Origin of the sequence: Mycobacterium sp. DL (genome assembly GCF_039729195.1) — a bacterium.
GTDB classification, from domain to species: Bacteria; Actinomycetota; Actinomycetes; order Mycobacteriales; family Mycobacteriaceae; genus Mycobacterium; species Mycobacterium hippocampi_A.
This window is the reverse complement of record NZ_CP155796.1, coordinates 2,565,984-2,681,326: the sequence shown is the minus strand read 5'-3', so window position 1 is coordinate 2,681,326 and position 115,343 is coordinate 2,565,984. Positions and strand designations below refer to the sequence as shown.

Genomic DNA, 115,343 nt, shown 5'->3' with positions numbered 1-115,343 from the left:
GCCAGTGCGCTGGAACGTGATACCCGCGGGTTCATCTCGATGACGATCAGTCGCCCGTCGGCCGGGTTGACCGCGAACTGGATGTTGCAGCCGCCGGTGTCGACCCCGACCTCTCGCAGAATGTCGATGCCCAGCGTGCGCATGGTCTGGTACTCGCGATCGGTCAGCGTCATCGCCGGCGCCACCGTCACCGAGTCGCCCGTGTGCACGCCCATCGGGTCGAAGTTCTCGATCGAACACACCACCACGACGTTGTCGCGGCCGTCGCGCATCAACTCGAGTTCGAATTCCTTCCACCCGAAGATGGACTCCTCGATGAGGATGTTCGCAGACGGCGAGGCGGTCAGCCCGTCGCCGGCCATCCGCTCGACGTCCTCGGCAGAGTAGGCCATCCCCGACCCGAGGCCGCCCATCGTGAAGCTCGGCCGCACCACCACCGGCAAGCCGAGGTCGGCCACCGTCTCACGCACCTCGTCCATCGTGAAACAGACTCGGCTACGGGCTGATTCGCCGCCTACCTTGCTGACGATGTCCTTGAACTTCTGTCGGTCCTCGCCCCGCTGGATGGCCTCGAAGTCGGCACCGATCAGCTCGACGTCGTATCTGTCGAGGGCGCCGTTCTCGTAGAGCTGGACCGCGGTGTTGAGTGCGGTCTGCCCGCCGAGGGTGGCCAGCAGCGCGTCGATCTTGTTGCCGCGTTCGGCCTGTTGGGCGATGACCCGCTCGACGAACTCCGCGGTGATGGGCTCCACATAGGTGTGATCGGCGAACTCGGGGTCGGTCATGATCGTCGCCGGATTGGAGTTGACGAGGCTGACCTGCAGGCCCTCGGCGCGCAGCACCCGGCAGGCCTGCGTGCCGGAATAGTCGAACTCGCAGGCCTGACCGATGATGATCGGGCCGGAGCCGATCACCAGCACGTGGTTGATGTCTGTGCGACGCGGCATCTACTTCTCCCCTGCCATCAGATCCACGAATTGATCGAACAGGTACTCGGCGTCGCGTGGACCCGCGGCCGCCTCAGGGTGGTACTGCACGGAGAACGCCCGCCCGCTGACCAGTTTGATTCCCTCCACCACACCGTCGTTGGCGCAGGTGTGGCTGACCACGGCCCGCCCGAAAGGCGTGTCGAACTCCTCGCCGGCCTCGCCCTCGAGCGCAAAACCGTGGTTCTGCGCGGTGATCGCCACGCGGTTGGTGGTGTGGTCCATCACCGGGATGTTGATGCCACGGTGTCCGAACGTCATCTTGTAGGTCGAACGGCCCAATGCCCGGCCCAGGATCTGGTTGCCGAAACAGATGCCGAACAACGGGATTCCGGCGTCGAGCACCGCCTGGGTCACGGCGACCACATGATCGGCCGTTGCCGGATCACCCGGCCCGTTGGACAGGAACACGCCGTCCGGACGCAGGTCGGCGATCTCGCTGAACCCGACTGAGGACGGAAGCACGTGAGTGCGGATCCCGCGCCGGGTGAAGTTGCGTGGTGTGTTCGTCTTGATGCCCAGGTCGAGTGCCGCGACGGTGAACCGTTGCGGCCCCTCGGGTTCGACGACGTAACTACCGTCGGTGCTGACCTCGCCCGCCAGGTCCGCGCCGAGCATCGCGGCCTGACCGCGCACCCGGGACAGCATCTCGTCGGCGTCGGCGAGCGCGGTGCCGCTGAACACCCCGGCCTTCATCGAGCCGCGACTGCGCAGGTGGCGCACCACCGCGCGGGTGTCGATACCGGCGATGCCGACGACGCCCTGACGCACCAGTTCATCTTCGAGAGTCCCGGTGGCGCGCCAGTTCGAGGCCCGTGGCGACGGATCGCGTACCGCGTAACCGGCCACCCAGATCCTGTCGGCACGGCTCTCGCTGTCCTCGAGGTTCCAGCCGGTGTTGCCGATCTGCGGCGCGGTGGCCACCACGATCTGGCGGTGGTAGCTGGGATCGGTGAGGGTCTCCTGGTAGCCCGACATGCCGGTGGAGAACACGGCCTCACCGAGCGTCTGACCGACCGCACCGAACTGAGTGCCGGTGAAGATCCGACCGTCCTCGAGCACGAGGAACGCTGTGCGTGCGGTCATGCAACCTCCTCCGGCAGCCATTTCGAATAGTCGCGTCGGTCGTCGGCGCGGAAACCGGTGTCGATCTCCGCGCCGGACTGCAGCCGCCAGCGGATCGCCAGAATGCCCTCATGCGTCAGAGCCTTGCCGGCGAGGTTCTTCTCGGCGCGGATGTCGACGATCGCCTCCTCGGGTATCCAGATCGGCCCGGCACCCTTGCGCTGCAACATGATTCCCTCCGGATAGCGACTGAGGACAGCCTTGGCGCGGAAGCCGAGGTCGCCGGCGGCGACGCGGTCGTTCCAGTGCGGCACCAGCGTGCTGCCGACATAGAGACCTTTGGTGGCCGAGACGGTCACCTGACCGACGGTGTCGGGCAGCGACGGGAGCGTACCCACGATGAGCGCCTGCCGTTCCACGCGGCGGCGCCACCCGCGGATCATCGCCTGGATCAGCACCGCGATCAGCAGGACCAGCACCCCGGCCATCACCAGAGAGGCGACCAGTGTCGGAGTGTTCACCCGCGCACCTGGCCGTCACGGGCGGTGACCCTGCCGCGCAGCATCGTCGCCGTCACCACCGCGGGCAACACCATCTCCTCATAGGGCGTGTTGTCCGACCTGCTGGCAAGCGCGGGACCGGTGACCGTCCACGAGGAGTCGGGGTCGATGACCGTCAGGTTGGCCGGCTCACCGACCTCCAACGGCCGCCCCTGATCAGGCAATCCGACGATACGCGCCGGGCTCTCGCTCATCACCCGGGCGACATCGCGCCACGTCAGCAGGCCGGGGCCGACCATCGTCTCGACCACCACCGACAGCGCCGTCTGCAACCCCAGCATGCCCGGCCGGGCGTTGGCGAACTCACACATCTTCTCGTGCTCGGCGTGCGGAGCGTGATCGGTTGCCACACAGTCGATCACACCGTCCGCGAGGGCCTGACGCAGGGCCACCGCATCGCTGGCCTCGCGCAACGGCGGATTCACCCGGTTGCGCCCGTCATAGCTGTAGAGACGGGTGTCGTCGAGCAGCAGGTGATGCGGCGTCACCTCCGCGGTGATCGAGATCCCCTGCTCTTTGGCCCATCTCACGAGTTCGACCGTTCCCGCGGTGGAGGCGTGACAGATGTGCACCCGGGCGCCGGCGTCGCGGGCCAGCAGTGCGTCGCGGACGACGATCGATTCCTCGGCGGCACGCGGCCAACCGGCCAGGCCGAGCTTGGCCGCGTTCGGACCCTCGTGCGCGATGGCGCCCACGGTCAGTCGTGGTTCCTCGGCATGCTGGGCGATCAGCACGCCCAGGCCGGTCGCGTACTCCAGGGCGCGGCGCATCACCAGTGGGTCGTCGACACACACACCGTCGTCGGAGAACATCCTGACCTGCCCGACACCGGCGGCCATCAGGCCCATCTCGGTCAGTTGTCTGCCGTTGAGGCCGACGGTCACCGCTCCGACCGGGTGCACGTCCACCAGGCCGACCTGCTGCCCGCGGTGCCACACGTGGTCGGTGACCACTGCGCTGTCGGCGACCGGGTCGGTGTTGGCCATCGCGAAGACCGCGGTGTATCCGCCGAGGGCGGCTGCAGCCGAACCGGTTTCGATGTCCTCCGCGTACTCGCGGCCGGGTTCACGAAGATGAGTGTGCAGGTCGACGAAGCCCGGCAGCAGGATCTGGCCGTCGGCGTCGACGACCTCCGCGCCGTCGGGTGTGTCCAGGTTCGTGCCGATGGCTTCGATGCGGCCGTTGTCGACCAACACGTCGACGCCGTCACCTTCGCCGTAGGGGCGGACGCCCCGTATCAGTACCGGCGGGCAGGAGCGCAGCGACCGGGGATTGGTTTCCGTCATGCGCTGATCGCTTCCGCCTCGGACCCGACGAGCAGGTGGAACAGCACCGCCATTCGGACGTGCACGCCATTGGAAACCTGTTGCAGTACTGCAGATTGTGGGGAATCAGCCACCGAATGCGCGATCTCCATACCCCGCAGCATCGGCCCCGGGTGCAACACCACAGCGTGCTCTGCCAGCTGCGCCTGGCGCTTCTCGGACAGGCCGTAGCGCACCGAGTACTCGCGAGAGGACGGGAAGAACCCGCCGTTCATCCGTTCGGCCTGCACGCGCAGCATCAGCACGGCATCGGCCAGCGGCAGTTCGGCGTCGATGTCGTTGGACACGGTCACCGGCCAGGAGTCCACGCCGACGGGGAGCAGGGTGGGCGGGGCGACCAGCACCACCTCCGCGCCGAGGGTGTGCAGCAGCGCCACGTTGGAGCGGGCCACCCGGCTGTGCAGCACGTCCCCGACGATCACCACCCGCTTGCCCTCGACGGCGCCCAGACGCTGCCTGATCGTCAACGCGTCGAGCAGAGCCTGGGTGGGGTGTTCGTGGGTGCCGTCGCCGGCGTTGATGACCGACGGCCCGCCATCCTCGTCCAGCGTCCACGCGGCGAGCTGCTGCGCGGCACCCGATGCCGGGTGGCGGATGATCAGCGCGTCGGCACCTGCGGCCCGCAGGGTCAGCGCGGTGTCCCGCAGCGATTCCCCCTTGGCCACAGAGGATCCCGAGGCACTGACATTGATCACGTCAGCACTCATCCACTTGCCGGCCACTTCGAACGACACCCGGGTGCGGGTGGAGTTCTCGTAGAACATCGTGATGATCGTGCGGCCCCGCAGGGTGGGAAGCTTCTTGACCTCCCGGCCCAACAGGGCTTGGCGGAACCTGTCGGCGTTGTCGAGGATCGCCGTGGCGTCATCGCGACCCAGGTCGGCCGCGGCAAGTAGGTGCTTCACCTGGGAGGCCCTCCGTAGGGTGCGATCCGGACGCCGTCGTGGCCGTCGTTCTCGGCGAGGCGGACCTTGACGTTCTCGGCCCGCGAGGTCGGCACGTTCTTGCCCACGTAGTCGGCGCGGATCGGTAGCTCCCGGTGCCCGCGGTCCACGAGCACCGCCAACTGCACGGCTCGCGGGCGGCCGACGTCGCGCAGCGCGTCGAGGGCCGATCGGACCGAGCGCCCGGAGTACAGCACGTCGTCGACGAGCACCACCAGCGCTCCGTCGATCCCGCCGTCGGGTATCGAGGTGGCCTCGAGCGCGCGCGGCGGCTTGCTCATCAGATCGTCACGGTAGAGCGTGATGTCCAGGGCTCCGTGGCCGACGTCGACACCGCTGAACTCGGCGATGTGGCTGGCCAGGCGGGAGGCCAGGGTGACGCCGCGGGTCGGAATGCCCAGCAGTACGACGCGGGGGGCGTCAGCGCCGTCCAACGCGGTCTTCTCGATGATCTGGTGCGCGATGCGAGCGATGGTGCGGCCGACGTCCGCAGCGGACATCAACTCACGATCTGCGGCTTCGGCTTCAGAGCCGGCATGGTCGGGCGAGCCCACGAGTGAGCTGGACCTCCTTCTCCGCCTCACTGGACGGATCGTTAAAGGATGTCAAAAACTTCGGGCAGCCTAGCACCCGGACGGCAGGTGGGCGACGAGGCCGCGGGCGGCTGACCTAATCTGGCGCAATGAACCTCGACCGCAACAAGGCCTCGATAGTGGAAGCCATCGACGCGGGCCTGCTGGCGGGAGCGGTCACGCTGGTCTGGCATGCCGGTGAGGTGGTCCAGGTCAACGAGCTCGGTCAACGCGATGTCGACGCGCAGCTACCGATGCAGCGCGACACCATCTTCCGGATCGCCTCGATGACCAAACCCGTCACGGTGGCGGCCGCGATGTCGCTGATCGAGGAGGGGAAGCTCACACTGAGCGACCGGGTGGCCACGTGGCTGCCCGAGCTCGCGGACATGCGGGTGCTGATCGATCCCCGGGGTCCGCTCGATCGCACGGTGCCCGCGCAGCGGTACATCACCGTCGAAGATCTGATGACGCACCGCAGTGGTCTGGCGTACATGTTCTCGGTGGTCGGGCCGCTGTCGGACGCCTACCGGAAGCTGCCCACACGGCAGGACCAGGATCGGTGGCTCGCCGAGCTCTCGGCGCTGCCCCTGGTTCATCAACCAGGTGAGCGCCTGACCTACAGCCACGCCACCGACGTCCTGGGCATCGTGTTGTCGCGTATCGAAGGCAAACCGCTGAGCGAGGTGCTCGGCGATCGGGTCCTGCGCCCGCTGGGCATGTCGGACACCGGTTTCAGCGTCGGCCCGTCGGGCCGCCGTCGGGCGGCCACGATGTATCAGCTCGACGGCGACAACACGCTGCGCCACGACGTGATGGGACCCGCACCCATCGCCGATCCCCCGTTCTGCACCGGCGGTGCCGGACTCTGGTCGACGGCCGACGACTACCTGCGTTTCGCCCGGATGCTGCTCGGCGGCGGCACCCTCGACGGCGCCCGCGTGCTGTCCGAAAAATCTGTGGAGCTGATGCGCACCGACCGGCTGACCGACGAGCAGAAGCGCCAGGATTTCCTCGGCGCACCGTTCTGGATCGGTCGCGGCTTCGGACTGAACCTGTCCGTGGTGACCGACCCGACGAAGTCCCGCCAGCTCTTCGGCCCGGGCGGCCCGGGAACCTTCTCGTGGCCAGGCGCCTACGGCACGTGGTGGCAAGCCGACCCATCGGCCGACGTCATCCTGGTGTATCTCATCCAGAACCTCCCCAACCTGACCGTCGACGCCGCGGCTGCCGTCGCCGGCAACACCTCGCTGGCGAAACTGCAAAGCGCGCAACCGAAATTCGTCCGGCGCACCTATGAGGGCCTCGATCTGTAGTCCGGCAGACCGTGACTGCTAGATGACGTCGAGTTTGGCTGCCAGATCCAGCACAGCTTCTGCGCGGGCGCGAGTCGGCCCGGCGCTGCCGTCATAGTGCGCCGACGGTGCGTCGAGACGCGCCAGCGTGCGCCGCGCCTCGTCGATCTCCAGGGGCGACGGGCTCAGCAGATCGTTGATGGTCTGCGCGTGCGAGTCGTCCAGGCACAGCCGTCCGGTCATTCCTGCGGACTTCGCGACCACGGTATCGCCGGGCAACTCAGCGTTCCGATTGCGCAGCGTCGGCCCGTCGATGGGTGCGGGCAGTCCGGCGGCTCGGCTGGCGATCACCAACCGGGCACGCGGATACGCAAGCATCGCCGGCTCGCCGGACATCCCGGTATCGCGGCGAAAGTCCCCGATCCCGAAAGCAATTCGCGCACATGCGGGGGCACGGGCGATGTCGAGAGCCGACTCGATGCCGAGTGCGGATTCGATCAGCGCCACCACAGGGGTGCCGTCAGGCAGGCGAGCGGCGGTCGCGGCGACCTGGTCGGCCGATTCAGCCTTGGCGAGCATCACGCCCGCGAGTCCGGGTGCTCCGGCGAGCACGTCGAGGTCGTCACGCCACGCGGCGGTGGTCACGCTGCTGATCCGGACCCACGCCCGGCCTCCGGTGTACAGCCACTCGGCCACCGCTTGTCTGCCCGCGGGCTTCTGGACGTCCGGCAGTCCGTCCTCGACGTCGAGCACCACCACATCGGCATTGCCGGCGACGGCGGCATCGAAGGCATCTGCGCCAGCCGGGAGCCCCGGCTGCAACAGCCAGGTGCGGGCCAACGACCAGTGCGGCCTGCGGATGCGCTCCACTGCCGGGGAAACCGTCACGCGCCACCTCTCGCTCGAGCCTGAATTCCCCTCCATCGTCGGGACGGGTGTCCCGACGCGCAAGGTTGTGCACATATTGTTCAGCAGCTGTTGATCAGTGCCGCCGACGGCGCCGAGGGGTGCTCGCGCTACATCGAACGCGACAGCACCCTGCCGAATTGCAGCAGTCGCTGCATCTGTGCCAGGCCACCGTTGTCCACCGACTTCACGAAACGGAAGGACTCGCAATAGAGATCGGTGTCCGTCGCCGATCGCTGGCGCGCCCGGGTGACCAGTTGGGTGTAAATCCGCAACTTCACCTCTGAGAGGCGACGGGTGCCGTCGCTGAGCACCTCGTACTCGTTGGACAGGACCTGATCGGTGATGGTGGACAACAGGATCGACCGAACCGAGGCAAGAAGGATGCGGTGCGGCTCGCCCGGTTCGGCCGCACTGGACATGTCGTCGTCGGCGCGCCACATGATCAATCGGTGGCCGTCGGTGACGAGCACCTCCTGCCACAGAGCCTCACCCCAGGATCGTTCGGTGAACCCGCGCGACATCACAAACGACTTGACCAACGCCGGTTCGACGACTGAGCGCAACTGATCGAGCGCCAGGTCGGGGTCCCGCAGGTACACCCTCGCAGCCTCGTTGACGCTGGAGTACGGAGCCCAGTCCTGCGGCGCACCCATCTACGTGCCGTCACTGCCCTCGCGGGCACCCTGCACCGCGTCGGCCGCGGCTCTGATCTGCGGCGTCACCAGCATGATCTGGCCGAGCACGCCGTTAACGAAGCCAGGCGAGTCGTCTGTCGACAGTTGCTTGGCCAGTTCGACGGCCTCGTCGACGGCAACCGGTTCGGGGACGTCCTCGGCATGCAGCAGTTCCCACACGGCGACACGAAGGATGGCCCGGTCGACCGCGGGCAACCGGTCCAGTGTCCAACCCTGCAGGTGCGCCGAGATCAGATCGTCGACGTGCGCCGAGTGCTCGGTGACCCCGCTGGCCACCGTCACCGTGTAGGGATTGAGTTGAGCCATCTCGGATTCGTGATGCGCCAACGCATTTCGCGATGTAGCCACCTCGGCTGGGGTCATCCCGCGCGCTTCGGCCTCGAACAGCAGGTCGACGGCGCGCTTGCGGGCCTGGTGACGTCCCCGGTCGCCCTTACGGTCAGGCATTGACCCTTCCCAGGTAATTGCCGTCACGGGTATCCACTTTGAGCTTGTCGCCGGTGTTGACGAACAACGGGACCTGGATCTCGGCGCCGGTCTCCAGAGTTGCGGGCTTGGTGCCCGCGCTGGACCGGTCACCCTGCAGGCCCGGCTCCGTGGACGCGACCAGGACCTCGACCGTCACCGGCAACTCGAGGTACAGCGCCGCCCCGTCGTGGAACGCGATCTGCACCGGCATGCTCTCCAGCAGGAACCCCGCGGCCCGGCCGACCAACGACTCGGCCAACGAATGCTGCTCGAAGTCCTCGCTGTCCATGAACACGAAGTCCGAGCCGTCGCGGTACAGGTACGTGGCGTCCCGGCGGTCCACCGTCGCGGTCTCCACCTTCACCCCGGCGTTGTAGGTCTTGTCGACGACCTTCCCGGACAGCACGTTCTTCAGCTTCGTCCGCACGAAGGCCGGACCCTTACCAGGCTTGACGTGCTGGAACTCGACGATCTGCCAGAGCTGGCCGTCGATCTGCAGGACGAGCCCGTTCTTGAAGTCTGCGGTCGATGCCACGGTGGGTTGTTCTCCTAGCCTCTAGAGGATCGCCAGTTCCTTGGGGAACCGGGTCAGCAAGTCGGGGGTGTCATCCGCATCACTGCCGACGACCAACGTGTCCTCGATTCGGACGCCGCCACGGTCGGGCAGATAAACACCTGGCTCCACGGTCACCGCGGAGCCAGCAAGCAGTGTACCGGCGGCCGTGGCGTTGATTCCCGGCGCTTCGTGGATCTGCAGACCCACGCCGTGCCCGAGGCCGTGGCCGAAGTTGTCGGCAAAGCCCGCGTCGCCGATCACCGCGCGGGACGCCGCGTCGACGTCGCTCAGCAGGACGCCGGGCGCGAGCGCCTCCCGGCCGGCCCGCTGCGCGGCGGCGACCAGGTCGTAGACGTCCTGTTGCCACTGCGCGATCGGCGAGAGCACAAAGGTCCGTGTCATGTCGGAGTGATAACCGCACACCAGGGCACCGAAGTCGATCTTGACGAAGTCGCCTGCGGCCAGCACCGCGTCCGTGGGCCGGTGATGCGGGATCGCCGAGTTGGCACCGGTCGCGACGATGGTCTCGAACGACGGCCCGTCGGCGCCGTGGTCGAGCATCAACGCCTCCAGCTCACGCCTGACGTCCTTCTCGGTGCGACCCGGCCGCAACCCGCCGCGATCCACCAGGTCTTTCAGCGCGGCGTCGGCCGCCTCGCAGGCCAACCGCAACAGCGCGACCTCCCCGGCGTCTTTGACCTCGCGAAGACCCTCCACCGTGCCGCCGGCACGCACCAGCTCACAGCGCTCACCCGCCGCGCGTGTCAACGCGGCGAACGCGTCGACGGTCACCACATGGCTCTCGAAACCCACCCTGCGGATGCCGGCGTCAGCGGCCCGGCTCACCAGATGCGGCCCGCAGGCCCGTTCGATGACGATCTCGGCGCCGGTCGCTTGCACTGCAGCCTGGGTGCGGTAGCGCCCATCGGTGGCGAGCACCGGCGTTTCGTCATCGGCGAGAATCAGAAGTGCCGCATTCGAGCCGGTGAATCCGGACAGATAACGGACGTTGACCAGGTCCGATACCAGCAGAGCGTCGATTTCGGCCGTCGCCAGGCGTTGGCGCAATCTGTCGCGGCGCTGGGAAATAGTCACAGTCGGTGACGCTACTCGCTAAGGTGTGGCCTCATGAGTAAGTGGTTGCTGCGCGGACTGGTGTTCGCCGCCCTGATGGTGATCGTCCGATTGCTGCAGGGAGCGATGATCAACGCGTGGGAAACCAAGGCGGGAATGATCAGCGCGGTCCTGGTCATCGCCTACGGCGTGGTGGCCTTCCTGTGGGGTTTCGCCGACGGGCGCTCCGATGCGCGGTCCAACCCCGATCCGGACCGTCGCGGCGACCTGGCGATGACGTGGCTGCTGGCCGGTCTTTTCGCCGGTGTGGTCAGCGGTGCCGTGGCATGGTTCATCGGCGTGTTCTACGACAACCTGTACGTCGAGGGACTGATCAACGAGCTGACGACATTCGCGGCGTTCACCGCGCTGCTGGTGTTCCTCTGCGCCATCGTCGGCGTCGCGCTCGGCCGCTGGCTGGTCGACCGCAAGACTCCTCAGCAGGGACGGCGCCGCGAGGGCGACGACGACCGCGCCGACACCGACGTCTTCGCCGCGGTGCGCGACGACCGTGGCTACGACTACAGCCAGCAGGACGTGGGCACCGAGCCCGAACAGCAGACCTCAACGGTCGCGGTCGCCGACGACGAGACCAGGCCCGTCGAGAAGCGCGACTAGTCTCGCGCGACCTCGGCGTAGGCGGCGGCGAGCAGCGACGGGTCGGGGCCCTCCAGCCGGCCCGGCTTGGCCAGGCCGTCGAGCACCACGAACCGCAGGATGCCGGCCCGGGTCTTCTTGTCGCCGATCATCGATTCGAGTAACTGCGGGAGCGCGTCGGCGTCGTAGGTGACCGGCAGCCCCAGTGAGCTCAGAATCGTCCGGTGCCGTTGTGCGGTGTCGTCGTCGAGGCGTCCGGCCAGTCGCCCCAACTCGGCGGCGAACACCAGTCCGACCGACACCGCGGCTCCGTGCCGCCACTGGTAGCGCTCCCGACGTTCGATGGCGTGGGCCAGGGTGTGTCCGTAGTTGAGGATCTCGCGCAGCTGCGACTCTTTCTCGTCCGCGGCGACGACCTCCGCCTTGACGGCGACCGCACGTCGGATCAGCTCGGGCAGCACCGTCCCGGCCGGATCGAGCGCGAGTTCCGGATCGGCCTCGATCAAGTCGAGGATCACCGGATCGGCGATGAATCCGGCCTTCACGATCTCCGCCATTCCCGCCACGATCTCGTTACGGGGCAACGTTTGCAGCGTGGCCAGGTCGATCAGTACCGCTGCCGGCTGATGGAACGCGCCGACGAGGTTCTTCCCCGCATCGGTGTTGATCCCGGTCTTGCCGCCGACCGCCGCGTCGACCATGCCGAGCAGGGTCGTCGGCACGTGCACGATGTCGATCCCGCGCAGCCATGTCGCCGCGGCGAAGCCCGAGACGTCGGTGGCGGCGCCGCCCCCCAAGCTGACGACCGCATCTCTGCGGCCGACGCCGATACGGCCGAGCACCTCCCAGATGAACCCGACAACGGGCAGTTCCTTGCCGGCCTCAGCGTCGGGAATCTCGATCCGGTGTGCATCGATTCCCTTGTCCGACAAATGATCCCGAATAACCTCGGCCGTCTGCACCAGCACTGGCTGGTGCAGGATCGCGACCTTGTGCCGACCCTCCAGGGTGCGGGCCAGATCACCGAGCAGGCCGGTGCCGATGATCACCGGGTACGGCGGATCGGTGAGCACGTTGACTGTGACGGGATCCGTCACCGATTCGGTCACGGCACATCCTTTCGTGCACAAGCGGATCCACCGGTTTTCCTGGCCGCCACCGTGGCAGGGCTGGGCGCAGCCTCGGTGGATGGCGGGGTGGTCAACGACAGTGGGGCGCGGCGCCAGGATCCCCGCCGGCGTCGACGCTCCGGTTTGGGGCCGTCGGGGTTCTCCAGACGGGCAACGATGTAGCGCACCACCGCTCCCGGGTTGCGGTGGTTGGTGTTCACCCGCATGGTGGCGACTTGGCGGTAGAGCGGAATCCGTTCCGACATCAGCTCTTTGAAGCGTTCTCCGCGGTCTTTGCCGGCCAGCAACGGCCGCACCGTCGCTCCCCCGGTACGACGAACCCCTTCGGCGGCACTGATCTCCAGGTAGATGACGGTGCGCCCGGCCAGTGCATCGCGCACCTCCGCGGTGGTCACCGCGCCACCTCCGAGCGACAGCACGCCGTCGTGGGTGGCCAGGGCATCACACACCACGTCGGCCTCGATACGCCGGAACGCGGCCTCACCGTCGTTGGAGAAGATGTCGGGAATCGTGCGTCCGGTCGTCTCCTCGATCGCCGCGTCGGTGTCCAGCAGCGGCAGGTCCAGCGTCTTGGCGAGCCGCCGACCGATGGTGGACTTGCCCGACCCGGGCAGCCCGATGAGGACGACTTTGGGACTCATCAGCCCGACGCCCGGGCGGCACCGGTGGGCTCGCGGGCGGCCACCGCTCGCAGGTAGGTGTCGGCGTTGGCGCGTGTCTCACCCAGCGAGTCACCGCCGAACTTCTCCAGCGCGGCGCGCGCCAGCACCAGCGCCACCATCGTTTCGACCACGACGCCGGCGGCCGGAACGGCACACACGTCCGAACGCTGATGGATGGCCACCGCTTCCTCCCCGGTGGACATGTCCACGGTGGCCAACGCCCGGGGCACCGTCGAGATCGGCTTCATCGCCGCGCGTACCCGGACGGGTAGCCCGTTGGTCATTCCGCCCTCGAGTCCGCCGGCACGGTTGGTCGACCGCATGACACCGTCGGGACCGGGATAGATCTCGTCGTGCGCGACGCTGCCGCGCCTGCGCGCGGTCTCGAAGCCGTCGCCGATCTCCACACCCTTGATGGCCTGAATGCCCATCACCGCGGCGGCCAACTGACTGTCGAGCCGGCTGTCACCACTGGTGAACGACCCCAGCCCCACGGGCAGGCCGTGAGCCACCACCTCGACCACCCCACCGAGGGTGTCGCCATCGCGCTTGGCGGCCTCGATCTCGGCGATCATCAGCTGTTCACTCGCCTCGGCGAAGGCACGCACCGGGCTGGCATCGATCGCGGCCAGGTCCGTGGCCAGCGGCGGCGGCCCGTCATACGGTTCGGAGGCTCCGATGGAGATCACATGGGAGACGATCTCGACGCCGAACGCCTGCTTGAGGAACGCGCGAGCGACGGAGCCTGCGGCCACCCGGGCCGCCGTCTCCCGGGCACTGGCACGTTCCAGCACCGGACGAGCGTCGTCGAAGCCGTATTTGAGCATGCCCGCGTAGTCGGCGTGCCCGGGCCGCGGCCTGGTCAGCGGGGCGTTGCGGGCGGCGCTGTCGGCCAGCACGGCCGGATCGACGGGATCGGCGGCCATCACCGTTTCCCATTTCGGCCATTCGGTGTTGCCGATCTCGATGGCGATGGGACCGCCAAGAGTCAGGCCGTGACGCAGGCCTGCCAGCACGGTGATCTGGTCCTGCTCGAACTTCATTCGCGCGCCCCGGCCGTAGCCGAGTCGCCTGCGCGCCAACTCCCCCGCTATGTCCTGTGAGGTCACCTGGACACCGGCGACCATGCCTTCGACCATGGCCACCAACGCGCGGCCGTGGGATTCGCCTGCAGTCGTCCATCGCAACACGGGTCCCATTTTCGCACGGCGCGGGTATCCACCCGAAACTGCGCAAGGCCTAGATGACCACCGTCGCCACCGAAGCCGCCGCGGCCAGGCACATCGACGGGCCGTGCGGCAGCGGCGATCGGTCACCGCGGAGCAGCTGAATCAGTCCCAGCAGGCCCGTCAGCGCCGACGCTCCCATCGCGGCCGACAGCCACACCTCGGGTCCGAACGCACCGGTGAGTGCACCCAGGCCGATCGCGAGTTTGACGTCGCCGGCACCCATCGCCTGCGGCGCGACGACGTGCACCAACGCGTACGCCGCGAACATCGCCGCCGCACCCACCGCGGCGGTCCCCCCATGGCCGGTCAGCGCCGCGCCGCCGAGAACCACTCCCGCTCCGGGCAAGGTGAGCACATTCGGCAGTCGCCGCTGCCGAATGTCGAAGACGCTCAACACAATCAGCCAACAGGCCGCGCTGATGACCGCAACTGCCTGCCAGACCGGCCCCACCTGCTCAGGCTAAGGCCGCGGCAGGACCCTCCACGGCGCCAATTGCGCCGAGTCAGTGCTCGACGCCGAGGGCGGCCGTCATCACTTCCTTCGGCGCCGGCAGGCCGGTGAACTGCTCGACCTGCGTGAACGCCTGGTTGAGCAGCATCTGCAACCCGCTGATCACCCGGCCTCCGGCGGCCAGCACTGCCGCGGCGAGCGGGGTGGGCCACGGGTCGTAGATCGCATCGAGCAGAACCGGTGTCGCCGCCAGGACAGGCGCGTAGGGCGCGACAGCGTCGGCGGGCACGGTGTTCACCACGACGTCCACGCCGGCCACCGCATCCGCCAGCCCCGCGCCGCCGACGTCAGACCATTGCGCCCGGACGCCACAGCGGATCGCCAGGTCGACCAGCGGCGCCGCCTTGTCGGCGTTGCGGGCTGCCACCGAGATGTGTTGCGCACCAAGCCCGACCAGTCCCACGACCACCGAGGGCGCGGTACCGCCCGAACCGACCACCATCGCGCGGTCCGACACCGCCACCCCGGCCAGCGCACCCACCACACCGTCGATGTCGGTGTTGTCGGCATGCCAGCCTGCCGGCGAACGCACCAGGGTGTTGGCCGACCCGACCGACTTCGCGCGGTCGGTGGCGTCGTCGGCGAAGCGCAGCGCAGCGAACTTACCCGGCATCGTCACAGATACCCCCACCCATTCCGGGCCGAATCCACCGACCACACCGGGCAGTTGCTCGCCGGTGCATTCAATCCGGTCGTAGGTCCAGCCGTCGAGTCCGAGCGCACGATAGGCCGCCAGGTGCAGCTGTGGAGATCGCGAGTGCGCGATCGGGGAGCCGAGCACGGCCGCGCGGCGGCGACCGGTGCTCACCGCCGCCGTCTGCTCTTCGCGCAAGCGCTCATCGCCGCCGTCTGCTCTTCGCGCAAGCGCTCATCGCGCGGAGTCGAGCACGCCGTTGCGGATCGCCACCTCGATGTTCGCGAGATGCTGTTCGTACTCCCGGGTGAACAAGGTCGTGCCCTGCAGATCCACGGTCACGAAGTACAGCCAGTCCCCCGGTTCCGGTTGCTCGGCCGCGGCGAGAGCAGGTTGCCCCGGTGAGCAGATCGGCGTGGCGGGAAGCCCGGGCCGCACATAGGTGTTCCACGGCGTGGCCTGCCCCCGGTCGCCGTCGGTGGTCGCCACCTCGACGAGATCCAGCGGATAGTTCACCGTCGAGTCGAACTCCAGCGTGCGTTGCTCAGCCAACCGGTTGTAGATCACCCGGGCGACTTTCGAGAAATCCTGGGGCAGTGCTTCCCGCTGCACCAGCGACGCCACCGTCAGCACCTCGTAGGGCGATATGTTCAGCGCCGTCGCCGTTTCCAGCAGGCCGCTCTCTTCGTACTGCGCGGTGCTGGCCGAGATCAGCGTGGCCAGGATCTCCTGCGGCTCCGCCGACGGGTCGATGTTCCAGGTGCCGGGCGCGATCAGACCCTCCAACCGGCGATGGTCGGCACCGAGCGCGACGACGGCGTCTGTCGCCCAGGCGGGGACCGACAGCGTGGCCGGGTCGGCCGCCGCGGCGATGTCGCTGAGGCCTTGCGCCGCCACACACGTACGGTCACCGTCGAGGTCCACACACGAAGCGTCGGAGATCAGGGTGAAGATGCCGTCGGTGACCGCGTCGGTGGCGACATCGCGGGTGTCATCGAGCTGCCGACCTTCGGGAATGACCAGCCGACCCACCCGGTTGGCCGGATCGGCCAGACGGTTGACGGCATTGGCCGCGGGGATCTCCGTGCGGACCTTGTAGAAGCCGGGCTGAATGGCCGAGATCGCCGCATTGCCCGAAGCCGCGTCGACAAAAGCCTGGGATGTCGCCACGACGTTCTGATCCTGGAGGGTGTTGCCGATCGCGGTGGTGGAGTCCCCGGGGTGCACCTGGATCACCACATCGTTGATGCCGTCACCGGCGTAGTCGCCACCGCCGGAGTCACCGAACAGCGAGTTCCACATCGTGGAGCCGAGCAGGACCGCACCGACCACAACGACCACCAGGACGACCAGTGCCGTCACCGCGGCGACACGACGCCTGCGTTGGACCCGCGCTTCCTTGATCCGGTCCCGGCGGGTCAGCCGGCGCCGCGGAGGGCCCACCGCCAGCGGTTCGGCTCGTTCGCTACGCCAATCGTCAGCCATCCCCGACCTCTCCGTGTGCGGTCAGCGCCGCCCGCCGCTGGTCCAGCCAGTTCTGCAGAATCCCCACCGCCGCAACCTGATCGATCATCGTGCGTTGACCTTTGGCGCGGACCCCGGCCTCGCGCAGCGATCGCTGTGCCGTCACGGTGGTGAACCGTTCATCGGCCAGCCGCACAGGTTTCGGCGATATCCGCGCTGCAAGTAGGTCGGCGAGCTCGACGGCATCCCGGGCCGACGTTCCGGCACGATCGGCCAGCGTGCGGGGCAGCCCCACCACCACCTCGACCGCCTCGTGTTCGTCGATCAACCGCACGAGCCGTCGTAGGTGCCTGTCCGAACGACGATCCCGCGCGACCGTCTCCACCGGGGTGGCGAGGATTCCGTCGGGATCGCTGACGGCGACCCCGATGCGGACGCTACCGACGTCGATGCCGATCCGGCGACCGCGCCCCGGGTCCGCGGACGAGTTCGGGTCCCCGGGCTTGTCGGGCAGACGGTCCTCGCGTGCGGGGTCGTCGGTATGGGCCACCGGGTTATCTCCGGCCGATCTCTGCGCGTATCGCCGCCAGTGCCGCGTCGATACCCGCAGCGCCCTTACCTGAACCCTGCGCCAGGTCCGCCTTGCCCCCACCGCGGCCGTTGACCGCAGTAGCCATGAGCTTGACGAGATCGTCGGCCCGCAGCCCGAGATCCTGTGCGGCCTGGTTCACCGCAACCACATACGGAACGGAATCGTTGTCGCCCTCCGCAGTCAGTGCCACCACGGCCGGGTCGCTTCCGAGCTTGCCGCGGATGTCGCCGACGAGCGACCGCAGATCGCCCGCCGACATCCCGCCGGCCATCCGCTGCGCCACGACCCGGACCTTACCGATCTCCTCGGCCCCGGCGGCGGCGTTCGCTGCTGCGGCGCGTGCACCGGCCATCCGCAGACGGTCGAGTTCCTTCTCGGCTGCGCGCAGTCGTTCCACGAGATTGGCGACGCGCCCCGGCACTTCGTCCGAGGGCACCTTCAGCGTCGACGCGAGCCCGGCCATCAGCGCACGCTCCTTGGCCAGGTGCCGGAACGAATCCAGCCCGACGTAGGCCTCCACGCGCCGAATGCCCGACCCGACCGACGACTCCCCGAGGATCGTGACGGGACCGATCTGCGCCGAATTGCGAACGTGGGTACCGCCACACAACTCCAGCGAGAACGGCCCGCCGATCTCGACCACCCTGACCTCGTCGGGATAGGCCTCGCCGAAGAGCGCCATCGCACCCATGGACTTCGCCTTCTCCAGATCGGTGGTGAAGCTGTGCACCTCGAAGTCGGCCTCGACCGCTTCGTTGGTGACCTCTTCTATCTGGGTGCGTTGGTCTTCGCTGAGCGCGCCCTGCCAATTGAAGTCGAATCGCAGGTAACCGGGGCGGTTCAGGGAGCCGGCCTGAACGGCGTTGGGGCCCAGCACCTGCCGCAGGGCCGCGTGCACCATGTGCGTGCCCGAATGACCCTGGGTGGCCCCGTGGCGCCAGCGCGGATCGACGGCGGCGACGATCGTGTCACCCTCGACGAACTCGCCCGACTCGACGTTGACGCGGTGCGCCCACAGTGTCTTGGCGATCTTCTGGACGTCGGTCACCGCGGCTTTCGACGTCTCCGATGCACCGGTGCCGGTGACGGTGCCCTCGTCGGCGATCTGGCCACCCGACTCGGCGTAGAACGGGCTGCGATCCAGGATCAACTCGACGCGGGACCCCGCACCGTCGGAACCGTGCGCCACCACCGGAACCCGTTTACCGTCCACAAAGATTCCGAGAATTCTTGCCTCGGTGGTCAATTCGTCGAACCCGGTGAACTGCGTCGGTCCGGCGTCGACGAGATCACGATATGCCGACAGGTCTGCGTGGGCCTGCTTACGTGCGGCGGCATCGGCTTTGGCGCGTTGCCGCTGCTCGGCCATCAGGCCGCGGAAGCCTTCCTCGTCCACACTGAGATCGGCCTCGGCGGCCATCTCGAGGGTCAGTTCGATGGGAAACCCGTACGTGTCGTGCAGCGTGAACGCATCGGTTCCCGACAGCACCGCAGCGCCGGCGGCCTTGGTGGCCCGGGCCGCGTCGTCGAACAACCGCGACCCCGAAGCCAGTGTGCGGTTGAACGCGGTCTCTTCGGCCACCGCAATACGCTGGATTCGATCGAAGTCGGTGACCAGGACCGGATACGACGGCCCCATGGCGTCGCGCACGCAGGTCATCAGGTCGGCCATGACGGGCTGTTCGACCCCGAGCAGTTTCGCGGCGCGGATGATCCGGCGGAGCAATCGGCGCAGCACGTACCCGCGGCCCTCGTTGCCGGGGCTGATTCCGTCGGCGATGATGATCGCCGCGGTTCGACTGTGGTCGGCGATGATCCGGTAGCGAACGTCGTCATCGTGAACGCCCTGCCCGTAACCCCGAGGTGCCTGAGCGGCCACCAGGTCGATCGCGGGGCGCAGCAGGTCGGTCTCGTAGACGTTGTCCACGCCCTGGAGAAGGCAGGCCACCCTCTCGACGCCCATGCCGGTGTCGATGTTCTTGCGCGGCAGCGGGCCAAGAATCTCGAAGTCGTCCTTCGACGTGCCTTCGCCGCGTTCGTTCTGCATGAACACGAGATTCCAGATCTCGATGTAGCGGTCCTCGTTCGCCTCGGGCCCGCCCTCCACGCCGTAGTCGGGTCCACGGTCGTAGTAGATCTCCGAGGACGGACCGCACGGCCCGGGGATTCCCATGGACCAGTAGTTGTCGGCCATGCCGCGACGCTGAATGCGCTCAGGCGGCATCCCGGCGATGTCCTGCCACAGTTGGGCGGCCTCGTCGTCGTCCAGATAAACGGTGGCCCAGAGCTTTTCGGGATCAAACCCGTAGCCACCCTGCTCGACGGGTCCGGTCAGCAGCGTCCACGCCAACTCGATGGCCCCGGCTTTGAAGTAGTCACCGAAGGAGAAGTTGCCTGCCATCTGGAAGAACGTGTTGTGGCGGGTGGTGATCCCGACTTCGTCGATGTCAGGTGTACGGATGCATTTCTGGACGCTGGTTGCCCGATCCCACGGCGGGGTGCGCTGGCCGAGGAAGAACGGGACGAACTGGACCATGCCGGCATTGACGAACAGCAGGTTGGGGTCGTCGAGGATCACCGAAGCGCTGGGCACCTCGGTGTGGCCCGCGTTCACGAAATGATCAAGGAAGCGCTTCCTGATCTCGTGTGTCTGCACGTCTTGCTGTCCTCAGTTCTGGGTCATGGAGCCGATTCGTCGATCGGCCGTCACCTGCGAATACTCGACGCCCCACAGTACCGGTCCCCTCGGCTAGCCCTTCAAGAAGCTCAACCGGACCGAGCGTCGGGGGTTGTCGCTGTTCAGATCCACCAGCACGATGCTCTGCCAGGTGCCCAGCAACGGCCCACCGTCGCCCACCGGCACCGTGACCGACGGGGACACCAGCCCTGGGAGTACGTGGTCTGCTCCATGCCCGGGAGCCCCGTGGGCGTGGCGATAGCGGTCGTCGCGGGGCAGCAGGCGCTGCAGAGCTTCGATGAAGTCGTCATCGGAGCCGGCGCCGGTTTCGATGATCGCCACACCGGCCGTCGCATGCGGGACGAACACGTTGCACAGACCCTCGCCCTGCGAGGCGCAGAACGTCCGGACAGCATCGGTGAGATCGACGATCCGGCGCCGGGAGGTGTCCACATCGAGCACTTCGGAGTTCATGAGCTCCAGCGTACGAGCGGACCTGCAGATTGACGCGCGCGTTTATTGCGTCGGCAGCGAGGGTATTTATGCCGCAACCGCAGCCACGCAGGAGGACAACATGACCATCACCGGCATCATCACCGCCATCCTCATCGGCACCGTCGTCGGCATTCTCGGGCGCCTCGTTCTCCCCGGCAAGCAGCCCATCGGCATGCTGCTGACCATCGGCGTGGGGATCGTGTCGGCCTTCATCGGCACCGCCCTGGCCCGCGCGATGGGCGTCCCCACCGCAACCAGCGGCGTCGACTGGCTCGAACTGCTCGTCCAGGTTGTCGTCGCCGCCGTCGGTGTGGCCCTCGTCGCCGCGCTCATGGGTCGTCGCCGGAGCGGACTCATGGGCCGTCGGCGGTCCGGAATCATGCGCTAGCCCGCAGAGCGCACGTCGTGTGATCCCGGCTGGAGCCCCGACCAGCCGGGATCACTCCGTTCTGAGCACCTGGGGGTTGGCCAGCAGCGCGTCCAGCTTGTCGTAGCCCTCGGTCATGCCGCCCTCCATCCCGGACGACAGCAGTGCGTCGCGGGCCTCGGTGTTGGGACAGATCGATCGGCCGCGGAGCCGGGAACGCCCCCCGCCGAGGTCCTCGAACCACAGGTACTCGATGTTCACCATGTCGGGCGCGCCGTCGAACTCGAAGGTCTGCAGGATGAATTCGTTCTGCCGCACGGTGTGGAACGTGCCGTTGAACCCGAATGTGCCGTGTTCGTCGGTGTGGGAGTAGCGGTAGCCGCCATGGCTCTTGAAGTCCCACTCGCTGATGTCCATCTCGAGACCGTGCGGGCCCAGCCACTGCTTGACCAGGTCCGGTTCGGCGTGGGCGCGAAACACAGCGTCGGCGGGCGCATCGAACTCGCGGGTGAATTCCATGGCGAGGGTGTCGACGGGTGCTACCAGGTCGAGTGCGTTTGTCATCGGGGTTTCTCCTTCTCTTCGGTGAGCGCCGCCAGCAGGCCGTCCAGCCGGCGGTAGTTGCGTTCGGTGTCCAAGCGGTAGCGATCGATCCACGACGTCAGGTGCTCGAGCGCGGCCGCATCGAGATGCACGGGCCGACGCTGGGCGTCACGGCTCCGCGTGACCAGACCAGCGTGTTCGAGGACCTGAATGTGCTTGGACACCGCCTGTTTGGTGATGGCGAACGGAGCAGCCAGCTCGTTCACGGTTGCCGGTCCCCGCGACAGGCGCGCGATCAGCGCACGACGAACGGGATCCGCGAGCGCCATGAAGGCGCGATCCAATCCGGCCTCTCGTCCACCATCGTCAACCAATTAATCAACCTTTCTATTGATCAATCATTTGGTTGATTAAGACAGTAGGGCGCCTATCGGTTCTGTGTCAAGGGTCGGTCCGGCGAGGTCAGCGCAGGCGGCGAATGATCGCGCGCAGCTTGTCCACCCGGGTGGAGATCTCGCGCTCCGCACCTCGGGCGGTGGGCCGGTAGTAATCGACGCCCACCAACTCATCAGGTGGATACTGTTGGGCCACAACACCATCGGGGTCGTCATGCGAATACCGGTAGCCGATCGCGTTGCCCAGTTTCGAGGCCCCCGAATAGTGTCCGTCGCGCAGGTGTGCGGGCACCAACCCCGCCTTACCGGCCTTGATGTCGGCCATCGCGGCACCCAACGCGGTGGTGACCGCATTGGACTTCGGCGCTGTCGCCAGGTGCACCGTGGCGTGCGCCAACGTCAGTTGCGCCTCCGGCATTCCGATCAACTGCACCGTCTGCGCCGCCGCGACCGCGATCTGAAGCGCCGACGGATCCGCCATCCCGATGTCCTCGCTGGCGAGGATCATCAGTCGGCGGGCAAGGAACCGCGGGTCCTCCCCCGCCACCAGCATGCGCGCCAGGTAGTGCAGCGCCGCGTCGACATCGGACCCGCGGATGGACTTGATGAACGCACTGACGACGTCGTAGTGCTGGTCGCCGTCGCGGTCATAACGCACCGCCGCCCTGTCGAGTGACTGCTCGATGACTCCGACGGTCACCTCATCGCCTGTCTCCGCTGCCACCTCGAGCGCGGTCAGCGCCCGACGCGCGTCGCCGGCGGACAACTGCACCAGCAGGTCGATGGCCTCATCGCTGACCCGCACCCGGCCACCCAACCCACGGTCGTCGTCGATCGCGCGGCGGATCACCGCCGCGATGTCGGGGCCGGCCAGCGGCTGCAGTTGCAGGATCAGCGAGCGACTCAGCAGCGGAGCCACCACCGAGAACGACGGGTTCTCGGTCGTCGCAGCCACCAGCAGCACCACCCGGTTCTCCACCGCAGCCAGCAGAGCGTCCTGCTGAGTCTTGGAGAATCTGTGCACCTCGTCGATGAACAGCACCGTCTGCCCACCGCGCATCGAGGCCTGCCGCGCCGTGTCGATCACAGCGCGCACCTCCTTGACCCCGGCCGAGAGGGCCGACAACGCCTCGAATCGGCGCCCTGTGGCCTGCGAGATCAGTGAGGCGAGCGTCGTCTTCCCGGTTCCCGGGGGGCCGTAGAGGATGACCGACGCGGCGCCGGACCCTTCGATCATCCGGCGCAACGGCGAGTTCGGCTTGAGTAGATGCTGCTGACCGACGACCTCGTCGAGGGTGGCCGGACGCATCCGCACCGCAAGCGGTGACGACGACCCGCCGCCGAGACCGTCACCGGTGCCGCGGTCGGGTTCCGAGCCGGGCACGTCGAACAGGCTGTCGGACACGCTCCCTGCTTACCACTGCCCCACGACGCGACGGACGCGCCGTCAGGAATCGCTCGGCTGCGTGACGAAGTCGATCAACTCCTCGACCCGGCCGATGAGCGCCGGCTCGAGGTCGTTCCAGTCGCGGACGCGGCCGCGGATCTGCCGCCACGCGGCGGCGATATCGGCCTGGTCGCGATGCTTCCAACCCAGACGCGCGCACACCCCGTGCTTCCAGTCCTCGCCCTTGGGCACCCTCGGCCATGCTGCAACCCCGATCCGGGCGGGCTTCACCGCTTCCCAGATGTCGATGAACGGATGCCCGACGACGAGTGTGTGGTCGCCGCCCGGCCCGCGGCGTACGGCATCGGCGATCCGGGCCTCCTTGGAACCGGTCACCAGGTGGTCGACGAGCACTCCCAGTCGGCGCCCGGGGCCGGGCCGGAAATCCGAGACGATGGCGCCCAGATCGTCGACCCCGCCGAGGTATTCGACGACCACACCCTCGATCCGCAGATCCTCACCCCACACCTGCTCGACCAGTTCGGCGTCGTGGCGACCCTCGACGTAGATCCGGCTGGCCAGCGCGACCTTCGCGCGGGCACCGGCCACGGCGACCGAACCGGACGCGGTCTTGGCCGGGGCCGCTGCCGCCTTCTTCGGCGCCGTGAGGATGACGGGTTTGCCGTCGATCAGGTATCCCGGCCCGACCGGGAACGGTTTGGTACGGCCGTTCCGGTCCTCGAGTTCCATCCGGCCGTACTCGACACGCACCACCGCACCGACGAAGCCGGTCTGCACGTCCTCGACGACCAGGCCGATCTCCACCGGTCGTTCGGTGGAACGCGGTCGCCGGGCACGGTGCGGGTTGTCGGCAAGTATGTCGGTGCCGTATCGATCAGCCACCCGATGATCGTAGGGAGAAACCCGGCCGCCACCACCTACCCTCGCCGTGTGTTGCTCAATCGGAACACCGCACAGGGATTCGGCGGCGGCAGCATCACCCTGGTGCTGCGCCGTTGAGATGTGCCGCTCACAGGTCGCTTTATCGACGTGCCCTACCGGGCTCCCGACGAGCGTCCGGGCCTGGCGGCCGAGAGAGCGCGTCGCCGACCAACGCAGGCGGACTTCCCGCGCGCACCGAGCGCACGGTTTGTGACGACTTCGGGCACTTCTGCATCAGAATGCGTACGTTCGTCGACCGGACTCAACTTGCCGTGAGCACCGGGCATCGACGCTTGAACTAAGAGACCTGCGTTTGCTGCTGGCCACCCGAGGCCACCGCGAGTTTGGTGGGATCGGAGGTCACTTCGTCGATGACGGTGTGGATGAACCGCATCTTGTCCAGAACCGCGGGCGGCAGGACGAACGGATAGAGGTCGCCTCTGCCCATCGACCGATTCACCATGTTCAACGCCCATGCCAGGGGCAGCCACATTTCGATGATCATGTCGAATCCACTGGGACCCAGCACTCTACGGTCGAAGGTCGCCCCGGCCGGGGCCATCCCGAAGGCCGCGGCGGTGTCGAGAGTGTCGCGGATGTGCAGGTAGTGGGCGAACGTCTCGGCCCAATCCTCGGCGGGGTGCATCGTCGCGTAGGACGAGACGTAGTTGTTGACCCAGCCAACCGGCGCGCCCTCGCTGTAGTGCCGGTCGAGCGCTGCCTGGTAGTCGGCCTCGGGGTCGCCGAACAACTCGTGGTAGCGCCGCAGGTAGTCGTCGGAGGTGCCGATCAACCGGTACTGGTAGTAATGCCCGATCTCGTGCCGGAAGTGGCCCAGCAGCGTTCGGTACGGCTCGTCCATGGAGATGCGCAACTGCTCGCGGTGCACGTCGTCACCCTCGGCGAGGTCCAGTGTGATCAAACCGTCTTCGTGGCCGGTGAACACCTTCTCGAACTGGCTGGACAACAGGTCGAACGCCAGTCCGTACTGCGGGTCCTCGTCACGCCCGACGATCGGCAGCTTCAACTCCTGGAGCTCGGCAATCAGCCTGCGCTTGGCCTTCTCCGCGGCGGCGAACGATGCCAGCGCAACGGTGTCCCCGTCGTTGGGCCGGGTGCGGGTGAGCGCGCACGAGACACAGAGCTGGGCGACCGGGCTGCGCTCCACGATCCAATTGCATTTGGCAAGGTGAAGATTCGCGCACAGCCGATACTGGCTTGCGTCGACGGCCCCCGCGTGTTCACTCTCGGCGGGGGGCGCGATCACCAGGAGCGCCATGTCGTCGAGCGAAAAACCAAGTGAGCTACCGCAGTTGAGACAGACCGAATTCTCGAACGACAACCGCTGTCCGCAGTTCGGACAATTGAAGTCACGCATTGAGCACTCCCCCTTCATAGGGCGCGACGTCGACGGCGACGTTGATGACGCTGCTCTCCGAGTCGGTGTAGATGATGCCACGAAGCGGTGGGACGTCCGCGTAGTCTCGGCCGAAACCCACCGTCACGTAGCGCTCGTCGACCATCTGGTCATTGGTCGGATCCAGCCCCAGCCACAGATTCTGCGGCGTCCACACCGCTGCCCAGGCGTGCGTCGCGTCGATGCCGACCATACGTTCCTTCCCCGGTGGGGGATCGGTCGCCAGGTACCCGGAGACATAGCTGGCGGCCAGACCATTTGCGCGCAGACAGGCGATCGCCAGCCGCGCGAAGTCCTGACATACCCCTTCGCGCGCCGCCAAAACCTCGCTCACCTGAGTGGACACCGTCGTCGAACCCGACCGGTAGGTGAAGTCGGTGTAGATCCGCGACGTCAGATCGCGCAGCACCTCGATCAGCGCCCGGCCGGGGGTGAAGCTCGGGGCGGCGTACGCGCGCAGTTCGTCGGTGATCTCCGGCTGCCGCAGATCGAGGGTGAGTTCGGTGGCCAGGGCGCCGTCGGTGCCCACCGGTCGCGCGATCTCCCACGGCGCCCGCGCCGAAGAACCCTGGTAGAGGTCCGGCGGGGGTGAATCCACCTCGACCACCGACCTGCTGGTGATGCTGAGCTTGCGGTGTCGCTCGGTGACGTGGAAGTACGAGCTGAGGTTGCCGTAGGCGTCGCGACTGGTGGAACTGTCGGCGGCCTCCGGCTCGATCACCAACTCGTGGAACAGGCACCGCTGGCGTGCCGAGTCCCGCGGGGTCAGGAAGCCACGGCCGTACGAGCTGGTGACCACATCGGAGTAGCGGTAGACGGTTCGATGGGTGACCTCGTAGCACCGGCTCGTGCCGGAGGCGGTGGGTCCATCCGGAAACGCCGTCACGGAACCAGACGGCGTTCGTCGGGTCCCCAGAGCGGCTGCATGCCGCCCGGAAGCGACAGATGGGTCGCGGTGATGACACCGGACAGTTCGCGCAGATCCCGGTGGATGCCGGCGAGGAGGCCGTCCAGTTCGTCGCGCCCGCCCTCGGCGGTGACCTCTTCGAGCTCCGCCGGTTCGATGCGACGCAGCCTCATGGCGATCTCGTCGACCATGCGCTCGGTGGGCGACGAACCCGTCGCCCCGGGCAGCGACTTGAGGTTCGTCCGTAGTCGATCCAGCTGGTAGACCAATGACCGCGGGTTCTCCGCGTCGAACAACACCAGCTCCGCCACGCCCGCAACACTAACCATGCCCGGATTGCGCCTGCGGTAGATGACCAACGATTCGCACGCCACCAGAGTGGACTCGGTGATGGTCTGCTCGGCGTCGGGCAGCCGCGCCTTCGTCAGGGTGGCCCGCAGCAGCGCCGTCACCGCCTGGCCGCGCTCGATCCGCTTGCCGATGTCCATCATCGTCCAGCCCACGTCATGGACCATCGATTCGGCGACCACCCCGGAGAGCGCGAGCATCCCGGCGAGGGTGAGGGTGTTCGTCGACGACAGGAACGCGTCGCCCTCGGCCTGTGAATCCGGCGGTGTGTCGGGCCCGTGCAGCAGAGCGCGCTCCAAGGCGGACAACACCATCCAGGTGTCGTTGGACATCTGGTCACGGACCGATCGTGCGGCCAGGCTGAGGCGTTCCACGGACTGCGCCAACGAGCCGGAACGGTTGCGGTCGGCCGTCAGCGACCACAGCGTGGTCGGGGCGGTCGCCACCATCTCGACGTAGTCACTGCCCGCGCCGGTGTCGGTTCCGGTGATCCTGCCCAGGGCGGTCAGCAGCACCGGCACACATTCGCTGCCGGCCATCGCACGTCGGTAGCGATACTCGTGATAACGCTCGCGGGTGACCGTCAGGAGCCGCGCCATGTTCTCGGCACGCTCGGCGTACCGACCGATCCAGAACAGATCGGACAGCACGCGAGGTGAACTGATCTCGTGGGTGGGGCTCGAGGTGACCAACGGGGGCAGCTCAGCGCTGACGTCGACCTCGGACGGCCCCACCGACGTCGCGGTCAGAATCTTCTCCGCCGTCACACGAGTGGGCGTACGCACCCAGATATCCTTGGCAGCAAGGGTATTGAGCCGATAAGCCGCGGTCCCCGGGGCCAGCAGATAGCCCAGACCACCGATCATCGGTGCGTAGCCGCTGTGCTGGGCCACGGTGAAGAGCCGCATCCCGACGCTCGATGACGACAGCCCACCAGGACGGTAATCCGAAGGCGCCGAGGAGAACTGGGGCAGCTCCTGCCCCACCCACTGCCACGGATCGGACTCGATACGCGCCGCGAGCAATTCCCGCTGCGCGGCCGACAGCTCCGGGCCGACGATGGGTTCGCTGCCACCGACCGGTTTGATCAACAGCGACGCCAGGTTCGCCAACAGGTGCGAGCGCTCGACGTCGATACCGCCCCAATACAGCGGCGCGGTCGCCAGCAGCGGTGTCTCGTCGAGCAATAGTTCGGCCAGTTCCGGCAGAAACCGAAGCAACCCAGGGCTTTCCAGCACGCCACTGCCCAGAGTGTTGACCACCGTCACCGCGCCCCGGCGCAGCACCTCGACCAGGCCCACCACTCCCAACCGGGAGTCCGCACGCAGATCGAGCGGGTCGGCGAAGTCGGCGTCGACCCGGCGCAGCACCACGTCCACCCGCTTGAGGGTGCCCATCGACCGCATCCACAGTTTCCCGTCGCGCACCACCAGATCGGCGCTCTCGACCAACGGCAGGCCCAGCACACCAGCCAGATAGGCCTGATCGAACGCCGTCTCCGAGTGGATGCCGGGGCTGAGTACGACAACCACGGGCTCCTCGGCCGATTCGGGCGCTGCGTCGATCAGCGCCAGTCGCAGCGCCTGCGCCCATGGAGAGGCGGGACGGGGTCCGATCTGCTCGAAGAGGTCGGGAATGGCATGGGCGACCACGCGCCGGTCGGCCAGCGCATAGCCGGCGCCCGAGGGTGCCTGTGTCCAGTCGGCGTTGACGAGGAACTCCCCCGACACCTCTCGACTGATGTCGCACCCGTGCAGGAACAGCTGGTGGCGGCCCGGCACCTCGATGCCCCGGGCGGCACGCACATAGCCGGGATGGGCGAACAGGAGCTGCGGCGGGAGCACTCCGCTGGTGATCGAACGGCGCTCGCCGTAGAGGTCCGTCAGCACCGCGTCCAGCACCCTGGAGCGTTGCACCAGGCCGGCTTCCAGGGTGTCCCAGTCCGTTGCCGAGATCACCAACGGCAGCGCGTCGAGCTGCCAGGGACCCGGCATGGCCGCGCCATCCCCGTTGGTGATCGCATCACCGTTGTGATCGACCTGGATGTAGGTGATCCCGTCGTTGTCGACGAGGCTGCGGACCACGGCACGCAGGCGGTCCAGGCCCCCGCGGCCGCGCTCGCGTGCACAGTCGGCAAGCTCCTGCCAGGCCGGCCGGACTTCTCCTGCCGCATCGACGAATTCGTCGTAGCCAGGTGCTGCTCCGTGTCCGGTCGGCTGGACGTCGAAGAGCGCCTGCTGGGCCCGCATGGTGCGATACGGCGCCAGCGGGTTGTCGAAGTCGATCGCCCCGACTCCCGGACCTGTTGCGGGAAATGCCATTACTGCAGCACGGTACGCACTCGCCGCAGATCCAGGATCCCCGGCGCGCCCACATCGGTCGACTGGCGTGCCTGCTTCTCCCGCAGGCCCGCCAGATCCACCTTGCCGGGCGTGAAACCGCTTGCCTCGAACCGGCGACCACGACGCGATTCGGCCTCGACGGCGTTGACTGGTGGCGCGTCGTAGGACCGTCCGCCCGGATGCGACACGTGATACGTGCAGCCTCCCCGGGACACCCCCGAGGCGGAGTCGATGAGTTCGAAGCGCAGCGGGCCGTCGACGGTGATCGTCGGGTGAAGCGCGCTGGGCGGTTGCCAGGCGCGGTAACGCACGCCACCGACCTGCACATCAGGATTGTCGGTGGCCAGCATCGGAATCGGATGACCGTTGACGGTGACGATGTAGCGCTGCCGGTCGGCACCGATGAGCCGCACCTGGATTCGCTCCACCGACGAGTCGACGTACCTGGCGGTCCCCCCGGCGGTGGACTCCTCACCCAGCACGTTCCACGGCTCGATCGCGCCGCGAAGCTCGATCTCGACCCCGCTGAAGACCGCGGTGCCGATGCGGGGGAACCGGAACTCGGTGAAGGGGTCCAACCAGCTGGTGTCGAAGTCGATCCCGTGCGCACGTAGGTCGGCCGCGACATCGGCGATATCACTGATGATGAAGTGCGGCAACAGATATCGACCGTGGAGGTTCGCGCCGTGGCGGATCAGTGGGGCCCGAAGTGGTTCGTCCCAGAACCACGCCACCAGAGCCCGCACCAACAGCGATTGCACCATCGCCATCTGGTAGTGGGGCGGCATCTCGAATCCGCGCAACTCGAGCAGTCCGAGCCGGCCGCGGGCACTGTCGGGGCTGTAGAGCTTGTCGATGCAGAACTCGGCGCGATGGGTGTTCCCGGTGATGTCGGTGAGAAGGTGCCGTAGGGCCCTGTCGACGATCCACGGAGCGGAGCTTGCGGAGCGACCATGATCCGGAGCGGCGCTTGCGGAGCCACCATCTTCCGGCTCGAGCGTCTCCTCGACCTCGGAGAGTCGTGCGATCTCGGCGAAGGCGATCTCGAGTTCGTAGATCGAGTCCGGGCGCCCCTCGTCCACGCGGGGCGCCTGGGAGGTGGTGCCGATGAACCGGCCGGCGAACAGGTAGGACAGCGACGGGTGTCGCTGCCAATAGGTCAGCAACGAGACGAGCAGGTCCGGACGGCGCAGCAGCGGGGAATCAGCGGGAGTGATACCGCCGAGGGTGATGTGGTTGCCACCGCCGGTCCCGCTGTGGGTGCCGTCCACCTCGAACGACTCGGTGGACAGGCGTGCCTGACGGGCTTGTTCGTAGAGCGTCTCCAACTGCTCGCGCTGTTCGGCGAAACTGGCGGTCGGTGCGACGTTCACCTCGATCACGCCCGGATCCGGGGTGACGGACATCGACTGCAGCCGAGCGTCCGCCGGAGGTCCGTAGCCCTCGATCACCAGAGGGCAGCCGACCTTGGCTGCGGCCTTCTCGATTCGCGAGATCAGGTCGACGAAGTCGTCCAGTTCGTCGGTCGGCGGCAGGAAGACGTAGAGCAGGCCGTCGCGGATCTCGCCCACCAGCGCGGTGGTCGGCATCGGGTCGTCATCTTCCACCTCGGCGTCGTCGGCGGCGCCCGTCGACAGTGGCGGCCGATCCTGGAGCGGATCGGCGTCGAACGGCACCGGCGGCGGTTCCCAGCTGATCGATTTCAGGGGCAGTCGCAGCCCGGCCGGGGAGTCACCGTCCAGCAGCACGATGCGGCCGCGGCGCAGTCGCCAGTCCGCACTGGCCCAGCCCGACCCGTCGTCACGGCGATGCAATGGCAGCACGTACGCGGCAGGCTCGGCGACCGGCTCCTCCAGACTGGCCAGCAGCGCAGCGCGCGCGCTCGAGCTGTCCGATTCGAGGTCGTCCTCCTCGGCGACCGGATCACCCTTCGGCTGGCGCACCGCGGCGGCCAACCTGCTCAGCGGGTCTTCGTACGCGGCGCGGACCTGGCTGGCAGGGAGCCCCAGCCCGTCGGCGACGGCGTCGAGAAGTTGGCGGCCGGCGTCGGCGGGCAACGCGATCGGGTCGGGCTTCTCGGGCCACGGGTCTGCCAGGAGTGCTTCGTCTGTCCACAGGGGTTCGCCGTCGGTGCGCCAGTGCAGCCCGATCTGCCAGCGCGGCAATGGCTCCCCGGGATACCACTTGCCCTGATTGCGCTGTACCAGCCCCTGCGGCGCCCAGATCTTCTTCAGCCGTGCCGCCAGCGCGGAGGCACGAACCCGCTTGTGCTCGCCATCGGCGTCGGTGGTCCACTCCGGGTCCACCTGGTTGTCGATCGAGACGAAGGTGGGTTCACCCCCGACCGTCAGCCGCACGTCACCGTCGGCCAACCGCTGGTCGACGACGGCGCCGAGCTCGTTGATCTCGGCCCATGACTCCTCGGTGTAGGGCAGCGTGACGCGCGGGTCCTCGTGGATTCGGGTGACGACGTTGGTGAATTCCAGCGTGGTCTCACTTGGCTCGGTCGCGCCGGTGATCGGCGCCGCCGATTCCGGATGCGGGGTCGCCGACAGCGGGATGTGTCCCTCGCCGGCGAACAGACCCGAGGTGGGGTCCATCCCGATCCACCCGGCGCCCGGGATGTACACCTCGGTCCAGGCGTGCAGATCGGTGAAGTCGGCGGCCGGACCCGACGGGCCGTCGAGGGCCTCGACGTCGGAGGTGAGCTGAACCAGATATCCCGACACGAAGCGCGCCGCCAGGCCCAGCTGCCGCAGGATCGACACCAGCAGCCACGCCGAGTCCCGACAGGATCCGATTCCGGTGCGCAACGTGAAATCCGGTGTCTGCACGCCGGGTTCCATGCGGACGCTGTAGCCGACGTCGGCGTTGACCGCATGGTTGAGGGCGACGAGGAAGTCGATGGTGCGGGTGCCCGGGGGGACCGAGAAGTTCTGCACCCACGCCTCGGCGAGGTCACCCGGGCCCGAGCCGCCTCCGCTCTCGTCGACCGGTCGCAAATAGGGCTTGAGATCCTCGGCCAGCGCCCGTGGGTATTCGAACCCGACACGTTCGGCGTAGTCCTCGATGAAGAAGTCGAAAGGATTGATCACCTTCAGATCGGCGATCAGCCCGACGGTGATCGTCAGGCTCCGGGTGCGCGTCGGGAAGACGAGCCTGGCCATGAAGTTGCCGAATGCGTCCTGCTGCCAGTTGACGAAGTGATCGGCGGGCTCGACGTTCAGCGAGTAGGCCTCGATCGGGGTACGCGAGTGCGGCGCCGGCCGCAACCGGACGACGTGCGGAAAGACCTCGACGAGACGGTCGAATGTGTAGCTGGTGCGGTGCTCCAGCGCCACTTTGATACCCATAACGTCAAATCCCATCACACCCGGGACAGCGATGCAGATCGCACTCGCCGTAGCCGGCCCGCCAGGTGGACCCTATCGGGAGCGCGCCACCCGCATTCCGAGTTCTTCCGGCGGCACGTCGTGCCCGTCGGCGCAGCGCATGACGACCGCCGCCTCCGCGCCGCACCCCTCGTGAGTCAGCCGCAGCGGTGCCGGGGCGGGCAGGTGTCGCTGACCCCACTCGAACATCGCCCACACCACCGGCATGAAGTCGGTGCCCGCCTGCGTGAGGACGTACTCGTCGCGGCTGCGCTGCCCGGGCTCCTGGTAGGGCTGACGCTGCAGCAGGCCCGCTTCGACGAGGTCGGCCAGGCGGGCGGCCGCCGCGGCCTTCGTGATGCCGACCCGGCGCCAGAAATCGTCGAAGCGGGTGGTGCCGTAATACGCCTCGCGCAGGATCAGCATCGCCGATTTGGCGCCGAGCACACCCATCGTCTTCTCGATCGGGCACTGCCCCACGGCCGACCACGCGTCCCGATCTGTCAGTACGCCCTGCAGCACTGTCATGGAATTCACCCTCCCGCTGAGTTGTTGTCACTATACCTAGATGCTATAGCTGAGTATGCAAAGCAATACTCAGTGGCGAGATTCAGGAGGCAGTGATGATCGGATCCACAGGTCGCGACGCGGTGATCGTCGCGGCGGTACGGACACCCATCGGCAAGGGCAAGGCGAACGGAGCACTGCACGACGTGCTGCCCGTCGACCTGCTCGCCCACAGCCTTCGCGAGGTGGTGAACCGCACCGGCATCGATCCCGTCCTGATCGACGACGTGATCGCGGGCGCCGTCACCCAGGTCGGCGATCAGTCCGTCAACATCGCCCGCAACGCCCTGCTCGGCGCAGGGTTCCCAGAGACTGTCCCCGGAACGACCGTCGACCGTCAGTGCGGCAGCAGCCAGCAGGCGATCCACTTCGCCGCACAGGGTGTCGTTGCCGGCGCCTACGACGTGGTCATCGCCGCCGGTGTCGAGTCGATGTCGCGGGTTCCGATGGGATCGAGCGTGCTCCCGGGAAGCGACCCGTTCGGGGCGATGGCGAAGCGGTATCCGGAAGGCCTTGTGCCGCAGGGCATCAGCGCTGAACTGATCGCCGCCAGATGGAGTCTGTCACGAACCGAACTCGACGAGTTCTCCGCGCGTAGCCACGAGAAGGCCGCCGCCGCCACCAAGGAGGGCCTTTTCGACAACGAACTGGCGCCGATCGCCGGCCTGAGCACCGACGAGATCATCCGTCCCGGGACCACCGTCGACACGCTCGCCGGGCTCCGGCCCGCGTTCTACAACCCGGCCTACGAATCACGCTTCCCCCAGATCAACTGGGAGATCACTCCGGGTAACAGCTCGCCGTTGTCCGACGGCAGCGCGGCGGTGATGATCACCACCAGCGAGGTCGCGCAGCGCCTCGGTCTGCGGCCACTGGCCCGCATCCACACCACCACCGTGGTCGGATCCGATCCGCTCTACATGCTGACCGGCGTGATCCCGGCGACCGAGAAAGTACTCACCAGGGCGGGGCTGACCCTCTCCGACATCGACCTGTTCGAGGTCAACGAGGCGTTCGCCCCCGTGGTGCTGTCGTGGGCACGTGACACCGGCGCGGACCTGGCGAAGACGAACGTCAACGGCGGCGCGATCGCGGTCGGGCATCCGTTGGGAGCCAGCGGCGCACGCATCATGACCACGTTGGTCAACGCGCTGGAGCAGCGAGGTGGCCGCTACGGCCTGCAGACGATGTGTGAGGGCGGTGGCATGGCCAACGCCACCATCATCGAACGCCTCTGAACGACCGCCGAGACTGTATTCCACGCGGCCAAACCCGCCAAAAGCGCACGCGGAATACAGTTTCGGCGAAAGTCCTCAGACGCGGGTCAGCTCGAACAGCGGGATGGCGCGGTCGGTCTTCGCCTGGTAGTCGGCGAACACCGGCGCCACCTCGGTCAGCTTGGGGTAGGTGGCGTCGCGCTCGTCGTCGGGCAGCTCGCGCACGTCGACGTCATAGGCCTCGGTGCCGATCTCGATGTGCGCCCGCGGGTTGGCCCGCAGGTTGTGCACCCACGCCGGGTCTCTCGGCGCGCCCGCGTAGCTCCCGATGATGAGCATCTTGTCGTCGATGGTGATGTAGGCCAGCGGCGAGAGCCGGGACTTGCCCGACTTGGCGCCGGTGGTGTGCAGCAGCAGCAGGGTGCCGCCCTCGAACGGCCCGCCGACCTTGCCGCCGTTGGCACGGAACTCCTCGACGACGCCGCGATTGAAATCGTCGAGCGCCGCCGTGTCGGCGACGAGCTTGTCTTTGTCGAGTTCAGTCATCACTTCTCCAGCTACTCCGGCTCGGCGTCTGTTCCTGGCCAACCACACCACTGAATCGAAAACCCGGCTGCGATCTGACGATTCAGTCAATATGATAGGCGACCTGGTCCATTTCGGAGGGGGGCCGTCGCATGCGTGATGCTCTTCCACCATCGCGCCGCCAGACCGACGGTTCGCACAGACATGAATCTCGCACGATGACATCGCCGTTGCTGGACATCGGTGAACACGTGGTCGGACGCCAACCCGAGTTCGCCGAGCTCCGTGCAGCCGTTTCGACGGCCGAACGGGACGGTGGCACATGCGTTTTGCTGAGTGGGGCACCGGGAGTCGGGAAGTCAGCGCTCATTCAAGCCGTTGGCGGCGAGCTCTCGAAGCGCAACTGCATATTCGCATATGGCCGGTGCCGCGACGGCGCACCAGCTCCTTACTCAGCCGTCGCAGACGCGCTGGCCTCGACACTCCGCGCGATGAAGGTCACTGCCCCTGCCGAGCGGGAACGCTGGCGAGCCGACCTTGCCAGCGAAACATCGACACTCGCCGGCGTCCTCGGCGAGCTCGTACCGGAGCTTCGCGAGACGCTGGGCGAGGCATTGGCGGTGGCAGACCTCGATGCCTCCGAGACCCGCCGCAGACTGCATCGCGCTGCCATCCGATTTTTGTCCATCACAGCGTCCTACCGGACTGTGGTGTTGGCGATCGACGACCTCCAATGGGCCGATCGAGACTCGATCTCGCTGCTGGCTGAACTGCTGACGGTGGCGCCGCGAAATGTCCTGGTCCTCGGCGCACATCGGGCGGGAGAATTCGACGCGACCGCAAACGGTATCGCCGCCACGAGCATGACGCTCAACCCGTTGAACTGTGCCGATGTCGAGTCCATGCTCGCCGACGTAGTGGGCAGCTCCAGCGAACTGCACGAGGTAGCGAAGGAATTCCAGCACCGGACGGGTGGAAATCCTCTACAGATCCAACAGCTGCTGTACCGCGTCCAGCGCGAAGGCGCTCTCATGCCCGGGGGCGACGACGGCCACCCGGAATGGGATCTTCGCATCCTGTCCTCGATCGAAGTCTCGGCCACGGAGGCCGAGTTCCTCCATCGCTATCTCGGGCAACTACGCCCAGCCGACCGGGCGGTTCTCAGTTCGTTGTCCTGCATCGTCGGCGAGTTCGATCTAGCCGATGCCGCAGCAGCCGCCGCAGAGCCGGCCGATGTTGTGGCGCAAACACTTTGGTCCTGCCTGGAATTACGACTGCTCGATGCCGTCGACAGTGGTGGCCGACGAATCGCCAACACGATCAGCCGTGACGCACGGTACCGATTCAGCCACGACCGGGTAGCTGAATCGGCACGGGCGGGACTCCCTGACGAATCACAGCGGGAGATCCACCTGCGCATCGGAAGACGACTGGTCGACTTGGGAGACGACCGACTGTTCGAGGCGGCTCGGCATGTGGGCATCGGGGGCCGGGTCACTGTCGACGACAACGAACGAGTCCGGTTCGTGGAAGTGCTTCGGCGCGCGGCAGCGAAGGCCAGGGCGCAGGCGTCGTTCCCACTGGCGCTCGACTTCAGCCTGAGCGCACTGGCTCTGCTCGGTGAGCAGCGCTGGGCCGGTCACTTTCTGCTCGCCCGGAGCCTTCAACTCGACGCCGCCGAAGCCGCCCTGCTGGTCGGCGATGTGACCACCCTGCATGCGCTCCTCGACGAGGCCCAAGCAGTGCTGCAGGAGCCGACCGATCGCGCCCGTCTCGCGTACCTGCGCATCAAAGGTCGGGTGGCAGAGAACCGTCTCCGAGAGGCGCTCGAAACGGGGCTACGGGCGCTCGACGACCTTGGCGAGCCGCTACCGCCGGAAGCCGGCAAGCCGCGCATGGCCAATGCGCTCCTGAGGATGAAGATCACCACCCGCCGTTGGAGCGCGGAGCAACTGCTGCGCATACCCCAGTGTGACGACCTGCTGGTGATCGAGATTCAGCGCATCCTCGCCGAGCTTCGCAGCCTGTCTTATCTCGTTCGGCCGAACCTCTTCCCCCTGATCGTGCGCAAGCAACTCGACCTGACACTGGCCAATGGCCACACCCCTAGCTCTCCGCTGGTCCTGGCCAGCTACGGGCTGCTGCTGGTGATGACCGGTGACCGGACCGGCAGTCAGCGGTTCGGTGAGGTGGCTGTGGTTCTCGCAGAACGCGACGAGTATCTGGAGGCACGGCCGGAGACGCTGTTCATGTACCTGAACTTCATCCGTCACTGGCGCCAACCGCTCCGAGACAGCCTGGACCAGCTCCGCCACACCATCACCGACGCACTTGACCGGGGAGATCAGGAGTACGCGGGGTTCCTCTCAGCGGTCCTGCTGGGCCAGTCCTTCTGGGTCGGCCGCCCACTGGCAGAAATCGACTCTCTCGCTCGATCCCTCATCCCGGAGATCCGCTCCCAACCTGTCCCCCGCGCGCTCTGCCAAGCAGTCCAACAACTCTGTCTCAATCTGATGGGCCGCAGCGATGACCCCTTTCTGCTCGCCGGTGAAAGCGGCTACGACGAGCGCGATGCATTGCCGGCGGCCCGTCGCGAAGGTAACGAGGTTGCTTTGAGCTCGGCCGCCACCATGAAGGTCGGCCTGCACTTCTGGGGCGGCGACTACAGGGGCGCCGCCGCGGTGGCGGATGAGGCCATCGAGCACGCCGGCGGGATGGCGGGTACCGCGATCCTGCAACTCATTCACATGGTGGACGCCATCAGCCGGATCAACGACGCACCGCGCGACCGGTCGACTGCCCAGTCGGTGCGCCAGGCGTTGCGCTTGCATCGCGCGTGGGCGGAGGACGCGCCTGCCAACTACGCCGCACCATGTGCGCTGATCGAAGGGGTGTGGGCGCGGGCCCGGGGGCACCATCGGAAGGCCGAGCATCACCTCGACACGGCGATCGAGCTCGCGGAGGAGCACCGGCTTCCGATGATCGCCGCCCTCGCCCACGAAGAGGCCGCCACGCTCTACGCCGAGTGCGGGCGGACCAGCATGCGCGATCACATGCTGCGCCAGGCATATCAACGCTGGTCGAGCGTCGGGGTCGTGCTGCGAACGGACCGGCTTGCCCGAGCACATCCCTGGCTACTCAGCCGAGATCTGGCTCAGCAGGGAACGACGGGCATCGACCCGGTCGGTGCGCATCAGCTCTCACGGGCACTGTCGGGAGCACGCACCCAGGAAAGCCTGGCGAACATCATCCTGCGTTCTGTCGCGAACACCACCGGCGCCGACCGCATCCTGCTGCTCAGTGCGGGCGAGCAACTCTTGGTACAGGCCAACTACCACGACGGCGATGTCACCACAGCTGATGGGCCGCGGAACGAACCTCCCTATGACCGCGACATCGTCAAGCGTGTCATCGACAGCGGCACGCCCTGGGCGGCGACGTCTGTCCTCGTATCGCCAATACGACTGCAGGACAACGTCATCGGGATTGTTTATGCAGAAATCAACGGGTCAGACAAACGCTTCAGATCCGATCACGAGGACGCGGTCGCTTTCCTGTGCTCGCAGGCGGCCGCGCCGCTGGGGAACTTCCAGCTCGAGGCCCGCCTTCAGGCCGCCGACGAATATCGGCACGCGCTGATCGATGCGCAGTCGAGGTTCGTCCCGAACGAACTACTGCGAATCCTCGACCTCGACGACCTTCGCCGCGTTCGTTCCGGCCACCGCGTGGAACGCGAGATGACGGTTCTCATCAGTGACATCCGCGGCTACACAACCATGCTCGAGGACATGGATGTGTCGGAGGCCAGCAATCTCGCCATGGGCTTTCTGCGGGCAGTCGAACTGCCGGTCATCAGCTGCAACGGATTCGTCCAGGACGTCCGCGGCGACGAGATCGTCGCCGTCTTCGACTCGGAGGCTGACGCCATCCGGGCGGGATTGGCCATGCTGCGCTCGTTGCGCGAGCACAACCAGGAGCGCTCCGCCGCGGGCTCCGAGCCACTACGCGCGGGAATCGGCATCAACACCGGCACAGTGGGAGTCGGGCTCGTCGGCGGGGTGAACCGCATGGTGCTGTCCATCATCGGCGATGCGGTGAATCTGGCGGCCCGGATCGAAAGTACCAACAAGCGTTACGGTTCCGCTTTGCTGATCTCCGATGCAACCCGGCTACGACTCACGGATTGCGACGAGTTCGATATCCGCCGCATGGAGCGTGTGATGGTGGTCAACCGACGCCGCCCCGTGACGATTCACGAAGTCTACAACGATGATTCAGGCGACTTGCGCGCCGCGAAGCGATCGGCACAGGATGCGTTCGACGAGGCCTTCGCGCTGTTCGACGCCGGAGACATCGATCAGGCACGTACCGCATTCGAGCGATGCCGAGTGTTGCTGCCCGATGATCCGGTCGCGCCAATGCATCTCGCGCACTGCGAGGCGGTGGCACGCGGCGAGATGACGCCCGGCCAGGAGATTGTTTTACTTCAGAAATAGTTCAGAGTTGCTGCGAAAAGCATGTAGCCACAGCTCTACCCACAGGTGACATCTTCTGCCATGATTTCAAGATCATCAAGCGAGGGGGTTCGCAGATGTACCTGAGTGCCGAGCACTTGGAAATCGCCAACCAAGCAATCATGGAGACGTTCGAGCACACCAGCGTGGCCTGGCAGTCCATCCCGCACTGGAACACCGGCGATCCCAGTCAGAGCATGGTTCCAGCTGAGGACGTCACCGCCGCGGCGGCGAGCGTGATCGCGATTGACGGCGCATTGGTCGACTTCGACGTGACACTGGCCGTCGCGACCGCGCCGACCCACGAGTCGCTGCTGAGCAAGGTGGTGAACGGGACCGTCGCGCTTGCAAGAAAAGTCGACGATGCAGTTGTTCCAGTGCTCCGCGCTAAGGGCATTCCCGATCTGCCGCTCGACGATTCGACACCTCAGACGATCTTGGAAGACCTCATTGATGCTCGGGCGAGACTAGAGAATGAGGGGTTTCGGGCACCGTGCTGTCTGATAACCAACACGGGGGGACTTAAGACCCTCAGTCAGTTGAATGGTGGTTACTCCATTTTGAACTCGCTGCTGGACGGGGCGAACATCAATTCGCTGCATCGTGTGGAATTGCTCGAGGATCCAGGGCCGCCGGCGCCGGCAAACCCCGCCCGGGCAATCATGCTGGGCCGTCGTCATCGAATCGCTCACGGCGGGGCCGCGGATGCTTCGCCTGGCGAGGAACCGGTGGACCTGGCCGTGAGCGTCCCGCCCAGCCTGGAGGTGGCCGGCGAGAACGGCGACAACAAGATTGCGCTCGCCATACGGATCAGATATGCACTACGGGTAAAGGATTCCGGCGGGCTCGTCACCCTCACGACTCCGTGACGCCGGCCGTGATCCGACATGACTTCGACACTGCCTGACGCACCCGCAGTCCCCGACGCGCCCAACTTGCTCGACGCATACCTCGCCCTGTGCAAAGAGGCCTGCGACGGCGAGATCACCCGGATCTACGGCGCCGGTGAGGGTTCCAACGGACTGCGGGAGCTCATCCTCGACTACCCTCGCCGCGGCGGAAAGGCTTTGCGGCCCGCGCTGAGCATCGCGATGTGCCTCGGGCTCGGCGGTCACCTCGACGCCATACTTCCGACGGCGGCGACGCTCGAGCTCTATCACAACGCCTTCCTCATCCACGACGACATCGAGGACGAATCCTGGTTTCGACGGGGCAAACCCACGATGCACATCGACCACGGCGTTCCGGTCGCCGTGAACGTCGGCGACGCGATGTTGTCGCTCTCGCTGCAGCCGCTCCTCGACAACGTGGAGCGCGTCGGACTCGGCCCCGCCCTGCGCATCCTGCGCGCCGTCTCGCACATGACCCGGCAGACCGTCGAGGGCCAGGCTCTCGAGCTCGAGTGGGTGCGATCCAACGCCTGGCGTCTCGACGACGCCGACTATCTGCTCATGGTGGAGCTCAAGACCAGCTGGTATTCATTCATCACCCCTCTGCAGGCCGGCGCGATTGCCGCGGGCGCAGGGCCCGAGCAGCTGGCGCCCCTGGAGACCCTCGGCCGCCACCTGGGCGCAGCGTTCCAGATCACCGACGACCTGCTGAACCTGCGGGCAGAACCAGAGGAGTACGGCAAGGAGATCGGCGGCGACCTGTGGGAGGGCAAGCGCACCCTGATGCTGCTGCATGCTCTGCGGTGCGCGGAACCTGCGGAACGCGAGCGGGCCGTGCACATCCTCGCCAAGCGGCGGCCGACCACCGCTGGCGAGGTGGGACTCACCGACGTATTGGATCGGCTCTCCGGTCGCGGCGAACTGTCCCCAATCGGGCGGGCAACGATCAGAGAGTTCCTGGATGGACAGCACGTCTCGGCCCCGAAGAGCCTCGAGGACATCTGTTGGCTCTATGACCTGATCCGGCGCGCCGGGTCGCTCACGCACGCCAGGGACATCGCCGCCCGTCATGCCCGTGACGCCGCCGCCGTGCTGGCAGAACTCGACTGGCTCCCAGCCAGCCGGCACCGGAACGCGATCGCCGGGCTCGTCGACTACGTGCATGGGCGGACGCGATGACTCCAGAAGCCCTGATCGGCATGCTGGCCGAACTCGAGCGGGTCCGGGAACTCACCATCGACCTCATCGAGCAGCAGGCTCCACAGCTGCTGCCGGCTCCCCCGGTGCGGGCCGGCGGCACCGAACGCACGATGTACGAGCTGCTCATCGGAGCCCGGCGCGCAGTGCTCGGCAACCCCGCCGCGGCCCGCGGGCTGCACGACCTGCTCATCGCCGAAGGCCGACGCTACGCCGAAACGCCGGATGGAGCGCAGCTGCGCGACGCGCTGGTCGCATCCGGCGCAGTGGAGAATCTGCGACGCATCTGGGAAACGTTGAGCCTCAACGTGCTCGACGGGCCCGCAGCGTCCGGCGCGGCTCCGGAAGCCTGGGCGGAACTACTCGCCGACGCCGTTGTCGGGCGGGGCCTCGACGACGCGATCCTCTCACGGCTCCGCCCCGAGGGTTTCGCATGAGCCTCACCGACCCGCATCCGGCACTGGCCGAACAGAGCAGCTTCGTCGGCTACCTGCTCGGCCTTGTCGGAGTTGCGCGTTCGGTGCGGACGCTCGCCGAATATGCCGACCCCGAGAGGACCGGGGCGTTGCCCGAGGACGACGACATGATGTACCTGCTGCTCGGGCTCACCAGCCTGGGGGACGCCGTTGAACGTCTCGCCGAAAAGGCTCAACCGCAACGTAATTCACCGTCAAGCACAACGCCGCAAGTGACAACGAGGTGGCTGCGATGAACGCGATCCTCGCCGGTAGCGACTTCCTTCGCGCGCCGTTGTTGGCCACCGCCCGTCCGCAAGCATTCAAGGAGTGGCACCACTTCGTGATCCACGGCCGAGGTCGGCACATCCTCATCAATTTCAGCCTCAACAGTGAACCATCCGGCGCCGGACGGCACCGTCTCGCTCCCCGGGTGATCGTCATAGCGCACACCGACCGGTGGTGCGGCGCCATCCAACGATTCGACGAAGCCGTGCTCGACGTGTCCGCCGACCTCGGTGAGCTGACGATCGGCGGCAGCCGAATGAACGTGCTGCCCGACGGCTACCGGGTCATCGTCGATCTGCCCGACCAACACATCCGGGGCGAGCTGGACTTCGTGTCGGTCAGCCGGCCCTTCGTCGTCAACAACCAGCCGATCGGGGAAGGCAGGATGAGCTGGCTGTTCGTACCCCGGCTGCGCGCAGACGGGTGGCTGCGGATCGGCGGGCAAGAACACCGCATCGAACACGAACTCGCCTATCACGACCACAATTGGGGCCGCTTCCGGTGGGGCGACGACTTCGGTTGGACATGGGGCACCGTGCTTCCGCAGTCGCCGGATGACCCTTGGTCGATGGTGTTCCTGCAGATGACCGACCGGGCACGCGTGAACTATCTGTCCCAGGCACTGTATGTCTGGCACCATGACGAACCAGCCGCGATATTCCGGCATGCCGCAGTGAGAACGCGGAGTCACGGCGTGCTTCCCGGCAGCCCGGACTGCACGCTGCCGCCCCAGATGCGGCTGATTCTCGACGGCCAGGCGCCCGGTGTGCCGGAATGCGTGAAGATCTCGGCCGAGCGGGCCGGTGACAGTGTGCATGCCGAGTTCCGCGCCAGGTCTTATGCCCGGCTGGCGCAGCCCAGTGAAGTCAGCCTCGACAGGTCGACAGTGCTCTGCGAGGCGAGCGGCACCGCCCGGTTGACCGGCACGGTAGGAGGGGAACTGCTCGACTTCCACGGTGCCGGGGTATTCGAGTTCCTCTATGGCTGAACTGGTCTCGTCGCTGTTGCGACGTTCGATCCGACACCTTGCAGACGAGGTGCCCGACAGCTACCGGCTTCTGCTCTACCGACTCGGGCCACTGGTCGTCGCGCTCGACGTCGACCGCGAACTGTTCTCGTTGTCAGGTGGGCACGAACTCGAAGTCGCCGACGGCTGTGCCCTCACCGCACGCGTGCGAATCAACACCTCCCGCGCCGCCATCCTCGAGGTGCTCGACGCGAAGGTGGGCCTTGCCGAGGCGGTGGAGGCGGGCATCGTGAGCGTGCAGGGTGCGCTCGACGACGTCCAGCGTGCGCACGACACGCTGCTGGCATATGTCCACGCCGCCGTCCGGGCGCCGTCACAGCCCGGACTTCTGGGTGCGCTCCGGAAGGGGGCGCCGTGAGCGGGCACATCATGACACCGGCCTCGTGCGAACGACGCCCGACCGTTGCGGTACTCGGTGCCGGCATCGCGGGCTTGACCGCCGCTCACGAGCTGGCGGAGCGTGGATTCGACGTCACCGTCTACGAATTCCGCGAAGACGAACGCATTGGGCTCGGACCCGAGCCGGTCGGCCACTACCCGCCAGTCAAGCTCGGCGGCCTGGCCGCTTCCCAGTACTCGACCGTGGGCAGCCACGGCGGCAGTCGAGCCGAGCTCCGCTCATTCCCGGGACAGCGGGGTCGGCCACGGCTCCCGGGCCGGGCCGTCGCCGGCGAACACGGCTTCCGCTTCTTCCCCGCCTACTACCTGCACACCTGGGATCTCTTCCAGCGCATCCCCGTCTATCAATGCGTGAAAGCAGCTGGCGGCCAGGCAAGTTGGGAACCGACCGCACGTACTGTGTTGGACAACGTCAGGCGGGTCGTCACCCAGGGCACCACGGTGGACGGCAAGCCGTCGCTCGTTTTCCCCCGCGAAGCGCCACGCAGCCCGGCGGAGTTCCTCAGCATCGTCGGTCAGCTCGCGGAACTGGAATTCACCGTGGGCGATGTCCAGACTTTCGTCGCCCGGCTGCTGCGATACCTCGTCACCAGCCCGCTGCGGCGCGCGAAAGAACTCGAGAACATCTCTGCCTACGACTTCTTCGTCGGTCGCGACAGTGCGACCGGGCCCCCGCGCTACTCCTACACGCCGAAATTCCACGAGCTGCTGCTCGAAATGCCGAAAGTGCTGGCGGCCTTCGACTCTCGCTGGGGGGACGCTCGCACGAACCTCACCACCTATCTCCAGCTCCAGCTGCAGATGGACCGTCGCGACAACAAGGCCGACGGCGTGCTCAACGGTCCCACCACCGAGGCATGGTTCGACCATTGGTATCGACACCTGCTCACACTCGGGGTCCGCTTCGTCCGCGGTGGAGCGGATCGCCTCCTGCCGCCCACCGTCGACCCGTCACAGCAGGCCCACCTCAGGCCGCGGGTGCAGATCACGCTGAACGACGGTACCCAGCTGACCCCGGACTACACCGTGGTAGCCGTCGATGCGCCTGCAGCCGAGACGATTACGGCAGATCTACGGGGCGCCGGCACCGGTGGCACCGTCGCGGGACTGGACGGGTTCACCACCCTCGCGCCGCCACCCGACGGACCCCTGCAACCGGAGACCACCCGTCCCCGACCCCGTCGCGACCCCTACGCCATGGCCGAGATGGGCCGGGTGCCCTGGGACCGCTTCCAGACGTTGAGCGGTATCCAGTACTACTTCGACACCGAATTTCAGCTGCTTCGCGGCCACATGTACTACTCGAAGACGGAGTGGGCGCTGTCGTCGATCAACCAGCACGGCCTGTGGGAGAACCGGCCGAGGCTCGCCCGCGACGGCCACGTGTCTGTTCTGTCGGTCGACATCGGGGATTTCAACACCCCTTCCCGCCATCTGCTGGACGAACTGGGGCGCGGCAAAGCCGCGCGCGACTGCACCGCCGACGAGATCGCCTCGGAAGTTTGGCGACAGATCGTCGCCTCTCTCACCAGCAACGTCGACAACGCCCCGGAGGAACTGCTGCCGTGGCCGGCCTGGTATGCGCTCGACCGGGGCTTGATCATGGAACACGGCCCCGGACAAGGCAGCGGTCGCGTGGTGCGCAACGAAACGCCATATCTCGTTCCGATCATCGGGGATTGGGAGAACCGGCCCGGCGGTGAACCGTGGAACCCGCACAACACCTCCTGGACCTTCGTGCCGACCGCCGAATCGTGGCTCGAGGATCTCGAGCAGCGACATGTCTGGCAGGCTCGCCACGGCGGCTACCAGGTCCACCACAACTCGGTGGTGTTCGCGGGCACGTGGACCAAGACGTTCACGCGCATGACCTCGATGGAGGCGGCATGCGAGTCGGCGCGTCACGCCGTCAATGCCATCCTCGACCACTACGTATGGGTGGGTTCGGGCGGCACCGATCGCCGAGAGAGAACAACCCTCCCCTGGTTGTTTCCCTACGGGTTGCTCGACCAGGGTTTGTCGAGCCCGATCCGGATGCCGACCCCGGCCGGCGATTACTGCTACATCTTCGACATCGAGAACCGCGAACCGCCCGACACCCGCGCACTGCGGATCCTCGACTCGGCGTACTGCCAGCATTCGTTGCCCCATCCCGTGGACACCGTCGCCGCACCCCTTGCCCCACCGACCTACGGAGGCCGACCATGACGTACCCACCCGAGCACAACCAGCAGCTCAATGCCTATCTCCAAGCCTGGCGGCAGGTCCTTGAACCGTTGACGCCGGGCATCACAGCGGCAATGCCGTTCCCAAGCGCGCCATGGGGCATGCCTCCCATGCCTCCCTTTACCCCGCCGATACCGACGGCTCCCCCACCACCCGCACCGCCGATGCCGGCCGACTACACGCAGCAACTCTTCGGCTATCTGCAGGCGTGGCGGCAGTATCTCGAGCACGCGACGGGCGCCCAACCCGCCCCGGCTCAGCCGTCCAGCACCTTTCCGGCGATGCCGGATAGAAGAGATCCCGCGGAGACGACGCGGCCGGCGCCGCCTGACCGAGATGACGGAAGTCGAACGACACCGGCCGCCGGTGTCGAAGACGGCGGTCTACCAGCGGTGGATCGCCAGATTCCAGCTTTCGTACCCAGACATGACGGCGGTCAGCTACCCAGTGCAATACGCCCGACAGGCCTTTCGGTCAGACCCGCGCGCGAGGATCAGAGCATTCAGGTGAACCCCGATAGTTTCGGTCAGGCGGCCGCGAGGGCGCGCGGCACCTTGATGGGTATGCCGCCCGGTGTGGAGTTCAGGCCGCAGATGGGAGATCAGCGGCGGCTCCGCCCCGCCGCCGAGCCACCAACGCAGCGTCCGACCGGCTCTCCTGTCGGCGGGCCTGTGCGACCGGCCGTGCCGGCCGCACAGGTGCGGGCCGCGGGGCCACTGTTCCCCGGGCTCGCCGAACGCGCCGCAGCGAGAATCCAGCGAGACCTCGGCTAGCCGCTATGCCGAGACGAGCTCTCCGGCTTGGCGTCGATTCCTGATTCCTTGCGCTGCTGCGCCGTGATGGGCGCGGGCGCGTCGGTCAACGGGTCGACCCCGCCACCGGACTTCGGGAACGCGATGACCTCGCGGATCGAGTCGACCCCGGCGAGCAGCGCGACGATCCGGTCCCAGCCGAAGGCGATACCACCGTGCGGCGGAGCGCCGAAGGTGAACGCGTCCAGCAGGAACCCGAACTTGTCGGTGGCCTCATCGTGATCGATGCCCATCATCGCGAACACCCGCTCCTGAACGTCGCGGCGATGGATACGGATCGAGCCGCCGCCGATCTCGTTGCCGTTGCAGACGATGTCGTAGGCATCGGCCAGCGCGGATCCCGGTTCGGTGTCGAAGGTCTGCTCGGACTCGGGCTTCGGCGCGGTGAACGCGTGGTGCACCGCGGTCCAGGCCCCCGACCCCACGGCCACGTCCCCGGCGGCGGCCGCTTCGTCGGCGGCTTCGAACAGCGGCCAGTCCACCACCCAGGTGAACGCCCACGCGGTCGGATCGATCAGATCGAGGCGCTTGGCGACCTCGATCCGGGTCGCTCCCAGCAGCGCGCGGGCGGACTTCGCCGACCCGGCCGAGAAGAACACGCAGTCCCCCGGACTGGCGCCGACGTGCGCGGCCAGACCGGCCCGTTCGTCGTCGGAGAGGTTCTTGGCGACCGGCCCGCTCAGCTCGCCGTCGTCGCCGACCAGCACATAGGCCAGGCCTTTGTGACCACGCTGCTTCGCGAACTCCTGCCATCCGTCGAGGGTGCGGCGCGGCTGCGACGCCCCACCCGGCATGACCACCGCACCGACGTAGGCCGCCTGGAACACGCGGAACGGGGTCTCGGAGAAGTAGTCGGTGCATTCCACCAGCTCCAGCCCGAACCGCATATCGGGCTTGTCGGAGCCGAACCTGCGCATCGCGTCGGCGTGACTGATCCGCGGCAGCGGAAGAGGCAGGTCGTAGCCGATCAGCGCCCACAGCGCCCGGAGCACTTCCTCGGACACCGCGATGACGTCGTCGGCGTCGACGAAGCTCATCTCCATGTCCAGCTGGGTGAACTCGGGTTGGCGGTCGGCGCGGAAATCCTCGTCGCGGTAGCACCGCGCGATCTGGTAGTAGCGCTCCATCCCGGCGACCATCAGCAGCTGCTTGAACAGCTGCGGACTCTGCGGCAGCGCATAGAAGGAGCCTGGTTGCAGCCGGGCGGGAACCAGGAAGTCGCGCGCGCCCTCCGGTGTCGACCGGGTCATGGTCGGCGTCTCGATCTCGACGAAATCATGCGAAGCGAGCACACTTCGGGCCGCGGCATTGACCTTGGAACGCAACCGGATTGCCTGCCCCGGACCCTCACGGCGCAAATCCAGATAGCGGTACTTCAGGCGCGCCTCCTCACCCGCGGTCTCGTCGAGCTGGAACGGCAGTGGGGCGCTCTCCCCCAGGACCGTCAGCGACGTCGCATTGACCTCGACATCGCCGGTGGTGATCTCCGCGTTCGCATTGCCCTCCGGCCGGATCTCGACGACACCGGTGACGGCGACGCAGAACTCCGAGCGCAGCCGGTGGGCCTGGGCCAGCACGTCACCCTCGCGGAACACCACCTGGGACACCCCGGAGGCGTCGCGGAGGTCGATGAAGATGACGCCGCCGTGGTCGCGTCGACGCGCCACCCAGCCGGCCAGCGTCACAGTCTGGGCGGCGTCGGCGGCGCGCAACGATCCGGCGGTGCGGGTGCGCAGCACGAAGTACTCCTCGAGTCAGGGTTCTCAAACGACTGCTCAGTCTAAGGGGCCGCGCCCGGCGCTCTGACTAGACAGCTATCGTGATCTGTCCAGTGGGGCTCAAGCTGCGAAAGGGACGGGCCATGGCCAAGCGTCATCCCTGCGAACGCGTCGATCTGGAGTTCGTCGACCGGGCGCCGTACCGGTTCGTCAGCACGGTCGACCTGGCGATCACCCCGGAACAACTCTTCGAGGTGCTCGCCGACGAGACCTCCTGGCCGAAGTGGGCGCGCGTCATCACCAAAGTGACCTGGACCAGCCCTGAACCGCGGGGCGTCGGCACCACCCGCACGGTCGACATGCGCGGCGGCATCACCGGCGACGAGGAGTTCCTGGCCTGGGAACCGTTCACCCGAATGGCCTTTCGCTTCAACGAATCCACCACCGGCGCCATTGCCGCCTTCGCCGAGGACTACCACGTCGTACCTACGGCGACCGGTTGTCATCTGACGTGGATCATGGCGATGAAGCCCAGCGGCCCGGCAGGGCGGTTCGGGCTCTTCGTGGGCCAACCGGTGATGGGCCGGATGTTCCAGAGTTTCCTGCACAGACTGCGCCGCTACACCGACGAACGTTTCGGCACCGGATAACCCGCGCGCAGCCCCAGCGGCGGGGTTATCGTGGGCCCATCAAGCCGGCGTGGGCGTCGGGGGACGCAAATGGGTGAACGACGGGCTCGGTGTCCAGCCTGCGGCATCGAACCCCGCACTGGTGCGCGCTTCTGCGAGGGCTGCGGTGCGGCCTTGTCACCACGGTCTCGACCAGCCGAGTACAAGCAGGTCACGGTGCTGTTCGTCGACGTCGTCCGCTCGATGCAGATCGCGGCCGCGCTCGACGTCGAACGCTTTCGGGACGTCATGACCTCCGTGGTCGAGCAGGCGGCCGGGGTGGTGCGCCGCTACGGGGGAAGCGTCGAGTCGACCGGTGACGGCGTGATGGCGCTGTTCGGTGCTCCAATAGCACTGGAGGATCACGCATTTCGCGCCTGTCTGGCCGCGCTCGACATCCAGACCGGGGCCAGCCGGTTGGCAGCCGACGTTCTTCGCCGGGACGGCCTGGTGTTGCAGTTGCGCGTCGGACTCAATTCGGGCCGCGTCATTGCCGGGGAATTCGGTGCGAGCTCGCTGGGCTACACGGCGACCGGGTTACCCGTCGGTCTCGCACAGCGGATGGAATCGGCGGCCCCACCAGGGGTGGTGATGCTGTCGCACACGACCGCGCATCTGGTGGAACACACCGCCCGCCTCGGGCCCCCCGAGTGGGTGCACGTCAAGGGCGAGACCGACCCGGTCCCGGGGCGGCGACTACTCGGCCTCGCCGACCACCAGGGAGCACGACCCGGCGAAGCGTCGTTCGTCGGACGCCGTGCCGAGATCAACGACGCCTTGGCCGGACTCGACGCCGCGATCAGCGGCCGCGGGACAGTTGTGTCGCTTTCCGGTCCGCCCGGCATCGGCAAGAGCCGGATCACCCGGCAGGTCGCGGCGCTGGCCGCGACGCGAAATGTCGACGTGTTCTGGGCATACTGCCGGTCCCACACCAGCGAGGTACCGTTCGACGCCGCCGCCGAGTTACTGCGGTCGTTCTTCGGCATCGTCGGCCGATCGGCGCAAAACGCCCGCGCCGCAACACGGTCGGCGCTTCCGGCGGCCGATCGCGACGATCTTGCGATCCTCGACGACATGCTGGGCGTCAGCGATCGCGAGCAGGTCACCGACATGGATCCGGATGCCCGCAGGCGACGACTCACCGCGCTGCTGAATTCCGCCTTGCTGGCGCGGCACAGGCCCGCCGTTTACGTCATCGAGGATGCGCACTGGATCGACGAGGTCAGCGAGGCGATTCTGAGCGATCTCTTCGGCGCGGTATCCACAGCTCCCGCCCTGGTGTTGATCACCCACCGCCCGGAGTACACGGGCGCGCTGGCCTTGACGGCGGACGCCACCATCCGGCTGGATCCGCTTGACGCCGCGGCGTCATCCGAACTCGTCGCGTCGCTGCTGGGCACCGATCCCTCGGTCGGCGAGCTCGCATGCCGCATCGCCGATCGGGCCGCCGGCAATCCGTTCTTCATCGAGGAGATCGTCCGGGACCTGGCCGAGCGCCGCATCCTGACCGGCAACCGCGGCGCTTACACGTGCTCGGGTGGCGCCGACGTCGCAGTCCCGGCGACGGTGCAGGCCACCATCGCCGCCCGTATCGATCGCCTCGCCCCGTCGGCCAAGCGGACGCTCTACGCGGCTGCGGTGATCGGCTCCCCGTTCCCGCAGCACCTGCTCGCCTCGGTGCTCTCCACACCGGCACTGGCCGACCTGACCGACGCCGAGCTGATCACGCAGGTAGCCGCAGAACCCGCCGAGTACGCATTCCGCCATCCCCTGACACATGCGGTCGCCTACGAAACGCAGTTGCGATCGAGCCGGGCCGAGCTGCACCGATCGATCGCCGTGGCGATCGAACAGGCGGACTCCGCTGCGGGCACCATGAGCGCTGCGCTGATCGCCACCCATATGGAGGCCGCGGGCGACCTGCGTGACGCCTTCGACTGGCACATGAAGGCCGGAACCCTGGCCACCCACCGCGATATCACCGCGGCGCGCATGAGCTGGCAGCGGGCCGCCGAGGTCGCCGACCGGCTCCCGGCCGATGATCCCGAACGTTTGGCGCTGCGGATCGCTCCCCGCACCCTGCTGTGCGCGACGCGCTGGCGGGTGGGCGGCGAGCTGCACGAGGTCGGCTTCGACGAGCTGCGGCAGCTGACGGTCGAGGCCGGCGACAAGCGGTCGCTGACCATCGCGATGTCCGGAATGGTTCAGATGCTGAACTTTCACGGCCGCTACACCGAGGCGTCCCTACTGGCTTCTGAGCAGCTGACGCTGATCGATTCGATCGGCGATCCGGAACTGGCGGTTGCGCTGATCCCGATGGTGAGCAGCATCGCCAAATGGGATGCCGGCGAGATGGCCGAGGCCCTGGAACTGGCCCAGCGCGCCATCGACCTGTCCGCCGGCGACCCGACGATGGGCAACCTGATCTTCGGCTCGCCGCTGGCCATGGCCCTGGTGATGAGAGCTTCGACGCGGTGCTGCCTCGGAATTCCGGGCTGGCGTGAGGATTTCGACTCCGCACTGGCGATCGCGCGCGCCGTCGACAAGTTCAGTTACTCCACCGTGGTGATGTTCAAATACATCGCCGCGCTGAACTGGGCGCTGCAGCCCGACGACGCCGCGCTCCACGACACCGCGGAGGCGCTCGAGATCGCCCGGCAGTTCGGCGACAACTTCCTGCTGACCAATGCCGAGTTCACCCACGGGTTGGTGCTGGTGCGGCGCGGCGGGGCGGATCGCGAGCTCGGGTTCGAGCTGCTGGCCAGGTCACGAGAGGTGGCGCTCGATCACAGGTACACGATCATCGCGGCCTGGTGCGTCGACCTGGACTTCGCCACCGAGGCGATCCGCACCGGCGACTTCGACACCGCGGTGGCCCTGAGCCGGCACGTCCTCGACGAGGAGATCCGATGCGGCGAGGGCATCAACCGCGGGTGGTCCACCTCGGTCCTGGTCGAGGCCCTGCTCGCCCGCAAGCGTGTCGGCGACCTCGCTGAGGCCGGGGCCGCGATCGACCGGTTGGCCGCGATGCCGACCGAACCGATGTTCCTCTACCACGAACTTCCATTGCTGCGGCTTCGGGCGATGGCGGCACGGGCCGCCGGTGATCAGGACGGCTACGTGGCGTTGCGGGACTGCTATCGCGCCCGCGCAGAGCAGGCCGGCTTCGACGGTCATGTCGCGCTGGCCAGGGCGATGACTTAGTACACCCCGTCCCACGCGGTCCGCCGGACCGCGTCGGGGTCTTCGGCGACGACGTCACGGGCGGTGGTGATCAGCCGGGTGCGTCGGCGCGGGGTTTCGTAGACGGGCCAGTCCGCCTCCCCCACCCCCTCGCCGTGGGCGAAATCCAGCCAGGCGCGTTGCATCCGGCGACCTACCGGTGGCTGCAGCCGCCGGCCGAACGGGTGCAGTTTGCGGCCGATGAACGACGCGTAGCTGTGCTGGACATGCACGATCTCACTGCCGTGTGTGGCGCCGAGGCCGAGCATGCGCAGGCTCAGACCGAAGTGGTCGAAGCGGTACATGCGGGTGTGCGCGTGCACGCTGTATGCATCGGCGAACGCCCAGGCAGGGGCGCCGAACATGACGTCGGATCCCAGGTCGATCAGCGCGCGACGGCGCGGATAGTCCGGGTATGCCTGCAGCACACGCTCTTTGGCCTCCGGCGCCACCCTCGCGAAGTAGGCGTCGACCGTGGGCCGCGTCGTGGGCAGCATCGGCGGTTTGGTCCAGGCGAACATCGATGCCTCGTGGCTGTTCGTGCCGATGATCAGCGGCATCCGCGCCAACTCACCGGTACGGGCGGCCTCGACCGGGTGCCGGGGAAGCAACTCCGTGCCGTGGGTCAATCCGTAGGCCAGTGTCGGGGTGGTGGCCGCGCTCTTGAGCTGCACCATCCCGGCCGCGCGGCGCAGTTGGCGCTGCGGCAACGCCTTGACCTCGGATGCACCCACCCCGAGGCGTCCGAGGAACTCATGTGCCCGGGCTGCCCGGAGTTCACGGTCGGCGATCAACGGCAGCGCGGGACTCTGCGCGATCGCCCGGTGGAACAGTCCCTCGGCCGCGGGGCTGGCCAGCAACGCCAACACCGACGTGGCCCCGGCCGACTCGCCGAACACGGTGACCTGAGCCGGGTCCCCGCCGAAGGCGGCGATGTTGTCCCGCACCCAGGCCAAGGCGGCGATCTGATCTCGCAGCGCCAGGTTGTCGTCGAAACCCTCGCCGAGGTCGCTGAGCTCGAACCCGCCGAACACCCCGATCCGGTAGGTGATGTTGACCACCACCACGTTGCCGTTGGCCGCCAGTCGCGAGCCGTTGTACAGCTGGAACTGCCCGGCGCCGTACACGAAGGCGCCCCCGGGGATCCACACCATGACCGGCAGTGCCGCTGAGGTGTCCGGCGACCACACCGTCAGGGTCAGACAGGCTTCGTCACGCACCTTCGGGTCGTCCCGCCCGCCCCCGACGAACGATTTGGTCTGCGGAGGCAGTGGACCGTGTTCGCGCGCATCCCGGACCCCCTGCCACGGAGCGAGCGGACCCGGCCCCAGGAACCGGCGCTGTCCCACCGGTTGCGCGGCATACGGCACACCGCGCCAGACCCCGATCCCTCCCTCGGTGTCGCCGCGCAGGGCGCCCGAGGCGGTGTGCACCACCGGGGAATGTCCGACAACAACTGCCACAGGAGAAATCGTATGTGCAAAGCTTGACCGGCCTGGGTGGCAGGCGCGGCGGCGAAAGTTGATGAGGTGGCGCAATGACCTTCAACGAGGGCATGCAGATCGACACCAGCACCACGTCCAGCAGCGGCGGGGGCCGAGGTCCCGGCCGCGGCATCGCGGTCGGGGGCGGTATCGGTGGGCTGCTGATCGTGGTGGTCGCCTTGTTCCTCGGCGTCGATCCGGGCACGGTGCTCCCCCAGCAGCCACAGATGGACACCCAGGGCGTCGAGGCTCCGGGCTTCGATCTGAGCCAGTGCAGGACCGGCGCGGACGCGAACGCCATCGTGCAGTGCCGGGTGGTGGCGACGGGGAACTCGGTCGACGAGGTCTGGGAGCAGCTGTTGCCCGGATACACCCGCCCGTCCATCCGGCTGTTCTCCGGCCAGGTCGACACCCGGTGTGGACCGGCGAACAGTGCTGTCGGACCGTTCTACTGCCCGGCCGATCAGACCGCCTACTTCGACACCGACTTCTTCGACGTCCTGGTTGATCAGTTCGGTTCCAGCGGCGGGCCTTTCGCCCAGGAATATGTGGTCGCCCACGAGTTCGGCCACCACGTGCAGAACCTGCAGGGAGTGCTCGGCCGTGCTCAGCAGGATCCCGAAGGCCCCACGGGTGGCGGCGTGCGTACCGAACTGCAGGCCGACTGCTACGCGGGTGTGTGGGCCCACTACGCGGCGATCACCAAACAGGACGGCACCGATGTGCCGTTCCTGGAGCCTTTGAGCGACAGGGACATCTCCGACGCCCTGTCGGCCGCATCCTCGGTAGGTGATGACCGGATCCAGGAGGCGGCGACGGGACGGGTCAACCCGGAGTCGTGGACACACGGTTCCTCCGAGCAGCGGCAGAAGTGGTTCACCGTCGGCTACCAGACCGGCGACCCGAACAAGTGCGACACCTTCGCGACCAACAACCTTGGCTAGGCCCACCACCGCCGTCGACGCCGTCGCCGAGCGTTACCTCACCGCGTCGGCAGCCCTCGATCCCTGTGCGGCAACCGAATCGGGCATCACAGGCTACGACGACCAGATCACCGACTACTCACCCGACGGGGTGACCGCGCGGGCCGACGCGGCCCGGGTCGCGTTGCGGGAGCTGGACGGGGCCGAACCCGTCGACGACGTCGACGTGGTCACCGTCGCCGCGATGCGCGAGCGGCTCGGCGTGCTGATCGACAAGCACGAAGCAAGCCTGGACCTCGGTGAGCTGAACGTGATCGCGTCACCGCTGCAGACGATGCGCGACGTCTTCGACCTGATGGCCACCGACACCGATGACGACTGGGCGGTGATCAACCGCAGACTGTCACTCATCCCGAAGCGGGTCTCCGGTTATGCCGACGGCTTGCGCGCCGCGGTGTCGGCCGGTCGCGCACCTGCTGCGCGTCAGCTGCGAAGGGCCATCGAACAATCCGGCCAGATTCAGCATCTCTTCGTCGACATGGTCGCCGCCACCTCTGTAAATGACGACACGCTGCGCGACGAACTCAGGCGAAGCGCTCAGGCGGCTGCCGGCGCGTACGCGTCCCTGGTGACGGTGTTCCGCGACGACATCGGCCCGCACGCTCGTGAGGTGGACGCCTGTGGGCGCGATGCCTACAGCGTGCTGTCCCGATCGTTCCTGGGAGCAGAGGTCGATCTCGACGAGGCCTATCACTGGGGACTCGATCAACTGCAGAAGATTGTGGCCGAACAGGATTCGATCGCGGGTCGGCTCTATCGCGGCGCTTCGGCTGCCGAGGCGCTGCGGCGACTGGACGACGAACCGCGTTACCTCATCGACGGTACCGATGCGCTGCAGGAGTGGATGCAGAACCTGTCCGACCGCGTGGTCGATTCCCTGGCCGGGCACCATTTTGACATCGCCGAACCACTGCGCAACCTGGAGTGCCGGATCGCGCCGACCCACACCGGGGGCATCTACTACACCGGGCCGTCAGAAGACCTGACCCGGCCGGGACGGATGTGGTGGTCGGTCCCCCACGGCGTGACCACGTTCCACACCTGGCAGGAGACCACCACGGTGTTCCACGAAGGTGTCCCGGGGCATCATCTGCAGATCGGCCGCGCGGTGATGCTGGCCGATCGACTCAACCGCTGGCGCAGGCTCGGGTGCTGGGTGTCCGGGCACGGGGAAGGCTGGGCGCTCTACGCCGAACGGTTGATGGCCGAGCTCGGCTGGCTCGACGACGCTGGCAACCGCATGGGAATGCTTGATGCCCAACGTTTCCGGGCAGCACGAGTCGTCATCGACATCGGGGTGCACTGCGGGTTGACCGCGCCAGACGGCGGCATCTGGGACGCCGATCGTGCGTGGACCTTCTTGCAGTCGCACAGCGCGATGGCCGAGGAGAATCTTCGGTTCGAACTGGACCGCTACCTCGGCTGGCCCGGCCAGGCGCCGTCCTACGCGATCGGGCAGCGGATCTGGCAGCAGTTGCGCGACGAGGTGCAGGCCCGAGGAGTCTCACTCAAGGAGTTCCACGGCCGGGCACTGGATCTCGGCGGTCTGCCGTTGGACGTGCTGCGCTCGGCCGTGGCGGCTTAGAGGCGCGACTGTTCCTTGATCGAGGTGTCGACCTGTCGCAGCGGACGGATGAGGCCGTCCTGGGCGAAGGATGCGATGAGCTCGCCCTCCTGGGTGTGCACTGCCCCGCGGACGTAGGACATGCCGGCACCCACCTGGGTGCTCTCGTGGGTGTACAGCAGCCAGCCGTCCCAGCGCACCGGCTCGTGAAAGCTGACCGAGACCGTCATCGGAGCAGTCGAGACGGTCAGGTGCGCCTGGCTGGTCCCGATGCCTTCGTGCGCCCGCATCGTCGTCGAAATACCAAGATGCCCTGTGAAATACGCTATGAGCGCCTTGGCGAGGTCGTCCCGCTCGGGGATCGGATCGTAGTGCAGCCAGGCGTACAGCTCCGGTGGACCGACCTCGTCGGGGCTGTTCACGTCCTCGACGTCGACCAGGCGCAACTCGCGGCCCATCATGGGCATCGGGGACAGATGGGAGTCGGCGGGGCCGGACACCTCGGGCCGGGGTAGGTGATGACGGATCACATCACCGGTCGGCACGTCGGCGAGCACCGTCGTCGTGATGCAGCGCTTGCCGTTCTGCGTCGCCGTCACGACTGCCGTTGCGGTGGAACGGCCTTCGCTGACGACATCGATGTCGAGCTCTACCGGTCCCGCACCGACCATGACGGCCCTGGCGAACACCGAGTGCACCGAGCGCACCGACTTGTCCGGAAACCGCTTGGCAGCAGCCACGATCGACTGCGCGAGGACCTGGGTGCCCTCGACCACCTGCCGTTCATCCTCGCCTGCGGGTCCGGTCTGCGCGGTGAACGTGTCCGTTTCACCGGGCCGAGCGTCGAAGAGATCGAGCAATTCCTGGACCGTCCACTGCACCTGCGCCGAATCCGCGGTCATCCTCAAGCGCCTCCCTCTCGGTAACTGTCGAGGGAACAGTAACCGAGGTTCGCCGATAGCGGTAACGTCATTACCAACACCTACCCCGGAGCGAAAGGCGGTGCGGCATGTCGGCAAAGGCTCAGCCGGAACCCGCGGTCAGCGCCGAAACCGAATCCCGCGCCAGCCGTTTCATGCGGTCGGCGCTGGCGATACTCGGCGAGACGGGGCGCACCGATTTCACCGTCCTCGAGGTGGTCGAACGCTCCAAGACCTCACTGCGGGCGTTCTACCAGCATTTCGCCACCAAGGACGAGCTGCTGCTGGCCCTGGTCGAGAGGATCATGGCCGACGCCACCGAGCGGTGGCGTGCCGAGATCGGGCCGATGAACAGCGACGACGCGTTGCGCGTGCTGATCGAGCGCATCTGCGCACCAGCCGAATCCACCACCCAGGACAGCATCAACCGGGGATTGACCTACTACAACGACCACCTGCTGGAGACCCGGCCCAAGGAGTTCGCCAAGGTTCTCGCACCACTGCACGAACTCGTCAGCGACGTGCTGCGCCGCGGTATCACCGAGGGTGTCTTTCGCCCCGACCTCGACGTCGACACCGACGCCGCGATCATGATGCAGACCGTGCTGGGAGCACTGCCGATGCGTGAACTGGGCGCCGAGCTGAACGGGATCCCGATCGACGGCGGCCACCTGTATCGGTTCTGCCTCCGCGGCCTCGCCGCTAAATCGCCCTGAACAGGGACTATGACGGCGTGAGCAGCTCTGGCATCGTTACACTCAGGCGTGGTAATGTCGTTACCACTAAACCGGTAATGCCATTACCGGTTCGCGCAAATACGACATGTCAGGAGCCCACATCATGCCGTCTCGCATCCTCGACTATCCGGTGTTCGATGCCGACAACCACTTCTACGAGCCCAAAGAGGCGCTGACACAGTTCCTGCCGGATCACCGCAAGGGGATCATCGACTACATCGAGGTGCACGGCCGCACCAAGATCATGGTTCGCAACACGATCAGCGACTACATCCCGAACCCCACGTTCGAGGTGGTCGCCAAACCCGGCGCCCAGGAGGAATACTTCCGGCACGGCAGCGGTGGCAAGAGTTTCCGCGAGATCATGGGCAAGCCCATGAAGGCGATCCCCGCATTCCGCAACCCCGAGGCCCGCCTCGAGGTGCTCGACGGGCTCGGCCTGGATTACACGTTGATGTTTCCCACGCTGGCATCCCTGGTCGAGGAGCGCCTCAAGGACGACCCCGAGGCCATCCTCGACATCGTCCACGGGTTGAACCAATGGATGTATGAGACATGGCAGTTCAACTACGAGAATCGCATCTTCTCCACCCCGGTCATCAACCTCGCCAACGTCGACCGCGCGATCGAGGAACTCGAATGGTGCGTGGAACGCGGCGCCAAGACCGTTCTGGTGCGTCCCGCGCCGGTTCCCGGGTATCGCGGCAGTCGCTCCTTCGGCCTGCCCGAGTTCGATCCCTTCTGGGATGCCTGCGTGAAGGCCGGCATCCCGGTGTCCATGCACGCGTCGGACAGCGGATATGCGGCGTACCTCAATGATTGGGAGCCCGGAGACGAGTTCAAGCCGTTCAAACCGACATCGTTCCGGATGGTCGCGATGGGTAAGCGCCCCATCGAGGACACCATGGCGGCACTGGTGTGCCACGGTGCGCTGACCCGCAACCCGGATCTGCGCATCCTGTCGGTCGAGAACGGCGCCTCGTGGGTGCCCTACCTGTTCTACCAATTCAAAGACGTCTACTCGAAGATGCCGCAGGAGTTCCCCGAGGATCCGATCGAGGCATTCAAGCGATGCGTCTACGTCGCGCCGTTCTGGGAGGACGACTTCAAGCAGATGGCGGATCTGTGCGGGATCGACCGCGTCATCTTCGGCTCGGACTGGCCGCACCCCGAGGGCCTGGCGGACCCCATCAACCTGGTCAGCGACCTGGAGCGGATGGGCCTCGACGACAGCGGTGTCCGAAAGGTGATGGGCGGCAACATGGTCGACCTCTTCAAGGTCCCCAGCAAGAAGGTCTACAAGCCGGATGTGCCCGCGCTCGTCCTGACCTGACCCGAGACACCTGCGAGCGCAAAGAGGCTGGACCGATCCCATGACCGACATCGCCAATCCGGAGCGGATGCTCTTCGCCTCCACCACCCAGGCGTTCCTGGAGAAGGAAGGCTCGCTCAGCAGTGTGCGGGGACTGCATGCTTCCGGCGTCGCCTTCGAAAAGGACTGGTGGCAGCGGGCGGCCGAGCTGGGCTGGGCCAGTCTGCTGGTACCGGAAGAACTCGGCGGGGGCAGTGTCTCCGGCGACGGTGTCGCCGATCTGGCGTTGGTCGCCGAACAGGTCGGCCACACGGTCGCGCCGGGACCCTTGCATCCGGTCAGCGTCGTGCTGACCGGTCTCGTCGAAGCGCCCGGCGGGCACGAGGCGTATATCGAAGCTCTCGTGAGCGGCGAAGCGGTGGCATCCTGGGCTGTGTATGAGCCCACCCGGCCGTTCGCTCCGCTACAGGCCGGCACGACCGCCACACGCACCGAATCCGGTTACCGGATCGACGGCGTGAAGGACCGCGTCGAAGCAGGAACCGACAGCGACGCTGTGCTCGTGGTCGCCACCTGTGGCGGCGAGATCAGGCAGTTCCTGGTGCCGATCGACACCGCCGGGATCACGGTGACCCCGCAGAAGTCCGTCGACCTGGTCAAGCGTTACGCCCGGGTGCAATTCGACGCCGTCGAGGTGGACGAATCCGCCGCCGTCGGTACCGCCGAGCAGACCCCGGCCATCATCGAGCGCCAGCAGCAGATCGCCGTTGTGCTCCAGTGTGCCGAGATCGTCGGCATCCTCGATGCGGTCCTGGCGATGACCAACCAGTGGCTGTTCGACCGGCACAGCTTCGGCCGGCCGTTGGCGTCCTATCAGGCACTCAAGCACCGTGCGGCCGACATGAAGATGTGGTTCGAGGCGTGCCGGGCCACCACGGCGGGAGCTGTTGCGGCGGTCTCGGCACGTTCGCCCGAGGCTCAGAAGTTCGCTAGTGTCGCCAAAGCCTATGTGGCCGAACGCGCTCCAGCGATGCTTCAGGACTGCGTGCAACTGCACGGCGGGATCGGCGTGACCTGGGAGCACGATCTTCACCTGTATCTCAGACGTGTTGCGCTCTACCGGGCGATGTTCGGTTCCCCCGAAGACCACCACCGCGAGGTGTACGCGCTGAGCGCCGAACCGCGCGCACGCGAAACGACGACGCAGGAGTCGAATCCATGACCGATACCGCGATGTCAACGCAGACGACCGAATCGGTGGCCGACTTCGCGGCACGGGCACGGGTGTGGCTGGCCGAGAACATGCCGCGGGTCGATCCCGACAATCCTCCGTTCTCGGTGCGCGCCGATCAGGCATCGTGGGACCACGCCAAGCAACTGCAGAAGCGACTCCACGACGGCGGATTCGCGGGCATCTGTTTCCCGCGCGAGTACGGCGGTCTGGGATTGGACTACGCCTACCAGAAGGCGTTCGACGCCGAGTGCCGCCGCTATGAGATGCCACTGATCCTCAACGTCCCGACCTTCACCATCTGCGCCGCAACGATTCTCGACATGGGCAGCGAAGCCCAGAAGCGCGAACGTATTTCGGCCGCGATCCGCGGCGACGAGATCCTGGTGCAGCTGTTGAGCGAACCCAGCGGTGGTTCGGACCTGGCCGGTGTCATCACCAGAGCCGACCGCAGAGACGGCACGTGGGTGGTCAACGGCGCCAAGACATGGAGCACCAGCGCATTCGCCGGTGATTACGGACTGCTGCTGGCGCGCACCGACTGGACCGTCCCCAAACACGAAGGTCTGACGATGTTCCTGGTGCCGTTGAAGGCTGCGGGAATCACGATGCGCCGCATCAAGGAGGTCAACGGCTCCGAGGAGTTCTGCGAAGAGTTCTTCGACGGCCTCGAACTCGATGACGACGCCGTTGTGGGTGAGGTCAACAAGGGGTGGGAAGTGGCGTCCCGCCAGCTGTTCCATGAGCGGCGCGCGGTGGGCGGTGGCTCTGAGTTCGCCAGCGGAACCGGTGCCGAGAATGCCAGTGAAATGCCGCCCGACCACGTCGCGCTGGCCGAAGCCACCGGGCAGGGCGAGGACACCCGGATCCAGGACCTGGCCGGCCGCGCACTGGTGCGCCGGATCGTCAAGGACCAGCTGATCCATCATGTCTCACAAGCCATCTCAGACGGCTCGCTGCCGCCCAACGCCGGTACGTTGATCCGGTTGTTCCATGCCGAGACCACCGAGTTGGAGGTCGACACCGCGCTGGCCATCGCCGGCACCGCAGGCGTGGTCGACGAGGGTGGCGAACTCGCCGGCCTGATGGATGACATCGGGGTGCGTTACCTGTCCCGACAGACCGGCTCGTTGGGCGGTGGCAGCTCGGAGATGGCCCGCAACGTCATCGGCGAACGAATTCTCGGGTTCCCGCGGGAACCCGCTGCCGATCGAGGCGTCCCGTTCAACCAGGTGAAGCGCGGCCGCCAGTAGCCGGCGTCACCCACCGCGTCCGTTCGGTGTCAAACCACACCCGACTGGGTGTGGACTCTTTGCCCAACATGTGACCCAGGTCATACTCACGGCGGCGTCGTCGTCCACGTATTCCTTTGGCATTCAGGCCATTTCGTGCGAATGACACTGCGACTCACACCTTGGTTCATAACGATTCGGTAACAGCAACGAAATGATCCGGAGACGCCGCCCGTCCGTCATTCGGGCAGGTGAACGCGGTTGTTGCAGCTTTCAGACGGCCGATTACAGCGACGTCACAGCTTGATTCCAGAGATTTGCTGAAATACGGTCGAATCGCCGAGAAACGTAACTGACTTATTTGATGACTTGTTCGGTGGTGAACCAAATCTCAGTGGATCTACAAAAACTGCGTGATGGACTGGAGAGTCCGATCGCAGGCTCAAGCGATGCGAATCGCGAAGTTGGACAATCATATTCGTGGGAGCGATTCCTCCGTCGACCCGCCGATGCCGATGCGGTCGCCATGCGGCGCCTGGTCGCCGAAACCGAAGTCCTCGACCTCAACTCCACCTACACGTACCTGCTGATGGCAACGGACTTCGCCGACACCAGCATCGTGGCTGTTCGCGACGGTGATCTCTGTGGGTTGATCACCGGCTACCACCCGCCCACCCGGCCGGAAGTGCTGTTCGTATGGCAGGTGGCGGTAGCCGCTTCAGCGCGGGGCGCCGGCCTGGCGGCCTGCATGCTCGATGCCCTCACCCGCCGGGTCCGTGAAGACCGCCACGGCCACCCTGTCACCGTGGAGGCCACGGTCGCCCCCACCAACACCGCCTCGCGCGCGCTTTTCGGAGGGTTCGCACGGCGGCACGGCGTACCGATGAGCGAGCACCCACGATTTGTGGCCGCACATTTTGACGCCGATCAGGCACACGATGCCGACCAGACGCACGAGGACGAACCGATATTGCGGATCGGCCCGATCGCCGCGACTCTCGCCCCATCACATCCGTGAAAGGACCCATGTCACTCCCCACTCTCAACGCGCCCCTGTACGAGGCCGACCTTCCCGACGTGTACGACGAGGTCGAGTCGGGGGTCCGCAGCTACTGCCGCAGCTGGCCCACCACCATGGAAATCGCCCAGGGATCCTGGCTGACCGATGCCGCGGGCCGCCGATACCTCGACTTCTTCGCCGGCGCGGGAGCGCTGAACTACGGGCACAACAACCCGGCCCTCAAGAAACCACTCCTCGACTACCTGACCAACGACATGATCGTGCACTCGCTGGACATGGCGACATCGGCCAAGACCGAGTTCCTCGAGACCTTCGAGCGGTTGATCCTGCGTCCCCGCGGCCTCGACTACAAGGTGCAGTTCCCCGGCCCCACCGGCGCCAACTCCGTGGAGGCCGCGCTGAAGCTGGCCCGCAAGGTCACCGGTCGCGAGTCGATCATCAACTTCACCAACGCATTTCACGGTATGACGCTGGGAGCGTTGTCGGTCACCGGGAACTCGATGAAGCGCGCCGGCGCGGGAATCCCGCTGGTCCATTCGACCCCGATGCCCTACGACAACTACTTCGGCGGCGCGACCGAAGACTTCCACTGGTTCGAGCGGGTGCTCGACGACTCGGGCGGCGGGCTCAACCATCCTGCCGCGGTGATCGTCGAGACGGTTCAGGGTGAAGGCGGACTGAACGTGGCCCGTGCCGAATGGCTGCAGGCCCTGGCCGAATTGTGCCGCCGCCGGGACATTCTGCTGATCGTCGACGACGTGCAGATGGGCTGTGGACGCACGGGACAGTTCTTCAGCTTCGAAGAGGCCGGGATCGTGCCGGACATCGTCACCCTGTCGAAGTCGATCAGTGGATACGGCCTGCCGATGGCGCTGACACTGTTCCGGCGTGAGCTGGACGTGTGGACGCCCGGTGAGCACAACGGAACCTTCCGTGGCCATAATCCGGCCTTCATCACCGCGACGAAGGCCCTCGAGACATACTGGAGCACAGCGTCGTTCGCCGATGAGACATCAGCGAAGGGTGGACAGGTCCGAGACCGCCTCGAGCAGATCGCCGCCACCCACGAAGGCGTCAGTGCGCGTGGTCGCGGAATGGCCCAGGGGTTGAAGTTTGCCGACACCGCGTTGGCCGCCGAAGTCTGCCGCGCGGGATTCGACCGCGGTGTGCTGATGGAGACCAGTGGCCCTTCAGATGAGGTGGTCAAGCTGCTCCCGCCGCTGACCACCACCGCGGCCGATCTCGATTCCGGCATCGATATCCTGGCAGAAGCGGTCGCCGCGACCCTGTCCTGAGGCGGCCCCCATTTGATCTGAAAGGAGATGAGACCTTTGATCGTGCGCACCACCGCCGATATCACCGGCACCGACCGCGACGTATCCGCCGAGAACTGGCGGTCGAAAAGGATCATCCTCGCCGACGACGGCGTCGGCTTCTCATTCCACGAGACGACCATCGCGGCCGGCACGGTCAGCGAGTTCCACTACCAGCACCACGTCGAGGCCGTGTGGATCGTCGAGGGCAACGGCACCCTGACCAATCGCGAGACCGGCGAGGAGCATCCGCTGAGCCCGGGAACGATGTACCTGCTCAACGGTCACGAACGGCACCGCGTCAGCTGCACCACACAGATGCGCATGCTCTGCGTGTTCAACCCGCCCGTCACAGGGCAGGAGGTGCACGACGAGACCGGGGCATATCCCCCGTCGGTGGCAGTCCGATGACCGCGCCCGCAATCGACCGGCGCCACGACCACTACCCCACCCGGCTGGAGCATGCCGTCGAGCCGATCGCCCGCATCGAGCCGACGGTGTGGGGCCAGGAGGCCGACGGCCCGTTGACCGACGCCGAGCTGCAATCAGCCGCCGACAACGGCTTCCTGGTGCGGCCCCGGACCGTCGAGGAGAACTGGCTTCCGCCCCTTCGCGAGGAGCTGCAGCAGATCGGCACGCGTGCTGACGCCACCGATCCGCGGATCATCCGTGAGTCGTCCGGCGGCATCCGCTCGGTGTTCCAGCCGCACCTGCTCAGCGATCTGATCGCCGAAGTGGTCACCCTCGATACCGTGCTGCCCGTGGCACGCCAGCTCATGGGTTCCGACGTCTACCTGCACCAGGCGCGCATCAACATGATGCCCGGATTCACCGGCGGCGGCTTCTACTGGCACTCCGATTTCGAGACGTGGCACGCGGAAGACGGCATGCCGCTGATGCGGGCGGTGTCGTGCTCGATCGCTCTGACCGAGAACTTCGCCTACAACGGCGCTCTCATGGTGATGCCGGGCTCGCACAAGACCTTCTACCCGTGTGTCGGTGCGACGCCTCAGAACCACCACTCGGCCTCACTGGTCAAGCAGGAGATCGGCGTGCCTGATCGGGCCACCCTGACGAGGGCGGCCGACCAGCACGGCATCGAACAGGTCACCGGCCCGGCGGGCAACGCCCTGTGGTTCGACTCGAACATGATGCACGGGTCCGCGTCGAACATCACACCGTTCCCGCGGTCCAACATCTTCCTGGTGTTCAACTCGGTGGAGAACCGTCTGTGTGACCCGTTCCGGGCGCCCGCACCCCGCCCGGAGTATCTGGCCGCGCGGTCCGACCAGCCGTTCAGCGTCGCCGACGTCACCTGAGCCGGCGGCAGGATCAGAACAGCGTCTGCTGGGCGGCCGCCACCGGTTCGGGCGGGCGCGGTCGGCTGCGGACTGATGCGCCCGCCAACCGGTGCTTGTTCAGCAGCGGCGCCACCCGGTTCCTCAACTCCTCGCGGTAGTGCGGCGGCAGGTAGGCGCCGTGCCGGTAGAGCCGGCGGTACTCGCCGACGAGTTCGGCGTGGCTACCAGCCAGCCAATCCATGAACCAGCCCCGGGTCGAACCGCGGAGATGCAGGCCGAACACCGTGGCGGACGACGCCCCGGCAGCCGCGATCCGACCCAACAGATCGTCGAGATGCTCCTGCGAATCGGTCAGCCCCGGCAGCACCGGCGCCACCATCACGTGACAGTCGAGACCGGCATCACGAATGGCCGAGATCAGCCCGAGCCGCGCCTGCGGTGACGGCGTCCCGGGCTCGACCTGGCTGTGCAACTCGGGATCGCCGACGGCAAGCGACACCGCCACGCTGACGTCGACCCGGTGCGCGGCCTCGGCGAGCAGCGGCAGGTCGCGGCGCAGCAACGTCCCCTTGGTCAGGATGGAGAACGGCGTACCGGAGTCGGCGAGCGCCCCGATGATGCCCGGCATCAGCGCATAACGCCCCTCAGCCCGCTGGTACGGATCTGTATTCGTGCCCAGCGCAACGGTTTTGCGCGCCCACGACCGACGGCGGAGTTCGCGGCGCAGTACGTCCACGATGTTGGTCTTGACCACCACCTGGGAGTCGAAATCACGGCCGCAGTCGAACTCCAGATACTCGTGGGTGGGCCGGGCGAAACAGTACCGGCACGCGTGCGAGCACCCCCGGTAACCGTTGACGGTGTACTCGAAAGGGAGCATCGACGCAGCGGGAATCTTGTTCAACGCCGACTTGCACAGCACCTCGTGAAAGGTGATTCCCTCGAATTGGGGCGTCCGTACGCTGCGGACCAAGCCGATGCGTTGCAGTCCCGGCAGCGCACCGTCGTCCGCGCTGACTGCCTGCCGATCCCACCGCATGCCCTATGCGAACATACGTTCGATCTCGTGTCAATCGGCAGCCCGTGCGGGCATCCCCGGATGCAACCACATCAGAGGTGTGGCGCCTCCTTGATCGTACTTTCGGGCGTGCCGACGGTCTGGCAGTACGTGGTGACAGACAACCTGGTCCCGGCGAGTTCGGCGTTGGCCGGCTCGTTCTTGCCTTCATCGGTAAGCATCTTGGTGATCGACTCGTTCTGCTGCGCCTCGTCGGCAGCCAGATAGTCCTCACAACTGGTATCGCCGCCCTGGTTGGTCACCTCCTCGACCTGCGAGCATCCACTCAGGATTGCGGCCAGTGCCGCGACGGAAAGCAGCGTCGTCGTCCCATATGTCATGAACGGGTCTGTTTCCCCTGGGCGGCGCAGCCAAACCTTCGGAGCGTGGCGAACCGGACGACTTTGGCAGTGCCCGGATCGTGCCGCACAATCACTGACAACAGCAGAACATAAGGGGCACATGTCGACTGAGAAGCACGAAGAGGAACTGCAGTCCGAGCGAGCCTATGTGGCAGGGTTGTACACGCGGTTGGACGCCGAACGCGCACGGGTGATCGGCAGATATCGCGCCGCGCTGCGGGGCACCGGCGGGACGCTGGTGGAACGCGACGCCGAGGTGCGTGTGCTGGCCAACCAGATGACGCGGTTGGACGTGGCGGACAGCGGGCTGTGCTTCGGGCGGTTGGACAGCGTGTCGGGCGAGCGTCTGTACATCGGCCGGATCGGCCTTCTCGATGCCGACGACGACTACGAACCCCTGCTACTCGACTGGCGGGCACCCGCGGCACGCGCGTTCTACGTGGCGACCGGCGCCTCTCCGGAGGACATGCACCTGCGCAGGCAGTTCCACACCCGCGGCCGCCACATCCTCGATTTCACCGACGAGGTCCTCGGCCGTCCGGGTGCTCAGGAGCGGGGCGGACACGGCGACGCCGCGCTGCTGGCGGCTGTCAACGCTCCCCGTGGCGACGGCATGCGCGACATCGTTTCCACGATCCAGGCCGAGCAGGACGAGATCATCCGACTCGATCACCAGGGCGTCCTGGTGATCGAAGGCGGACCGGGAACCGGGAAAACCGTCGTCGCACTGCACCGCGTCGCGTACCTGCTCTACACCCAGCGCCAGCGCATCGAACATCACGGGGTGCTCGTCATCGGGCCCAACCCGGCGTTCCTGGACCACGTCGGGAGGGTCCTGCCATCGCTCGGTGAGTCCAACGTGGTGTTCATGACCACCGGAGACCTACTCCCCGGACTCCGCGTCACCGCGGAGGACACCGAAGACGCCATCCGGCTGAAGGGCTCGCTGAAGATCCTCGACGTACTCGAGGCGGCGATCGCCGACCGACAGCGCATCCCCGAGCAGCCGCTGCCGATCGACCTGGCGGACACCTCGGTGCGCATCGATGCCGAGACCGCGGAATGGGCCATCCAGGAGGCGCGGGCCAGCAAGCAGTCACACAACGACGCCCGCGCCGTGTTCATCGATGTGATCACCTGGGTGCTGACCGAGCGGGCGATCGCCAAGATCGGCAGGGGGTGGCTGACGCGTGACGACAAGGCCGCCTGGGAGCATCTGCGGGCCGAATTGGTCGACGAGCTCGGCGACCATGCCGGATTCGCCGCGGCGCTGGACGAACTCTGGCCGATCCTGACGCCGGAAACCCTGCTCGCGCAGCTCTACACGTCACCCGAGCGGCTACGAGCGGCAGGCGCCGACGAGGCACTCCGGCGCGCCCAGGGCGACGCCTGGACGGTGTCGGACGTGCCCCTGCTCGACGAACTGGTCGACCTGCTGGGCCGCGACAAGACCGCCGACCAGACTGCTGCGCGAGAACTCCAGGCAGAGACCGAGTACGCGGCGGGCGTGCTGGAGATGATGGTCGCACGCGAGGACCTCATGGACGACGAGGACCATCTCCTGGCTGCCGACATGATCGAGGCCGGCGATCTCGCCGACCGATTCGCCCAACGCGACAACCGCGACCTCGCCGAGCGTGCCGCCGCGGATCGGGAATGGACCTACCGGCACGTGGTGGTCGACGAGGCCCAGGAGTTGTCGGCGATGGACTGGCGGGTACTGATGCGGCGGTGCCCGAGCCGGTCATTCACGGTCGTGGGCGATCTCGCCCAACGGCGATCGGCGGCCGGCGCCACCTCGTGGGCCGAGATGCTGGAGCCCTATGTCCCCGACCGCTGGCTCTACCGCCCGCTGTCGACGAACTACCGCACCCCGGCCGAGATCATGTCGGTCGCCGCGACGCTGCTCGCCGAGCTGGCGCCGGGGGTCACGCCGCCGGAGTCGGTGCGCGCGACCGGCGTCGCGCCCTGGTCACGACGCATCACCGCGGACCAAATGGCTTCTGCCATCGAAGATTTCATCCGGGACGAAAGCGTACGCGACGGCACCAGCGTCGTGATCGGGCCGCCGGGAGTCCCGGGCACGGTGTCGCCGGCAGACATCAAGGGACTCGAGTTCGATGCCGTGCTCGTGGTCGAGCCGGAGCGCATCCTGGCCGCCGGGCCACGCGGCGCGGCCGAACTGTACGTCGCCCTGACCCGCGCCACCCAGCGTCTCGGTGTGCTGCACACCGGTCCACTGCCGTCGGCCCTGTCAGGGCTGAGCGCACAGTAGTCCGGGGTGGCTACCACTCCCCGAGCTGGCACCTGACGTTGTGGGGATCGTCATGCTGGGTCAGCACCTGACCGTCGACCGCGATGTCGCAGTGCGCATTCGGCGCCGCCTGCCCGCCGCGCGCGGTGCTGCTCGCCGTGAGTATCGCCCACTGCGGATCCGCCATCGTCGTCTCGAACACCCAGGGCACGCCGGGCGCGAGGGTCACCTTCTCCCGCGTGGCGAACGTGTAGGCGTCGGCGTTGAACGCCTCCATGCTCGGCGGTTGCGATGTCAGGTAGAAGAGTTCGAACTCGTAGGCGCCTGCTGAGGTCACCGAGTACCGGACCTGTTGACCGGCCGGTTGGGCATTCGCGGTGACCTGGCTGACCGCAACCGATGCCGCCGCCGCCATCAGGACCGCCCCTACTTTGGCTGTAGCTATTCGCATGTCCGTCACATCGACGGACGCTACCGGATCGTTACTCCGGGGACAGTCCCCCGACCTCCGAACAGGTTAACGGCAAACGACGTACGCGATTGTCGACACGTTAATTTGTTCGTCACACACAGACATTTTGCAGAAACACAGGCGCTCTAACGTCCCGATTCGACACCCATGCGGTGTTGTTGCTTCTGCGCTTCGAGCGCACTGAAGTTGCCCCCGACTCAACGCCTCATCAGGGAATGAGTGCTGTTGACACCCAGAAAGGCCGTTCATGGAACTACCTCGACGCTCTTCGTTCAAACGTTCCGCGCTAGCCGCGGGAAGTGTCGTAGCAGTCACCAGCCTGTTGTTGGCGGGCTGCGGAAGTAAGGCCAGCGATACGGAAGCAGCAAACGCGGAGTCATGCGTCGACACCTCTGGTGAGAGCATCAAGGTCGGTGCGCTGAACTCGCTGTCGGGCACCATGGCGATCTCGGAGGTGACGGTTCGCAACGCCATCGATCTGGCGGTCGAGCAGATCAACGCCGAAGGCGGGGTGCTGGGCAAACAGATTCAGGTGGTCGCCGAGGACGGCGCCTCAGAACCCACGGTGTTCGCCGAGAAGGCCGAGAAGCTGATCAGCAGCGACTGCGTGGCCGCGGTGTTCGGCGGCTGGACGTCGTCGAGCCGCAAGGCGATGCTGCCGGTGTTCGAGAGCAGCAACTCACTGCTCTACTACCCGGTGCAGTACGAGGGCCTGGAGTCCTCCCCCAACATCTTCTACACCGGCGCGACCACCAACCAGCAGATCGTGCCCGCCCTGGACTACCTCAAAGAGCAGGGCGCTCAGTCCCTCTACCTGGTCGGCAGCGACTACGTCTTCCCGCAGACCGCCAACCGCATCATCAAGGCCTACGCCGAAGCCAACGGTATGGAGATCAAGGGCGAGGACTACACCCCCCTGGGCTCGACCGATTTCTCCACGATCATCAACAAGGTCCGCAGCGCCGACGCCGACGCGGTGTTCAACACCCTCAACGGCGACTCCAACGTGGCGTTCTTCCGGGAGTACAAGAACGTCGGCCTGACCCCTCAGGACATGCCGGTGGTGTCGGTGTCCATCGCCGAGGAAGAGGTCGGCGGCATCGGTGTGCAGAACATCGACGGCCAGCTGACGGCGTGGGACTACTACCAGACCATCGACAGCCCGGTGAACAACGCCTTCGTCGAGGCCTACAAGGCGAAGTTCGGCGCCGACAAGCCGACGTCGGATCCGATGGAGGCGGCCTACGTGTCGGTCTTCCTGTGGAAGAACACCGTCGAGAAGGCACAGTCGTTCGACGTCAAGGCAATTCAGGACAACGCCGACGGGGTCACCTTCGACGCGCCGGAGGGCCTGGTCACGATCGACGGCGAGAACCACCACATCACCAAGACCGCCCGCATCGGTGAGATCCGTCCGGACGGCTTGATCTACACGATCTGGGAGTCCCCCGGCCCCATCGAGCCGGATCCGTTCCTGAAGTCCTACCCGTGGGCCGCCGGGCTCTCCGGCTGACCACGGGGGCTGGCGCGGACATGCAGGCGGCTAACCAAGCGACGGGAAGTTTGTAGGTATGGATGTCCTGATCGGACAGCTGGCAACAGGATTGAGCCTCGGCTCGATCCTGTTGCTGGCCGCACTGGGGTTGTCATTGACGTTCGGCCAGATGGGCGTCATCAACATGGCGCACGGCGAGTTCATCATGGCCGGCTGCTACACCGCGTACGTCGTTCAGCAGATCGTGTCGAGTGCCGGTGTCTCGCTGATCATCTCGCTGATCCTCGGGTTCTTCATCGGTGGCGCGATGGGCGCCCTGTTGGAGGTCACGCTGATCCAGCGGATGTACTCCCGACCGCTGGACACCTTGCTGGTCACCTTCGGCGTCGGCCTGATCCTGCAGCAGGTCGCACGGGACATCTTCGGCGCCCCCGCGGTCAACGTGGTGGCCCCGGTGTGGTTGTCCGGCGGTGTCGACATCCTCGGTGCGGTGGTCCCCAAGACCCGCATCTTCATCCTGGTGCTCGCGATCGTCTGCGTCGCGGTGCTGGCCGCAGTGCTCAAGGTCAGCCCGATGGGACGCCGGATCCGGGCGGTCGTGCAGAACCGCGATCTCGCTGAAACCAGCGGCATCTCGTCGCGCAAGACCGACATCATGACGTTCTTCATCGGATCCGGCCTCGCCGCCGTGGCAGGGGTGGCGCTGACGTTGATCGGGTCCACCAGCCCGACGATCGGGCAGAGCTACCTCATCGATGCGTTCCTGGTCGTCGTCGTAGGCGGTCTGGGACAGATCAAGGGCACCGTGATCGCGGCGTTCACACTGGGCTTCCTGAACTCGTTCATCGAGTACAACACGACAGCGTCGCTGGCCAAGGTGATCGTCTTCGTCATCATCGTGATCTTCCTGCAGGTCCGCCCGCAGGGTCTGTTCACCGTCAGGACAAGGAGTTTGGTATGAGAACCCTCCTCGGTCGATGGCAGACCTGGGCCGGCTTCGGCATTGCCGCGGTGCTGCTGTTCGGGGTGGCGCCCCTGGTGTTCTCCGACTTCCGGCTCAGCCTGCTGGGCAAATTCCTGTGCTTCGCGATCGTCGCAGTCGGCATCGGGCTGGCGTGGGGACGCGGCGGCATGCTGGTTCTGGGGCAGGGCGTCTTCTTCGGCCTCGGCGGCTACATGATGGGCATGCACCTCAAGATCGCCGACGCCGAGATCTACGGCAACGGCGTTCCTGACTTCATGCAGATCGCCGGTGTCCGCGAATTGCCCGGCTACTGGGCACCTTTCGCTTCTCCGGCGTTCACGCTGCTGGCCATCGTGCTGGTGCCCACGGCGATCGCGGCGGCGCTCGGACTCGGTGTCTTCAAGCGCCGCGTCAAGGGTGCGTACTTCGCGATCCTGTCCCAGGCGCTGGCCGCGGCACTGGCCATCCTGCTCGTCGGTCAGACCAGCCTGGGTGGCAGCAACGGGCTCAACAGGTTCCGAACGTTCTTCGGCTTCGCGCTCAACGATCCGGCGAACCGGCGCATGCTGTACTTCATCGCTGCCGCGGTGCTGCTGATCGTGGTGGCCGTCGTGCGCCAACTGATGCAGAGCCGATACGGCGAACTGCTGGTCGCCGTGCGCGACGGCGAGGAGCGCGTGCGGTTCCTGGGCTATGACCCGGCCAACATCAAAGTGGTCGCCTACACGGTCGCGGCGCTGTTCGCGAGCATCGCGGGCGCGTTGTTCGCGCCGATAGTCGGGTTCATCGCCCCGTCGCAGGTCGGCATCCTGCCTTCCATCGCCTTCCTGATCGGCGTCGCGATCGGCGGGCGCACCACACTGCTGGGTCCCGTGCTGGGAGCCATCGGTGTGGCATGGGCGCAAACGCTGTTCTCCGAACGCTTTCCGTCGGAGTGGACCTACGCGCAGGGCCTGCTCTTCATCGTCGTCGTCGGTTTCTTCCCCGCCGGGTTCGCCGGGCTGGCGGTGCTGGCCAAACGGCGCCGGAAGGCCAAGGACACCTCCGACGGAGAACCCGAGAAGGTGTCCGAAGTCGATCCCGATCCCGACGCAGAGAAGGTGGGAGCCCGCTCATGACGGAGACCGAGGCCATCACCGGCGAACGCGGCCCCAAAGTCGGCGGCAATGTCGGCATGGGTACCGAATACCTCGAAGTACGAGGCCTGACAGTCGATTTTGACGGGTTCAAAGCCGTCACCGACGTGGACCTCACCCTGTTCCAGGGGGACCTGAGGTTCCTGATCGGCCCCAACGGTGCGGGCAAGACGACCGTGATCGACGCGATCACCGGCCTCGTGTCGGCGACCGGTTCGGTCAGCAAGTCCGGTGTCGAACTGCTCGGCAAGAAAGTGCACCAGATCGCGCGCGCGGGGGTCGGGCGGACCTTTCAGACGGCCAGCGTGTTCGAACAACTGACCGTGCTGCAGAACCTGGACATCGCCGCCGGCGCAGGCCGGTCGCCGTGGGCACTGCTGCGACGTCGCAACGGCGTGCTGCCCGCCATCGAGGAGGCCCTCGAGATCACCGGGCTCACCCACTTGGCGGAGAAACCCGCGGGTGTCCTCGCTCACGGGCAGAAGCAGTGGCTCGAGATCGGCATGCTGCTGGTGCAGAACGCCGACGTGCTGCTGCTCGACGAGCCAGTCGCGGGCATGAGTCATGAAGAGCGCGAGGAGACGGGAAATCTGTTGCGCCGCATCGGCGCTGAGCGCACCGTTGTCGTCGTCGAACACGACATGGACTTCATGCGGGCATTCGCCACCTCGGTCACCGTGCTGGCCCGCGGACATGTGATCGCTGAGGGATCCGTTGCCGAGGTGCAGGCCAATCCGAAGGTCCAGGAGGTCTACCTGGGGACCGCGGCGGCCGGTACCGACGGGATCCCCGACGAAATCACCGAGGAGAACTCCTGATGCTCGAACTGGTCGACGTCCGCACCGGCTACGGGCGCAGTGAAGTCATCCACGGTGCCAGCATCGAGGTTCCCTCCGACGGGGTCGCGGCGGTGATGGGCCACAACGGCGCCGGGAAGACCACACTGCTGCGCGCAGCGGTCGGTCTACTCAAGTGCACGTCGGGCAAGGTGCTGTTCAACGGCGACGACATCACCAAGCTGCGACCCAGCGCCCGGGTGGCCCGGGGTCTGGCGTACGTGCCGCAGGGCCAGCAGTCGTTCGGGCAGCTGACCACAGCCGAGAATCTGCAGGTCGTCGCCGACGGCCGCAAGAACGGTAAGCAGCTCATCGATGAGCAACTCGACCTGTTCCCCGCGCTCAAGGAACTGTTGACCCGACGGGCCGGCCTGCTCTCGGGCGGTCAGCGTCAGCAGCTCGCGATCGCGCGGGCGCTCATCACGACGCCGAAGTGCCTGATCCTCGACGAACCGACCGAGGGCATCCAGCCGTCGGTCGTCGCCGAGATCGAGGAGGCCATCACCACATTGACCGCCCGTGGCGACCTGGGCGTGCTGCTCGTCGAACAGCACATCGGGTTCGCACTGGAGTCATCTCAGCGTTACTACATCCTCGAGGCCGGCCGGGTCACCTCCAGCGGAACGGGAGGGTCGGCGTCCGAAGCCGACGTCCGTGCCGCGATGGCCATCTAGAAGGACCTAGGGCACCTCACCTAACCGTCCCTCCCGCGAGCTCGCGTGTTTGCCCGCGACACGCCGCGGATTTCTGTACAAATCCGCGCGCTCGCGGCTGGATTCGGCAAGCTCAACCCATGGCGACGCCGACCGAACCCGTCATCATCGCCGAGCAGGGCGGTCTGGTGGTGGCCGAGCAGGGCGCCGCGGTGTTGCTCATCGACCGTGGCAACCGTGCCGTGGAGATCACCGCGTACGTGCTCGTGGTGGTCGCCGTGGTGTTCGGTGGCTTCGGATCGGTGTCGTTGGTCAACGCTGCGACCGACGCCCGGTCGTCGGTGCCCGTCGCACTCGCAGCGATCCTCCTCGCCGTCGGCGTCACGGCCGCCGTCGTCGCGGGCGTCACGATCAGGTCCGCGCGCCGGAACCGGCAGCGCGCGCTGAGCACCTTCACCCCGCTGGCGGTGCTCGACCGCGCGCAGCGGGTGTACCGGGACGGCGCCGGTCACCCCGTCGCGCCGTTGGAACAGGTCCGGTTCGAACGCCGGATGCAGATGACATCGAGTTCCCCGAAGCTGATCGCGGTGACGCCGTGGGGAACCCACCTGCTCAAGCGCGGCAACCCGTTCGGTGGCGGCATCGGCCGGGTCGACGAAGTGCTCAACGACCTCGCGAGCGGCGGGTGATCCACACACACGGAATCGGCACTGAAAGGTGTACCGACGCGTGAGATGGGTACCTGTCCATGGCCAGCGGTCCCGAGCTGCCTTGGCTCGGCACGCGAGGAGATCATGAGCGACAGATCCGGGAGCCTCGAGGCCGTCAGGCGTCGGCGCGCAACGTTTGTCGACGCGTGGAGAAGCCGGCTGTGGCCGGTACCCGCGCTCGGCGTGGTCGCCGCAATACTTGCCGGTGTCGCCATCCCCGAACTCGACACTGCCCTCGCTGATCAACTGCCGCCGACGGTGTCGGCCTATCTTTTCGGTGGTGGGGCCGACGCTGCCCGAGAGGTACTCGGAACCGTCGCGGCCTCGCTGATCTCCATGACGTCGCTGACGTTCTCGCTGACCGTCGTCACCCTGCAGCTCGCCAGCAGCCAGTACACGCCGAGGCTGTTGCGCACCTTCGCAGCGGACCGGTTCGTCCAGCGCACCTTGGCGTTGTTCCTCGCAACCTTCGTCTATGCGCTGACGGTGCTGCGCACGGTGCGCAACGACAGCGACTCCGGCGCGGAGTTCGTCCCGCATCTCTCGGTCACGGTCGCCTACCTGCTGGCCATGGCCAGTGTCATGGCACTGGTGCTGTTCCTGGGGCACCTGGTTCGGCAGATCCGGATCGAGACCATGCTCGACCACGTCGCAGCCGACATCAAGGACAACGGCCACCGGATGCTCGAACCGCTCGATGACACCCCGGACCATGACTTCGCGCCGACCCCGCCCTCAGGTGCGTCGGTGATTCCGGCCCGGTCGTCGGGCTTCCTCGTGGAGATCGACGAGGATGCCCTGCTGTCGGCCGCAGTTGATGCCGACGCGGTGATCTGGATCGACCGCCCCGTCGGGTCGGACATCGTGGCGGGGGTACCGGTCGCATTGTGTTGGGCTGCAGGGTCGGCCGGTGGTCTCCTCGATGACGACCGTTTGGCGTCGGTGCGCGACCAGGTGAGCCGGGCCATGACCACCGGCATCGAGCGCACGTCAACCCAGGACATCGGCTACGGGCTTCGCCAGTTGACCGATGTGGTGGTCCGGGCTCTGAGCCCCGGTATCAACGATCCCACCACCGCGATCCACGGACTCAACTCGTGCAGCGCGACATTGTGCGATCTCGCCGGGTACCGCCTGGGACGCCGGACCCTGCGCGACGATGACGACGTGCTGCGGGTGGTGGTAGCCCGTCCGGACCTCTCCGACCTGATCGACCTGGTCTGCAGCCAACCGCAGCTCTACGGTGCCAGCGACCCCGCCGTGCTGGCCCGGTTGCTGTCATTGCTGCGCGAACTCGCGTGGGTGGTGGTCCTTCCCAGCCACCGGCAGGCGATCGCCGATCAGCTGCGGCGGCTGGAAAGCGCTGCGGCAGAACAGAGATTCGATGTGATCGACAGCCGTCGACTCGACCGGCTCACTCATGACGTCCGCGACGCCCTCGAGAGGCGTTGGCCGGCTACCTGAGCAGGCGACCGACGCTCACCGGCCGCGAGCGCGACGTTTTGTATGACGGAACACGGCGCGTCGGCGTGCAAACGCGCGCCCTCGCCGGACTACGAGCAACCCACCCTCATGCGACCGCGGACACTTCGACGAACATGCGCTGGCGAAGTCGCGCCAACGTGCCGTCAAGGAGTCGGGACACCTGTACCTGTGAAATGTTGAGCCGCAGGGCGATTTCTCGCTGTGTCAGACAGTCGAAGTACCGCATCCCGAGAATCGCCCGTCGCCGGTCATCCAATTCGGCGATCACCTCACGCAGGACGATGAGATCCTCGACGGCGTCGAAGCCCGGATCGTGGATCCCCTGGGTGGCGCCGACACTGGTCTCCCCTACCCCGCCGTCACTCCGGGGCGCGTCGAGCGACACGGGGCGATATGCCCAGTGGGCTGACTGGGACTGGGCGACGATGTCATCGTCGACACCGAGTTCTCGGGCCACTTCGCGGTTCGTCGGCGGCCGGTTCAACCGTTGGGAAAGCTCTTCGATCGTCTGTCGCATCCGGAGTTGGGTCTCCTGGAGCTTTCGGGGCACACGCATCGACCAGGTGCTGTCGCGGAAGTGCCGTCGCACTTCCCCGCGAATTGTCGGCACCGCGAACGACAGGAATCGACCCTTGCTCGGAACGTATCGGTCGACGCTTTTGACCAGACCCATTCGGGCGACCTGAGCGAGGTCGTCGGACGGTTCGCCGCGCCCGACGAACCGGTAGGCGATGTGGTCGGCGAGTGGAAGGCATTCGGTGATGATGTGCAGGCGGCGCCGGCGGCGCTCATCGGCGTTGCCACAATCGGCCAAGTTCAGCAGTTGCTCCTCGATGTCCGTCCAGTCCGGGCCACGCGCGGAGACCTCGGGCTCAGCTTCGCTGCAGTGATGCTCGGCGACGGTCATGTCGGACTCCTTGCTGGGGTGCGGAAGTGACTGTCGAGTCCTTCCACGTGGTTACCTGCTGACCGCCTACCCGGATGAAACGGAAAACCGTGGTCGGGCATCGATCGTTGCCGAATCGCAATCAGGCGGCGGCGACATGCCCGGTGGACCTCCGACGTTCACGCGATCCGCACCAAAGCCACAGGCGGCTCTTAGTTCGCTGGCGTAAGGACGTCGGCTTCGGAGAAATCAGATCGTCGGGCCGGGTATCAATCGCGCGCGGAGGGGAACTTGGCGCTGTGGCAGCGGTGCCTCGCGCACCCACAATCCGCGGACGCCGTTGACAATGTCATCGCAGTGCCGCGCAGAAAGGAGACAATGCACACGTCGTCGATACGCAGGAGCGGTGCAGCGCTCGTAGGTGCTGCCGCGCTGATGTTCGTCGCCGGCTGCGGTGAAGATCCGGTCCTCGACTCGTCGAACCGGGGGTCGGGGTCGCACACCGAGGACACCTCGGTGGAGAACGCCTACATCGTCCCGACCTATGTTCCGGGTCGGTGCGTGATCCAGCTCAACGCCGGGGGTGCGATGCGGTTCACCGTCACGAACAACCGTCCTGCCGAAACCGAGCGACTACTGGGGTTGACCACGGGCGCGGCGGCACAAGCGCGGATTCTCACCAACGTCGACATTCCGCCGAAATCAGCCATCGGCTTCGGTGAGCCGAACGCGGAACCCGGCCCGGGTGACGCAAGCAACCCCGCAGTGATACTGGACCAATTGGATCCGGGTCTGCTTCCTGCCACCTCAGCCGAGGTCACCTTCCGTTTCGAACGCGCCGGGGACCTGACGATGCGGGTCCCGGTCGAGGCCTGCCCCGTGCAGGCGCCGTGACGTGCCGACAGGAATCAGCAGTCGGTACGAATCTCGAAGCTCGCGGTGGTGGTTTCGGCAGGATCGTCGTCGTAGTACCCCATGGCGGTGCCGGAAATGATGGGCAACGGCGCGCCATACTATGGCGCCCCCGTGCATGGGCACCGCGACGTATGGAGTCACGACGAGCGGGTACGTGACCTGTCATGAATTTACGATTGGTGCTGGTGTTCGCGGGCGTGGTGGCCCTGCTTGTCGGGGTGGTGGGTCTCGTGGTGCCCGTGTCGATCTCGGCTGACCGGGTCGACGTCAGTTGTGGCAGTGCGATCGCGCCTGACCTGTCAGAGGCTCGCGCCAACGACGACGCCAGCGCGGCCAACGTTCCTGTTACCGACGAGGTCGTCACCGACGTGAACGCCACCCGGTTGTGCACCAAGGACCTCGAGGACCGAAGGCTGTGGACGATCACGCTGGCAGCGGTGGGCGCGCTCGCCCTGCTCGTCGCCGGTGCGCAGGCGGTGTTGTCGCGAAAGGCCAGATCATCACCCTGACCGACGCTCACCGTCCGCGAGCGCGACGTTTTGTACGGCGGAACACGGCGCGTCGGCGTGCAAACGCGCGCGCTCGCGGAACGGTCCTAGGAGAGGCGCGAAAGCACCTCGGCGACAAGGTCATCCGCGGCGATGTCCACTTGCTCACCGTTCGACAGATCCTTGACCCCGACGGTGCCCGCATCGACGTCGCGGTCACCGGCCACCAGCGCGACCGACGCACCTGACCGGTCGGCGGCACGCATCGCGCCCTTGATCCCACGGTCGCCGTACGCCATGTCGACGCGCACACCGGCAGCACGCAGGTTCGCCGCCAGCACAGCCAACGCGAGCTTCGCGCGCTCCCCCAGCGGCACGCAGTAGACGTCGACCCGGCCCGCCGACGCCACCGTCTTCCCCTCCGCACGCAGCGCCAGCAGCGCCCGGTCGACGCCGAGTCCGAACCCGATGCCCGACAGGTCCTGGCCGCCGAGTTGACGCATCAAACCGTCGTAGCGGCCACCGCCCCCGATCCCGGACTGTGCACCCAGCCCGTCGTGGACGAACTCGAACGTGGTCTTGGTGTAGTAGTCAAGCCCGCGCACCATCCGCGGGTTGATCACGTAGGGCACGGCCAGCGCGTCCAAATGCGCCAGCACCGTGTCGAAGTGCTGCTTGGCAGCCTCGGACAGGTGGTCGAGCATCACCGGGGCGCCGGCGGTCATCTCCCGCATCATCGGGCGCTTGTCGTCGAGGACGCGTAGCGGGTTGATCTCGGCGCGACGCTTCGTCTCGTCGTCGAGATCAAGCCCGAAAAGGAACTGCTGCAACAACTCCCGGTACTGCGGCCGGCAGCTGTCGTCACCGAGCGAGGTGATCTCCAGCCGGAATCCTGTCAGGCCGAGCGACCGGAACCCGGCGTCGGCCACGGCGATCACCTCGGCGTCCAGTGCCGGGTCGTCGACGCCGATCGCTTCGACACCGACCTGCTGCAGCTGACGGTAGCGGCCGGCCTGCGGCCGTTCGTAGCGGAAGAACGGACCCGAGTAGCAGAGCTTCACCGGCAGTTGACCGCGGTCGAGTCCGTGTTCGATCACCGCCCGCATGACGCCCGCAGTGCCCTCCGGGCGCAGCGTCACCGAGCGATCGCCACGGTCGGCGAACGTGTACATCTCCTTGGAGACCACGTCGGTGGACTCCCCCACACCGCGGGCGAACAGGCCGGTGTCCTCGAATATCGGCAACTCGATGTCGCCGTAACCGGCACGTCGGGCCGCCGCGAGAAGACCGTTGCGCACGGCCACGAACTCCGCCGAGTCCGGCGGCAGGTAATCGGGTACGCCTTTGGGAGCCTGGAAAGAAACAGCGTCAGTCACGTGGTCAGACCTTCGAGGAATGGGTTGGTGCGGCGTTCGGCGCCGATGGTCGTGCGCTCGCCGTGCCCCGGTAATACCAGGGTGTCGTCGTCGAGCACCAATAGTTTTGTGACGATCGACTGCAGCAGGTCACGCCCGCTGCCGCCGGGCAGATCAGTCCGTCCCACCGACTGACGGAACAACGTGTCCCCGGTGAAGGCCAGCGACTCGGCGCCCACGGAGTCGAAGCCCACCCGGAACACCACAGAACCCTGGGTGTGTCCCGGTGTGTGATCCACCGCGACCGTGATGCCGCCCAGTTCGATCTTGTCTCCGTCGCGGTCCAACTCGATGACCTGCCGGGGCTCTCGGAACATGGCCCCGAGCGCCATCTGCGCCAGCCGTGGACCGAACCCCTTGATGGGGTCGGTGAGCATGAAGCGATCCTCCGGGTGAATGTAGACAGGGCAGCCGTAGGTGTCGGCCACCTTCTGAGCCGACCAGATGTGGTCGAGGTGTCCGTGGGTCAGAAGCACCGCCGCAGGGGTGAGCCGATGCTCGTCGAGGATCTCGCGCAGGCGACCGGACGCACGCTGACCCGGGTCGACGACGATGGCGTCACCGCCGGCCGCAGGGGCCAGCACATAGCAGTTGCACGCCAACATGCCCGCCGGGAATCCGGTGATCAACACCGTTCCAGCTTCCCACGTCCAGTTCGGACCGCTGTTCACGAGGGTCGCGGCGGCTGCGCTCGACAACAGCTGGCACACTCGGTGCCGACCGGATCGAACGCGGAGAGGACACCGGCGGTGCCGACCAACGAACAACGGCGTGAGACAGCCAAGCGCAAGCTCGAGCGGCAACTGGAGCGGCGAGCGGAGAACGAACGCAAACGCCGTCTGTACACGATCATCGGCTCAGCGGCGGCCGTCGTCGTCGTGATCGCCGCCGTCGTGGCGACCATCGTCCTGACCAACCGCGATTCGGGCGGCCAGACCGCGTCGGCGGACAGCACCACGCCGACCACCTCGGAGGCGTCGCCGCTCGACGCGCCGGAGCCGGCGCAGGCCGGTGGCCTGCCGGCATTCCAGGCGCCCGAGGGATTGGGCGGCGATTGCCAGTACCCCGAGTCCGCCGAGGCGGCCAGCAAGCCGAACACGGCTCCGCGCACCGGTCGGGTGCCGACCGAACCCGCCGAGATCAGCGCCAGCATGGCGACCAAACAGGGCAACCTCGGGCTCCTGCTCGACAACGGCAAATCGCCGTGCACCGTCAACAGCTTCGCGAGCCTGGCCCAGCAGGGTTACTTCAACGACACCCCGTGCCACCGACTGACCACAAGCGACTCGCTGGCGGTCCTGCAGTGTGGTGACCCGACGGGCGAAGGCACCGGCGGCCCGGGCTACCAGTTCGCCGACGAATACCCGACGAACCAGTACCAGCCGGACGATCCGGCACTGATGCAGCCGGTGCTCTACCCACGCGGGACGCTGGCCATGGCCAATGCCGGCCCGGGGACGAACGGCAGCCAGTTCTTCCTGGTGTTCCGGGATTCGCAACTGCCACCGAACTACACGGTGTTCGGCACCATCGACGAAACCGGCCTGGCCACGTTGGACAAGATCGCCGCGGAGGGAACCGTCGACGGGGGGCCCGACGGCCCGCCGAAGCTGGACGTCAACGTGACGTCGATCGCGCTGGACTGATCCGGACGGCGCCGTGACCTTCCCGCCGCCACCGTATGGCGGGTACCCCCCGCCGGAGGGATATCCCGGCGGTCAGTACGGATACCCGGGTTGGTACCCGCCCGGGTACCCGCCGCCGCGGACCACGAACTCGTTGGCGATCGCCTCACTGGTGTGCGCGTTCCTGTTCGCACCTCTGGGCGTCCTGTTCGGCCACATGTCGCTGTCGCAGATCAAGAGATCCGGCGAGGACGGTCGCGGGCTGGCCATTGCCGGACTGGTGATCGGCTACCTGGTGATCGTGTTCACCGTGGTCGTCGTGGTGGTGAGCGCCGTCTTCCTGGTGGTGATGGCCAGGGAATTCGAGCGGTACGACGAACGGATGCGCGGCGACTCCGGATATCCGGGATCTGTCGTTCCGGCGCAAGGCGTTCCGCTGCCCGAGTTCGATCCTCCGGAGACGCTGGGTTCCAACTGCCAGTACCCGGCCACCACCGAGCCGTCCAGCCGACCGGTGCAGCCGCCGCAGCCGGGGCGGACTCCGACCACCCCGGAATCGATCCCGGCCGGCATCGTCACCGACCACGGCGAGATCGGCCTGGAGTTGGACAACGCGAAGGCACCGTGCACGGTCAAGAACTTCGTCAGTCTGGCCGAGCAGCGGTACTTCGACGACACCCGCTGCCACCGACTCACCGTCGGCGCCGACCTGCGCGTACTTCAGTGCGGCGACCCGACGGCGACCGGGTCCGGCGGACCCGGCTACCGCTTCCCCAACGAGTACCCGAGCAATCAGTACCGGTTGACCGACCCGGCGATGACGACGCCGGTGACATACCCCGAAGGCACTCTGGCGATGGCGAATTCGGGTCCCGGCACCAACGGCAGCCAGTTCTTCCTGGTGTACGGGGACTCGGTGATGCCGCCGACGTACACCGTTTTCGGAACGATCGACGCCAAAGGACTTGCCGCCCTCGATGACATCGCCACCGCCGGAGTCGTCGGCGGTGCGCAGGACGGAAAACCGCGCACCGAGGTGACGGTCGAGTCGGTGCGCGTCGGTTAGCCGGTCAGGCCGCCGGGCCGGAACTCCCCGACCCCACACGGTATTCGCGCAGCCGCGCCGGAACCCCGGGATCGTGGGACGGCAGCAGCATCCCCGCGTCCTGTAGTCGGGCCTGCAGCGCCCGAACGGCTCGCATATCCGAATGAATGCCCGCTGTCGGTGCGCTCGGGTTCATGTGCTCGGCGGTGAAAGAGGTGTCGCCGGTGAACCAGACGTCAGTGTCGTCGGTGCGCAGCCGTACCGTCACCGACCCTGGCGTGTGGCCGGGAGTACATATCGCCTGCAGCGCCCCATCGGTGGTCAGCGCAACCGTCGGACCCAATTCGCCGGGCTCGCCCTCGGTGTCGACATGACGAATTCTGGTGTCAGCGGTACGCCAGCGCCAGTGGAGTGCACCGATCCGGTCTGCAGCGTCGTCCTCTGCGCGAGTCGTCCACACATCGACGCCGTCGAACGCCGGAATCGAACCTGTGTGGTCGATGTGCTGGTGGGTGAGAACCACAGCTCGCGCTCTGTTCGGTGGCAGACCGATGGCCGCGAGCCGGTCTGGAAGCGCCCCGCCGGGTCCGACATCCAGCCGAATGAACGACCAGAAGACGACCCGGCTTCGCGGGTCCGTCCGCCACGATTCGAGGTCGTTGTACGTCGGGGACGCCCCGGCATCGATGACGAACAGCCCCTCGGGATGGTCGACGACATAGCTGAAGATCGGCATGGGCGCGGCGAAGCGGCGGTCGGCGAGGATCGCGAGCAACCTCAACAGTGACGGGCTCCGTTCGGGCAGGCATCCCCTCGCGTGGCTGCGCTTGATCGTGACGGTGCCGCTGTGCAGCGCGTGCACCGTGACAGGGCGACCCCCCACACACGGAAGACGGCCGACGCGTCCGAACCCGCCATCTGCTTACCTTCCCGATGTGTTGAACACTGTTTATCTTGACAGGCTAGTTGAACACTGTCAAACATATCGGTGTGAATCGGGCTGTCGGACAACACCATGGCGACCTTCGCCGGGCGCTGATCGACGCGGCCCTCGAGCTCATCGCCGATTCCGACGTCGACGCCGTCACACTTCGTGCAGTCGCCCGACGCGCCCGTGTCTCTGCAGGCGCGCCCTACCATCACTTCGAAGACAAGAACGCGCTCCTGGCCGCTGTCGCCCTCGACGGGTTCGATGCCCTCGGTCGACGCCAGGTCGAGATCGCCGACCGGGAGACGACGGGCTCCGCCCGGTTGGAACGGTTGGCCGCAGAATATGTGCTGTTCGCATGGGAGCACGAGAGCCACTACCGGCTCATGTTCCGCACGTTGCTCCTGGAACTCCCCGGTGCCGAGGCCGCGGCGCTCGATCAGGCTGCGCGCGCGGCGTTCTCACGCCTTGCCGAGGCGATCACTGCAGCCAATCCTGCACTGGGACAACCGGAGTCCTTCCAGCGGGCGTTGCTGGCCTGGTCTCTTGCCCACGGCGCAGTCGACGTCGGCCGCTGGGGCGCAGGTTTGACGGCCGATCTCGATCGGAGCGCGTTGGCAGCGGACGTGGGACGCGCGGTCCGCCGCCTGGCCCTCGAACCACCGGAGTCCGACGGGCAGTGATCGGTCAGGCCGCCGAGGTGACACGGTAGACGTCGAAAACGCCTTCGACATTGCGCACCACATTGAGGACGTGGCCGAGGTGCTTGGGGTCGCCCATCTCGAACGTGAACCTGCTGATGGCCACCCGGTCGTTGGAGGTCGTCACCGACGCGGAGAGGATGTTGACCTTCTCGTCGGCCAGGACGCGGGTCACGTCCGACAACAGTCGGTGCCGGTCGAGGGCTTCGACCTGGATCGCGACCAGGAACACCGACGACGGAGACGGCGCCCACTGGACATCGATGATCCGTTCCGACTGCTGCTCCAGCGAGGTGGCGTTGGTGCAGTCGGTGCGGTGCACGCTGACTCCCCCACCGCGGGTCACGAACCCCATGATGACGTCGCCGGGCACCGGGGTGCAGCACTTGGCGAGCTTCGTGAGCACCCCGGGCGCGCCCGGTACCGCCACTCCGACGTCGTCGGTACTGCGCTGCCGCATCGGCATTGTCGCGGGTGTGGACCGTTCGGCGATCTCGTCGGCGGCCTCGTCGTCACCGCCGAGCTGCGCGACGAGGCGCTGCACCACGTGGCGGGCCGAGACATGTCCTTCGCCGACCGCGGTGTAGAGCGCGGAGACGTCGAGATATCGGAGCTCACGGGCCAGCGCACTCATGGAATCGCCGGTCATCAAGCGCTGCAACGGAAGTCCGCCACGCCTGACCTCGCGCGCGATGGCGTCCTTACCGGCCTCGAGCGCTTCCTCGCGCCGCTCCTTGGCGAACCACTGCCGGATCTTGGCCTTCGCCCGAGGCGACACCACGAACGTCTGCCAATCGCGCGACGGCCCGGCATTGAGCGCTTTGGAGGTGAAGATCTCCACCAGTTCGCCGTTTTCGAGCTTGCGCTCCAAGGCCACGAGCCGCCCGTTGACGCGGGCCCCGATGCAGCGGTGACCGACCTCGGTGTGCACCGCGTAGGCGAAGTCGACCGGCGTGGATCCGGCGGGCAGGGTGATCACGTCGCCCTTGGGCGTGAACACGAAGATCTCCTGCACCGCAAGGTCGTAGCGCAGCGACTCGAGGAACTCTCCCGGGTCGGCCGCCTCCCGCTGCCAGTCCAGTAGCTGGCGCATCCAGGCCATGTCGTCGATCTCGGCGGCCGCGTGCCCACTGGGCAAACCGTTGCGTCCCTTGACTTCTTTGTAGCGCCAGTGCGCCGCGATGCCGTACTCGGCGGTGCGGTGCATGTCACGGGTGCGGATCTGCACCTCGAGTGGCTTGCCCTCCGGCCCCACGACTGTGGTGTGCAGCGACTGGTACACGCCGTAGCGCGGTTGGGCGATGTAGTCCTTGAAACGTCCGGCCATGGGCTGCCACAGTGAATGCACCACGCCGACCGCCGCGTAGCAGTCCCTGATCTCGTCGCACAGGATGCGCACGCCCACCAGGTCGTGGATGTCGTCGAAGTCCCGCCCCTTGACGATCATCTTCTGGTAGATCGACCAGTAGTGCTTGGGCCGGCCCTCCACCACCGCATTGATCTTCGACGCGGTCAGCGTGGCGTTGATCTCGGCACGGACCTTCGCCAGATAGATGTCGCGCGACGGTGCCCGATCGGCGACCAGACGCACGATCTCCTCGTATTTCTTCGGATGCAGAATCGCAAACGACAGGTCCTCGAGCTCCCACTTGACCGTCGCCATCCCGAGTCGATGCGCCAGTGGCGCAATCACTTCCAGAGTCTCTCGAGCCTTGCGTGCCTGCTTCTCCGGGGGCAGGAAGCGCATCGTGCGCATGTTGTGCAGCCGGTCGGCGACCTTGATCACCAGCACCCGCGGATCCCGTGCCATCGCGATGATCATCTTGCGGATGGTCTCGCCCTCGGCAGCGGTGCCCAGCGCCACCTTGTCCAGCTTGGTGACACCGTCGACCAGATGTCCCACCTCGGTGCCGAACTCCTCGGTCAGGGCTTCGAGGGTGTAGCCGGTGTCCTCGACGGTGTCGTGCAAGAGCGCGGCGATCAGCGTGGTGGTGTCCATCTCGAGCTCGGCCAGAATGTTGGCCACCGCCAGCGGGTGGGTGATGTAGGGGTCACCGGAGCGTCGCAACTGGTCGGCGTGGCGCTGCTCGGCAACCTCATAGGCTCGCTGCAGCAGGGTCAGATCCGCTTTCGGGTAGATCTCGCGATGGACGGCGACCAGCGGCTCGAGCACCGGATTGACCGTGCTGCGCTGGGCGGTCATCCGGCGGGCGAGACGGGCCCGCACCCGCCGCGACGCGCTCGTCGCCGCCTTGGACGAATCCGGCTTGGGGATCTCCATCGGCTGGGTTTCCGGGCTCGCGGCGCCCGCGCTCGACGGTGATTGCACAGCCTGGCCCGAGCGGGGATCTGCGTGGATCTCGCTGGCCATGCGTGCCTCCGATGACTGTGCTCTTCGCAGGATATCCGCTCAGACGGTGTACAAGCTGGTGACCGGGAACGGCTCCAGCACCGCCCGGCCCCCCAGCGCGGCGAGTTCGAGCATCACCACCGCCCCGGTGACGTTCGCACCGGCTGCGATCAGCAACTTGTTGGTGGCGGCGAGGGTCCCCCCGGTCGCGAGCACATCGTCGATCACGACGATGGAGCGACCTGCCAGGTCGATCCCGTCGGCGGGGACCTCCAGCGTCGCGGTGCCGTATTCGAGGCTGTAGGTCTCGCTGTGCACCGGCGGCGGGAGCTTGCCGCCCTTGCGCACCGCGAGCACGCCGATACCGAGCTTCATCGCGACGGCGCCGCCGAGCAGGAATCCCCGCGCGTCGACGCCGGCTACCAGGTCCGCCCCTCGGGCGATCTCCGCTATCGCCTCACTGACCTCGGCCAGACCCCGGGCGTCAGCCAGCACCGGCGTCAGATCCTTGAACTGGATGCCTGGTTCGGGGAAGTCCGGCACCTCCCGCAGCAGCGACGCGATGATCTGCCCGACCCCACCTGTGCTCACTGGCTCAACCTCCAACGGTCCATGTTCCACCCCGCACCCCATCGCGTCGGATTGCTGCTCACCGCATACATCTGCGTCGACGTCAGCAGCGTCCGCTGCTGACGGTACAGCGGCAGCGTCGGCATGTCGGCCCACAGGATCGGGCCGGCCTCGCCGAGCAGTCGGGCCATCTCCTTGGGGTCCGAGACCACCGCCACGGTCGAGATGATGCCGTCGATGCGCTCGTTGGCATAGCGCGGCAGGTTGTTGCCGTTGCCGCTGTGCAGGCTGTACGCGTCCATCACCGATGACCCCGACGAGCCGCTCCCGGCAGCTCCGCCGGTGGTTGCGATCAGCACATCTATCTGGTTGTCGCGCAACGACTGCGGGCCGATGTCCTCGGCTGCGACGTCCTCGACGGTGATCCCCGCCCGCTCGCAGGACTGGGCGATGGATCCCACCGTGGCGGCGAGCCGGGCGTTCGGCGATTGATAGCCGATCCGCACGGTCAGCGGCCGGTTGCCGAGCGCGTCGCGGGCGGCGTCAGGGTTGGCCACGGCGAACCCCGCAGCCTCCGGCGTGGTTTCGGCGACTCCGTACGCGTCCTCGGTCGCACTGTTGAGCCTGGAGTCGAAGACCGGGACAGTGGCGTTGCGCGCGATGACGTCACGAGGGGTGCACAGCGCCACGGCGCGACGCGCAGGCACCGCCGCCAACGGACCCGCCGGCGCGAAGATCAACTGCTCGACGCCAGCCGAGGGCGAATCGGTTCGCACGTAGTCGTCGGGAAGGTTGAGGGTGCCCGACGACCCCGTCGCGATATCGACGACGTCGTAGGTACCTTCGTTGACGCGGTCCTGCATGTCGGATCCGCGGGGCCACACGGTGACCCTGCCGGTGACCGGCGGGGCACCCCACCATTTGTCGTTGGCCACCAGCACGACCGCGCCTTCGTCGGTCACCGATTCCAGCTTGTAGGGCCCCGACGACGGGAACCGTTTGACGTCCAGGTCCGGGGTCAGGTCCCAGGTGGAGTTCCAGACCTGGGCGATGCGCTCGACCGCCGGACCGTCGTTGTTGAGCAACGCCGTCGTCACACCACCGTCGCCGAGGCCGAGCACATCGGCGATCACATGCGACGGCATCATCGACGTCGCGGCGAACAGCTGGCCGTAGTCGGTGAATGCGCGGTCCGGGGCGAAGGACACCCGCGCTTTCTTCTGTCCCGGCGCACAGTCGATGCTCGCGATATCGGTGTAACCGGCCCGGTTGGCGGCGTCGAACCACGTGAACCTGCCCGACTGCGACGCCCACGCCAGCACCATGTCGTCGCAGGTGATCGGCTTGCCGTCGGAGTAGACGGCTTCGGGCTTGATCTCGTAGTCGAGGATCAGCGGCGTCCGACCCACCACGGCGATGCTGCCGAAATCGTGGTCGCCCACGATCTGGCCGTCCGGGCCGTGGTAGTTGAAACCTGTCAACACCCGGGCGAACGCCTGCGGCCCACCCGACGCGGCCCCGTCGGTGGTGTTGGTGTTGTAGCTGATCAGAGCGCCGTCGATGGCGTAGTCGACCGAGTCCGCCGCGCTGTCCCCGCACGACGTCAGCCCGAGAGTGCCCATCAGCACCAGCACCGCAGACAGCGCAGTGAGGCGACGCGGGATCAGCCGGTTGGTCATCGGAGCTACCGCTCCTAGCGCTTTCCGGGGCTTCGCTTACCCGACGGTCGTCCGGTCCTGCTCGTCGAGGGCCGAACGGGACGGGCCCCGGGTGCCGGCTTGTCGGGCGGCATCGCAGCAGCGGGGGCCGGTGCCGCGACCGCCGCGGGCTCCGGTTCCGCCCGGTCGTCGTCGCCCTCGAGCCCCTCGGCGCCGGCAGCCTTGGCCGCCGCCGTCTCGCGGCGGTTCTGCACCCTCCGGGTGTGCTTGCGCACCACGTCAGTGCGTTCCCGCAGGCTGACCAGCAGCGGTGTGGCGAAGAAGATCGACGAGTAGGTCCCGACGATGACACCGACGAGCTGCACCAACGCGAGGTCCATCAGCGTGCCGACGCCCAGCAACCACACCGCGATCACCATCAGCGCAACGATCGGCAGCACCGAGATCAGGCTGGTGTTGATCGACCGCATGAAGGTCTGGTTGACGGCCAGGTTGGCCTGTTCGGCGAAGGTACGGCGGGTGGTGTGCTCGAAGCCCTCGGTGTTCTCCTCGACCTTGTCGAACACGATGACGGTGTCGTAGAGCGAGAAGCCCAGAATCGTCAGCAACCCGATGACCGTCGCGGGGGTGACCTCGAAACCGACGAGCGCGTAGACACCGGCGGTGACCACGAGGTCGAAGATGAGTGTGGCGAGCGCGGCGATCGCCATGTACCGCTCGTAGCGGACGGTGATGTAGATGGCTGCCAGCACCAGGAACACGACCAGCGCGATCAGTGCCTTCTGGGTGATCTGACCGCCCCAGGTCTCCGACACCGCCGAGTCGCTGATTGCCTGCGTGCTCGGCTGACCGTCCGCGCCGACGGGCTGGAACGCGTCGAACAAGGCCGTGCGGAGCTCTTCGGTCTGCTCGTTGCTCAGGGTCTCCGAACGGATCTGGTAAGTCGCGGTGTCCCCGGCACCGACGACAACCACCGATTCGGGCGGCTGGCCGATCGCCTCGCTGAAGACCGCCTCGACCTGTTGTGTTGTGGCCTGACTGTCACCGCGCGGCATCGACACCTTCGTGCCGCCCTCGAAGTCGATGCCGAAGGTGAAGCCCCGCAACAGCATTGCCCCGAGAGCAATGCCCACGATGACGGCACTGACGGTGTACCAGAATTTGCGGCGGCCGACGACCTCGAAGGCGCCGGTACCGGTGTAGAGCCGGACGAAGAAGCCGTGCCGGGGTGCATCCGCCGCGACGGATTCGGCGACGGATTCGGCGTCGGAGGCGTCGGCCTCGGTGGACGTGGCGTCGCGGTTGTGTCTGGCCGCCATCTGCTAACCCCGTCCCGCGGCGTGTGCGGCCGCTTTGCGTTCGCGTGCGATCTGCTGGACGGCTCCCAACCCGTTGAGCGACGGTTTGGCCATCGTCGTCGACTTCGACGCGAGGTAGGCCAGCGGCCAAGTCACCAGGAACACAACGACGATGTCGAGGATCGTGGTCAATCCCAGCGTGAAGGCGAAACCCTTCACCTGGCCGACCGCCAGGAAGTACAGCACCGCAGCAGCCAGGAAGGTGACCGCGTTGCCGGACAGGATCGTCTTGCGGGCCCGCGCCCAGCCTCGCGGCACCGCGGACCGGAACGACCGACCTTCCCGGATCTCATCCTTTATTCGCTCGAAGAACACCACGAACGAGTCGGCTGTCATGCCGATACCGATGATCAGACCGGCGATACCGGCAAGGTCCAGCGTGTAGTTGATCCATCTGCCGAGCAACACCAGGATCGAGAAAACCATCGCGCCCGAGGCAACCAGCGACAGCGCGACCAACAGCCCGAGTGCTCGGTAGTAGAGCAGGGAGTACAGCAGCACTGCAGCCAGACCCACCGCACCCGCGATCAGCCCTGCCCGCAGCGAGGACAGTCCCAGGGTCGCCGAGACGGTTTCGGCCTCGGAGGACTCGAAGGACAATGGCAGCGAGCCGTACTTCAACACGTTGGCCAGGTCGCGCGCCGAGTCCGCGGTGAACTGTCCGGTGATCTGCGTGCGACCACCCGGGATGGCCTCCTGGATCTGGGGCGCGCTGACCACCTGCGAGTCGAGGACGAACGCCGTCTGTGTGCCGACGTTCGCGGCGGTGAAGTCCGCCCAGATCTCCCCGGCCTCGCTGTCGAACTCGACGTCGACGACGTTCTCGCCGCGCTGCTGATCCATCCCGGAGGTCGCGTTGGCGATCTGTTCACCGCTGATGATCGAGGCGTCCAGCAGATAGACCTGCTGGCCGTCGGTCGAGCACGTCACGAGAGGCAGGTTCGGGTCGTCGTTGCCGGCCAGAACGTCGTCTTCGCCGCAACGGGTGGCCTGGAACTGCATGGCGAGGATCTGGATCGCCTGTTCACCGCTCTGGCGCAGCCGCTTCTCGTCCTGGATGCGGGTGGCCAACGGGACGTCGCGATCGCCCTGAGGTATCGCGGGTGCGGTCCCCGGGCCGGGCGGAGTGCCCGGTTCCTGCGCTGGACCCGGGTTCGGACTCGGCGACGGACTCGGAGCGGGCTGCTCAGGGAAAGGACGCGGCTGCGGCGCCGGGGTTGCGTCGGCCGGGGGTGCGCCTGGGATCGCGCCGGGCGGCAGCCCCGGAACGGCACCCGGTGGGGCACCCGGGATCGCACCTGGTGGCATGCCGGGGATCGCACCGGGGGGCATGCCGGGCGCCGGGCCCTCCTGCGGCAGCGCGCCTTCGGCGCCTTCCGCGGGAATGGAGTGGATCACCGGCCGGATGTACAGGCGCGCGGTCTGGCCCAGGTTGCGGGCCTCGCTGCTGTCGTTGCCGGGCACGGTGATCACGAGGTTCTGGCCATCGATGATGACCTCGGAGCCCGAGACACCGAGACCGTCGACCCGGGCGCTGATGATCTGCTGCGCCTGGTTCAGCGCATCCCGGGTGGGCGGTGTGCCGTCCGGGGTGCGCGCGGTCAGCGTGACCCGGGTGCCGCCCTGCAGATCGATGCCCAGTTTGGGATCGGGCTCCTTGTCCCCGGTGAGGAACACCAGCAGGTAGGAGCCGATGAGCATCACAAGAAAAAGAACCAGGTAGCGGGCAGGGTGCACCGGCGTCGAAGACGATGCCACGTGTCAGAGTCTCCTCGAGATCAGTTCGTCAGTACCGCTCGGTGCGGCAACGCACGCAAAGGGTAAGTGCTGAAGCTGAGATATCAGCTGTCAGTCTTTGGTGTTGGGGCTTTCGGTGATCTCGGTGGCCTTCGAGATGGGTTCAGATTCTGACTCCGCCACCTCGTCCTCGTCGTCCTCGATGTCGTCGACGATCCGGTCTCGCACGGCGAGCTTCATCCAGGTGGTGACGACGCCGGGGGCGATCTCCAGGTCCACATAGTCGTCGCCGATGTTGGTGATCGTGCCCTGCAGACCCGACGTGGTGTGGACCTGATCACCGATCTGGAGAGAGTTGTGCAGGTCGATGGTGGCCTGCATCGCCTTCTTCTGCTTGCGGGAGGCGAAGTACATGAACGCGCCCATGACGATGAGCAGTGGAAGGAAGATGACCAGATCCATGGCGGTTACTGTCTTTCGTATCGGTCTCGCGGTCACGGCCCCCGACCTCAGAGGTCGGGGCCGCATCTATGAAGAAGTTGTCGACCAGTGTGCCATTGCGGCCCGTCACTTCCGACCCCCCGGGTCGGCTATCGCGGCACCTGGACCGCTCCGGGACCGTCGGCAGGGGCGGATCCGGACGTCACCACAACGAAATTCGTTGCCGTTGCCCGGCGTCGCCGATGATCTCGGCACAGGGTGCCCAGGTTATCGATGGATCGAACCTTCCAGCGGCTAGGCTCGAACCGCAGCCGGCAGTCGTCGTCGCCCGTTTCCAGAGGACATCCAGGAGGTCTCCAGTTGAGCACCCTCGAGCAGAGCCGCCACCTCGCCACCGAGATTCCGGGCCCGCGGTCATCTGAGTTGATCAAGCGCAAGACCACCGCGGTGGCACGTGGGGTCGGCAACACCATGCCCGTCTACGCGGCGCGCGCGTACGGCGGCATCGTCGAGGACGTCGACGGCAACCGGTTCATCGACCTGGGATCGGGAATCGCGGTCACGACGATCGGGAATTCCTCGCCACGGGTCGTCGAAGCGGTGGCCGAGCAGGCGGGCAAGTTCACCCACACCTGTTTCATGGTCACCCCCTACGAGAAGTACGTCGCTGTCGCCGAGGCACTCAACCGGCTGACCCCCGGAACCGGCGAGAAGCGCTCGGCGCTGTTCAACTCCGGGTCCGAGGCCGTCGAGAACGCCATCAAGATCGCCAGGACCTACACCCGCAAACAGGCCGTGGTCTCGTTCGATCACGCCTACCACGGCCGCACCAACCTGACGATGGCGCTGACCGCCAAATCAATGCCCTACAAGCACGGGTTCGGCCCGTTCGCACCCGAGGTCTACCGCGCCCCGATGTCCTATCCGTTCCGCGACGCCGAATTCGGCAAGGAGATGGCCACCGATGGCGAGGTCGCGGCCAAGCGGGCCATCACCGTGATGGACAAGCAGGTCGGCGCCGACAACCTTGCCGCGGTGATCATCGAACCGGTCCAGGGTGAGGGCGGGTTCATCGTTCCCGCGGAGGGATTCCTGCGCGCACTTCTGGACTGGTGTCGCGCCAACAACGTGGTGTTCATCGCCGACGAGGTGCAGAGCGGATTCGCCCGCACCGGCGCGATGTTCGCCTGCGAACACGAGGGCGTCGAACCGGACCTGATCGTCACCGCCAAGGGCATCGCCGACGGGATGCCGCTGTCTGCGGTCACCGGTCGCGCCGAGATCATGGATGCTCCGCATGTCAGCGGGCTGGGCGGCACCTACGGCGGCAATCCCGTGGCCTGCGCTGCAGCGCTGGCGACCATCGACACGATCGAGGCCGACGGTCTGGTCGAGCGCGCCGCGCACATCGAATCGCTGATGAAGGACAAACTCGGCCGGATGCAGGCGGAGGACGATCGGATCGGCGACGTCCGCGGCCGCGGCGCGATGATCGCCGTCGAATTGGTCAAATCCGGCACCTTCGATCCGGACGCGGAACTGACCAAGAAGCTCTGCGCCGCCGCTCACCAGGCGGGTGTGATCGTGCTGTCGTGCGGGACCTTCGGCAACGTGCTCCGCTTCCTGCCGCCGCTGACGATCAGCGACGACCTTCTTCTCGAAGGACTGGACGTCATTTCGCTCATCCTCGCCGACCTCTGACCTGACCTACACCGGCTGAGCCGCCCAGAAGTCGGTCAGTGCCGCCGCGACCGTCTGCCGGTCGATCAGCAGCGGCGAGGAATGTCCGGACCCGTCCGCGGCGACAACCCTCGCATCGACCATGGTGTCGGCGACCGCTTGGGCGTCGGCGGGCCGCCAACCGGTGATGTCGTCGCGGCCGGCGATGAGCAGCGTCGGGACGGTGATGGTCGACAGGTCCGCGCCCATGTCCGGACGATTGAGCATCATCGACCGCATCGCACGGAACATGGCCGCCTTGTCCGCTCCGGTGAACGCGCTCATCACGCTGCGCGCGAGTTCGGGTGCCGCCTCGAATGATTCGGCGCCGACCAATGCCTCCGACAGCGGCTTGACCAGCAGCGGGTTCGGACCGGTCAGCCGGTAGAGCTGGACCAGCGGCCACACCTTGGTCCATCGCTCGGCCGCGCGCAGCGCATGAGCGGGCGTGCCGATCGTGGTCAGCGTCCGGATACGGCCGGGTCTGTGCGCGGCCAGCTGGATTCCGACGTGGCCGCCCCAGGCGTTTCCCACCCAGTCGACCGACCCGGTCACACCGAGGCCGTCGAGCACCTGCTCGGCGGCGGTGACGCACTCCGCGAAGGTGAAGTCGCGCCCGACGGGTGCGCTTCGGCCGTGCGACGGGCCGTCGACGACGATCACAGAGCGGGTGCGCGCCAGGTCGTCCTGAAGACCACACCACGAGCGGGAGTCGAGAAAAAGACTGTGCCACAACACCACCGGAGATCCCGCACCCATGCGCTCGACATGGAGCCCGCCCAGAGCCGTGGTGACGAGTTCGGAAGCCATCATCCTCCATTTACTTCGGAAACCGAAACTTCGGTATCCGTAGTATCCTCAGCGGACATGGCCACGTCAAGGGATCTGCCCCAGGACCGACTGGCCATCGGCCAGCTGTTGGTGAGGCTGCTGCGGGAGTTCCGCGACGACCTTGCCGCCCCCCGAACTGCGGCCGGTTACGGCGACATCCGCGAACCGCACTTCCAGATCTTCGGCAACATCCGGATGGGCGGCGTTCGACTGACGGAACTGGCCGAGCGTGCGCAGTTGAGCTTGGCCGCGACCTCGGGATTGGTCAACGATCTCGCCGCGATGGGCTACGTGACCCGTCGCCCGGACCCCGTCGACGGTCGCGCGAAATTGATCGAGTTGACCGAGCGTGGCCGCGGCCTGATGGCCGTTGCCGGCGATCGCGTCGCCGACATGGAGCGACGATGGTCAGAACTGGTCGGCCGGAAGGACTTCGCGCAGATGACTCTGACGATGCAGCGCCTGCTCGACGAGCTGAACCCGAAAGACTCACGGGGCTAGACGACCTCCCGCACGGGAGATTCACAGCGGTTTGACAGCGCTGACAGCCCCCACACCGGAATAAAGTTAGTTTTACTAACGTAGTTTTTCGGTAGGCGCAGCGTCGCGCCCCCACTCCCCCGATATTGCTCAAGGACTTCTGATGTCGACCAACACTCGAGAAGAACGGCTGGCCCGCCGCGTCGCCGATCTGCACCACACCGACCCGCAGTTCGCGCAGGCCCTGCCCAAAGAGGAAATCTCCCACGCCATCGAACCGCGCGACATACGGCTCCCTGCGCTCATGCAGGCGGTGCTCGACGGATACGCCGAGCGGCCCGCGCTCGGCCAGCGCGCTGTGCACTTGGTCGAAGACCCCCGGACGGGCCGCACCTCCGCCGAACTACTGCCACACTTCGACACCATCACCTACGCCGAGGTCGCCGACCGAGTCCACGCGATCTCGAACGCGATGACCGAAGTGCACCCCGGCGATCGTGTCGCGATTCTCGGATTCACCAGTGTGGACTACACCACCATCGACATGGCGCTGGCCTCGCACGGGGCGGTGTCGGTGCCACTGCAGACCAGTGCGCCGGCTGCGACCCTGCAGCCGATCGTCGCCGAGACCGAACCGGTCGTGATCGCCTCGGCCGTCGACCATCTCGCTGATGCGGTTGAGCTGGCGCTCGGCAGCCCGACCGTCTCCGGGCTGGTCGTCTTCGACCACCACCCACAGCTCGACGACCATCGGGATGCGTTGGCCGACGCGACCGCGCAGCTGTCGCAGGCCGGCCGAAGCATCACAATCGACACCCTCGCCGACGTCATCGACCGCGGACGCAGATCACCCGGGCGCCCGCCTCACGTCTCCGCCGATCCCAACCCGCTGACCCTGTTGATCTACACCTCCGGCAGCACCGGCGCCCCCAAGGGCGCGATGTACACCGAATACCTGGTCGCCAACGCATGGCGCCAATCCACCCGCGCCAGCTGGGGCGACCAAGGCGCGCATCCGTCGATCACCCTGAACTTCCTGCCGATGAGCCACATGATGGGTCGAGCGATGCTCTACGGCACGCTCGGCGCCGGCGGCACCGCGTATTTTGCTGCCAGAAGCGATCTTTCGACCTTCCTGGAAGACGTCGCGCTGGTGCGGCCCACCCAGCTGTCCTTTGTGCCGAGGATCTGGGACACGATCTACGCCGAGGTCCGCAAGGAGCTCGACCAACGCCCGGGCGACGACGACGCGGTGTTCGCCGAACTGCGACAGAGCCTGCTCGGTGGCCGGTACGTGTCAGCTATGACGGGTTCGGCGCCACTCTCCTCCGAGATGCGCACCTTTGTCGAAACGCTTCTCGACATCCATCTGATCGACGGGTACGGCTCGACCGAAGCCGGTGCGGTCTTCGTCGACGGCCAGATCCAGCGACCGCCCGTCGTCGACTACAAGCTCGTCGACGTCCCCGATCTCGGATACTTCCGCACCGACCGCCCACACCCTCGTGGCGAACTACTCGTCAAGTCCGACAGCCTGTTTCCCGGCTACTACAAGCGGCCTCAGGTCACCGCCGAGATGTTCGACGCCGACGGCTACTACCGCACCGGGGACGTCGTCGCCGAGACAGCACCCGACCACCTCGTCTACGTCGACCGGCGCAACAACGTGCTGAAGCTCTCACAAGGCGAGTTCGTCACCGTCTCCGCCCTCGAGGCCGTGTTCGGTGACAGTCCGCTGATCCGTCAGATCTACCTGTACGGCAACAGCGCCCGCGCCTACCTGCTGGCGGTGATCGTCCCTACCGACGAGGCGCTGCACCGAGACGATGTCAAAACCGCGGTCAACGACTCGCTTCAGGACGCCGCCAGGGCGGCGGGTCTGCAGTCCTATGAGATCCCCCGGGACTTCATCATCGAGACGACACCCTTCACTCTCGACAACGGACTGCTGACCGGCATCCGCAAGCTGGCCCGGCCGAGACTGAAGGCGCAGTACGGGGATCGACTGGAACTGCTCTACTCCGAACTGGCCGACGGCCAGGCCGACGAACTGCGCGAGCTGCGCACCACCGGCGCTGACCGGCCGGTGCTCGAGACCGTGGTGCGGGCTGCGGGAGCGCTGCTCGGGGCCTCTGCCGGCGAGCTGAAGCCCGGCGCCCACTTCACCGATCTCGGCGGAGACTCGTTGTCCGCATTGACATTCGGCAACCTGCTGGGTGACATCTTCGATGTCGACGTGCCGGTCGGGGTGATCGTCAGCCCCGCCTCCGATCTGCAGACGCTGGCCACCTACATCCAGACCGAGCGGCAACCGGGCAGCGCGAGGCCGACCTTCGCCTCCGTCCACGGGCGCGACGCGCCCCGCGCGCACGCCGGCGATCTGACGCTCGACAAGTTCGTCGACTCCCAGACCCTGGCAGACGCCCCGTCACTGCCGGGCCCGAGCGCCGAGATCCGCACCGTCCTGCTGACCGGGGCGACCGGGTTCCTCGGCCGCTACCTCGCGCTGGAGTGGCTGGAGCGGATGCATCTGGTCGGCGGCACCGTGGTGTGCCTCGTCCGCGCGAAAGACGATGCCGCGGCGCGTGATCGGCTCGACAGGACCTTTGACAGCGGCGATCCGAAACTGCTCGAACACTACCGGGAGCTCGCGGCCGACCATCTGGAAGTCATCGCCGGCGACAAGGGCGAAGCCGACCTCGGGCTCGACCCCCGCACATGGCGGCGGCTGGCCGACACCGTCGATCTCATCGTCGACCCGGCAGCCCTGGTCAACCACGTGCTGCCCTACAGCCAGCTGTTCGGCCCCAATGCGCTGGGCACCGCAGAGCTGATCCGCCTCGCGCTGACCACGAGGCAGAAGCCGTTCGTCTACGTGTCGACCATCGGCGTCGGCGCCGGGATCGAGCCCGGCGGGTTCACCGAAGACGGCGACATCCGGGCGATCAGCGCGACACGAAGCGTCGACGACAGTTATGCGAACGGCTACTCGAACAGCAAGTGGGCCGGCGAGGTGCTGTTACGGGAGGCACACGACCTGTGCGGGTTGCCGGTCTCGGTGTTCCGCTGCGACATGATCCTGGCGGACACGACCTACGCGGGCCAGCTCAACCTGCCCGACATGTTCACCCGGCTGATACTCAGCCTCGTCGCCACCGGCGTCGCACCCGGGTCGTTCTACGCACTCGACGCCTCCGGTCACCGCCCACGTGCGCACTACGACGGTCTCCCGGTGGAATTCATCGCCGAGGCGATCTCCACGCTGGGCTCTCACGTGATGGACGGATTCGAGACTTTCCACGTGATGAACCCCTACGACGACGGGATCGGACTCGACGAATTCGTCGACTGGCTCATCGATGCCGGATATCCACTCCAGCGCGTCGGCGACTACGCCGGGTGGCTGCAGCGCTTCACGATGGCGGTCCACGCGCTACCCGATCGTCAGCGTCAAGCCTCGCTCCTGCCGCTGCTGCACAACTACCAGCGGCCGGAAACACCGATCCGCGGCTCGATCGCGCCGACGGAGAGGTTCCGCACCGCAGTACAGGACGCCAAAATCGGTCCGGACAAGGACATTCCGCATGTGACACGAGAGGTGATCGTCAAGTACGTCACCGATCTGCAGTTGCTCGGACTGCTGTGAGCTCGGATCGGCGACTCTAGGCGGAAATCAACTCGACGATGATCGTTCGGATGTCGTCGGCGGTCAGGCCGCAGTCGTCGACATCGAACGCGACGAGGTCGGACACCAGATCGTCGCCCGGCCGTACGCACCGATCGGCCACCATCACATCGATGTACGCACCGAGTACATCGGTGTGGTGGTGGCCTTCGGTGTGGTGGTGGTCGTGGTCGCGCCGGTCCATCCAGTGCGATACTTGCCACCAGTCACGCACCGGCACGCCGAGGGCGGCACAGAGGTCACGGACACGCGGACCGAGAACGATGCCGGCCACGTCATCGGCATGGTGTTCGGCCAGTCGGGCCGTCACAAGCTCCCACAGCCGCTGCGAATGCAGTATCGCGGTCATCTCAGCTTCCTGATCGTGGTCGAGAGCCCAGCCCCGAATGCAGAAGTTAGCCAGACTACTCAAACCACGCTAGCGGCCCGACGCGCCTCACCCGGCACGCCGGCGCGGTGAGATCGACCACAGGGAAGATCCCGATCGTCACCCCTCGAGGTGCACGACCGGGACTCCCCTGTCACAGGGTCAGCGATCGACCAGCTTGCGGTCGCTGCCACCACCGCGGAACATGTTGCGCCAGCCGCGGCGTCGAGCGGGCCTCTCATCAGCGGTCACCGGCGGGGCCGCGGTCCCGGTGACAGGCTGCGAGCCGGTGCTCGAGGCGGGGACGACAACAGGCTGTTCGCCGGTCGAGGTCACCGCGGCGTGCTCGTCGACGACGACGGGCCGCTGGGCGTACTCGACATCGCGGACACTGCGCACCGACAAACGGCCCAGTGCAAGCGCTCCGAGGAACACGATGACGGCGCCGAGGCCGTAGAAGTAGGTCAGCTCCAGCCACACCTGCTTGGTTTCGTTGGCCGCGACCGGCGAACCGACGCTTCCCAGACCGAGCGGGCCGGCCAGGGCACGGCCCACCACGAACCAGGCGCCCGCGGCGACGGTCAGCCAACTGCCGAGCATCGCTGTCGCGCGGTTGCGCGAAGCCAGCATCAGCAGGCCGCCGACCACCGTGACCGCTCCGGGAAGCACCTCCAGCCAGCCTCGGCCGTTCGTCCACGCCCAGGGCTGATCGGGACTGAACGCGAAGTCGAAGTACGGACCGACGAACGGGACGAGCGCACCCCACAGGCCGAGCAGTATCAGGAGGAAGCCGCTGGCGGCACCGCGGCTGCGCTTGATCTTCAGCCGGCCCCCGTGCGGGCGTTCCGTGTCGTTCATTGTGCCTCCTCGGTCGTGGTGTGCGGGGTACCCGAGCACCCGTCGACCAAACGGCAACGTACGGATGGTTACCGGGTTGAGACCGGGCTACCGTGCGCAGCGCGGGTAGCCTCAGCGCACCTGGTCGACGATTGTGACGACGGCGTCCGCCACTGCCTGCGGTTGATAGAGCATCATGTTGTGCCCGCTGCCCTCGACGACGACGTTGCCGGTGCCCAACGCGGCGGCGAGCATGCTGTTGGCCTGGTGGATCTGAGCCTGCGTGTAGTTCTCGGGCGTGAGCTGTTCGGGCGGCGGGAACCGATCGGCGCTGAGGACGACCGCCGGCACCCGGGGAAGCGTCGGCGCAGCCTCGATCGCCGCGAAAGCGTCCTCGAACCAGACGCTCTCGCTTGGCGCGCGCCCCTCGCGGCCACTGACGTAGAAGGCGTCGTTCTGCGCCGGGCTCCCGATCGAGGGCAGGAACTCCGATGTGGGTTCGACGAACACCAGCCCCGACACCCGGTCGGGATGCTGCCGCGCAAGCAGATCGAGCACGAGGCCGCCGTACGAGTGGGCGACGAACACGAACGGACCCGTCAGGCCCGCGGCGGCGATCAACGCAATGACGTCGTCGACGTCCTGCTGCAGGTGGTGGGGCTGCGGCACCGGCGTGGACCGCTGCCCTCCGTCGGGGCGGGTGTCGGGCCGGTCATAGGCGCAGACCCGCGTCGTCTGCGCGACGGTCGGCTGGGCCGCCTCGGGACTGGCAATCAAAGACGCCCGCTCGATGTCGTCGTACGGCGACGACCACGTCGGATCGTCAGGTGGGACGACGTAATTCCAGGCCTCGGCGTAGCTACCCATGCCGGGGATGATGAACACCGTCGGCGAGCCCGACCCCTGGCAGTCCAGGAACAACGCGCGTCCCTCACCGATATCGACCGCACCCGGGACCGCGGCGCCCGGATCGGCAGTGCTGCGGGCACACCCCACAGCGACCACGAGCACCGCTGTCAACACGCCGAACCGGCGCCAGATCACGCTGGTGAGGCTACGCCGCCAGCCCTGTCTCTGACCCTCTTCTCATCAACGTCATTCGAACAAGCCGGTCTGCCCAAGACCCGGCACCCCACTGGGCGGCGTCATACCGAGGTGGGTCCAGGCCTGTGCGGTCGCGACACGCCCGCGCGGAGTGCGCGCGATCATCCCGGCGCGCACCAGGAACGGCTCGCACACCTCCTCGACGGTGGCGGCTTCCTCCCCGACCGCGACCGCGAGCGTCGACACCCCCACCGGGCCGCCCGCGAAGCTGCGCGTCAGCGCCGAGAGCACCGCACGGTCGAGACGGTCGAGGCCCAACTCGTCGACGTCGTACACGGCCAGTGCGTACTTGGCGATGTCGCGGGTGATGATGCCGTCGGCACGCACCTCGGCGTAGTCGCGCACCCGTCGCAGTAACCGGTTGGCGATGCGCGGGGTGCCCCGGGAACGGCGGGCGATCTCGGATCCGGCGTCCGAGCCCAGCTCGATGCCGAGGATGCCTGCCGAGCGCGCCAGCACCCGCTCCAGTTCGGCGGGCTCGTAGAAGTCCATGTGCGCGGTGAACCCGAACCGGTCACGCAGCGGGCCGGTCAGCGCGCCCGATCGGGTGGTAGCGCCGACCAGCGTGAACGGCGCGACCTCCAACGGGATCGACGTGGCGCCCGGACCCTTCCCGACCACGACGTCGACGCGGAAGTCCTCCATCGCCAGGTAGAGCATCTCCTCGGCGGGACGCGCGATCCGGTGGATCTCGTCGATGAACAGCACGTCGTGCTCGACGAGGTTGGACAGCATCGCCGCCAGATCCCCGGCGCGCTCCAGCGCGGGTCCGGACGTGACGCGCAGCGAGGTGCCGAGTTCGGCGGCGATGATCATCGCCAACGAGGTCTTCCCCAGACCCGGCGGCCCGGACAGCAGGATGTGGTCGGGAGTGCCGCCGCGGTTCTTGGCACCCTCGAGTACCAGCTGCAGCTGCTCGCGGACGCGCGGCTGACCGATGAACTCACCCAGCGAGCGCGGCCGCAGGCTGGCGTCGATGTCACCCTCGCCGACCGTCAGCGCCGCGGACACCTCACGGTCGGTGGTGTCCTCGTGCTCTTCCTCGTCGAATCGACCCATCACTTCCTGCCCAGCATCGACAACGCCGATCGCAACGCGCTCGACTGGGTGGCGTCGGGTTCGTCGGCGAGGACCTTGTCGGTGGCTTCCTCGGCTTGCTTGAGCGCGAACCCGAGCCCGACGAGCGCTTCCACAACCGGGCCGCGGACGCTGTGCCCACCGACCGCGGTGAAGCCGGTCGAGGTCACCACCCCCACCTTGTCCCGCAGCGTCAGCACCAACAGCTCCGCGGTCTTCTTGCCCACCTTGGGAATTCGGGTCAGTGCCGTGACGTCACCGTCGCCGATCGCCTGCCGCAGCGTGGGGCCGTCGTACATCGCGAGCGCACCGAGTGCGATGCTCGGCCCGATCCCCGACACCCCGATCAGCGTCAGGAACAGGTTGCGGGCGTCGGCATCGGCGAAGCCGTACAACGTCATCGAGTCCTCGCGGACGATCATCGCGGTGATGAGCCGGGCTTCGTCGCCGCGACGCAGGGCGGCCAGCGTTGCGGGGGTCGCCATTACCTTGTAGCCGACACCGGCCGCCTCGATGACCACATGGTCGAGGGCGATGTCGAGGACCTCACCCCGAACGGCGGCGATCACGTCGCGCTCCGAGACATCCGGCCCGGCACCGACTTCGCCTCCGTCTTCGCCGCTTTGAGGGTGGCCTGATATTTGCGCCGCTGCGCTTCGGCCATGGCCTCTGCCTCCGCCATCCGGGCGATCATCGGTGCCCGCCAGCAGTGACAGATCGCCAGCGCCAGGGCGTCGGCAGCATCCGCCGGCGTCGGCTTCTGTTGCAGCGTGAGGATTCTGGTGACCATCTCGGTGACCTGAGATTTACCGGCACGGCCGTTGCCGGTGACGGCGGCCTTGACCTCACTGGGCGTGTGGAAGTGGACGTCGATGTCGCGGCGGGCCGCGGCCAGCGCGATCACCCCGGCAGCCTGGGCGGTGCCCATCGCCGTGGAGGCATTCTGATGGGCGAACACCCGCTCGATCGCGATCACGTCGGGTCGGTGGGTGTCCATCCAGTGTTCGACGGCATCGCTGATCGACAGCAGACGGTGTGCCAGCGGTTGTTCAGCCGGGGTGCGCACGACGTCGACGTCGAGTGCGATCACCTGTCGGCCCTTGCCGCTCTGGATGACCGACAGCCCACACCGCGTCAAGCCGGGATCGACTCCCATCACCCGCACGCCAGCCCCTTCGTCAGAACATTTGTTCGAGAGCTTAGCTTCTGCCTGCGACAGCGACGGGCAGGGACACGCGGCCATCGCGGCGCGACGGAGTTCCCGATCCGTCAGTGGAGCTCGGTGGCGGTCTGCTCCACGTCCCGTCGGTCGCCGTCGTCGCCCTGCCCGCGTGCCTGAGCCGAGTCGGCCAATTCCCTGATCCGTTCACCGGACCTGCGCCAACCGCGTACCCGCTCGCGGTCGACCTCCACACCGTCGCGCTCGATCACGATCGTCCACGGCATCCCCAGCCATTTCGCCACCAGCCAGAACGGCCACAGCGCCATGAACGGGAGCATGACGAGCAGGATCACCATGTCCAGCGTCGCGAAACCGGTCTCCCACGGGATCGCCCGCCACCACCAGCGACGCACGATCCATGTGGTGCCGTCGAGATCTTTCACCTTCGCCATGACCGCACCGCTTCCGATCTGGCCGGGTCGCCTCAGTCCTCGTCGAGGGCGGCGGCGACCTCGTCGGGGATTTCGATGTTGGTGTAGACGTCCTGCACGTCGTCGCTGTCTTCGAGCGCATCGATCAACTTGAGAACCTTGCGGGCCCCCTCGACGTCGACCGGCACCGACACCGACGGCTGGAATCCCGCGTCGGCTGAGTCGTAGTCGATGCCCGCGTCCTGCAACGCGGTTCGCACTGCAACCAGATCGGTTGGCTCACAGACGATTTCGAAGCCATCGCCGAGATCGGTGACATCCTCGGCGCCGGCTTCGAGCACCGCGGTCAGTACGTCGTCCTCGGAGAGGCCGTTCTTCTCGAGCGTGATCACACCCTTGCGGGAGAAAAGGTAGGACACCGATCCGGGGTCGGCCATGTTGCCGCCGTTGCGGGTCATCGCCACGCGGACCTCACCGGCAGCGCGGTTGCGGTTGTCGGTCAGGCATTCGATCAGGACCGCGACACCGTTGGGGCCGTAACCCTCGTACATGATCGTCTGCCAATCCGCACCGCCCGCCTCTTCACCGGCGCCGCGCTTACGGGCGCGCTCGATGTTGTCGTTGGGCACCGACGTCTTCTTGGCCTTCTGAATGGCGTCGTACAGCGTCGGGTTGCCGGCAGGGTCACCCCCGCCCGTGCGGGCGGCCACCTCGATGTTCTTGATCAGCCGCGCGAACTCCTTGCCGCGGCGTGCGTCCTTGACGGCCTTCTGGTGCTTTGTGGTGGCCCACTTGGAATGGCCGCTCATGCGGAACTACCTCGCTCATCTCGATCGGTGGCAACCCGACGAGTCTACGTGGACCGCACCGCGCCGACGTCACGTTGGTGCCCTGAGATCGCGCGGAATGTGGTGCTGCGGGTTGGCCGAGACCGCATCGACGATCTCGTCGTCGCCGATCGGTCGGCGTCGTAGCGTGAGACCATGCCGCGCCACGAACGCCAGCTCAACGGCCCGCAGACCACGGGACGGCACTACCGGAATCTCAGCCGACCCCGGTACGGAATCCGACGCGTCGACAACGTCGCGGTGCCGATGCGCGACGGGGTCACCCTGCTCGCCGACATCCACCGTCCCGACACAAACGGGAGATTTCCGGCGCTCATCGCGGCGTCGCCTTATCCCCGTCAGATGCAGGACCTCGGCGCACCCGCCGGTTTCATCGAGGCGGGCGCCACCGACTTCTGGGTGCCGCGCGGCTACACGCACGTGATCGCCAATGTCCGAGGCACCGGCGGCTCCGGCGGTACGTTCGGCTTCTTCGACCCGCAGGAACGTCAAGACATGTACGACCTGGTCGAGTGGGCGGCGGCGCAGCCCTGGTGCGACGGCCACGTCGGCATGATCGGCATCAGCTACTTCGCGATGACCCAGTTGGAGGCGGCCGTCGAGCGCCCGCCGCACCTCGAGGCGATCTTTCCCGTGGCGGTGACCGCCGATCTCTACGACGCCGCCTCCCACCACGGCCTGGCCAGCGCCACCTTCATCACGCCGTTTCTGGCGATGATGGGGCTGACCTCGGATCGCAGCGACGCGTTCTGGCGGCGCAACCCGGTCATTGCGGCGGCGCGACGAATCCTCAACACCCCCAGGCTGCACCGCAAGTTCTCCACCATGAACGGCGAGGGGGCCGTCACGATGATGCGCGAGCTGCTCAAGTTGCCGCACAGTCCGCATCCCTGGGATGACCTGTGGCTGGAGACGATGGTCCGACATCCCCTGCGCGATGAGTGGTGGGAGGACCGCAACCTGCTGCCACTGCTGCGCAACATCGAAATACCGGTCTACCTCGGTTGCGATTGGGAGAACGTACCGCTACACCTGCCTTCGACGTTCACAGCCTGGGATGCCCTGGCGCACAACCCGAATGTGCGGATGGCGCTACTGGGACAGTTCGGTCTGACCTGGCCGTGGGAGAGCCTGCACACCGAGGCGCTCGCGTGGTACGACCACTGGCTCAAGGGCGTCGACACCGGGATCATGGATGGGCCGCCGATCCGCTACGTGCTGCCGGGCGCCGACGACTGGCGCACCAGCCTGAGCTGGCCTCCGGATGCACACCACCACCGACTGGCTTTGCGCGCCGACGGTGGACTCTCCGAGGTCGAAGGCCCGCCCGGGGCGCGCGAGTACCTCACTCTCGGCGCCGGACTCAACCGCGCCAAGGCCAGCCCGATCGATCCGCTGTCCATGCTTGCGTGGACATCGGAAGCACTGGCCGGGGATCTCGACGTCGCCGGCCCCATCGAACTGCGCCTGGTGGCGTCGGCAACCGCGATGGACACCGCCTGGATGGCGACGCTGCAAGAGGTGTCGCCCGACGGCGAGGTCGTCGACGTCACCGCCGGATGGCTTCGCGCGAGCCTGCGGTCGATCGACGAGGCCGCGAGCCGCGACGGCGCTCCGGCGCTGCCCTGCACCGGGGCCATCGCGGTCCCCGTCGGCGAACAAGTCGACTATCGAATCCCGTTGGTCACCAACGCCCGTCGCTTCTCGGCGGGCCACCGGATCCGTCTCGTACTCACCAGCGACGATCAGAATCGGGGCACTCCGGCGATCATGAACTTCCGCCATGCGAGCGTGGGAACCAGCAGCCTGAACACCATTCACTCGGCGTCGCGGCTTCTGCTGCCGGTACTGAACGGCGAAGAGGCAGGTGTTCTTTCGGTCACAGTGGACGAAAGCAAACTTACCGAGAAGTAAGATGCCGCCCATGACGTTTTCCCTCGACCTGTCCCCCGACCTGATCCACGTCCGGGACTGGGTGCACGAGTTCGCCGCCGACGTGATCCGGCCCGCGGCCGCGGAATGGGACGAACGCGAAGAGACGCCGTGGCCCATCATCCAGGAGGCCGCCAAAGTCGGCCTCTACTCGATGGAGTTGTTCGCCGAGCAGACCGCCGAACCTTCCGGGCTGGGCATGATCGTGGTCTTCGAGGAGATGTTCTGGGGTGATGCCGGCATCGCGCTGGCCATCCTCGGCACCGGCCTGGCCGCGGCCTCGGTGGCCGCGAACGGCACTCCCGAACAGGTCGGCGAGTGGGTCCCGCAGATGTTCGGCTCGATCGACGAACCCAAGGTCGCGGCGTTCTGCTCGTCAGAACCAGGCGCCGGCTCCGATGTCGGCGCGATCCTCACCCGCGCCCGGTACGACGAGGCCACCGACGAGTGGGTCCTCAACGGAACCAAGACATGGGCCACCAACGGCGGCATCGCCAACGTCCACGTGGTGGTCGCCTCCGTCTTCCCGGAGCTGGGCACCCGCGGTCAGGCGTCGTTCATCATCCCGCCGGGCACCAAGGGGCTGAGCCAGGGCCAGAAGTTCCTCAAGCACGGTATCCGCGCCTCCCACACCGCCGAGGTGGTGCTCGAGGACGTGCGCATCCCCGGCCGCCTCATCATCGGCGGCAAGGAGAAGTTCGACGCGCGCATCGCGAAGGTCCGCGACGGCAAGAAGGCCGCCGGGCAGGCCGCGATGGCGACCTTCGAGCGGACCAGGCCCACGGTCGGCGCGATGGCCGTCGGTGTAGCCAGAGGCGCCTACGAGTACGCCCGCGACTATGCCTGCGAGCGTGAGCAGTTCGGACGCAAGATCGGCGAGTTCCAGGCGGTCGCGTTCAAGCTGGCCGACATGAAAGCGCGCATCGACGCCGCCCGCATGCTGGTCTATCGCGCCGGCTGGATGGCCCGCAACGGCAAGGAGTTCACCTCGGCCGAGGGGTCGATGGCCAAGCTGGTGGCCAGCGAGACCGCCGTCTACGTCACCGACGAGGCGATCCAGATCCTCGGCGGCAACGGCTACACCCGCGATTACCCCGTGGAGCGGATGCACCGCGACGCCAAGATCTTCACCATCTTCGAGGGCACCAGCGAGATCCAGCGTCTGGTGATGGCACGCGCCATCACCGGCCTGCCGATCCGCTGAATTCACTGACGCACAAGTAGAATTCGCCGTGATGGCGGGTCACGCCCCTGTCACCACCCGCAATGGTGGCGTCAAGGCAACGACCCGCATGATCTTTTCCGCTCAGATGTTGGTTTCGTCGGGAAAATGGGGACGCAGAGCGGCGGCGAAGACGCGGTCGAGCATTCGATCGGGCAGGAACGGCAGCCAGCGGATCATCGCGGCTTCGCGGCCGACCGGGTACCGAGTCCGCGGCTTGCGCGTCGTCACCGCCTTGCCGATCACCTTGGCCGCGGCCTCAGCGGGCAGCCCTGACTTCGTGGACGACACAGCCTGTGCGTTCACGGCGTGCACCAGATCACCGTAGCGCCGGCTCTGTTCCGGCGTCATCGCCGACACCAGCTCGCCGGCGGTAGCGATCGCCCGGCCGAGCATTTCCGTGCGTACGGCGCCCGGTTCGATCACGACGACGCTGACACCGAACGCGGCGACTTCGCGTCGCAACGAGTCGCTGACGGCTTCGAGCGCGAATTTTGTTGCCGCGTAAGGACCGTAGGTGGCCATCGCGACCTTGCCGCCCACGGAGCTGATGTTCACCACGCGACCCCTGTTGCGCATGAGGGCAGGCAGCAGCGCCTGGATCACGGCGATCTGGCCGAAGAGGTTGACCTCGAACATGCGTCGCCATTCGTCGATCGCAAAGGCTTCGATCGGCACGTTGGCCTGGACGGCGGCGTTGTTCACCAGCGCCCGGACTGCCCGGCGCTGCGGATCGCCGTTCACCCGAGTGACCAGCGCCTCGATGTGGTCGGGTTCGGTGATGTCGAGGATCAGCGGCTCGATATCCGGCCCCCGGATGGCAGCGGCGTCCTGGTCGCGGCGGACACCTGCAAGGACATGAAACCCCCGCCGGGCCAGTTCACGTGCCGCCGCCGCGCCGATGCCGGTCGACGCACCCGTGACGATGACGATCTCCTGGATTTCAGATGACATTGTCATCTCGACGAGGGTACGCTGACAGATGACAATGTCAACATAAAATGGGGGGCATGGTCAGCCGCATCGAATCAGCCGCCGCCACACGCCGCGCGCTGCTCGAGGATGCCGCCGAACTGCTCGACAGCGGTGGCCCCGATGCCGTGACGCTGCGCGAGGTAGCTGCGCGTACAGGTCTCAGCCGCGGTGCGCCCTACCGGCACTTCGCGAACAAGGAGAGCTTGCTCACGGCGGTTGCTGCCGAGAGCTGGAACCACATCGGTGACCGCATGCACGCCCTTCAGACGGACGCGCAGCTGCTACCCGCCGACAAGCTGCGCGCGGCCCTGCTCAGCGTCATCGAGGTCAGCCGCCAACAGCCCTATCGATACCAGCTGATGTTCACCACCCCAGCATCGGACCCAACCGCGATAGTCCGGGCCGCGCAACGCATGTGCGATGAGTTCATTGTCATCGTCACCGCGGTCGTCGGCGAACAGGACGCCCAACGGTGCGCGGCCATCCTCCTGACCGGCGCGCACGGTGCGGCCGGCCTGGAACAGAGCGGCTTGCTCAGCAACGACAAATGGGACACGACTGCCGAGGACCTCACCGACAGCCTGATCGCGGCGATCGCACCGTCCTAGAGATTTCAGGCGCGGTCGATGACCATCTCGACGAACAACTGGTGTACGCGGCGGTCGCCGGTGACCTCGGGATGAAACGCCGTCGCGAGCATGCGGCCCTGGCGCACCGCGACGGGATGTCCGGCCGCCCGCGCGAGCACTTCCACGCCCGCACCGACACGCTCCACCCACGGTGCCCGGATGAACACCGCGTGCAGGGGCCCATCGAGCCCCTCGAAATCGATGTCATCCTCGAAGGAATCAACCTGGCGGCCGAAAGCGTTGCGGCGCACGGTCATATCGATTGCATTGAGCGGAGTGGCGTCACGGCCGGGCACGCCCGCGTCGAGGATCTCGGTGGCCAACAGGATCATCCCGGCACACGACCCGTAGGCGGGCATACCGTCGGCCAGTCGGGTGCGCAACGGTTCGAGGAGTTCGAACACACGCAGCAGATGGCTCATCGTGGTGGACTCGCCGCCCGGAATCACCAGGGCGTCAACCGAGTCGAGTTCGGCGGCACGCCGCACGGTCGATGCGTCGGCGCCGGCGGCACGCAACGCGGCGAGGTGCTCGCGGGTATCACCTTGCAGCGCGAGAACACCGATGCGCGGGCTCACCCGCGGCCGGGCGTGAAATCGCGGGCGTAGCGGGTCAGACCCTCCTGCATCACCGCCGCGACCATTTCGCCGTACCGGTTGTAGATCTTGCCCTGGGTCAGCGACCGTCCGCCGCAGGCCGACGGGGATGACTGGTCGTAGAGCAGCCACTCGTCGGCCCGGAACGCGCGCATGAACCACATCGCATGATCCAGCGACGCCACCATCAGGTGCCTGCGCTCCTCAGGGTGGTTGACCTGAGCCGAACCCAGCAGCGTCAGGTCACTCATGTAGGCCAGCGCGCAGATGTGCAGGACGTGATCGTCGGGCAACGGATCGCGGTGCCGGAACCACACCTGCTGCTGGGAGGCCTTGCCCTCGCGCACCCCCAGGAGTTCGCGCGGCACGATCCGCACGTCCCACTCGTCGAACTGCCGGAAGCTGGCGTCGTCGAACACCTTGCTGGCCGACTTGAAGTCGGGGATGTCGTCGGGCGGCGGAGCGGCGGGCATCGTGTTCTGATGTTCGATGCCGCTCTGGTCGGTCTGGAACGACGCCGACATCGAGAAGATCGTCTCGCCGTGCTGGATCGCGGTCACCCGGCGGGTGCAGAACGAGCCGCCGTCGCGGATCCGTTCCACGGTGTACACCGACGGCGACCGCGCGTCACCCGCCCGCAGGAAGTACCCGTGCAGCGAGTGCACCTGGTATCTCGGGTCGACGGTGCGCACCGCGGACACCAGCGACTGGCCTGCGACGTGGCCGCCGAACGTGCGCTGCAGAAACCCGGATTCCGGGCTGAAGACACCACCGCGGTAGATGTTGACCTCGATCTGCTCCAGATCGAGGATCTCCTCGATCGCCATCTACCGTTTGCTCTTCGCGCAAGCGCTCATCGACGTCACCAGCCGCGTTCGGCGAGCCGGTGCGGCTGCGCGATGTCTTCCACGTTGATTCCGACCATCGCCTCGCCCAGCCCACGCGACACCTTGGCCAGCACGTCGGGATCGTCGTAGAAGGTGGTCGCCTTGACGATCGCGGCGGCCCGCTCCGCGGGATTGCCGGCCTTGAAGATGCCGGAGCCGACGAAGACGCCTTCCGCCCCCAGTTGCATCATCATCGCCGCATCGGCCGGTGTGGCGATGCCGCCGGCGGTGAACAGCGTGACAGGCAGCTTGCCGGCCCGCGCCACCTCGACGACGAGGTCGAATGGTGCCTGCAATTCCTTTGCGGCTACGTACAGTTCGTCTTCGGACAACGATGTGAGCCGACGGATCTCGCCACCGATCTTGCGCATGTGCGTCGTGGCGTTGGACACGTCCCCGGTGCCGGCTTCACCCTTGGACCGGATCATCGCCGCGCCCTCGGTGATGCGGCGCAGCGCCTCACCCAGGTTGGTCGCCCCGCACACGAACGGGACGGTGAACTTCCACTTGTCGATGTGGTGGGCGTAGTCCGCCGGCGTCAGCACCTCGGACTCGTCGACATAGTCGACGCCGAGGCTCTGCAGGATCTGCGCCTCGACGAAGTGCCCAATACGCGCCTTGGCCATCACCGGAATCGTGACGGCGGCGATGATGCCCTCGATCATGTCGGGATCGCTCATCCGCGACACCCCACCCTGGGCGCGGATGTCTGCGGGGACGCGTTCGAGCGCCATCACTGCGACGGCCCCCGCGGATTCGGCGATGCGGGCCTGCTCCGGGGTGACGACGTCCATGATGACGCCACCCTTGAGCATCTCGGCCATGCCGCGCTTGACCCGCGCTGTGCCGCGAGCGGGTGATGCCCCCAGGCCTGCCCCAGGCGTTTCGGATTCCACCGTGATCTCCTTCAATCGCTACTGATCCAGTCTAGATGCGACCGCAAATGCGATTGATCCGGTGGGCACGCGTGCCGACACCGCATGTCACCTGATCAATTGCAGCGGCCTCGCTGGTGCCGCATCCACGGTGTCGGCCAGCGCGCTCGCCTCGTCGAGGAGCTCGCCCAACTGCACCGGGTACACGGTCTCGCCGTTGGCGACCAGTTCGCCGATCATTGTCGCATCGCACCACCGGTGATCCTGAATGTAGGTCCGCTCCAGACCGGACCGACCGGAGTCCGATGGTTCGAAGCGGGTCGTCCGGTGCACGAAGTACATCTCCTCGCTGCGGATCACCGACCCGTTGAAGTCGATGACGGCGTCGCGGCACCAGACCGGACCGACCATGTCGCCCGGGGCCACCCGCAGACCGGTCTCCTCCTCGAGTTCGCGGGCCGCAGTCTGGGCCAGCGACTCCCCCGCTTGGGCTGCACCACCGATCGTGAACCACCACCGCGGTGGGGGCGTAGCCCCACCCGCGGCGGCCGGATCCGAGCCGCACAGCAACAGCACGGCGCCGGAGTCGTCGAGCAGGACGACCCGCGCCGACGTGCGCCTGTTCACCGGGACCTCCTCGCGCGTCGACCGCGCCCCGCCCTCGGAGATCTCGAAATAGGTTGGCAGCGCGGCTGTTCCGCCGAGTCGCAGGACGCGCACCGCGGGCCGCTCGCGCAGCGCCAGAGTGTCGCGAACCGCGTCGTTGTGGAAGCGTCGCGCCAGCAGGACGCGGGCCTCTGCGTCGGCCAATTCGGCCACCAGGGCGGGCGGCAGCGATGCCGGATCCACCCGCGCCAGCGCTCCCGACAGTTCGTTCTCGGCGGCCTCGCGGCCCGACCGCGGCGCCCGCTCGGCGGCGTCGGCCAATGCGGCCAACCGTTTGCCCTCCGGACCCACGCCGTAGGCGTCCACCGCCACCGCGCGCGCCACCACCGCCCGCCGGGCCAACGCACCGTCGAGGGCCTGCCATGACAGGTCGTAGCGCACGTGCAGCCGGTCCAGGCGGTTGGCGGTCTGGTAGGCCCAGGCGCCCACCAGCAACACCGCCGCGAGCACGACGGCGATCACCACCGCGGTCACCCACGGAATCATGTGGCGACCTTCACCTTCACCCCGGCACCCGCGACCGTCTCGTACACCCGCATGATCTGCTTGGCGACCACCGACCAGTCGTAGCGCTGCACCGCTTCGGTCGCACAGTCGACGAGGCGCGTCCGGAGGGCGTCATCGGTGAGCACCTCGATCAGGCCCGCTGCCAGCGCCGCCGAGTCGTCGACCGGCACCAACCGCCCGGCGTCTCCGTCGCTCAGGACCCGCCGGAACGCGTCCAGGTCACTGGCCACGACAGCGGTGCCCGCGGCCATCGCCTCGACGAGCACGATGCCGAAGCTCTCCCCGCCGGTGTTGGGGGCGCAGTACACGTCCGCACTGCGCAACGCCGACGCCTTCTCGGCGTCGGTGACCTGGCCCAGGAAACGCAGGTGATCGGCCAGCGGACCGGCATCGTCGCGAAGCTCGTCGACCTCACCATGGCCCACGACGAGGATCTCGACGTCGGGGAACCGCTCGACGACGGCGGGCAGGGCACCGATCAGCACGCTCATGCCCTTGCGCGGCTCGTCGAACCGTCCGAGGAACAGCACCGTCTTGCCGGGACGTGGATATCCGTCCAGGCGGGGCGCCGAGGCGAACGATGCGACGTCGACGCCGTTGGGGATCTCGACGGCATCGCTGCCGAGCGCTTCCATCTGCCAGCGTCTGGCCAGATCGGACACCGCGATACGGCCGACGATCTTCTCGTTCATCGGCCGCAGGAACGGTTCGAACACCGACAGCGTCCGCGACTTCGTCGTCGAGGTGTGAAACGTCGCGACAATCGGTCCCTCGGCGATGTTCAGCGCCAGGATGGACAGGCTCGGCGCATTCGGCTCGTGCAGGTGCAGCACATCGAATTCGCCTTCCCTGAGCCATTTCTTGACCTTGCGGTGGGTGGCCGGCCCGAAGCGCAGTCTGGCCACCGAGCCGTTGTACGGGATCGGAACGGACTTTCCACCGGAGACCACGTAATCCGGCAGGGAGCCGTGCCCTTCGGCCGACGCCGGCGCGAGCACGCTGACGTCGTGCCCATCGCGGTGCATCACCTCGGCGAGCTGCAGGACGTGCGCCTGCACGCCGCCGTGGACATCGAACGAGTACGGGCAGACCATGCCGATGCGCATCAGGTGGCCTCCAGCCGCGCCCTGCGCTCGTCGGACAGGTCCTCGAGCCACTGCGGCTGAAGCATGTGCCAGTCAGCGGGATGCGCGGCGATGTTGCTGGCGAACCGATCCGCAAGCGCCTGGGTGATGGTCGTGACGTCGCCCGAGGCGGTGTCCAGCTCGGGATACACCTGCATGCCCCACCCGTCCCCCTCGAACCAGCAGTGCACCGGCAACAACGCCGCACCGGTGGCCAGCGCGAGCTTGGCCGGGCCCGCGGGCAGCCGGGTCGGCTCACCGAAGAAGTCGACCTGCACTCCGGAGCGCGTCAGGTCGCGGTCGGCCATCAGACACACCACGCCGTTGTCGCGGAGCCGGTCGGACAACACGTCGAACGGTGACCGCGCGCCGCCCGAGAGCGGAACCACCTCGAAGCCCAGGCTCTCCCGGTAGGCGAGGAACCGGTTGTACAGCGATTCGGGCTTGAGTCGCTCGGCAACCGTGGCGAAGGAGCCGTGGTTCTGCGCCAGCCAGACACCGGCCATGTCCCAGTTGCCGCTGTGCGG

At 67.0% G+C, this 115,343-nt stretch carries 108 protein-coding genes (2 of these 108 cut by a window edge); 45 read left to right on the top strand and 63 right to left on the bottom strand.

Annotated features, from left to right (window positions below; all coding sequences use genetic code 11):
* The 6 genes in view from carB to pyrR are tightly spaced (each overlapping or abutting the next) and all read right to left on the bottom strand, a layout consistent with a single transcriptional unit that may run on beyond the window.
* Positions 1 to 947: the 5' portion of a carbamoyl-phosphate synthase large subunit gene (gene carB, locus ABDC78_RS12945; protein ID WP_178358505.1), read on the bottom strand. The gene continues 2,392 nt to the left of window position 1, outside the view; only the first 947 of its 3,339 coding nucleotides appear in the window; it begins with the start codon at positions 945 to 947; its stop codon lies beyond the left edge, outside the window.
* Positions 948 to 2,072, bottom strand: coding sequence for a glutamine-hydrolyzing carbamoyl-phosphate synthase small subunit (carA, locus tag ABDC78_RS12940; protein WP_178358504.1), 1,125 nt, complete (start codon positions 2,070 to 2,072; stop codon positions 948 to 950).
* Positions 2,069 to 2,572, bottom strand: a complete 504-nt coding sequence (locus ABDC78_RS12935; RefSeq protein ID WP_178358503.1) for a transporter — start codon at positions 2,570 to 2,572, stop codon at positions 2,069 to 2,071. The genes carA and ABDC78_RS12935 overlap by 4 nt, the downstream gene beginning before the upstream one ends.
* A complete protein-coding gene (locus tag ABDC78_RS12930) occupies positions 2,569 to 3,897 on the bottom strand; it encodes a dihydroorotase (RefSeq protein WP_178358502.1) in 1,329 nt (442 codons plus the stop codon). Before ABDC78_RS12930 ends, ABDC78_RS12935 begins: the two co-directional genes overlap by 4 nt.
* Entirely contained in the window at positions 3,894 to 4,841 is a 948-nt protein-coding gene (locus ABDC78_RS12925) for an aspartate carbamoyltransferase catalytic subunit (protein ID WP_178358501.1), read from the bottom strand. The genes ABDC78_RS12930 and ABDC78_RS12925 overlap by 4 nt, the downstream gene beginning before the upstream one ends.
* Complete coding sequence (gene pyrR, locus ABDC78_RS12920) at positions 4,838 to 5,380, bottom strand: bifunctional pyr operon transcriptional regulator/uracil phosphoribosyltransferase PyrR (protein ID WP_347133501.1); 543 nt, start codon at positions 5,378 to 5,380, stop codon at positions 4,838 to 4,840. Before pyrR ends, ABDC78_RS12925 begins: the two co-directional genes overlap by 4 nt.
* Positions 5,381 to 5,562: 182 nt before the next feature.
* On the opposite strand from pyrR, the gene ABDC78_RS12915 reads away from it, so the two are divergent.
* On the top strand, positions 5,563 to 6,768 hold the full coding sequence (locus tag ABDC78_RS12915) for a serine hydrolase domain-containing protein (RefSeq protein WP_178358499.1): 1,206 nt from the start codon (positions 5,563 to 5,565) through the stop codon (positions 6,766 to 6,768).
* An 18-nt stretch (positions 6,769 to 6,786) separates the two neighbouring features.
* On the opposite strand, the gene ABDC78_RS12910 is transcribed toward ABDC78_RS12915, so the two are convergent.
* From ABDC78_RS12910 to ABDC78_RS12890, 5 genes are all read right to left on the bottom strand, one after another.
* On the bottom strand, positions 6,787 to 7,635 hold the full coding sequence (locus ABDC78_RS12910) for an aldolase/citrate lyase family protein (RefSeq protein WP_347133451.1): 849 nt from the start codon (positions 7,633 to 7,635) through the stop codon (positions 6,787 to 6,789).
* Positions 7,636 to 7,763: 128 nt separating this feature from the next.
* Positions 7,764 to 8,309 carry a hypothetical protein gene (locus tag ABDC78_RS12905; protein WP_178358497.1) on the bottom strand — a complete coding sequence of 182 codons (546 nt, stop codon included), beginning with the start codon at positions 8,307 to 8,309 and terminating at the stop codon, positions 7,764 to 7,766.
* A complete protein-coding gene (gene nusB / locus ABDC78_RS12900) occupies positions 8,310 to 8,798 on the bottom strand; it encodes a transcription antitermination factor NusB (protein WP_178358496.1) in 489 nt (162 codons plus the stop codon).
* On the bottom strand, positions 8,791 to 9,354 hold the full coding sequence (efp, locus tag ABDC78_RS12895; RefSeq protein ID WP_178358495.1) for an elongation factor P: 564 nt from the start codon (positions 9,352 to 9,354) through the stop codon (positions 8,791 to 8,793). Before efp ends, nusB begins: the two co-directional genes overlap by 8 nt.
* Positions 9,355 to 9,375: 21 nt before the next feature.
* Positions 9,376 to 10,470 carry a Xaa-Pro peptidase family protein gene (locus ABDC78_RS12890; RefSeq protein ID WP_178358494.1) on the bottom strand — a complete coding sequence of 365 codons (1,095 nt, stop codon included), beginning with the start codon at positions 10,468 to 10,470 and terminating at the stop codon, positions 9,376 to 9,378.
* Positions 10,471 to 10,503: 33 nt separating this feature from the next.
* Here ABDC78_RS12890 and ABDC78_RS12885 point away from each other — a divergent pair, with 33 nt between their 5' ends.
* Entirely contained in the window at positions 10,504 to 11,106 is a 603-nt protein-coding gene (locus tag ABDC78_RS12885; protein WP_178358493.1) for a B-4DMT family transporter, read from the top strand.
* On the opposite strand, the gene aroB is transcribed toward ABDC78_RS12885, so the two are convergent.
* From aroB to ABDC78_RS12840, 9 genes are all read right to left on the bottom strand, one after another.
* The gene (gene aroB, locus ABDC78_RS12880) at positions 11,103 to 12,182 is read right to left on the bottom strand and encodes a 3-dehydroquinate synthase (protein WP_178358531.1); all 1,080 of its coding nucleotides are present in this window, start codon (positions 12,180 to 12,182) and stop codon (positions 11,103 to 11,105) included. The two genes, ABDC78_RS12885 and aroB, sit on opposite strands and share 4 nt — an antisense overlap.
* An 8-nt stretch (positions 12,183 to 12,190) precedes the next feature.
* Positions 12,191 to 12,856, bottom strand: coding sequence for a shikimate kinase (locus tag ABDC78_RS12875; protein WP_178358492.1), 666 nt, complete (start codon positions 12,854 to 12,856; stop codon positions 12,191 to 12,193).
* Positions 12,856 to 14,067, bottom strand: a complete 1,212-nt coding sequence (aroC, locus tag ABDC78_RS12870; protein ID WP_178358491.1) for a chorismate synthase — start codon at positions 14,065 to 14,067, stop codon at positions 12,856 to 12,858. The genes ABDC78_RS12875 and aroC overlap by 1 nt, the downstream gene beginning before the upstream one ends.
* Before the next feature lie 49 nt (positions 14,068 to 14,116).
* Complete coding sequence (locus tag ABDC78_RS12865) at positions 14,117 to 14,557, bottom strand: A24 family peptidase (protein ID WP_178358490.1); 441 nt, start codon at positions 14,555 to 14,557, stop codon at positions 14,117 to 14,119.
* A 52-nt stretch (positions 14,558 to 14,609) separates the two neighbouring features.
* The gene (locus ABDC78_RS12860) at positions 14,610 to 15,425 is read right to left on the bottom strand and encodes a shikimate dehydrogenase (RefSeq protein ID WP_178358489.1); all 816 of its coding nucleotides are present in this window, start codon (positions 15,423 to 15,425) and stop codon (positions 14,610 to 14,612) included.
* Between the two features lie 60 nt (positions 15,426 to 15,485).
* On the bottom strand, positions 15,486 to 16,736 hold the full coding sequence (gene mltG / locus ABDC78_RS12855) for an endolytic transglycosylase MltG (RefSeq protein WP_178358488.1): 1,251 nt from the start codon (positions 16,734 to 16,736) through the stop codon (positions 15,486 to 15,488).
* Positions 16,729 to 17,265 (bottom strand): Holliday junction resolvase RuvX, encoded by a 537-nt coding sequence (ruvX, locus tag ABDC78_RS12850; protein ID WP_178358487.1) that lies wholly within the window; start codon positions 17,263 to 17,265, stop codon positions 16,729 to 16,731. Before ruvX ends, mltG begins: the two co-directional genes overlap by 8 nt.
* Before the next feature lie 4 nt (positions 17,266 to 17,269).
* Positions 17,270 to 19,963: an alanine--tRNA ligase gene (gene alaS / locus ABDC78_RS12845; protein ID WP_178358486.1), complete on the bottom strand. Its 2,694-nt coding sequence runs from the start codon at positions 19,961 to 19,963 to the stop codon at positions 17,270 to 17,272.
* 93 nt (positions 19,964 to 20,056) lie between these two features.
* Entirely contained in the window at positions 20,057 to 20,446 is a 390-nt protein-coding gene (locus ABDC78_RS12840) for a secondary thiamine-phosphate synthase enzyme YjbQ (protein ID WP_347133500.1), read from the bottom strand.
* 112 nt (positions 20,447 to 20,558) lie between these two features.
* Between ABDC78_RS12840 and ABDC78_RS12835 the strand changes: the two genes are divergently transcribed.
* Positions 20,559 to 20,867, top strand: coding sequence for a GlsB/YeaQ/YmgE family stress response membrane protein (locus ABDC78_RS12835; protein ID WP_178358484.1), 309 nt, complete (start codon positions 20,559 to 20,561; stop codon positions 20,865 to 20,867).
* A gap of 51 nt (positions 20,868 to 20,918) precedes the next feature.
* Here ABDC78_RS12835 and ABDC78_RS12830 read toward each other — a convergent pair whose 3' ends face one another.
* The 9 genes from ABDC78_RS12830 to ABDC78_RS12790 form a co-directional block, all read right to left on the bottom strand.
* Positions 20,919 to 21,410, bottom strand: a complete 492-nt coding sequence (locus ABDC78_RS12830) for an SRPBCC family protein (protein ID WP_178358483.1) — start codon at positions 21,408 to 21,410, stop codon at positions 20,919 to 20,921.
* The gene (locus tag ABDC78_RS12825; protein ID WP_178358530.1) at positions 21,407 to 21,718 is read right to left on the bottom strand and encodes a metalloregulator ArsR/SmtB family transcription factor; all 312 of its coding nucleotides are present in this window, start codon (positions 21,716 to 21,718) and stop codon (positions 21,407 to 21,409) included. The genes ABDC78_RS12830 and ABDC78_RS12825 overlap by 4 nt, the downstream gene beginning before the upstream one ends.
* A gap of 133 nt (positions 21,719 to 21,851) precedes the next feature.
* Positions 21,852 to 23,189: a replication-associated recombination protein A gene (locus tag ABDC78_RS12820; RefSeq protein WP_178358482.1), complete on the bottom strand. Its 1,338-nt coding sequence runs from the start codon at positions 23,187 to 23,189 to the stop codon at positions 21,852 to 21,854.
* A 42-nt stretch (positions 23,190 to 23,231) separates the two neighbouring features.
* The gene (locus ABDC78_RS12815; protein WP_178358481.1) at positions 23,232 to 24,074 is read right to left on the bottom strand and encodes a DUF3097 domain-containing protein; all 843 of its coding nucleotides are present in this window, start codon (positions 24,072 to 24,074) and stop codon (positions 23,232 to 23,234) included.
* 337 nt (positions 24,075 to 24,411) lie between these two features.
* Positions 24,412 to 25,491, bottom strand: coding sequence for a putative zinc-binding metallopeptidase (locus ABDC78_RS12810; RefSeq protein WP_178358480.1), 1,080 nt, complete (start codon positions 25,489 to 25,491; stop codon positions 24,412 to 24,414).
* Positions 25,484 to 26,416, bottom strand: coding sequence for a transglutaminase family protein (locus ABDC78_RS12805; protein ID WP_178358479.1), 933 nt, complete (start codon positions 26,414 to 26,416; stop codon positions 25,484 to 25,486). The genes ABDC78_RS12810 and ABDC78_RS12805 overlap by 8 nt, the downstream gene beginning before the upstream one ends.
* Positions 26,413 to 29,106, bottom strand: coding sequence for a circularly permuted type 2 ATP-grasp protein (locus ABDC78_RS12800; RefSeq protein WP_178358478.1), 2,694 nt, complete (start codon positions 29,104 to 29,106; stop codon positions 26,413 to 26,415). Before ABDC78_RS12800 ends, ABDC78_RS12805 begins: the two co-directional genes overlap by 4 nt.
* Positions 29,106 to 32,480 carry a transglutaminase family protein gene (locus ABDC78_RS12795; RefSeq protein WP_178358477.1) on the bottom strand — a complete coding sequence of 1,125 codons (3,375 nt, stop codon included), beginning with the start codon at positions 32,478 to 32,480 and terminating at the stop codon, positions 29,106 to 29,108. The genes ABDC78_RS12800 and ABDC78_RS12795 overlap by 1 nt, the downstream gene beginning before the upstream one ends.
* Before the next feature lie 72 nt (positions 32,481 to 32,552).
* Entirely contained in the window at positions 32,553 to 33,026 is a 474-nt protein-coding gene (locus ABDC78_RS12790) for a helix-turn-helix domain-containing protein (protein WP_178358476.1), read from the bottom strand.
* Between the two features lie 95 nt (positions 33,027 to 33,121).
* On the opposite strand from ABDC78_RS12790, the gene ABDC78_RS12785 reads away from it, so the two are divergent.
* Positions 33,122 to 34,303, top strand: a complete 1,182-nt coding sequence (locus tag ABDC78_RS12785) for a thiolase family protein (RefSeq protein ID WP_178358475.1) — start codon at positions 33,122 to 33,124, stop codon at positions 34,301 to 34,303.
* A 75-nt stretch (positions 34,304 to 34,378) separates the two neighbouring features.
* On the opposite strand, the gene ABDC78_RS12780 is transcribed toward ABDC78_RS12785, so the two are convergent.
* The gene (locus tag ABDC78_RS12780; RefSeq protein WP_178358474.1) at positions 34,379 to 34,828 is read right to left on the bottom strand and encodes a nitroreductase family deazaflavin-dependent oxidoreductase; all 450 of its coding nucleotides are present in this window, start codon (positions 34,826 to 34,828) and stop codon (positions 34,379 to 34,381) included.
* A gap of 209 nt (positions 34,829 to 35,037) precedes the next feature.
* Between ABDC78_RS12780 and ABDC78_RS12775 the strand changes: the two genes are divergently transcribed.
* The 9 genes from ABDC78_RS12775 to ABDC78_RS12735 all read left to right on the top strand — a co-directional run bounded on the left by ABDC78_RS12775 (position 35,038) and on the right by ABDC78_RS12735 (position 46,576).
* On the top strand, positions 35,038 to 39,303 hold the full coding sequence (locus tag ABDC78_RS12775) for an AAA family ATPase (RefSeq protein WP_178358529.1): 4,266 nt from the start codon (positions 35,038 to 35,040) through the stop codon (positions 39,301 to 39,303).
* Positions 39,304 to 39,398: 95 nt separating this feature from the next.
* Entirely contained in the window at positions 39,399 to 40,190 is a 792-nt protein-coding gene (locus ABDC78_RS12770; protein ID WP_178358473.1) for a hypothetical protein, read from the top strand.
* A gap of 18 nt (positions 40,191 to 40,208) precedes the next feature.
* A complete protein-coding gene (locus ABDC78_RS12765; RefSeq protein ID WP_178358472.1) occupies positions 40,209 to 41,390 on the top strand; it encodes a polyprenyl synthetase family protein in 1,182 nt (393 codons plus the stop codon).
* Positions 41,387 to 41,845: a hypothetical protein gene (locus ABDC78_RS12760; RefSeq protein ID WP_178358471.1), complete on the top strand. Its 459-nt coding sequence runs from the start codon at positions 41,387 to 41,389 to the stop codon at positions 41,843 to 41,845. Before ABDC78_RS12765 ends, ABDC78_RS12760 begins: the two co-directional genes overlap by 4 nt.
* The gene (locus ABDC78_RS12755; RefSeq protein ID WP_256736021.1) at positions 41,842 to 42,120 is read left to right on the top strand and encodes a hypothetical protein; all 279 of its coding nucleotides are present in this window, start codon (positions 41,842 to 41,844) and stop codon (positions 42,118 to 42,120) included. Before ABDC78_RS12760 ends, ABDC78_RS12755 begins: the two co-directional genes overlap by 4 nt.
* Positions 42,117 to 43,139 (top strand): hypothetical protein, encoded by a 1,023-nt coding sequence (locus ABDC78_RS12750; protein WP_178358470.1) that lies wholly within the window; start codon positions 42,117 to 42,119, stop codon positions 43,137 to 43,139. The genes ABDC78_RS12755 and ABDC78_RS12750 overlap by 4 nt, the downstream gene beginning before the upstream one ends.
* Complete coding sequence (locus ABDC78_RS12745) at positions 43,132 to 43,536, top strand: SCP-2 sterol transfer family protein (RefSeq protein WP_178358469.1); 405 nt, start codon at positions 43,132 to 43,134, stop codon at positions 43,534 to 43,536. Before ABDC78_RS12750 ends, ABDC78_RS12745 begins: the two co-directional genes overlap by 8 nt.
* Positions 43,533 to 45,785 carry an FAD-dependent oxidoreductase gene (locus tag ABDC78_RS12740; RefSeq protein WP_347133450.1) on the top strand — a complete coding sequence of 751 codons (2,253 nt, stop codon included), beginning with the start codon at positions 43,533 to 43,535 and terminating at the stop codon, positions 45,783 to 45,785. The genes ABDC78_RS12745 and ABDC78_RS12740 overlap by 4 nt, the downstream gene beginning before the upstream one ends.
* On the top strand, positions 45,782 to 46,576 hold the full coding sequence (locus ABDC78_RS12735) for a hypothetical protein (RefSeq protein WP_256736020.1): 795 nt from the start codon (positions 45,782 to 45,784) through the stop codon (positions 46,574 to 46,576). The genes ABDC78_RS12740 and ABDC78_RS12735 overlap by 4 nt, the downstream gene beginning before the upstream one ends.
* On the opposite strand, the gene aspS is transcribed toward ABDC78_RS12735, so the two are convergent.
* On the bottom strand, positions 46,573 to 48,354 hold the full coding sequence (gene aspS, locus ABDC78_RS12730) for an aspartate--tRNA ligase (protein WP_178358468.1): 1,782 nt from the start codon (positions 48,352 to 48,354) through the stop codon (positions 46,573 to 46,575). The two genes, ABDC78_RS12735 and aspS, sit on opposite strands and share 4 nt — an antisense overlap.
* A 122-nt stretch (positions 48,355 to 48,476) precedes the next feature.
* Between aspS and ABDC78_RS12725 the strand changes: the two genes are divergently transcribed.
* Both ABDC78_RS12725 and ABDC78_RS12720 read left to right on the top strand, forming a co-directional pair.
* Positions 48,477 to 48,983: an SRPBCC family protein gene (locus tag ABDC78_RS12725; protein ID WP_178358528.1), complete on the top strand. Its 507-nt coding sequence runs from the start codon at positions 48,477 to 48,479 to the stop codon at positions 48,981 to 48,983.
* A 153-nt stretch (positions 48,984 to 49,136) separates the two neighbouring features.
* Positions 49,137 to 52,205, top strand: coding sequence for an adenylate/guanylate cyclase domain-containing protein (locus ABDC78_RS12720; RefSeq protein ID WP_306172912.1), 3,069 nt, complete (start codon positions 49,137 to 49,139; stop codon positions 52,203 to 52,205).
* Here ABDC78_RS12720 and ABDC78_RS12715 read toward each other — a convergent pair.
* Positions 52,202 to 53,686 carry a carboxylesterase/lipase family protein gene (locus ABDC78_RS12715; protein ID WP_178358466.1) on the bottom strand — a complete coding sequence of 495 codons (1,485 nt, stop codon included), beginning with the start codon at positions 53,684 to 53,686 and terminating at the stop codon, positions 52,202 to 52,204. The genes ABDC78_RS12720 and ABDC78_RS12715 overlap by 4 nt on opposite strands.
* A 74-nt stretch (positions 53,687 to 53,760) precedes the next feature.
* Here ABDC78_RS12715 and ABDC78_RS12710 point away from each other — a divergent pair, with 74 nt between their 5' ends.
* Complete coding sequence (locus ABDC78_RS12710) at positions 53,761 to 54,651, top strand: neutral zinc metallopeptidase (RefSeq protein WP_178358465.1); 891 nt, start codon at positions 53,761 to 53,763, stop codon at positions 54,649 to 54,651.
* On the top strand, positions 54,644 to 56,275 hold the full coding sequence (locus tag ABDC78_RS12705; protein WP_178358464.1) for a DUF885 domain-containing protein: 1,632 nt from the start codon (positions 54,644 to 54,646) through the stop codon (positions 56,273 to 56,275). The genes ABDC78_RS12710 and ABDC78_RS12705 overlap by 8 nt, the downstream gene beginning before the upstream one ends.
* Here the strand turns inward: ABDC78_RS12705 and ABDC78_RS12700 are convergent.
* Positions 56,272 to 57,156 (bottom strand): acyl-CoA thioesterase domain-containing protein, encoded by an 885-nt coding sequence (locus ABDC78_RS12700; RefSeq protein ID WP_178358463.1) that lies wholly within the window; start codon positions 57,154 to 57,156, stop codon positions 56,272 to 56,274. The two genes, ABDC78_RS12705 and ABDC78_RS12700, sit on opposite strands and share 4 nt — an antisense overlap.
* Before the next feature lie 107 nt (positions 57,157 to 57,263).
* Here ABDC78_RS12700 and ABDC78_RS12695 point away from each other — a divergent pair, with 107 nt between their 5' ends.
* The 8 genes from ABDC78_RS12695 (at position 57,264) to thpD (ending at position 65,339) form a co-directional block, all read left to right on the top strand.
* Entirely contained in the window at positions 57,264 to 57,890 is a 627-nt protein-coding gene (locus ABDC78_RS12695) for a TetR/AcrR family transcriptional regulator (protein ID WP_178358462.1), read from the top strand.
* Between the two features lie 124 nt (positions 57,891 to 58,014).
* Positions 58,015 to 59,244: an amidohydrolase family protein gene (locus tag ABDC78_RS12690; protein WP_178358461.1), complete on the top strand. Its 1,230-nt coding sequence runs from the start codon at positions 58,015 to 58,017 to the stop codon at positions 59,242 to 59,244.
* A gap of 40 nt (positions 59,245 to 59,284) precedes the next feature.
* Positions 59,285 to 60,445, top strand: a complete 1,161-nt coding sequence (locus ABDC78_RS12685; protein WP_178358460.1) for an acyl-CoA dehydrogenase family protein — start codon at positions 59,285 to 59,287, stop codon at positions 60,443 to 60,445.
* Entirely contained in the window at positions 60,442 to 61,707 is a 1,266-nt protein-coding gene (locus ABDC78_RS12680) for an acyl-CoA dehydrogenase family protein (protein ID WP_178358459.1), read from the top strand. Before ABDC78_RS12685 ends, ABDC78_RS12680 begins: the two co-directional genes overlap by 4 nt.
* Positions 61,708 to 62,119: 412 nt before the next feature.
* Entirely contained in the window at positions 62,120 to 62,704 is a 585-nt protein-coding gene (gene ectA, locus ABDC78_RS12675) for a diaminobutyrate acetyltransferase (protein ID WP_347133499.1), read from the top strand.
* Positions 62,705 to 62,712: 8 nt separating this feature from the next.
* Positions 62,713 to 64,002: a diaminobutyrate--2-oxoglutarate transaminase gene (ectB, locus tag ABDC78_RS12670; protein WP_178358457.1), complete on the top strand. Its 1,290-nt coding sequence runs from the start codon at positions 62,713 to 62,715 to the stop codon at positions 64,000 to 64,002.
* A gap of 36 nt (positions 64,003 to 64,038) precedes the next feature.
* A complete protein-coding gene (locus ABDC78_RS12665; RefSeq protein WP_178358527.1) occupies positions 64,039 to 64,431 on the top strand; it encodes an ectoine synthase in 393 nt (130 codons plus the stop codon).
* On the top strand, positions 64,428 to 65,339 hold the full coding sequence (thpD, locus tag ABDC78_RS12660; protein ID WP_178358456.1) for an ectoine hydroxylase: 912 nt from the start codon (positions 64,428 to 64,430) through the stop codon (positions 65,337 to 65,339). The genes ABDC78_RS12665 and thpD overlap by 4 nt, the downstream gene beginning before the upstream one ends.
* A 13-nt stretch (positions 65,340 to 65,352) precedes the next feature.
* Here thpD and ABDC78_RS12655 read toward each other — a convergent pair whose 3' ends face one another.
* Positions 65,353 to 66,360: an Rv2578c family radical SAM protein gene (locus ABDC78_RS12655; RefSeq protein ID WP_178358455.1), complete on the bottom strand. Its 1,008-nt coding sequence runs from the start codon at positions 66,358 to 66,360 to the stop codon at positions 65,353 to 65,355.
* Positions 66,361 to 66,431: 71 nt separating this feature from the next.
* Positions 66,432 to 66,719 (bottom strand): hypothetical protein, encoded by a 288-nt coding sequence (locus tag ABDC78_RS12650; RefSeq protein WP_178358454.1) that lies wholly within the window; start codon positions 66,717 to 66,719, stop codon positions 66,432 to 66,434.
* Between the two features lie 121 nt (positions 66,720 to 66,840).
* Here ABDC78_RS12650 and helR point away from each other — a divergent pair, with 121 nt between their 5' ends.
* Positions 66,841 to 69,015, top strand: coding sequence for an RNA polymerase recycling motor ATPase HelR (gene helR / locus ABDC78_RS12645; RefSeq protein ID WP_178358453.1), 2,175 nt, complete (start codon positions 66,841 to 66,843; stop codon positions 69,013 to 69,015).
* Positions 69,016 to 69,025: 10 nt separating this feature from the next.
* Here the strand turns inward: helR and ABDC78_RS12640 are convergent, their stop codons facing one another.
* A complete protein-coding gene (locus tag ABDC78_RS12640) occupies positions 69,026 to 69,445 on the bottom strand; it encodes a hypothetical protein (protein ID WP_178358452.1) in 420 nt (139 codons plus the stop codon).
* Between the two features lie 268 nt (positions 69,446 to 69,713).
* Between ABDC78_RS12640 and urtA the strand changes: the two genes are divergently transcribed.
* From urtA to ABDC78_RS12605, 7 genes are all read left to right on the top strand, one after another.
* Positions 69,714 to 70,979 carry an urea ABC transporter substrate-binding protein gene (urtA, locus tag ABDC78_RS12635; RefSeq protein ID WP_178358451.1) on the top strand — a complete coding sequence of 422 codons (1,266 nt, stop codon included), beginning with the start codon at positions 69,714 to 69,716 and terminating at the stop codon, positions 70,977 to 70,979.
* A 58-nt stretch (positions 70,980 to 71,037) separates the two neighbouring features.
* The gene (gene urtB, locus ABDC78_RS12630) at positions 71,038 to 71,922 is read left to right on the top strand and encodes an urea ABC transporter permease subunit UrtB (RefSeq protein WP_178358450.1); all 885 of its coding nucleotides are present in this window, start codon (positions 71,038 to 71,040) and stop codon (positions 71,920 to 71,922) included.
* Positions 71,919 to 73,043 (top strand): urea ABC transporter permease subunit UrtC, encoded by a 1,125-nt coding sequence (gene urtC / locus ABDC78_RS12625; protein ID WP_178358449.1) that lies wholly within the window; start codon positions 71,919 to 71,921, stop codon positions 73,041 to 73,043. Before urtB ends, urtC begins: the two co-directional genes overlap by 4 nt.
* Positions 73,040 to 73,879, top strand: coding sequence for an urea ABC transporter ATP-binding protein UrtD (gene urtD / locus ABDC78_RS12620; RefSeq protein ID WP_178358448.1), 840 nt, complete (start codon positions 73,040 to 73,042; stop codon positions 73,877 to 73,879). Before urtC ends, urtD begins: the two co-directional genes overlap by 4 nt.
* Positions 73,879 to 74,571 carry an urea ABC transporter ATP-binding subunit UrtE gene (urtE, locus tag ABDC78_RS12615; RefSeq protein ID WP_178358447.1) on the top strand — a complete coding sequence of 231 codons (693 nt, stop codon included), beginning with the start codon at positions 73,879 to 73,881 and terminating at the stop codon, positions 74,569 to 74,571. The genes urtD and urtE overlap by 1 nt, the downstream gene beginning before the upstream one ends.
* Positions 74,572 to 74,690: 119 nt before the next feature.
* Positions 74,691 to 75,239, top strand: a complete 549-nt coding sequence (locus ABDC78_RS12610; protein WP_218620643.1) for a hypothetical protein — start codon at positions 74,691 to 74,693, stop codon at positions 75,237 to 75,239.
* A 105-nt stretch (positions 75,240 to 75,344) separates the two neighbouring features.
* Complete coding sequence (locus tag ABDC78_RS12605) at positions 75,345 to 76,724, top strand: DUF2254 domain-containing protein (protein ID WP_178358446.1); 1,380 nt, start codon at positions 75,345 to 75,347, stop codon at positions 76,722 to 76,724.
* 106 nt (positions 76,725 to 76,830) lie between these two features.
* Here ABDC78_RS12605 and ABDC78_RS12600 read toward each other — a convergent pair whose 3' ends face one another.
* Entirely contained in the window at positions 76,831 to 77,652 is an 822-nt protein-coding gene (locus tag ABDC78_RS12600) for a SigB/SigF/SigG family RNA polymerase sigma factor (protein ID WP_178358445.1), read from the bottom strand.
* Positions 77,653 to 78,009: 357 nt separating this feature from the next.
* Between ABDC78_RS12600 and ABDC78_RS12595 the strand changes: the two genes are divergently transcribed.
* Entirely contained in the window at positions 78,010 to 78,525 is a 516-nt protein-coding gene (locus ABDC78_RS12595) for a hypothetical protein (RefSeq protein ID WP_178358444.1), read from the top strand.
* Between the two features lie 14 nt (positions 78,526 to 78,539).
* Here the strand turns inward: ABDC78_RS12595 and ABDC78_RS12590 are convergent, their stop codons facing one another.
* Positions 78,540 to 78,632 (bottom strand): lipoprotein LpqH, encoded by a 93-nt coding sequence (locus ABDC78_RS12590; RefSeq protein WP_256736017.1) that lies wholly within the window; start codon positions 78,630 to 78,632, stop codon positions 78,540 to 78,542.
* Positions 78,633 to 78,710: 78 nt separating this feature from the next.
* On the opposite strand from ABDC78_RS12590, the gene ABDC78_RS12585 reads away from it, so the two are divergent.
* Complete coding sequence (locus ABDC78_RS12585) at positions 78,711 to 79,055, top strand: hypothetical protein (protein ID WP_178358443.1); 345 nt, start codon at positions 78,711 to 78,713, stop codon at positions 79,053 to 79,055.
* Between the two features lie 86 nt (positions 79,056 to 79,141).
* Here ABDC78_RS12585 and hisS read toward each other — a convergent pair whose 3' ends face one another.
* A complete protein-coding gene (hisS, locus tag ABDC78_RS12580) occupies positions 79,142 to 80,410 on the bottom strand; it encodes a histidine--tRNA ligase (protein ID WP_178358442.1) in 1,269 nt (422 codons plus the stop codon).
* Complete coding sequence (locus ABDC78_RS12575; protein WP_178358441.1) at positions 80,407 to 81,081, bottom strand: MBL fold metallo-hydrolase; 675 nt, start codon at positions 81,079 to 81,081, stop codon at positions 80,407 to 80,409. The genes hisS and ABDC78_RS12575 overlap by 4 nt, the downstream gene beginning before the upstream one ends.
* Positions 81,082 to 81,198: 117 nt before the next feature.
* Between ABDC78_RS12575 and ABDC78_RS12570 the strand changes: the two genes are divergently transcribed.
* Positions 81,199 to 82,095: a peptidylprolyl isomerase gene (locus ABDC78_RS12570; RefSeq protein ID WP_178358440.1), complete on the top strand. Its 897-nt coding sequence runs from the start codon at positions 81,199 to 81,201 to the stop codon at positions 82,093 to 82,095.
* A 13-nt stretch (positions 82,096 to 82,108) separates the two neighbouring features.
* On the top strand, positions 82,109 to 83,140 hold the full coding sequence (locus ABDC78_RS12565) for a peptidylprolyl isomerase (protein ID WP_178358439.1): 1,032 nt from the start codon (positions 82,109 to 82,111) through the stop codon (positions 83,138 to 83,140).
* A gap of 4 nt (positions 83,141 to 83,144) precedes the next feature.
* Here the strand turns inward: ABDC78_RS12565 and ABDC78_RS12560 are convergent, their stop codons facing one another.
* Positions 83,145 to 84,002: an MBL fold metallo-hydrolase gene (locus ABDC78_RS12560; protein ID WP_178358438.1), complete on the bottom strand. Its 858-nt coding sequence runs from the start codon at positions 84,000 to 84,002 to the stop codon at positions 83,145 to 83,147.
* A gap of 107 nt (positions 84,003 to 84,109) precedes the next feature.
* On the opposite strand from ABDC78_RS12560, the gene ABDC78_RS12555 reads away from it, so the two are divergent.
* Positions 84,110 to 84,730: a TetR/AcrR family transcriptional regulator gene (locus ABDC78_RS12555; RefSeq protein WP_178358437.1), complete on the top strand. Its 621-nt coding sequence runs from the start codon at positions 84,110 to 84,112 to the stop codon at positions 84,728 to 84,730.
* Between the two features lie 4 nt (positions 84,731 to 84,734).
* On the opposite strand, the gene ABDC78_RS12550 is transcribed toward ABDC78_RS12555, so the two are convergent.
* From ABDC78_RS12550 to yajC, 6 genes are all read right to left on the bottom strand, one after another.
* Complete coding sequence (locus ABDC78_RS12550; RefSeq protein ID WP_178358436.1) at positions 84,735 to 87,119, bottom strand: RelA/SpoT family protein; 2,385 nt, start codon at positions 87,117 to 87,119, stop codon at positions 84,735 to 84,737.
* 39 nt (positions 87,120 to 87,158) lie between these two features.
* Positions 87,159 to 87,731 (bottom strand): adenine phosphoribosyltransferase, encoded by a 573-nt coding sequence (locus tag ABDC78_RS12545; protein ID WP_178358435.1) that lies wholly within the window; start codon positions 87,729 to 87,731, stop codon positions 87,159 to 87,161.
* On the bottom strand, positions 87,686 to 89,347 hold the full coding sequence (locus ABDC78_RS12540) for an ABC transporter substrate-binding protein (protein WP_178358434.1): 1,662 nt from the start codon (positions 89,345 to 89,347) through the stop codon (positions 87,686 to 87,688). The genes ABDC78_RS12545 and ABDC78_RS12540 overlap by 46 nt, the downstream gene beginning before the upstream one ends.
* Positions 89,348 to 89,361: 14 nt before the next feature.
* Positions 89,362 to 90,645, bottom strand: coding sequence for a protein translocase subunit SecF (gene secF, locus ABDC78_RS12535; RefSeq protein WP_178358433.1), 1,284 nt, complete (start codon positions 90,643 to 90,645; stop codon positions 89,362 to 89,364).
* A 3-nt stretch (positions 90,646 to 90,648) separates the two neighbouring features.
* Positions 90,649 to 92,442 carry a protein translocase subunit SecD gene (secD, locus tag ABDC78_RS12530; protein ID WP_178358432.1) on the bottom strand — a complete coding sequence of 598 codons (1,794 nt, stop codon included), beginning with the start codon at positions 92,440 to 92,442 and terminating at the stop codon, positions 90,649 to 90,651.
* Between the two features lie 90 nt (positions 92,443 to 92,532).
* Positions 92,533 to 92,883, bottom strand: a complete 351-nt coding sequence (gene yajC, locus ABDC78_RS12525; RefSeq protein WP_178358431.1) for a preprotein translocase subunit YajC — start codon at positions 92,881 to 92,883, stop codon at positions 92,533 to 92,535.
* Positions 92,884 to 93,222: 339 nt separating this feature from the next.
* On the opposite strand from yajC, the gene gabT reads away from it, so the two are divergent.
* The gene (gabT, locus tag ABDC78_RS12520) at positions 93,223 to 94,563 is read left to right on the top strand and encodes a 4-aminobutyrate--2-oxoglutarate transaminase (RefSeq protein WP_178358430.1); all 1,341 of its coding nucleotides are present in this window, start codon (positions 93,223 to 93,225) and stop codon (positions 94,561 to 94,563) included.
* 6 nt (positions 94,564 to 94,569) lie between these two features.
* Here the strand turns inward: gabT and ABDC78_RS12515 are convergent, their stop codons facing one another.
* Positions 94,570 to 95,391 (bottom strand): alpha/beta hydrolase, encoded by an 822-nt coding sequence (locus ABDC78_RS12515; protein ID WP_178358429.1) that lies wholly within the window; start codon positions 95,389 to 95,391, stop codon positions 94,570 to 94,572.
* 57 nt (positions 95,392 to 95,448) lie between these two features.
* Between ABDC78_RS12515 and ABDC78_RS12510 the strand changes: the two genes are divergently transcribed.
* Both ABDC78_RS12510 and car read left to right on the top strand, forming a co-directional pair.
* Positions 95,449 to 95,913, top strand: coding sequence for a MarR family transcriptional regulator (locus ABDC78_RS12510; RefSeq protein WP_178358428.1), 465 nt, complete (start codon positions 95,449 to 95,451; stop codon positions 95,911 to 95,913).
* A 142-nt stretch (positions 95,914 to 96,055) separates the two neighbouring features.
* Positions 96,056 to 99,538 (top strand): carboxylic acid reductase, encoded by a 3,483-nt coding sequence (car, locus tag ABDC78_RS12505; protein WP_178358427.1) that lies wholly within the window; start codon positions 96,056 to 96,058, stop codon positions 99,536 to 99,538.
* 16 nt (positions 99,539 to 99,554) lie between these two features.
* Here the strand turns inward: car and ABDC78_RS12500 are convergent, their stop codons facing one another.
* From ABDC78_RS12500 to ABDC78_RS12465, 8 genes are all read right to left on the bottom strand, one after another.
* Positions 99,555 to 99,926 carry a hypothetical protein gene (locus tag ABDC78_RS12500; RefSeq protein ID WP_178358426.1) on the bottom strand — a complete coding sequence of 124 codons (372 nt, stop codon included), beginning with the start codon at positions 99,924 to 99,926 and terminating at the stop codon, positions 99,555 to 99,557.
* Positions 99,927 to 100,106: 180 nt separating this feature from the next.
* A complete protein-coding gene (locus ABDC78_RS12495; RefSeq protein WP_178358425.1) occupies positions 100,107 to 100,802 on the bottom strand; it encodes a hypothetical protein in 696 nt (231 codons plus the stop codon).
* Between the two features lie 111 nt (positions 100,803 to 100,913).
* Positions 100,914 to 101,825 carry an alpha/beta hydrolase gene (locus ABDC78_RS12490; RefSeq protein WP_347133449.1) on the bottom strand — a complete coding sequence of 304 codons (912 nt, stop codon included), beginning with the start codon at positions 101,823 to 101,825 and terminating at the stop codon, positions 100,914 to 100,916.
* Positions 101,826 to 101,876: 51 nt separating this feature from the next.
* Positions 101,877 to 102,944 carry a Holliday junction branch migration DNA helicase RuvB gene (gene ruvB / locus ABDC78_RS12485; RefSeq protein WP_178358424.1) on the bottom strand — a complete coding sequence of 356 codons (1,068 nt, stop codon included), beginning with the start codon at positions 102,942 to 102,944 and terminating at the stop codon, positions 101,877 to 101,879.
* Positions 102,944 to 103,531 carry a Holliday junction branch migration protein RuvA gene (gene ruvA / locus ABDC78_RS12480; RefSeq protein WP_178358423.1) on the bottom strand — a complete coding sequence of 196 codons (588 nt, stop codon included), beginning with the start codon at positions 103,529 to 103,531 and terminating at the stop codon, positions 102,944 to 102,946. The genes ruvB and ruvA overlap by 1 nt, the downstream gene beginning before the upstream one ends.
* Positions 103,528 to 104,127, bottom strand: a complete 600-nt coding sequence (ruvC, locus tag ABDC78_RS12475) for a crossover junction endodeoxyribonuclease RuvC (protein WP_178358422.1) — start codon at positions 104,125 to 104,127, stop codon at positions 103,528 to 103,530. The genes ruvA and ruvC overlap by 4 nt, the downstream gene beginning before the upstream one ends.
* 104 nt (positions 104,128 to 104,231) lie before the next feature.
* Positions 104,232 to 104,576 (bottom strand): hypothetical protein, encoded by a 345-nt coding sequence (locus ABDC78_RS12470; RefSeq protein ID WP_256736014.1) that lies wholly within the window; start codon positions 104,574 to 104,576, stop codon positions 104,232 to 104,234.
* A 32-nt stretch (positions 104,577 to 104,608) separates the two neighbouring features.
* The gene (locus tag ABDC78_RS12465) at positions 104,609 to 105,364 is read right to left on the bottom strand and encodes a YebC/PmpR family DNA-binding transcriptional regulator (protein ID WP_178358421.1); all 756 of its coding nucleotides are present in this window, start codon (positions 105,362 to 105,364) and stop codon (positions 104,609 to 104,611) included.
* A gap of 27 nt (positions 105,365 to 105,391) precedes the next feature.
* On the opposite strand from ABDC78_RS12465, the gene ABDC78_RS12460 reads away from it, so the two are divergent.
* Genes ABDC78_RS12460 through ABDC78_RS12450 form a run of 3 tightly spaced genes read left to right on the top strand, consistent with a single transcriptional unit; the run spans position 105,392 to position 108,539 of the window.
* Positions 105,392 to 105,529, top strand: a complete 138-nt coding sequence (locus tag ABDC78_RS12460; RefSeq protein ID WP_178358420.1) for a hypothetical protein — start codon at positions 105,392 to 105,394, stop codon at positions 105,527 to 105,529.
* A 9-nt stretch (positions 105,530 to 105,538) separates the two neighbouring features.
* Positions 105,539 to 107,317, top strand: coding sequence for a CocE/NonD family hydrolase (locus ABDC78_RS12455; RefSeq protein ID WP_178358419.1), 1,779 nt, complete (start codon positions 105,539 to 105,541; stop codon positions 107,315 to 107,317).
* Between the two features lie 10 nt (positions 107,318 to 107,327).
* Positions 107,328 to 108,539, top strand: coding sequence for an acyl-CoA dehydrogenase family protein (locus ABDC78_RS12450; protein WP_178358418.1), 1,212 nt, complete (start codon positions 107,328 to 107,330; stop codon positions 108,537 to 108,539).
* A 102-nt stretch (positions 108,540 to 108,641) separates the two neighbouring features.
* Here the strand turns inward: ABDC78_RS12450 and ABDC78_RS12445 are convergent, their stop codons facing one another.
* A complete protein-coding gene (locus ABDC78_RS12445) occupies positions 108,642 to 109,517 on the bottom strand; it encodes an SDR family NAD(P)-dependent oxidoreductase (RefSeq protein WP_256736013.1) in 876 nt (291 codons plus the stop codon).
* A gap of 50 nt (positions 109,518 to 109,567) precedes the next feature.
* Between ABDC78_RS12445 and ABDC78_RS12440 the strand changes: the two genes are divergently transcribed.
* Entirely contained in the window at positions 109,568 to 110,140 is a 573-nt protein-coding gene (locus ABDC78_RS12440; protein WP_178358417.1) for a TetR/AcrR family transcriptional regulator, read from the top strand.
* Positions 110,141 to 110,145: 5 nt separating this feature from the next.
* Here ABDC78_RS12440 and pdxT read toward each other — a convergent pair whose 3' ends face one another.
* From pdxT to ABDC78_RS12410, 6 genes are all read right to left on the bottom strand, one after another.
* Complete coding sequence (gene pdxT, locus ABDC78_RS12435; protein WP_178358416.1) at positions 110,146 to 110,739, bottom strand: pyridoxal 5'-phosphate synthase glutaminase subunit PdxT; 594 nt, start codon at positions 110,737 to 110,739, stop codon at positions 110,146 to 110,148.
* Positions 110,736 to 111,584, bottom strand: coding sequence for an acyl-CoA thioesterase II (gene tesB, locus ABDC78_RS12430; protein WP_178358415.1), 849 nt, complete (start codon positions 111,582 to 111,584; stop codon positions 110,736 to 110,738). Before tesB ends, pdxT begins: the two co-directional genes overlap by 4 nt.
* A gap of 35 nt (positions 111,585 to 111,619) precedes the next feature.
* Positions 111,620 to 112,468, bottom strand: a complete 849-nt coding sequence (pdxS, locus tag ABDC78_RS12425; protein ID WP_256736024.1) for a pyridoxal 5'-phosphate synthase lyase subunit PdxS — start codon at positions 112,466 to 112,468, stop codon at positions 111,620 to 111,622.
* Positions 112,469 to 112,627: 159 nt separating this feature from the next.
* Complete coding sequence (locus tag ABDC78_RS12420; RefSeq protein ID WP_178358413.1) at positions 112,628 to 113,671, bottom strand: NUDIX domain-containing protein; 1,044 nt, start codon at positions 113,669 to 113,671, stop codon at positions 112,628 to 112,630.
* On the bottom strand, positions 113,668 to 114,798 hold the full coding sequence (locus ABDC78_RS12415; RefSeq protein WP_178358412.1) for a glycosyltransferase family 4 protein: 1,131 nt from the start codon (positions 114,796 to 114,798) through the stop codon (positions 113,668 to 113,670). Before ABDC78_RS12415 ends, ABDC78_RS12420 begins: the two co-directional genes overlap by 4 nt.
* Positions 114,798 to 115,343 carry the 3' portion of a phosphatidylinositol mannoside acyltransferase gene (locus ABDC78_RS12410; protein ID WP_178358411.1) on the bottom strand. 411 nt of this gene lie beyond the right edge of the window, so 546 of the gene's 957 nt are visible here — the last part of the coding sequence; its start codon lies beyond the right edge, outside the window; the stop codon is at positions 114,798 to 114,800. Before ABDC78_RS12410 ends, ABDC78_RS12415 begins: the two co-directional genes overlap by 1 nt.

Bases quoted from the DNA above. Each gene is read 5' to 3' on its own strand.
- ABDC78_RS12605 (WP_178358446.1), top strand. From the start codon at position 75,345: ATGAGCGACAGATCCGGGAGCCTCGAGGCCGTCAGGCGTCGGCGCGCA.
- ABDC78_RS12495 (WP_178358425.1), bottom strand. From the start codon at position 100,802: ATGAACGACACGGAACGCCCGCACGGGGGCCGGCTGAAGATCAAGCGC.
- ABDC78_RS12450 (WP_178358418.1), top strand. From the start codon at position 107,328: ATGACGTTTTCCCTCGACCTGTCCCCCGACCTGATCCACGTCCGGGAC.
- urtE (WP_178358447.1), top strand. From the start codon at position 73,879: ATGCTCGAACTGGTCGACGTCCGCACCGGCTACGGGCGCAGTGAAGTC.
- ABDC78_RS12825 (WP_178358530.1), bottom strand. From the start codon at position 21,718: ATGGCGCTCGCGGATCCCGTTCGTCGTGCGCTGATCGCGCGCCTGTCG.
- ABDC78_RS12800 (WP_178358478.1), bottom strand. From the start codon at position 29,106: ATGGCATTTCCCGCAACAGGTCCGGGAGTCGGGGCGATCGACTTCGAC.
- ABDC78_RS12680 (WP_178358459.1), top strand. From the start codon at position 60,442: ATGACCGATACCGCGATGTCAACGCAGACGACCGAATCGGTGGCCGAC.
- ABDC78_RS12540 (WP_178358434.1), bottom strand. From the start codon at position 89,347: ATGACCAACCGGCTGATCCCGCGTCGCCTCACTGCGCTGTCTGCGGTG.
- yajC (WP_178358431.1), bottom strand. From the start codon at position 92,883: ATGGATCTGGTCATCTTCCTTCCACTGCTCATCGTCATGGGCGCGTTC.
- ABDC78_RS12915 (WP_178358499.1), top strand. From the start codon at position 5,563: ATGAACCTCGACCGCAACAAGGCCTCGATAGTGGAAGCCATCGACGCG.
- nusB (WP_178358496.1), bottom strand. From the start codon at position 8,798: ATGCCTGACCGTAAGGGCGACCGGGGACGTCACCAGGCCCGCAAGCGC.
- ABDC78_RS12735 (WP_256736020.1), top strand. From the start codon at position 45,782: ATGACGTACCCACCCGAGCACAACCAGCAGCTCAATGCCTATCTCCAA.
- thpD (WP_178358456.1), top strand. From the start codon at position 64,428: ATGACCGCGCCCGCAATCGACCGGCGCCACGACCACTACCCCACCCGG.
- ABDC78_RS12545 (WP_178358435.1), bottom strand. From the start codon at position 87,731: ATGGGGTGCGGGGTGGAACATGGACCGTTGGAGGTTGAGCCAGTGAGC.
- ABDC78_RS12455 (WP_178358419.1), top strand. From the start codon at position 105,539: ATGCCGCGCCACGAACGCCAGCTCAACGGCCCGCAGACCACGGGACGG.
- ABDC78_RS12875 (WP_178358492.1), bottom strand. From the start codon at position 12,856: ATGAGTCCCAAAGTCGTCCTCATCGGGCTGCCCGGGTCGGGCAAGTCC.
- car (WP_178358427.1), top strand. From the start codon at position 96,056: ATGTCGACCAACACTCGAGAAGAACGGCTGGCCCGCCGCGTCGCCGAT.
- ABDC78_RS12695 (WP_178358462.1), top strand. From the start codon at position 57,264: ATGTCGGCAAAGGCTCAGCCGGAACCCGCGGTCAGCGCCGAAACCGAA.
- ABDC78_RS12515 (WP_178358429.1), bottom strand. From the start codon at position 95,391: ATGGCTTCCGAACTCGTCACCACGGCTCTGGGCGGGCTCCATGTCGAG.
- ruvB (WP_178358424.1), bottom strand. From the start codon at position 102,944: ATGGGTCGATTCGACGAGGAAGAGCACGAGGACACCACCGACCGTGAG.
- ABDC78_RS12700 (WP_178358463.1), bottom strand. From the start codon at position 57,156: ATGACCGCGGATTCGGCGCAGGTGCAGTGGACGGTCCAGGAATTGCTC.
- ABDC78_RS12785 (WP_178358475.1), top strand. From the start codon at position 33,122: ATGATCGGATCCACAGGTCGCGACGCGGTGATCGTCGCGGCGGTACGG.
- ABDC78_RS12585 (WP_178358443.1), top strand. From the start codon at position 78,711: ATGAATTTACGATTGGTGCTGGTGTTCGCGGGCGTGGTGGCCCTGCTT.
- ABDC78_RS12610 (WP_218620643.1), top strand. From the start codon at position 74,691: ATGGCGACGCCGACCGAACCCGTCATCATCGCCGAGCAGGGCGGTCTG.
- ABDC78_RS12760 (WP_178358471.1), top strand. From the start codon at position 41,387: ATGACTCCAGAAGCCCTGATCGGCATGCTGGCCGAACTCGAGCGGGTC.
- urtB (WP_178358450.1), top strand. From the start codon at position 71,038: ATGGATGTCCTGATCGGACAGCTGGCAACAGGATTGAGCCTCGGCTCG.
- ABDC78_RS12690 (WP_178358461.1), top strand. From the start codon at position 58,015: ATGCCGTCTCGCATCCTCGACTATCCGGTGTTCGATGCCGACAACCAC.
- ABDC78_RS12725 (WP_178358528.1), top strand. From the start codon at position 48,477: ATGGCCAAGCGTCATCCCTGCGAACGCGTCGATCTGGAGTTCGTCGAC.
- ABDC78_RS12810 (WP_178358480.1), bottom strand. From the start codon at position 25,491: ATGCGTGACTTCAATTGTCCGAACTGCGGACAGCGGTTGTCGTTCGAG.
- ABDC78_RS12710 (WP_178358465.1), top strand. From the start codon at position 53,761: ATGACCTTCAACGAGGGCATGCAGATCGACACCAGCACCACGTCCAGC.
- ABDC78_RS12470 (WP_256736014.1), bottom strand. From the start codon at position 104,576: ATGGCGAAGGTGAAAGATCTCGACGGCACCACATGGATCGTGCGTCGC.
- ABDC78_RS12465 (WP_178358421.1), bottom strand. From the start codon at position 105,364: ATGAGCGGCCATTCCAAGTGGGCCACCACAAAGCACCAGAAGGCCGTC.
- helR (WP_178358453.1), top strand. From the start codon at position 66,841: ATGTCGACTGAGAAGCACGAAGAGGAACTGCAGTCCGAGCGAGCCTAT.
- ABDC78_RS12500 (WP_178358426.1), bottom strand. From the start codon at position 99,926: ATGACCGCGATACTGCATTCGCAGCGGCTGTGGGAGCTTGTGACGGCC.
- pyrR (WP_347133501.1), bottom strand. From the start codon at position 5,380: ATGTCCGCTGCGGACGTCGGCCGCACCATCGCTCGCATCGCGCACCAG.
- ABDC78_RS12415 (WP_178358412.1), bottom strand. From the start codon at position 114,798: ATGCGCATCGGCATGGTCTGCCCGTACTCGTTCGATGTCCACGGCGGC.
- ABDC78_RS12790 (WP_178358476.1), bottom strand. From the start codon at position 33,026: ATGACAGTGCTGCAGGGCGTACTGACAGATCGGGACGCGTGGTCGGCC.
- ABDC78_RS12510 (WP_178358428.1), top strand. From the start codon at position 95,449: ATGGCCACGTCAAGGGATCTGCCCCAGGACCGACTGGCCATCGGCCAG.
- ABDC78_RS12650 (WP_178358454.1), bottom strand. From the start codon at position 66,719: ATGACATATGGGACGACGACGCTGCTTTCCGTCGCGGCACTGGCCGCA.
- ABDC78_RS12685 (WP_178358460.1), top strand. From the start codon at position 59,285: ATGACCGACATCGCCAATCCGGAGCGGATGCTCTTCGCCTCCACCACC.
- ABDC78_RS12750 (WP_178358470.1), top strand. From the start codon at position 42,117: ATGAACGCGATCCTCGCCGGTAGCGACTTCCTTCGCGCGCCGTTGTTG.
- ABDC78_RS12780 (WP_178358474.1), bottom strand. From the start codon at position 34,828: ATGACTGAACTCGACAAAGACAAGCTCGTCGCCGACACGGCGGCGCTC.
- pdxS (WP_256736024.1), bottom strand. From the start codon at position 112,468: ATGGCCGAGATGCTCAAGGGTGGCGTCATCATGGACGTCGTCACCCCG.
- ectB (WP_178358457.1), top strand. From the start codon at position 62,713: ATGTCACTCCCCACTCTCAACGCGCCCCTGTACGAGGCCGACCTTCCC.
- ABDC78_RS12795 (WP_178358477.1), bottom strand. From the start codon at position 32,480: ATGGGTATCAAAGTGGCGCTGGAGCACCGCACCAGCTACACATTCGAC.
- ABDC78_RS12440 (WP_178358417.1), top strand. From the start codon at position 109,568: ATGGTCAGCCGCATCGAATCAGCCGCCGCCACACGCCGCGCGCTGCTC.
- ABDC78_RS12930 (WP_178358502.1), bottom strand. From the start codon at position 3,897: ATGACGGAAACCAATCCCCGGTCGCTGCGCTCCTGCCCGCCGGTACTG.
- urtD (WP_178358448.1), top strand. From the start codon at position 73,040: ATGACGGAGACCGAGGCCATCACCGGCGAACGCGGCCCCAAAGTCGGC.
- secF (WP_178358433.1), bottom strand. From the start codon at position 90,645: ATGGCGGCCAGACACAACCGCGACGCCACGTCCACCGAGGCCGACGCC.
- ABDC78_RS12420 (WP_178358413.1), bottom strand. From the start codon at position 113,671: ATGATTCCGTGGGTGACCGCGGTGGTGATCGCCGTCGTGCTCGCGGCG.
- ABDC78_RS12905 (WP_178358497.1), bottom strand. From the start codon at position 8,309: ATGGGTGCGCCGCAGGACTGGGCTCCGTACTCCAGCGTCAACGAGGCT.
- ABDC78_RS12835 (WP_178358484.1), top strand. From the start codon at position 20,559: ATGACCATCACCGGCATCATCACCGCCATCCTCATCGGCACCGTCGTC.
- ABDC78_RS12655 (WP_178358455.1), bottom strand. From the start codon at position 66,360: ATGCGGTGGGATCGGCAGGCAGTCAGCGCGGACGACGGTGCGCTGCCG.
- urtA (WP_178358451.1), top strand. From the start codon at position 69,714: ATGGAACTACCTCGACGCTCTTCGTTCAAACGTTCCGCGCTAGCCGCG.
- ABDC78_RS12445 (WP_256736013.1), bottom strand. From the start codon at position 109,517: ATGACAATGTCATCTGAAATCCAGGAGATCGTCATCGTCACGGGTGCG.
- mltG (WP_178358488.1), bottom strand. From the start codon at position 16,736: ATGGCTGACGATTGGCGTAGCGAACGAGCCGAACCGCTGGCGGTGGGC.
- ABDC78_RS12550 (WP_178358436.1), bottom strand. From the start codon at position 87,119: ATGGCCAGCGAGATCCACGCAGATCCCCGCTCGGGCCAGGCTGTGCAA.
- urtC (WP_178358449.1), top strand. From the start codon at position 71,919: ATGAGAACCCTCCTCGGTCGATGGCAGACCTGGGCCGGCTTCGGCATT.
- tesB (WP_178358415.1), bottom strand. From the start codon at position 111,584: ATGGCGATCGAGGAGATCCTCGATCTGGAGCAGATCGAGGTCAACATC.
- ABDC78_RS12595 (WP_178358444.1), top strand. From the start codon at position 78,010: ATGCACACGTCGTCGATACGCAGGAGCGGTGCAGCGCTCGTAGGTGCT.
- ABDC78_RS12765 (WP_178358472.1), top strand. From the start codon at position 40,209: ATGACTTCGACACTGCCTGACGCACCCGCAGTCCCCGACGCGCCCAAC.
- ABDC78_RS12885 (WP_178358493.1), top strand. From the start codon at position 10,504: ATGAGTAAGTGGTTGCTGCGCGGACTGGTGTTCGCCGCCCTGATGGTG.
- carA (WP_178358504.1), bottom strand. From the start codon at position 2,072: ATGACCGCACGCACAGCGTTCCTCGTGCTCGAGGACGGTCGGATCTTC.
- ABDC78_RS12770 (WP_178358473.1), top strand. From the start codon at position 39,399: ATGTACCTGAGTGCCGAGCACTTGGAAATCGCCAACCAAGCAATCATG.
- ABDC78_RS12640 (WP_178358452.1), bottom strand. From the start codon at position 69,445: ATGCGAATAGCTACAGCCAAAGTAGGGGCGGTCCTGATGGCGGCGGCG.
- ABDC78_RS12830 (WP_178358483.1), bottom strand. From the start codon at position 21,410: ATGACAAACGCACTCGACCTGGTAGCACCCGTCGACACCCTCGCCATG.
- ABDC78_RS12745 (WP_178358469.1), top strand. From the start codon at position 43,132: ATGGCTGAACTGGTCTCGTCGCTGTTGCGACGTTCGATCCGACACCTT.
- ABDC78_RS12755 (WP_256736021.1), top strand. From the start codon at position 41,842: ATGAGCCTCACCGACCCGCATCCGGCACTGGCCGAACAGAGCAGCTTC.
- ABDC78_RS12600 (WP_178358445.1), bottom strand. From the start codon at position 77,652: ATGACCGTCGCCGAGCATCACTGCAGCGAAGCTGAGCCCGAGGTCTCC.